Annotated in this window: 112 protein-coding genes, 1 tRNA gene, 1 rRNA gene and 1 pseudogene (1 of these 115 only partly in view); 57 read left to right on the forward strand and 58 right to left on the reverse strand. The window is 68.7% G+C overall.

Annotated features, from left to right (window positions below; genetic code table 11):
- The 11 genes from rrf to ISU10_RS12350 all read left to right on the forward strand — a co-directional run.
- Positions 1-92: ribosomal RNA gene (gene rrf / locus ISU10_RS12300) — 5S ribosomal RNA — on the forward strand; the annotation flags it as partial.
- Positions 93-293: 201 nt separating this feature from the next.
- Positions 294-671 carry a single-stranded DNA-binding protein gene (locus ISU10_RS12305; RefSeq protein ID WP_194696702.1) on the forward strand — a complete coding sequence of 126 codons (378 nt, stop codon included), beginning with the start codon at positions 294-296 and terminating at the stop codon, positions 669-671.
- A 387-nt stretch (positions 672-1,058) separates the two neighbouring features.
- Positions 1,059-2,093: an HAD-IIA family hydrolase gene (locus ISU10_RS12310; RefSeq protein ID WP_370865267.1), complete on the forward strand. Its 1,035-nt coding sequence runs from the start codon at positions 1,059-1,061 to the stop codon at positions 2,091-2,093.
- Positions 2,094-2,102: 9 nt separating this feature from the next.
- Positions 2,103-2,369 (forward strand): hypothetical protein, encoded by a 267-nt coding sequence (locus tag ISU10_RS12315; protein ID WP_194696703.1) that lies wholly within the window; start codon positions 2,103-2,105, stop codon positions 2,367-2,369.
- Positions 2,370-2,403: 34 nt separating this feature from the next.
- Entirely contained in the window at positions 2,404-3,240 is an 837-nt protein-coding gene (locus ISU10_RS12320; protein WP_370865269.1) for a TlyA family RNA methyltransferase, read from the forward strand.
- Entirely contained in the window at positions 3,237-4,187 is a 951-nt protein-coding gene (locus ISU10_RS12325; RefSeq protein ID WP_194696705.1) for an NAD kinase, read from the forward strand. The genes ISU10_RS12320 and ISU10_RS12325 overlap by 4 nt, the downstream gene beginning before the upstream one ends.
- A complete protein-coding gene (gene recN / locus ISU10_RS12330; RefSeq protein ID WP_194696706.1) occupies positions 4,180-5,922 on the forward strand; it encodes a DNA repair protein RecN in 1,743 nt (580 codons plus the stop codon). The genes ISU10_RS12325 and recN overlap by 8 nt, the downstream gene beginning before the upstream one ends.
- 68 nt (positions 5,923-5,990) lie before the next feature.
- Positions 5,991-7,181, forward strand: a complete 1,191-nt coding sequence (steA, locus tag ISU10_RS12335; RefSeq protein ID WP_194696707.1) for a putative cytokinetic ring protein SteA — start codon at positions 5,991-5,993, stop codon at positions 7,179-7,181.
- A complete protein-coding gene (locus ISU10_RS12340) occupies positions 7,178-8,047 on the forward strand; it encodes a copper transporter (protein WP_194696708.1) in 870 nt (289 codons plus the stop codon). Before steA ends, ISU10_RS12340 begins: the two co-directional genes overlap by 4 nt.
- Positions 8,048-8,058: 11 nt before the next feature.
- Complete coding sequence (gene pyrG, locus ISU10_RS12345; RefSeq protein ID WP_194696709.1) at positions 8,059-9,744, forward strand: CTP synthase; 1,686 nt, start codon at positions 8,059-8,061, stop codon at positions 9,742-9,744.
- A complete protein-coding gene (locus ISU10_RS12350) occupies positions 9,737-10,516 on the forward strand; it encodes a tetratricopeptide repeat protein (RefSeq protein WP_194696710.1) in 780 nt (259 codons plus the stop codon). Before pyrG ends, ISU10_RS12350 begins: the two co-directional genes overlap by 8 nt.
- Here the strand turns inward: ISU10_RS12350 and ISU10_RS12355 are convergent.
- Positions 10,499-11,392: a LysR family transcriptional regulator gene (locus tag ISU10_RS12355; protein ID WP_194696711.1), complete on the reverse strand. Its 894-nt coding sequence runs from the start codon at positions 11,390-11,392 to the stop codon at positions 10,499-10,501. The genes ISU10_RS12350 and ISU10_RS12355 overlap by 18 nt on opposite strands.
- A gap of 46 nt (positions 11,393-11,438) precedes the next feature.
- On the opposite strand from ISU10_RS12355, the pseudogene ISU10_RS12360 reads away from it, so the two are divergent.
- A pseudogene (locus tag ISU10_RS12360) lies at positions 11,439-12,293 on the forward strand (EamA family transporter); the annotation flags it as partial.
- 41 nt (positions 12,294-12,334) lie between these two features.
- Here ISU10_RS12360 and pepN read toward each other — a convergent pair.
- A complete protein-coding gene (pepN, locus tag ISU10_RS12365) occupies positions 12,335-14,815 on the reverse strand; it encodes an aminopeptidase N (protein WP_194696712.1) in 2,481 nt (826 codons plus the stop codon).
- A gap of 24 nt (positions 14,816-14,839) precedes the next feature.
- Here pepN and ISU10_RS12370 point away from each other — a divergent pair, with 24 nt between their 5' ends.
- Entirely contained in the window at positions 14,840-15,433 is a 594-nt protein-coding gene (locus ISU10_RS12370; protein ID WP_194696713.1) for an NUDIX domain-containing protein, read from the forward strand.
- An 8-nt stretch (positions 15,434-15,441) separates the two neighbouring features.
- A complete protein-coding gene (locus tag ISU10_RS12375) occupies positions 15,442-16,551 on the forward strand; it encodes a dipeptidase (RefSeq protein ID WP_370865272.1) in 1,110 nt (369 codons plus the stop codon).
- Here the strand turns inward: ISU10_RS12375 and ISU10_RS12380 are convergent.
- From ISU10_RS12380 to ISU10_RS12405, 6 genes are read right to left on the reverse strand one after another with little or no spacing between them, the layout of a single operon-like run.
- A complete protein-coding gene (locus ISU10_RS12380; RefSeq protein WP_194696715.1) occupies positions 16,548-17,453 on the reverse strand; it encodes a CU044_5270 family protein in 906 nt (301 codons plus the stop codon). The two genes, ISU10_RS12375 and ISU10_RS12380, sit on opposite strands and share 4 nt — an antisense overlap.
- Positions 17,441-18,049 carry an RNA polymerase sigma factor gene (locus ISU10_RS12385; RefSeq protein ID WP_194696716.1) on the reverse strand — a complete coding sequence of 203 codons (609 nt, stop codon included), beginning with the start codon at positions 18,047-18,049 and terminating at the stop codon, positions 17,441-17,443. Before ISU10_RS12385 ends, ISU10_RS12380 begins: the two co-directional genes overlap by 13 nt.
- Before the next feature lie 55 nt (positions 18,050-18,104).
- Positions 18,105-19,157 carry a sulfate/molybdate ABC transporter ATP-binding protein gene (locus ISU10_RS12390; RefSeq protein WP_194696717.1) on the reverse strand — a complete coding sequence of 351 codons (1,053 nt, stop codon included), beginning with the start codon at positions 19,155-19,157 and terminating at the stop codon, positions 18,105-18,107.
- The gene (locus ISU10_RS12395) at positions 19,154-19,942 is read right to left on the reverse strand and encodes an ABC transporter permease (RefSeq protein ID WP_194696718.1); all 789 of its coding nucleotides are present in this window, start codon (positions 19,940-19,942) and stop codon (positions 19,154-19,156) included. Before ISU10_RS12395 ends, ISU10_RS12390 begins: the two co-directional genes overlap by 4 nt.
- A 39-nt stretch (positions 19,943-19,981) precedes the next feature.
- On the reverse strand, positions 19,982-20,791 hold the full coding sequence (gene modA, locus ISU10_RS12400; RefSeq protein WP_194696719.1) for a molybdate ABC transporter substrate-binding protein: 810 nt from the start codon (positions 20,789-20,791) through the stop codon (positions 19,982-19,984).
- 47 nt (positions 20,792-20,838) lie between these two features.
- Entirely contained in the window at positions 20,839-21,219 is a 381-nt protein-coding gene (locus ISU10_RS12405; RefSeq protein WP_194696720.1) for a TOBE domain-containing protein, read from the reverse strand.
- A gap of 101 nt (positions 21,220-21,320) precedes the next feature.
- Here ISU10_RS12405 and ald point away from each other — a divergent pair, with 101 nt between their 5' ends.
- From ald to ISU10_RS12505, 20 genes are all read left to right on the forward strand, one after another.
- Positions 21,321-22,445, forward strand: a complete 1,125-nt coding sequence (ald, locus tag ISU10_RS12410) for an alanine dehydrogenase (protein WP_194696721.1) — start codon at positions 21,321-21,323, stop codon at positions 22,443-22,445.
- Positions 22,446-22,460: 15 nt separating this feature from the next.
- Positions 22,461-23,381, forward strand: coding sequence for a site-specific tyrosine recombinase XerD (xerD, locus tag ISU10_RS12415; protein ID WP_194696722.1), 921 nt, complete (start codon positions 22,461-22,463; stop codon positions 23,379-23,381).
- Between the two features lie 50 nt (positions 23,382-23,431).
- Positions 23,432-26,047: a DEAD/DEAH box helicase gene (locus tag ISU10_RS12420; RefSeq protein ID WP_194696723.1), complete on the forward strand. Its 2,616-nt coding sequence runs from the start codon at positions 23,432-23,434 to the stop codon at positions 26,045-26,047.
- Between the two features lie 126 nt (positions 26,048-26,173).
- Complete coding sequence (locus tag ISU10_RS12425; protein WP_194696724.1) at positions 26,174-27,604, forward strand: uracil-xanthine permease family protein; 1,431 nt, start codon at positions 26,174-26,176, stop codon at positions 27,602-27,604.
- Between the two features lie 261 nt (positions 27,605-27,865).
- The gene (locus ISU10_RS12430; protein WP_194696725.1) at positions 27,866-31,534 is read left to right on the forward strand and encodes an ATP-binding protein; all 3,669 of its coding nucleotides are present in this window, start codon (positions 27,866-27,868) and stop codon (positions 31,532-31,534) included.
- Positions 31,531-31,965, forward strand: coding sequence for a roadblock/LC7 domain-containing protein (locus tag ISU10_RS12435; RefSeq protein ID WP_194696726.1), 435 nt, complete (start codon positions 31,531-31,533; stop codon positions 31,963-31,965). Before ISU10_RS12430 ends, ISU10_RS12435 begins: the two co-directional genes overlap by 4 nt.
- Before the next feature lie 13 nt (positions 31,966-31,978).
- On the forward strand, positions 31,979-32,365 hold the full coding sequence (locus tag ISU10_RS12440) for a DUF742 domain-containing protein (protein ID WP_194696727.1): 387 nt from the start codon (positions 31,979-31,981) through the stop codon (positions 32,363-32,365).
- Positions 32,346-32,942: a GTP-binding protein gene (locus ISU10_RS12445; protein ID WP_194696728.1), complete on the forward strand. Its 597-nt coding sequence runs from the start codon at positions 32,346-32,348 to the stop codon at positions 32,940-32,942. The genes ISU10_RS12440 and ISU10_RS12445 overlap by 20 nt, the downstream gene beginning before the upstream one ends.
- Positions 32,943-33,532: 590 nt before the next feature.
- Positions 33,533-34,420 carry a ParA family protein gene (locus tag ISU10_RS12450; protein ID WP_370865303.1) on the forward strand — a complete coding sequence of 296 codons (888 nt, stop codon included), beginning with the start codon at positions 33,533-33,535 and terminating at the stop codon, positions 34,418-34,420.
- Positions 34,393-34,788, forward strand: a complete 396-nt coding sequence (locus tag ISU10_RS12455) for a hypothetical protein (RefSeq protein WP_194696729.1) — start codon at positions 34,393-34,395, stop codon at positions 34,786-34,788. The genes ISU10_RS12450 and ISU10_RS12455 overlap by 28 nt, the downstream gene beginning before the upstream one ends.
- A gap of 7 nt (positions 34,789-34,795) precedes the next feature.
- Entirely contained in the window at positions 34,796-35,731 is a 936-nt protein-coding gene (locus ISU10_RS12460; RefSeq protein ID WP_194696730.1) for a segregation and condensation protein A, read from the forward strand.
- Positions 35,724-36,326: an SMC-Scp complex subunit ScpB gene (gene scpB / locus ISU10_RS12465; RefSeq protein WP_194696731.1), complete on the forward strand. Its 603-nt coding sequence runs from the start codon at positions 35,724-35,726 to the stop codon at positions 36,324-36,326. The genes ISU10_RS12460 and scpB overlap by 8 nt, the downstream gene beginning before the upstream one ends.
- 18 nt (positions 36,327-36,344) lie before the next feature.
- Positions 36,345-37,100, forward strand: a complete 756-nt coding sequence (locus ISU10_RS12470) for a pseudouridine synthase (protein WP_194696732.1) — start codon at positions 36,345-36,347, stop codon at positions 37,098-37,100.
- Positions 37,101-37,313: 213 nt separating this feature from the next.
- The gene (locus tag ISU10_RS12475; RefSeq protein ID WP_194696733.1) at positions 37,314-39,011 is read left to right on the forward strand and encodes an elongation factor G; all 1,698 of its coding nucleotides are present in this window, start codon (positions 37,314-37,316) and stop codon (positions 39,009-39,011) included.
- A 63-nt stretch (positions 39,012-39,074) separates the two neighbouring features.
- Entirely contained in the window at positions 39,075-39,485 is a 411-nt protein-coding gene (gene aroH, locus ISU10_RS12480) for a chorismate mutase (protein WP_194696734.1), read from the forward strand.
- A complete protein-coding gene (locus ISU10_RS12485) occupies positions 39,478-40,560 on the forward strand; it encodes a prephenate dehydrogenase (RefSeq protein ID WP_194696735.1) in 1,083 nt (360 codons plus the stop codon). The genes aroH and ISU10_RS12485 overlap by 8 nt, the downstream gene beginning before the upstream one ends.
- An 11-nt stretch (positions 40,561-40,571) precedes the next feature.
- Positions 40,572-41,267, forward strand: coding sequence for a (d)CMP kinase (cmk, locus tag ISU10_RS12490; RefSeq protein ID WP_370865278.1), 696 nt, complete (start codon positions 40,572-40,574; stop codon positions 41,265-41,267).
- Entirely contained in the window at positions 41,264-41,836 is a 573-nt protein-coding gene (locus ISU10_RS12495) for a lysophospholipid acyltransferase family protein (RefSeq protein ID WP_194696737.1), read from the forward strand. Before cmk ends, ISU10_RS12495 begins: the two co-directional genes overlap by 4 nt.
- Entirely contained in the window at positions 41,833-43,170 is a 1,338-nt protein-coding gene (der, locus tag ISU10_RS12500; RefSeq protein WP_194696738.1) for a ribosome biogenesis GTPase Der, read from the forward strand. Before ISU10_RS12495 ends, der begins: the two co-directional genes overlap by 4 nt.
- Before the next feature lie 9 nt (positions 43,171-43,179).
- Positions 43,180-44,163: a hypothetical protein gene (locus tag ISU10_RS12505; protein WP_194696739.1), complete on the forward strand. Its 984-nt coding sequence runs from the start codon at positions 43,180-43,182 to the stop codon at positions 44,161-44,163.
- Positions 44,164-44,366: 203 nt separating this feature from the next.
- On the opposite strand, the gene ISU10_RS12510 is transcribed toward ISU10_RS12505, so the two are convergent.
- Positions 44,367-46,088 (reverse strand): DEAD/DEAH box helicase, encoded by a 1,722-nt coding sequence (locus ISU10_RS12510; RefSeq protein ID WP_194696740.1) that lies wholly within the window; start codon positions 46,086-46,088, stop codon positions 44,367-44,369.
- Between the two features lie 124 nt (positions 46,089-46,212).
- On the opposite strand from ISU10_RS12510, the gene ISU10_RS12515 reads away from it, so the two are divergent.
- A tRNA-Pro gene (locus tag ISU10_RS12515) sits at positions 46,213-46,289 on the forward strand.
- Between the two features lie 101 nt (positions 46,290-46,390).
- On the opposite strand, the gene ISU10_RS12520 is transcribed toward ISU10_RS12515, so the two are convergent.
- Positions 46,391-47,572 carry a tyrosine-type recombinase/integrase gene (locus ISU10_RS12520; protein WP_228500683.1) on the reverse strand — a complete coding sequence of 394 codons (1,182 nt, stop codon included), beginning with the start codon at positions 47,570-47,572 and terminating at the stop codon, positions 46,391-46,393.
- A gap of 4 nt (positions 47,573-47,576) precedes the next feature.
- Positions 47,577-47,795: a helix-turn-helix transcriptional regulator gene (locus tag ISU10_RS12525; protein ID WP_182538036.1), complete on the reverse strand. Its 219-nt coding sequence runs from the start codon at positions 47,793-47,795 to the stop codon at positions 47,577-47,579.
- Positions 47,796-48,246: 451 nt separating this feature from the next.
- On the opposite strand from ISU10_RS12525, the gene ISU10_RS12530 reads away from it, so the two are divergent.
- Positions 48,247-48,477 (forward strand): helix-turn-helix domain-containing protein, encoded by a 231-nt coding sequence (locus ISU10_RS12530; RefSeq protein WP_194696741.1) that lies wholly within the window; start codon positions 48,247-48,249, stop codon positions 48,475-48,477.
- Positions 48,478-48,483: 6 nt separating this feature from the next.
- Positions 48,484-49,677 carry a tyrosine-type recombinase/integrase gene (locus ISU10_RS12535; protein ID WP_194696742.1) on the forward strand — a complete coding sequence of 398 codons (1,194 nt, stop codon included), beginning with the start codon at positions 48,484-48,486 and terminating at the stop codon, positions 49,675-49,677.
- 224 nt (positions 49,678-49,901) lie between these two features.
- On the opposite strand, the gene ISU10_RS12540 is transcribed toward ISU10_RS12535, so the two are convergent.
- The 7 genes from ISU10_RS12540 to ISU10_RS12565 all read right to left on the reverse strand — a co-directional run bounded on the left by ISU10_RS12540 (position 49,902) and on the right by ISU10_RS12565 (position 54,655).
- Positions 49,902-51,188 carry a hypothetical protein gene (locus ISU10_RS12540; RefSeq protein WP_194696743.1) on the reverse strand — a complete coding sequence of 429 codons (1,287 nt, stop codon included), beginning with the start codon at positions 51,186-51,188 and terminating at the stop codon, positions 49,902-49,904.
- A 23-nt stretch (positions 51,189-51,211) separates the two neighbouring features.
- Positions 51,212-51,511, reverse strand: coding sequence for a hypothetical protein (locus tag ISU10_RS12545; protein WP_194696744.1), 300 nt, complete (start codon positions 51,509-51,511; stop codon positions 51,212-51,214).
- A 116-nt stretch (positions 51,512-51,627) separates the two neighbouring features.
- Positions 51,628-52,164 carry a hypothetical protein gene (locus ISU10_RS12550; RefSeq protein WP_194696745.1) on the reverse strand — a complete coding sequence of 179 codons (537 nt, stop codon included), beginning with the start codon at positions 52,162-52,164 and terminating at the stop codon, positions 51,628-51,630.
- 12 nt (positions 52,165-52,176) lie between these two features.
- Complete coding sequence (locus ISU10_RS12555; RefSeq protein WP_194696746.1) at positions 52,177-52,590, reverse strand: single-stranded DNA-binding protein; 414 nt, start codon at positions 52,588-52,590, stop codon at positions 52,177-52,179.
- 271 nt (positions 52,591-52,861) lie between these two features.
- The gene (locus tag ISU10_RS24135; RefSeq protein WP_370865281.1) at positions 52,862-53,260 is read right to left on the reverse strand and encodes a ubiquitination-like system serine protease family protein; all 399 of its coding nucleotides are present in this window, start codon (positions 53,258-53,260) and stop codon (positions 52,862-52,864) included.
- Complete coding sequence (locus ISU10_RS12560; protein ID WP_194696747.1) at positions 53,257-54,420, reverse strand: ThiF family adenylyltransferase; 1,164 nt, start codon at positions 54,418-54,420, stop codon at positions 53,257-53,259. Before ISU10_RS12560 ends, ISU10_RS24135 begins: the two co-directional genes overlap by 4 nt.
- Complete coding sequence (locus ISU10_RS12565) at positions 54,395-54,655, reverse strand: multiubiquitin domain-containing protein (protein WP_194696748.1); 261 nt, start codon at positions 54,653-54,655, stop codon at positions 54,395-54,397. The genes ISU10_RS12560 and ISU10_RS12565 overlap by 26 nt, the downstream gene beginning before the upstream one ends.
- 151 nt (positions 54,656-54,806) lie before the next feature.
- On the opposite strand from ISU10_RS12565, the gene ISU10_RS12570 reads away from it, so the two are divergent.
- The 4 genes from ISU10_RS12570 to ISU10_RS12585 all read left to right on the forward strand — a co-directional run bounded on the left by ISU10_RS12570 (position 54,807) and on the right by ISU10_RS12585 (position 57,277).
- Positions 54,807-55,184 (forward strand): helix-turn-helix domain-containing protein, encoded by a 378-nt coding sequence (locus tag ISU10_RS12570; protein ID WP_194696749.1) that lies wholly within the window; start codon positions 54,807-54,809, stop codon positions 55,182-55,184.
- Entirely contained in the window at positions 55,181-55,759 is a 579-nt protein-coding gene (locus tag ISU10_RS12575) for an ImmA/IrrE family metallo-endopeptidase (protein ID WP_370865284.1), read from the forward strand. The genes ISU10_RS12570 and ISU10_RS12575 overlap by 4 nt, the downstream gene beginning before the upstream one ends.
- A gap of 85 nt (positions 55,760-55,844) precedes the next feature.
- Positions 55,845-56,357 carry a hypothetical protein gene (locus tag ISU10_RS12580; RefSeq protein WP_194696750.1) on the forward strand — a complete coding sequence of 171 codons (513 nt, stop codon included), beginning with the start codon at positions 55,845-55,847 and terminating at the stop codon, positions 56,355-56,357.
- Positions 56,358-56,500: 143 nt separating this feature from the next.
- Entirely contained in the window at positions 56,501-57,277 is a 777-nt protein-coding gene (locus ISU10_RS12585) for a hypothetical protein (protein ID WP_194696751.1), read from the forward strand.
- A 392-nt stretch (positions 57,278-57,669) separates the two neighbouring features.
- Here the strand turns inward: ISU10_RS12585 and ISU10_RS12590 are convergent, their stop codons facing one another.
- From ISU10_RS12590 to ISU10_RS12735, 30 genes are all read right to left on the reverse strand, one after another.
- Complete coding sequence (locus tag ISU10_RS12590; protein ID WP_194696752.1) at positions 57,670-59,388, reverse strand: type IV secretory system conjugative DNA transfer family protein; 1,719 nt, start codon at positions 59,386-59,388, stop codon at positions 57,670-57,672.
- On the reverse strand, positions 59,385-59,849 hold the full coding sequence (locus ISU10_RS12595) for a hypothetical protein (protein ID WP_194696753.1): 465 nt from the start codon (positions 59,847-59,849) through the stop codon (positions 59,385-59,387). Before ISU10_RS12595 ends, ISU10_RS12590 begins: the two co-directional genes overlap by 4 nt.
- On the reverse strand, positions 59,846-60,931 hold the full coding sequence (locus tag ISU10_RS12600) for an ArdC-like ssDNA-binding domain-containing protein (RefSeq protein WP_194696754.1): 1,086 nt from the start codon (positions 60,929-60,931) through the stop codon (positions 59,846-59,848). The genes ISU10_RS12595 and ISU10_RS12600 overlap by 4 nt, the downstream gene beginning before the upstream one ends.
- A complete protein-coding gene (locus tag ISU10_RS12605) occupies positions 60,928-62,424 on the reverse strand; it encodes a putative type IV secretion/conjugal transfer ATPase (RefSeq protein WP_194696755.1) in 1,497 nt (498 codons plus the stop codon). The genes ISU10_RS12600 and ISU10_RS12605 overlap by 4 nt, the downstream gene beginning before the upstream one ends.
- Positions 62,421-62,873, reverse strand: a complete 453-nt coding sequence (locus ISU10_RS12610; RefSeq protein WP_194696756.1) for a hypothetical protein — start codon at positions 62,871-62,873, stop codon at positions 62,421-62,423. The genes ISU10_RS12605 and ISU10_RS12610 overlap by 4 nt, the downstream gene beginning before the upstream one ends.
- Positions 62,874-63,145: 272 nt before the next feature.
- The gene (locus tag ISU10_RS12615) at positions 63,146-63,619 is read right to left on the reverse strand and encodes an SRPBCC family protein (protein WP_194696757.1); all 474 of its coding nucleotides are present in this window, start codon (positions 63,617-63,619) and stop codon (positions 63,146-63,148) included.
- Complete coding sequence (locus tag ISU10_RS12620) at positions 63,616-63,966, reverse strand: ArsR/SmtB family transcription factor (protein ID WP_194696758.1); 351 nt, start codon at positions 63,964-63,966, stop codon at positions 63,616-63,618. Before ISU10_RS12620 ends, ISU10_RS12615 begins: the two co-directional genes overlap by 4 nt.
- 116 nt (positions 63,967-64,082) lie before the next feature.
- Positions 64,083-65,534, reverse strand: coding sequence for an SCO6880 family protein (locus tag ISU10_RS12625; protein WP_194696759.1), 1,452 nt, complete (start codon positions 65,532-65,534; stop codon positions 64,083-64,085).
- A gap of 6 nt (positions 65,535-65,540) precedes the next feature.
- A complete protein-coding gene (locus ISU10_RS12630) occupies positions 65,541-66,845 on the reverse strand; it encodes a conjugal transfer protein TrbL (RefSeq protein ID WP_194696760.1) in 1,305 nt (434 codons plus the stop codon).
- A 9-nt stretch (positions 66,846-66,854) separates the two neighbouring features.
- Complete coding sequence (locus tag ISU10_RS12635) at positions 66,855-67,160, reverse strand: DUF6112 family protein (protein WP_030485688.1); 306 nt, start codon at positions 67,158-67,160, stop codon at positions 66,855-66,857.
- A 34-nt stretch (positions 67,161-67,194) separates the two neighbouring features.
- Positions 67,195-67,464, reverse strand: coding sequence for a DUF6112 family protein (locus ISU10_RS12640; RefSeq protein ID WP_370865287.1), 270 nt, complete (start codon positions 67,462-67,464; stop codon positions 67,195-67,197).
- A 106-nt stretch (positions 67,465-67,570) separates the two neighbouring features.
- Complete coding sequence (locus ISU10_RS12645; protein WP_194696762.1) at positions 67,571-68,224, reverse strand: hypothetical protein; 654 nt, start codon at positions 68,222-68,224, stop codon at positions 67,571-67,573.
- A gap of 97 nt (positions 68,225-68,321) precedes the next feature.
- Positions 68,322-69,440, reverse strand: a complete 1,119-nt coding sequence (locus ISU10_RS12650; RefSeq protein ID WP_194696763.1) for a C40 family peptidase — start codon at positions 69,438-69,440, stop codon at positions 68,322-68,324.
- A 7-nt stretch (positions 69,441-69,447) separates the two neighbouring features.
- Entirely contained in the window at positions 69,448-70,113 is a 666-nt protein-coding gene (locus tag ISU10_RS12655; RefSeq protein ID WP_194696764.1) for a hypothetical protein, read from the reverse strand.
- A 46-nt stretch (positions 70,114-70,159) separates the two neighbouring features.
- A complete protein-coding gene (locus tag ISU10_RS12660; protein WP_194696765.1) occupies positions 70,160-71,137 on the reverse strand; it encodes a ParB N-terminal domain-containing protein in 978 nt (325 codons plus the stop codon).
- Positions 71,130-71,939 (reverse strand): serine/arginine repetitive matrix protein 2, encoded by an 810-nt coding sequence (locus ISU10_RS12665; protein WP_194696766.1) that lies wholly within the window; start codon positions 71,937-71,939, stop codon positions 71,130-71,132. Before ISU10_RS12665 ends, ISU10_RS12660 begins: the two co-directional genes overlap by 8 nt.
- 346 nt (positions 71,940-72,285) lie before the next feature.
- The gene (locus ISU10_RS12670; RefSeq protein WP_194696767.1) at positions 72,286-73,194 is read right to left on the reverse strand and encodes a bifunctional DNA primase/polymerase; all 909 of its coding nucleotides are present in this window, start codon (positions 73,192-73,194) and stop codon (positions 72,286-72,288) included.
- Positions 73,195-73,392: 198 nt separating this feature from the next.
- Positions 73,393-73,611 carry a hypothetical protein gene (locus ISU10_RS12675; RefSeq protein WP_194696768.1) on the reverse strand — a complete coding sequence of 73 codons (219 nt, stop codon included), beginning with the start codon at positions 73,609-73,611 and terminating at the stop codon, positions 73,393-73,395.
- 201 nt (positions 73,612-73,812) lie between these two features.
- On the reverse strand, positions 73,813-76,839 hold the full coding sequence (locus tag ISU10_RS12680) for a LysM peptidoglycan-binding domain-containing protein (RefSeq protein ID WP_194696769.1): 3,027 nt from the start codon (positions 76,837-76,839) through the stop codon (positions 73,813-73,815).
- Positions 76,836-77,258, reverse strand: a complete 423-nt coding sequence (locus ISU10_RS12685; protein ID WP_194696770.1) for a TadE/TadG family type IV pilus assembly protein — start codon at positions 77,256-77,258, stop codon at positions 76,836-76,838. Before ISU10_RS12685 ends, ISU10_RS12680 begins: the two co-directional genes overlap by 4 nt.
- Positions 77,255-77,677 carry a TadE/TadG family type IV pilus assembly protein gene (locus ISU10_RS12690; RefSeq protein ID WP_194696771.1) on the reverse strand — a complete coding sequence of 141 codons (423 nt, stop codon included), beginning with the start codon at positions 77,675-77,677 and terminating at the stop codon, positions 77,255-77,257. The genes ISU10_RS12685 and ISU10_RS12690 overlap by 4 nt, the downstream gene beginning before the upstream one ends.
- Entirely contained in the window at positions 77,674-78,108 is a 435-nt protein-coding gene (locus ISU10_RS12695) for a TadE family protein (RefSeq protein ID WP_194696772.1), read from the reverse strand. Before ISU10_RS12695 ends, ISU10_RS12690 begins: the two co-directional genes overlap by 4 nt.
- Positions 78,077-78,271 carry a hypothetical protein gene (locus ISU10_RS12700; RefSeq protein ID WP_194696773.1) on the reverse strand — a complete coding sequence of 65 codons (195 nt, stop codon included), beginning with the start codon at positions 78,269-78,271 and terminating at the stop codon, positions 78,077-78,079. The genes ISU10_RS12695 and ISU10_RS12700 overlap by 32 nt, the downstream gene beginning before the upstream one ends.
- A 31-nt stretch (positions 78,272-78,302) precedes the next feature.
- A complete protein-coding gene (locus ISU10_RS12705) occupies positions 78,303-79,178 on the reverse strand; it encodes a type II secretion system F family protein (RefSeq protein WP_370865289.1) in 876 nt (291 codons plus the stop codon).
- 23 nt (positions 79,179-79,201) lie between these two features.
- A complete protein-coding gene (locus ISU10_RS12710) occupies positions 79,202-80,062 on the reverse strand; it encodes a type II secretion system F family protein (RefSeq protein ID WP_194696775.1) in 861 nt (286 codons plus the stop codon).
- Entirely contained in the window at positions 80,059-81,531 is a 1,473-nt protein-coding gene (locus tag ISU10_RS12715; RefSeq protein WP_194696776.1) for a TadA family conjugal transfer-associated ATPase, read from the reverse strand. The genes ISU10_RS12710 and ISU10_RS12715 overlap by 4 nt, the downstream gene beginning before the upstream one ends.
- Positions 81,528-82,250, reverse strand: coding sequence for a CpaE/TadZ family protein (locus ISU10_RS24355; protein WP_503128330.1), 723 nt, complete (start codon positions 82,248-82,250; stop codon positions 81,528-81,530). Before ISU10_RS24355 ends, ISU10_RS12715 begins: the two co-directional genes overlap by 4 nt.
- A gap of 41 nt (positions 82,251-82,291) precedes the next feature.
- On the reverse strand, positions 82,292-82,969 hold the full coding sequence (locus ISU10_RS12725; RefSeq protein WP_370865292.1) for an SAF domain-containing protein: 678 nt from the start codon (positions 82,967-82,969) through the stop codon (positions 82,292-82,294).
- Positions 82,970-82,994: 25 nt separating this feature from the next.
- Complete coding sequence (locus tag ISU10_RS12730) at positions 82,995-83,954, reverse strand: hypothetical protein (RefSeq protein ID WP_194696778.1); 960 nt, start codon at positions 83,952-83,954, stop codon at positions 82,995-82,997.
- The gene (locus tag ISU10_RS12735; RefSeq protein WP_194696779.1) at positions 83,939-84,559 is read right to left on the reverse strand and encodes a hypothetical protein; all 621 of its coding nucleotides are present in this window, start codon (positions 84,557-84,559) and stop codon (positions 83,939-83,941) included. Before ISU10_RS12735 ends, ISU10_RS12730 begins: the two co-directional genes overlap by 16 nt.
- Before the next feature lie 399 nt (positions 84,560-84,958).
- On the opposite strand from ISU10_RS12735, the gene mobF reads away from it, so the two are divergent.
- The 3 genes from mobF to ISU10_RS12750 all read left to right on the forward strand — a co-directional run bounded on the left by mobF (position 84,959) and on the right by ISU10_RS12750 (position 93,451).
- The gene (gene mobF, locus ISU10_RS12740) at positions 84,959-88,465 is read left to right on the forward strand and encodes a MobF family relaxase (protein WP_194696780.1); all 3,507 of its coding nucleotides are present in this window, start codon (positions 84,959-84,961) and stop codon (positions 88,463-88,465) included.
- 717 nt (positions 88,466-89,182) lie between these two features.
- Positions 89,183-91,123, forward strand: coding sequence for a site-specific DNA-methyltransferase (locus ISU10_RS12745; protein ID WP_194696781.1), 1,941 nt, complete (start codon positions 89,183-89,185; stop codon positions 91,121-91,123).
- A 3-nt stretch (positions 91,124-91,126) separates the two neighbouring features.
- Positions 91,127-93,451 carry a DEAD/DEAH box helicase gene (locus tag ISU10_RS12750; protein WP_194696782.1) on the forward strand — a complete coding sequence of 775 codons (2,325 nt, stop codon included), beginning with the start codon at positions 91,127-91,129 and terminating at the stop codon, positions 93,449-93,451.
- A 31-nt stretch (positions 93,452-93,482) separates the two neighbouring features.
- On the opposite strand, the gene ISU10_RS12755 is transcribed toward ISU10_RS12750, so the two are convergent.
- Positions 93,483-93,992: a hypothetical protein gene (locus ISU10_RS12755; RefSeq protein WP_194696783.1), complete on the reverse strand. Its 510-nt coding sequence runs from the start codon at positions 93,990-93,992 to the stop codon at positions 93,483-93,485.
- A 928-nt stretch (positions 93,993-94,920) separates the two neighbouring features.
- On the opposite strand from ISU10_RS12755, the gene ISU10_RS12760 reads away from it, so the two are divergent.
- From ISU10_RS12760 to ISU10_RS12780, 5 genes are all read left to right on the forward strand, one after another.
- On the forward strand, positions 94,921-96,618 hold the full coding sequence (locus ISU10_RS12760; RefSeq protein ID WP_370865294.1) for a LuxR C-terminal-related transcriptional regulator: 1,698 nt from the start codon (positions 94,921-94,923) through the stop codon (positions 96,616-96,618).
- A 111-nt stretch (positions 96,619-96,729) separates the two neighbouring features.
- Positions 96,730-97,143: an ester cyclase gene (locus tag ISU10_RS12765; RefSeq protein ID WP_194696785.1), complete on the forward strand. Its 414-nt coding sequence runs from the start codon at positions 96,730-96,732 to the stop codon at positions 97,141-97,143.
- A 14-nt stretch (positions 97,144-97,157) separates the two neighbouring features.
- Positions 97,158-97,433, forward strand: coding sequence for a hypothetical protein (locus tag ISU10_RS12770; protein WP_194696786.1), 276 nt, complete (start codon positions 97,158-97,160; stop codon positions 97,431-97,433).
- 112 nt (positions 97,434-97,545) lie between these two features.
- Positions 97,546-97,920: a cupin domain-containing protein gene (locus ISU10_RS12775; protein ID WP_194696787.1), complete on the forward strand. Its 375-nt coding sequence runs from the start codon at positions 97,546-97,548 to the stop codon at positions 97,918-97,920.
- Positions 97,921-98,308: 388 nt separating this feature from the next.
- Positions 98,309-100,471, forward strand: coding sequence for a molybdopterin-containing oxidoreductase family protein (locus ISU10_RS12780; protein ID WP_194696788.1), 2,163 nt, complete (start codon positions 98,309-98,311; stop codon positions 100,469-100,471).
- A 120-nt stretch (positions 100,472-100,591) separates the two neighbouring features.
- Here ISU10_RS12780 and ISU10_RS12785 read toward each other — a convergent pair whose 3' ends face one another.
- Together ISU10_RS12785 and ISU10_RS12790 are read right to left on the reverse strand one after the other, a co-directional pair.
- Complete coding sequence (locus ISU10_RS12785) at positions 100,592-102,124, reverse strand: HD domain-containing phosphohydrolase (protein WP_194696789.1); 1,533 nt, start codon at positions 102,122-102,124, stop codon at positions 100,592-100,594.
- A 65-nt stretch (positions 102,125-102,189) separates the two neighbouring features.
- Complete coding sequence (locus ISU10_RS12790) at positions 102,190-102,606, reverse strand: ester cyclase (RefSeq protein WP_194696790.1); 417 nt, start codon at positions 102,604-102,606, stop codon at positions 102,190-102,192.
- A gap of 178 nt (positions 102,607-102,784) precedes the next feature.
- On the opposite strand from ISU10_RS12790, the gene ISU10_RS12795 reads away from it, so the two are divergent.
- Genes ISU10_RS12795 through ISU10_RS12805 form a run of 3 tightly spaced genes read left to right on the forward strand, consistent with a single transcriptional unit; the run spans position 102,785 to position 103,993 of the window.
- Positions 102,785-103,198, forward strand: a complete 414-nt coding sequence (locus ISU10_RS12795) for an SRPBCC family protein (protein WP_194696791.1) — start codon at positions 102,785-102,787, stop codon at positions 103,196-103,198.
- Complete coding sequence (locus tag ISU10_RS12800; RefSeq protein ID WP_194696792.1) at positions 103,195-103,563, forward strand: ArsR/SmtB family transcription factor; 369 nt, start codon at positions 103,195-103,197, stop codon at positions 103,561-103,563. Before ISU10_RS12795 ends, ISU10_RS12800 begins: the two co-directional genes overlap by 4 nt.
- Complete coding sequence (locus ISU10_RS12805) at positions 103,553-103,993, forward strand: SRPBCC family protein (protein ID WP_194696793.1); 441 nt, start codon at positions 103,553-103,555, stop codon at positions 103,991-103,993. The genes ISU10_RS12800 and ISU10_RS12805 overlap by 11 nt, the downstream gene beginning before the upstream one ends.
- Positions 103,994-104,276: 283 nt before the next feature.
- On the opposite strand, the gene ISU10_RS12810 is transcribed toward ISU10_RS12805, so the two are convergent.
- A complete protein-coding gene (locus ISU10_RS12810; protein WP_194696794.1) occupies positions 104,277-104,723 on the reverse strand; it encodes an SRPBCC family protein in 447 nt (148 codons plus the stop codon).
- Positions 104,720-105,121, reverse strand: a complete 402-nt coding sequence (locus tag ISU10_RS12815) for an ArsR/SmtB family transcription factor (RefSeq protein WP_370865296.1) — start codon at positions 105,119-105,121, stop codon at positions 104,720-104,722. The genes ISU10_RS12810 and ISU10_RS12815 overlap by 4 nt, the downstream gene beginning before the upstream one ends.
- Before the next feature lie 20 nt (positions 105,122-105,141).
- Between ISU10_RS12815 and ISU10_RS12820 the strand changes: the two genes are divergently transcribed.
- Genes ISU10_RS12820 through ISU10_RS12830 form a run of 3 tightly spaced genes read left to right on the forward strand, consistent with a single transcriptional unit; the run spans position 105,142 to position 106,219 of the window.
- Complete coding sequence (locus ISU10_RS12820) at positions 105,142-105,567, forward strand: hypothetical protein (RefSeq protein WP_194696796.1); 426 nt, start codon at positions 105,142-105,144, stop codon at positions 105,565-105,567.
- A 25-nt stretch (positions 105,568-105,592) separates the two neighbouring features.
- Complete coding sequence (locus tag ISU10_RS12825; RefSeq protein WP_194696797.1) at positions 105,593-106,045, forward strand: SRPBCC family protein; 453 nt, start codon at positions 105,593-105,595, stop codon at positions 106,043-106,045.
- 39 nt (positions 106,046-106,084) lie between these two features.
- The gene (locus ISU10_RS12830; protein WP_194696798.1) at positions 106,085-106,219 is read left to right on the forward strand and encodes a YciI family protein; all 135 of its coding nucleotides are present in this window, start codon (positions 106,085-106,087) and stop codon (positions 106,217-106,219) included.
- Positions 106,220-106,269: 50 nt separating this feature from the next.
- Here ISU10_RS12830 and ISU10_RS12835 read toward each other — a convergent pair whose 3' ends face one another.
- From ISU10_RS12835 to ISU10_RS12845, 3 genes are read right to left on the reverse strand one after another with little or no spacing between them, the layout of a single operon-like run.
- The gene (locus tag ISU10_RS12835) at positions 106,270-106,650 is read right to left on the reverse strand and encodes a hypothetical protein (RefSeq protein ID WP_194696799.1); all 381 of its coding nucleotides are present in this window, start codon (positions 106,648-106,650) and stop codon (positions 106,270-106,272) included.
- Positions 106,650-107,039, reverse strand: coding sequence for a VOC family protein (locus tag ISU10_RS12840; protein ID WP_194696800.1), 390 nt, complete (start codon positions 107,037-107,039; stop codon positions 106,650-106,652). The genes ISU10_RS12835 and ISU10_RS12840 overlap by 1 nt, the downstream gene beginning before the upstream one ends.
- Positions 107,040-107,063: 24 nt before the next feature.
- On the reverse strand, positions 107,064-107,852 hold the full coding sequence (locus tag ISU10_RS12845; RefSeq protein WP_194696801.1) for a helix-turn-helix transcriptional regulator: 789 nt from the start codon (positions 107,850-107,852) through the stop codon (positions 107,064-107,066).
- Between the two features lie 122 nt (positions 107,853-107,974).
- Between ISU10_RS12845 and ISU10_RS12850 the strand changes: the two genes are divergently transcribed.
- Together ISU10_RS12850 and ISU10_RS12855 are read left to right on the forward strand one after the other, a co-directional pair.
- Positions 107,975-108,361: a YciI family protein gene (locus ISU10_RS12850; protein WP_194696802.1), complete on the forward strand. Its 387-nt coding sequence runs from the start codon at positions 107,975-107,977 to the stop codon at positions 108,359-108,361.
- Between the two features lie 11 nt (positions 108,362-108,372).
- The gene (locus tag ISU10_RS12855) at positions 108,373-109,602 is read left to right on the forward strand and encodes an RNA polymerase sigma factor (protein WP_194696803.1); all 1,230 of its coding nucleotides are present in this window, start codon (positions 108,373-108,375) and stop codon (positions 109,600-109,602) included.
- Between the two features lie 7 nt (positions 109,603-109,609).
- On the opposite strand, the gene ISU10_RS12860 is transcribed toward ISU10_RS12855, so the two are convergent.
- Both ISU10_RS12860 and ISU10_RS12865 read right to left on the reverse strand, forming a co-directional pair.
- Positions 109,610-111,262, reverse strand: coding sequence for an FAD-dependent oxidoreductase (locus ISU10_RS12860; protein WP_194696804.1), 1,653 nt, complete (start codon positions 111,260-111,262; stop codon positions 109,610-109,612).
- On the reverse strand, positions 111,259-112,929 hold the 3' portion of the coding sequence (locus tag ISU10_RS12865) for an ATP-binding protein (protein ID WP_194696805.1). It continues 351 nt past the right edge of the window; only the last 1,671 of its 2,022 coding nucleotides appear in the window; its start codon lies beyond the right edge, outside the window; it ends in the stop codon at positions 111,259-111,261. Before ISU10_RS12865 ends, ISU10_RS12860 begins: the two co-directional genes overlap by 4 nt.

Below are 112,929 nucleotides of genomic sequence, written 5' to 3' on the forward strand. Positions count from 1 at the left end.
CACCCGGACCCATCCCGAACCCGGAAGTTAAGCCTGCCAGCGCCGATGGTACTGCCCCCGAGAGGGCGTGGGAGAGTAGGACGCCGCCGAACATCCTTCCCGAAAGGGCCACCAGCAATGGTGGCCCTTTCGTGATTTCGGCCGGTTCTGGAGACCTGTTGCCTCGTGTGCCCACTCAGCGTCCACCATGAGGTTTCGCGACATGGTTGTGCACATCCTTGTTCTTCGGTTCTCGTCACGGGGTGTGCCTCGTCAGAGGCTTGACCTCGGAGGTGTTGGTGATGAAGAAGGACATGAAGTCCGAGTCAGAGTCAGTGGACGGCTCGGCACTCGCCCTCAATGTGGTCCGCATCGCGGGCAGGATCTCGGCCACTCCTGAGGAGCGGACTCTGCCCAGTGGCGACTCGGTGTGGACGTTTCGTCTTGTGGTCGCTCGCCCCGAGGGTCATGCCGGGCGGCAGCGTGTGGACACGCTGGAATGCGCCGTGTGGGGCGGTCGCGTGCGCAAGCAAGTGACCTCCTGGCAGGTCGGCGACATCGTCGAGGTGTCGGGCTCCTTGCGGCGCCGGTTCTTCGCGACAGGGACTGGGCGCGCCTCGCGCGTGGAGGTCGAGGTGGCGGCAGGCAAGATGCTCAAGCGGGCGACAGTTCGTCGGGCAGCGGACCGATGAGCGCACCGATGAGCGCACCGGGGTTCGGCTTCGGCTGGAAGGACGTCGCCTTCTCGGGCAGCAGGCGTCCGGATCGTGGCGAGGATGTCGTCGTGGAGCACCTCGACAGCTGCTCGGTCGTCGGGCAGGTCCATCGAGACGGCGGCAGTTGCGCATCCCGGCATCCCCAGCTCGACAGTGTGGAGCTGTCTGTCAGGCCGCCACCGCGCCGAGACGGTCGGCGACATCGCGATAGTCTCGCGCGAAGCCGGGCAGTGGCCGGATCGCCGATCCGGCCGGGGGTGAGTCTCTATCCCCTGAACGGCTGCAGCCTCAGCGGGCGGCTCACCGACGGTGGACCGACCACGAGGCTCGAGTCCATCGGAGCATCGTAGGGGGAGCGCACTCGTGGCCGACGGGAGCCGACTGGGGGCCTCGCCACAGCCACTGGTCGCTGTCTACGACCTGGCCATGCTCGACCTCGACGGCGTCGTCTACATCGGGGGGCAGGCCGTTCCAGGTGCTGCCGCATGGCTGGCCAAGTCTCGGGCGGCCGGCCAGCGCTTGGCCTTCGTCACCAACAACGCCTCCAGGCCCCCCGGCAAGATCGCGGAACACCTGCGTGAGCTCGGCGTCGAGGCGGCCGCTGAGGACGTGATCACCTCTGCCCAGGCGGCGGCGCGAGTGCTGCGCGGCCGATACCACGAGGGCGCCGCCGTGGCCCTGCTCGGTGGTGCGGGGCTGGATGAGGCCTTGCGAGCAGAGGGCCTGGTGCCCGTCCCCGTCTCCGAACCAGCGGTCGCCGTGGTGTCGGGCTACGGGCCGGATGTGCTGTGGCGAGACATCATGCGGGCGGCGGTGCTGATCCGTGACGGACTGCCGTGGGTGGCCAGCAACGGCGACCTGACCATTCCGACCTCCTTCGGCGCCGCACCGGGCCACGGGGTCCTGGTCGGCCTGCTGAGCGACTTCAGCGGAGTGCAGCCGGTGGTGGCGGGTAAGCCGCAGCGGCCCTTGCTCGACGAGACGATCCGTCGGATGGGCGGTCGCCGCCCGTTGATGGTCGGGGATCGCCTCGACACCGACATCGACGGAGCACTCAACTCCGGTTGCGACAGTCTGTTGGTGATGACGGGGGTGACCGACCTGGCGCAGCTGGTAGCGGTGCCCCGCGGGCACCGGCCGAGCTTCGTGGCGGCCGACCTGGGTGGTCTGTTGGAGGCACATTCAACGGTGCAGGTCAGCGCCGGCGAGATCGCCGTCGGCGGCTGGCGTGCTGCGGTGAGCTCGGGCCGCCTCGAAGTCGCCGGAGAGGGCGGCGAGGGTGACTGGTGGCGGGCCGTGGCGAGCGCTGGCTGGCTGGCACTCGACGAGTCAGGTGAGCCCCCGGACACGCGGTACCTCGAGCCGCCGCGCGCCCAGCCGCGGGGGCCCGGCCGGTAGGGTTCGGCCATGACCGAGGCGCCCGACGTGTACCCCGAGTTCCCGGCAGACGACGACCCGGGCGAGCCGATGGAGCAGGACGCCCAGGGCGTCGAGGGCCTCTCCGATCACCTGCAGTCCTCCGAGCCTGTGCGCACGGGCCACGCACGCGTGGACGCGGTTTTGGCCTCGCTCTCCGAGCTCGATGAGCGTCCGGTCGGTGAGCACGCAGCGATCTTCGAGCGAGCCCACGACGAGCTGCGCAACGCCCTGGATCCTGACCGAGAGACTGCCTGAGCCGAGCTCGACACCCAGGTCAGGAGCATCGACGGTGCCGCGCCGGCAGCGTCTCGACGCCGAGCTCGTCAGGCGCGGGTTGGCGAGGTCGCGTGACCACGCAGCGGAGCTGATCGGTGCCGGTCGGGTCAGCGTGGCCGGGGCGGTCGCGGGCAAGCCGGCGACGGCGGTGGGCACCGATGTGGCCATCGTCGTGCGGGAGGACCCCGATCGCCCCGACTACGTCTCTCGCGGGGGCCACAAGCTGGCAGGTGCGCTGGAGGCCTTCGAGCCGAAGGGTCTGGTGGTCGCCGGTCGGAGGTGTCTGGATGCAGGCGCGTCGACCGGTGGCTTCACCGACGTCTTGCTGCGCCACGGGGCCCGGGAGGTGGTGGCTGTCGACGTCGGCTACGGGCAGCTTGCCTGGCAGCTGCAAAGTGACGAGCGGGTCGTCGTGCGCGACCGCACCAACATCCGGGACCTGGACATCGACGTGGTCGGAGGTCTGGTGGACCTCGTGGTCGGTGACCTGTCGTTCATCAGCCTGCAGCTGGTGCTCGATGCATTAGTCGGGGTCACGGTCGATGACGGTGACCTGGTGGTGATGGTCAAGCCGCAGTTCGAGGTGGGCAAGGGACGGGTGGGCAAAGGTGGCGTCGTACGCGATCCCGGTCTCCGCGAGGAGGCGGTGCGTGCCGTCGCACAGGCAGCCGCCCAGCGGGGCTGGGGTGCCAGGTCCGTGACGGTCAGTCCGCTGCCGGGTCCGTCCGGAAACGTCGAGTTCTTCCTGTGGTTGCGCAAGGGCCCGAGCGCGGTGGGTGACCACGACATCCACCGGACGGTGTGGGACGCGTCGGGTCCGGGGGCAGCGGGTGAGAAGGTGGAGCCATGAGCGTGCAAGCCTCACCGGCATCCCCGCCAGTGAGACGCGTGCTGCTCCTGGCCCACACCGGCCGGGTCGAGGCGCGCGACGTGGCCAGAGCATTCGTGAAGGCTCTCGCCAGCCACGACATCCGGGTGCGAGCTCTGGCTGACGAGGCTGCCGACCTGGGTCTGGAGCCCGCCGACGTCGACATCGCCGTCGACGAGGTGTCAGCGGCGGTCGACTGCGAGCTGGCCATCGTGATCGGCGGCGACGGCACCGTCTTGCGCGCCGCGGAGATCACCCACGATCACGGCACGCCTCTGCTGGGCATCAACCTGGGGCATGTCGGGTTCCTCGCCGAGGCCGAGCCTGACGCCGTGGACGCGACCGTCGGCGCCATCGTGGACCGTCGCTACACCTCGGAGGAGCGGCTCACGGTCGACGTGGCGGTCTTTCGCGACGGTGAGCTGGTGAGCAGCACCTTCGCGCTCAACGAGGCCAGCGTCGAGAAGGCTGCGCGCCAGCGGATGCTGGAGGTGGTGGTCGAGGTCGACGGGCGACCGCTGTCTCGCTTCGGTTGCGACGGGGTCGTGTGCGCCACGCCGACGGGTTCGACGGCCTACAACTTCTCAGCGGGCGGTCCGGTGGTGTGGCCGAGCGTCGAGGCTCTGCTCATGGTCCCGATCAGCGCGCATGCGCTCTTCGCCAGGCCCTTGGTGGTGGCTCCGTCGTCCGTGCTGGCCGTTGAGGTGCTGGCTCGCACCGAGGGCGCTGGAGTGCTGTGGTGTGACGGCCGGCGGACCGTTGACCTGCCGCCCGGGGCACGCATCGAAGTACGCCGTGGGGCTCGGCCGGTGCGCTTCGTGCGGCTCCACGAAGCGCCGTTCACCGATCGTCTGGTTGCCAAGTTCGGGCTGCCCGTGCAGGGCTGGCGCGGCGCGGTCGACGTGCAGCGGAGAACACTTGATGCTTGAGGAGATCCGGATCGGCTCCCTGGGCGTGATCGAGTCCTCGACGCTCGAGCTCGGGCCTGGCCTGACCGTCATCACCGGTGAGACTGGTGCCGGCAAGACCATGCTCGTCACGGCCTTGGGCCTGTTGCTGGGCGGCCGCGCCGACACGGGCACCGTGCGCACCGGCGCGAAGACGGCCAGGGTGGAGGGGGTCGTCAGCGTCGCGACGCTGCCGACGGTGGCGGCTGCCGTCGAGGACGTTGGCGGCGCGGTCGAGGACGACCGGGTGGTGCTGGCCCGCAACGTCTCGGCCGAGGGTCGCTCGCGGGCATTCGCTGGGGGCGCATCGGTACCCGTGGCGGTGCTGGCTGAGCTGGCCGCGCCACTGGTCGCGTTGCACGGGCAGGCCGACCAGCACCGACTGCTGGCGCCCAGGACCCAGCGCGATGCCCTCGACCGCTTCGCCGGCGAGAGCGTCGCGCGACCGCTCGCGCGCTACGTCGAGCAACGTGTGCGCCTCTTGTCGGTCGAGGCCGAGCTCGCCGAGGTGTCCAGCGCTGCACGCGAACGAGCTCGCGAGGCCGACCTGCTGAGGTTCGGGCTCGACGAGATCGCCGCCGTGGAGCCGCGACCGGGCGAGGACGCCGAGCTCTCAGCGGAGGAGGCGCGGCTCGGGTTCGCCGACACGCTGCGGGCCGAGGCCGAGCGAGCGCGGGAGGCGCTCTCGAGCGAGCAGGGGGAGCCCGATGCGCTGGGCGCCAGTGCCGCCGCGCGCACGGCCTTGGAGTCCGTGCGCGAGCACGACGCGGAGGCCGGCGAGCTGGCCGATCGGCTCGCTGAGCTGACCTACCTGCTCTCCGACCTCGCGGCCGACGTCGCGTCCTACGCCTCCGGGCTCGAGACCGACCCCCAACGCCTCGCGGTGGTCTCCGAACGCCGGGCCGCCCTCACCGCCTTGACCCGCAAGTACGGCGACACGATCGACGAGGTGCTGGCCTGGGCCGAGCAGTCGGCGGTGCGCCTGAGCGACCTCGACGACACCGACGGGCGGATCGACCGGCTGCGCGAGGAGGCTGCCGCCGTTCGCATCGACCTGGCGAAGACCGCCGAGGCGCTGACGTCTGCCCGCACCAAGGCGGCCGGCAAGCTGGCCAAGCAGGTGTCCGAGGAGCTCGGGCTCCTGGCCATGCCAGATGCCCGGCTGACCATCGAGGTGCGAAGCCAGGAGGCCGAACCGCGATCGCCGGGGGCCTTGCTGGTCGGCGGTCGCTGGGTGCGGTTCGGGTCGGCAGGCGTCGACGAGGTCGAGCTCCAGCTCGCTGCCAATCCGGGAGCGCCCGCGCGGCCTCTGGCGAAGGGCGCATCAGGCGGCGAGCTGTCCCGGGTGATGCTGGCCATCGAGGTGGCACTCGCGGGCACCAGCCCCGTGCCCACGTTCGTCTTCGACGAGGTCGACGCAGGCGTCGGCGGGCGTGCCGCTGTCGAAGTGGGTCGGCGTCTGGCCGAGCTCGCCCGCACCGCTCAGGTGCTCGTCGTCACGCACCTGCCACAGGTCGCCGCCTACGCCGACCGTCATGTCGTGGTCGAGAAGTCCAGCGACGGCACGATCACCACCTCGGGACTCACGGTGCTCGACGCCGTGGCGCGTGAGCGCGAGCTGTCGCGGATGTTTGCCGGGATGGATGAGTCCGACACCGCACTGGCCCACGCACGCGAGCTGCTGGAGAGCGCAGCACCTGGTCGCGCTCTCTCCTGACCGCCTGACCGCGACTCGCCGCCCCGCTTGCCCGGTGCGGCGAGGTGTGCTTGACAGCATGGGCCGAGATGAAGACCTCCACCCGACCGTCTCGCCGCCGCCCCGCCGACGTACTTCCAGGCGTCCACGGGACCGCCCGTGTCGACCGCCGCGTCGCCTCACTGCTGCCCAGGCTCCGGCCGGGGGACATCGCCGTTCTCGACGCCCTCGACCTCGACCGGCAGACGGCCCAAGCGCTCATCGACGCCCGCGTATCCGCGGTGGTCGACGCGAGCGAGCTGATCTCCGGCCGCTACCCCAACCTGGGGCCCGACCTCCTCGCCGAAGCGGGCGTGCTGCTCGTCGACGGCATCGGAGCGGGAGGACTCGCGGCCGTCAAGGACGGCTCCCAGGTCCGTGTTCACGAGGGCCAGGTGTACGCCGGTGAACGTGCGGTGGCATCGGGTCGGCAGCTGACCCACGACGCGATCGCCACGGAGATGACCGCGGCCCGGCAGGGGATGGTCAGCCAGCTCCAGTCCTTCACGCACAACGCCAGCGAGTTCTTGCGACGCGAGCAGGACCTGCTGCTGCACGGACTCGGCCTGCCGTCGGTCAGTACGTCGATGACCGGACGCCCCGTCGTGGTCGTCAGCGACGCCCGCGTGATGGCCGCGCAACACAAGCGACTCCGACCGTTCCTACGCGAGCAGGACCCGGTCATCGTCGCGGTGGACGAGGGGGCCGACGCCCTGGTGAAGGCCGGAGTGCGGCCGCACGTCGTCATGGTCACCGCACTGGCCGAGCCCCCGAGCGCCAAGGCGCTGCGGGGGGCCCGGGATGTCGTCGTGGTGGTCGAGCCGGGTGCGGCCACCGGGGTCGTCGAGCGGCTGGAACGACTGGGCGTGCGGTGCGTGGTCTTCGAGACCACGGCGACGGCGGAGGATGCCGCCCTGCTGCTCGCCGACGCGCAGGACCCGCGAGTCATCATCACCGTCGGGGCGCGGGCCTCGCTCGAGGAGTTCCTCGACCGGGGCCGCTCGGGGCTGGCCAGCACGTACCTGACGAGGTTGAAGGTCGCGAGGATCGTCGACTCGAGCGCCGTGCCGATGCTCTATTCCGGCAAGGTGCGTCCCCGGCACCTCCTCCTCGCGCTGCTGGTGTGCCTGGCCGTGGTCGCTGCCGCCGTCGCGACGACACCTGTCGGTCAGGAGTGGGCGCAGGACGCCTGGACGTGGCTCAGCGATGCCCTGGCCGACCTGTGGAGCCAGGTCTCGTGATTCGTCGCCTGACCGTCTGGCTGGTCGTCATCGTCACCGCGCTTGCCGCCGGCATCGCCTTGGGCGGCGGGCCGCTCAGCGACATCGGCGACGCGCCCAGCCAGGCCGCAACGCCTCCCGCGAAGCACACGGACCCCCTTGCCGACGCACGCGCCGAGTTCGCCGACGCGTTCCCGGGAAGCGTCGGCACCGAGCTGTACGCCGGCCGGCTGGCCGGGCAGGCGGTGGCCGTGCTGACGCTGCCGGGCGCTGACCAGGAGCTCGTCGACCAGTTGAGCAACGAGGTCGCGGCAGCCGGGGGAGAGGTGAGCGGAGCCTACGCGCTCAAGCGCGCGCTCCTCGACGTCGGCGAGAAGACCCTGGTCGACACCCTGGGTGAGCAGATCGTCGAGCAGCTCGGCGGCGACATGGTCAGCGCCGACGCCACCACCTACGACCGGATCGGGCAGCTCATCGGCCGCGCCGTCGCGGCCAGGAGCGAGAAGTCCGCGTTGGCCGCAGGCAAGGTCGCCTCGCTGCGGGCCAGCCTCAAGGGTGCCCGGCTGCTCGGAGTCCCCGACGACGAGCCGCAGCTCGCCTCTCTCGTGCTGGTGGTGACCGGCCACGCGGTCGAGCCGCTGATCCTGCAAGGTCTGGTCTCGGGTCTCGCAGCTGCCCCGCTGGGGGTGGTGGTGGCTGGACCGACCCTGGATCCTGGCCTGGCCTCGCTTCGTGCCGAACCCCCGTCGCGACCGGTGACGACGGTCGACGGGACCGACGTACCTGCCGGCCGGGTGGCCACGACGATGGCTCTGGTGGCTGCCGTGACGGCACCCGGCGGCTCCTTCGGAGCGTCGGGCTCGGACGGTCCCGTACCCCTCGGGTAGGATGGAACTCCGTGAAGCAAGCGCCCACCAAGCACGTGTTCGTGACCGGGGGCGTCGCCTCCTCTCTCGGCAAGGGACTCACGGCCTCCTCTCTCGGGCGCCTACTCCGCTCGCGTGGTCTCCGGGTGACCATGCAGAAGCTCGACCCCTACCTCAACGTCGACCCCGGAACGATGAACCCGTTCCAGCACGGCGAGGTCTTCGTGACCAACGACGGGGCCGAGACCGACCTCGACATCGGGCACTACGAGAGGTTCCTTGACACCGACCTCAGCCAGATCGCCAACGTCACGACCGGGCAGGTCTACTCGAGCGTGATCGCCAAGGAGCGCCGCGGCGACTACCTCGGTGACACCGTGCAGGTGATTCCACACATCACCAACGAGATCAAGGACCGCATCCGGGCCATGGGCGCCCCGGACGTCGACGTGGTGATCACCGAGATCGGTGGCACGGTCGGCGACATCGAGTCGCTGCCCTTCCTCGAGGCCGCCCGCCAGGTGCGTCACGACATCGGCCGCGACAACTGCTTCTTCCTCCACGTCTCGCTGGTGCCCTACATCGGGCCGTCCGGCGAGCTGAAGACCAAGCCCACGCAGCACTCCGTCGCCGCGCTGCGCAGCATCGGCATCCAGCCCGACGCGATCGTGTGCCGCTCTGACCGCGAGATCCCCGACGTCATCAAGCGCAAGATCTCCTTGATGTGCGATGTCGACGAGGAGGCCGTGGTCACGGCCGCGGACGCGGCATCCATCTACGACATCCCCAAGGTGCTGCACCGCGAGGGCCTCGACGCCTACCTCGTGCGCCGTCTCGACCTGCCGTTCCGCGATGTCGACTGGACGACGTGGGACGACCTGCTGCGCAAGGTCCACCATCCCAAGGAGGAGGTGACCATCGCCCTGGTCGGCAAGTACATCGACCTGCACGACGCCTACCTGTCGGTCGGCGAGGCGCTGCGTGCCGGCGGCTTCGCCCACGACACCAAGGTCGACATCCGCTGGGTGCCCTCCGACGAGTGCTCCGAGCCCTCCGGTGCCCACAAGATGCTGCACGACGTCGATGGCATCTGCGTGCCGGGAGGCTTCGGCGTACGCGGCCTCGACGGCAAGATCGGCGCCCTCACCTATGCCCGCACCCAGGGGATCCCGACGTTGGGCCTGTGCCTGGGTCTGCAGTGCATGGTGATCGAGTACGCCCGCAACGAGGCTGGTCTCGAGAAGGCCGCTTCCACCGAGTTCGACCCCGACTGCCCCGAGCCGGTCATCGCGACGATGGAGGAGCAGAAGGCCTACGTCGAGGGAGCCGGTGATCTCGGCGGCACCATGCGCCTGGGTCTCTACCCGGCCGAGCTGCAGGCGGGCTCGATCGTCCGCGAGCTCTACGGCTCGGGCCGTGTCGACGAGCGGCACCGGCACCGCTACGAGGTCAACAACCACTACCGCGAGCAGCTCGAAGCCGCGGGGATCGTCTTCTCGGGGCGCAACCCCGACCTCGACCTGGTGGAGTTCGTCGAGCTGCCTCGCGACGTGCACCCGTTCTACGTCGGCACCCAGGCCCACCCCGAGCTGCGCTCGCGCCCCACGCGCCCGCACCCGCTGTTCGCCGGTCTGGTCGGTGCCGCTCTGGAGCGACAGAAGGCTGAGCGCTTCCCGATCGACGAGACCGGGCTGCGCCGCGAACCCGTCGATGACTGATCCGCGAGCCGTCGAGCAGCACGTCCTCGACACCTGGGACTTCGCCGACCCGGCGGCCACCGCAGAGCGATTCCGGGCCGAGGCCGACGAGGCGACCGATGCCGCGGTGTCGGCCGTGCTGCGCACGCAGCAGGCCAGGGCCACCGGGCTTGCGGGCGACTTCGACGCCGCGGCCCGCTTGCTCGACGAGGTCGAGTCCTCGGGGATCGACGACTCCGCCGTGCATGCACGCGCCCGGATCGCGATCGAGCGTGGTCGCGTGCTCAACTCCACGGGCCATGCTGCCGGCGCCGCGTCGTACTTCGCCGAGGCCCATCGCCTCGCGACGGAAGCCGGGACTGGAGGCCTCGCGCTGGACGCCCTCCACATGCAGGCGATCGCGGCCGGCGCCACCGACGGCCCCGCTGCCGCCCGGGTCATCGACGAGCAGGCGCTGGCCGAGATCGAGGCCTCTGACGACCCGCAGGTGCGCCGGTGGCTGGGCTCGATCCTCAACAACCTCGGCTGGGACCTCCACGACTCGGGTCGACCTGAGGAGGCGCTCGCCGTCTTCGAGCGCGCCGTCGAGGTGCGCGCGGCCGCCGATGACCACTCCGCCTGGGTGGTGGCGCGCTGGTGCGTGGGGCGCACCCTGCGCACGCTCGGCCGCTACGACGAGGCGCTGCCGCTGATGCGCGAGCTCGCAGCCGATCCGGTCGGGGCTGAGGACGAGTACGTCGCGCAGGAGATCGCCGCCAACGAGGATGCGCTGGCCTCAGGCAGCGTGTTGTAGCGCCTCGAGTACGGCGGTCAGCGACGGGGAGGCAGCCATGCTCCGCCTGAACACCGCCAGCACCTCGCGCGTCGGCTCGGGGTCGTGCACCGCGAGGGCGACCAGGTCCTCGCCCAGAGGTGGGCGACCGAGGCGAGGAACCAGGGCCAGGCCGAGGCCGGCCCGCACCAGGGCCAGGTGCGAGTCGAACTCCATCGAGGTGTGGACGACCCGCGGAAGCCGTCCCGTGCCGGCGTACATCCGGTGCAGCCATTGGCGACAGATCGTGAACTCGGGAGTGGCGACCCACTCCTCCTCGACCAGGTCGTGAGGCGTCACCCGGCACCGCCCGGCCAGCCGGTGGGTGGCCGGCATCACGACGTCCGCGACGTCTTGGGTCACGGACACGGCCTGCAGGTGCTCGGGGATGCCGATGGTGAGGTCTCCCCAGCGGTGCACGACGCTCAGGTCGGTGCGGTCGGTCGCCACCATCTCGATGGCATCCCAGGGCTCGTGCTCGGTCAGGGCCAGACTCAGGTCAGGGTGGACGGACCGAAGGTCCCGCACGGCCGGTGCGACCAGCCCCCGCACCGCGGTCGAGAAGGCAGTCAGTCGCAGCCGGCCACCCACCGTGCCTGCTCTGCTGTGGAGGCCCGCCTCGACCTCCTCGACGTCGGTGAGGAGCCGGCTGCCTGCGTCGACGAGGTGACGGCCCTGCGCGGTCAAGATGACGCCGCGGCCGACCCGTTCGAGCAGGAGCACGCCCGTCTGGCGCTCGAGTCGCTTGACCTGCTGGGAGACCGCGCTCGGGGTGAAGCCGAGCGCCTCCGCGGCGGCGACCACCGAGCCGTAGGTGGCGACAGCCCGGAGAGAGGTGAGTGCGGCGAGGTCGATCATGAAGCAACCGTACCGAGATCGATGCAGAAGTCATCGCTGGTGCTACATGGTCGCATCGACGAGCCTGGACCACGTGACCCGTCGCGACAGCCTCCTCGCCGCGTTGGTGGCGACCATCTGGGGCTTCAACTTCGTCGTCATCGGCTGGGGCATGCACGACGTACCGCCCCTGCTGTTCGCGGCGATCCGGTTCACGGTGGTCGTGTTCCCCGCTGTGCTCGTGGTCCGCAGACCCGACGCCCCGTGGCGTGTCGTGCTCGCCGTCGGTGGCTTCATGTCGCTCGGGCAGTTCGGCCTGCTCTACGTCTCGATGGCCGCGGGGATGCCGCCGGGCCTGGCGGCCCTGGTCCTGCAGGCCCAGGTGATCCTGACCGTGGTCCTCGCCGCCGGCCTGCTCCGCGAGGTGCCCACCCCGGGCCAGGTGGTGGGAGTGGCGGTCGGTGCCGCCGGACTGGCGGTGGTCGCGGTCGGGCGAGGTGGGCACGTACCGCTCGTGGCCTTGGTGCTGTGCCTGCTCGCGGCGCTGTCGTGGGCTGTCGGCAACGTCGTGGCCCGGGCCTCGGGCGTGCGTGCCGGGCTGAGCATGACCGTGTGGTCTGCCATCGTCGTGCCCGTCCCGCTGGTGGCTCTCTCCCTGCTGGTGGACGGGCCGAGCGCCGTGGGCGACGCGCTGGCCGCCTTCTCGTGGCAGGCGGCGGTGTCCACTGCCTACACGGCGGGACTCGCCTCGCTCGTGGGCTACAGCGTGTTCAACTCGCTGCTGGGCCGCAACCAGGCGTCATCCGTGGTGCCCTGGGTGCTCCTTGCACCGGTGGTGGCTATGGCTTCGGCGTGGCTGCTTCTCGACCAGCAGCCCAACCTCGCCGAGGCATCGGGCGGGCTGCTCCTGCTGGTGGGCGTGCTCGTCGCCCTGCGGCCCCCGCGCCGCAGAGACGACGACGCTCAGGCGAGCTCGCCGCGCGCCCTGAGCTCCCGCACCAGCGTGTCGACACCGCCGAGCAGGGCGGCCCTGATGGTGGGGTCGGTGCCCTCGGCGCGGGCCATGGCCAACGCCTTGTCGAGGAACTCCTGGGTGCCGACCTCGGGGAACATGCCGAGCACCAGTCCGAACACCCGCAGCATCCCGCCACCGGCCAGGGCCGGGATCTCCTCGAGGTAGCGGTCGGTGAAGGGCAACAGCACCTCGCGCTGCTCGGGTCGCCAGAAGGCGCCGATCATCTGCCCCGTCGAGGGCCCGCCGGGCACCGACCTGTCGACGTACAGAGCGTGCCAGGCCTCCTCCTTGGCCTCCGGCAGGTTTCGGGAGGCGCGCACGATGAGGGCGTTGACCTCGGCGTCGGGGTCGGGGTCGCGCTCCAGCAGGCGCTCGACGGCCTCGGCGTCGTAGCGGCCACGCGCCGCCCGGGTGGCCTCGACGCGCCACGCCAGCGCGAAGTCGTCCACCGATGCCTCGTCGAGCTGGGCGAAGTGGTCGTCGGTGACGGCATTGGCGGCCAGCGACTGCAACGCTCCGGTGCGCAGGTCGGAGTTGGCGGCCAGGAGTGCTGCTCGGTCGGCGACGCGCGTGCGGCGCTCGAGGATCTTGTCGACGGGGGAGTAGAGCCCGGCGACCAGACCGGCAAGCTTCAAGAACGGCTCCGTCACGCCGACGACGGTCTCCTCCTCGAGCACGCCGAGGATGCAGGTCAAGGTGTCCTCGGCACTGAGCTCGCCCTTGACGAGCATGTCGTAGGCGGTGGCCACGGCCAGCGCGCGCGAGAGTGGGGAGGGCAACCGGCCGGCGTGGCTGAGCACGAAGGCGAGCGAGTCGGGGTCGGGACGAGCGGCCGCAAAGGTCAGGTCGTGGTCGTTGACCAGGCGCAGGTCGCAGGCCGGCAGCTCGAGGTCGGTCAGCTCGGCTGTGGTCGTCACCGATACGTCGGCGACATGGCGAAGCGCCTGGCCGTCGACGGCGTAGCAACCGATGTCGAGGCGGTGCGGTCTGGCCGGCTCCCCGTGGGGGCCAGTGGCGCGCAGCTGCCAATGACCGGGAGCGCCCTCGAGGGTGAGCGTGTCCGTGCCAGCGCGGTCCAGCCAGTCCTTCTGCCAGCCGGTGAGGTCCTCCCCGCACGCGGCCCCGATCGCACCGGTGAGGTCCTCGAGGCGGGTGTTGCCCCACGCGTGGTCGCGGAAGTAGGCGCGCAGCCCCTCGAGGAACGCCTCGTCGCCGGCGTACGCGCTGAGCTGACGCAGCACCGCCTGCCCCTTGTTGTAGGAGATCGCGTCGAAGTTCGCCATCGCCTGCGAGACGTCGGGTACGTCGCCACGGATCGGGTGGCTGGCCGGGCCGAGGTCGACGCGGTAGCCCTCCTGCTTGTCGGCGACGAGGTAGCCGGCCCAGCTGTCGGTGTAGCTGGTCGCGCCCACCGCGGCCCACGTGGCGGCCCAGGAGGCGAAGGCCTCGTTGAGCCACAGGTCGTCCCACCACTTCATCGTCACCAGGTCGCCGAACCACATGTGCGCCATCTCGTGGAGGAGGATCAGCGCGATCCTGCGGCGTTGGTCGTAGGTCGGGGTGCCCCGCAGCAGCACGCCGTCTCCCCAGGTGACGCAGCCCCAGTTCTCCATCGCTCCGCCCAGATCGGGCACGAACACCTGGTCGTACTTCTCCTGGCCGAACGGCACCCCGAACTTCTCGCCGAACCACGCCAGCCCCTGCTGGGTCAGCTGGAACAGCTCCGGTGCGTCGCGGTCGAGCTGCGCCCTGAGCGACTGACGGCAGAAAAGCCCGAGGTCGTACCCGTCGCGCTCCGCGCGCACCTCGTAGAACGGTCCGGCGTTGACGACGGTGACGTACGTCGAGAGGCGGGGGGTGTCCTCGAAGGTCCAGAGGCGACCCCCATCGGGCAGCTCGTCGACCGAGGAGTGCCGGGAGTTGCTGAGCACGGTCCAGGTCTCGGGGGCGCTGACGGTGAAGCCGTGCACGGCCTTGAGGTCCGGCTGGTCGAAGTTGGCGAACACGCGACGAGCCATGTCGGGCTCGAAGCTGGTCCAGAGGTAGACGTTCTTGTCGCTGGGGTCGACGGTTCGCTTGATGCCGTGGGCCGTGGCGGTGTCGGTCTGGGACGAGGCCACGACGAGAACGTTGTCGGCCTGCAGGTCCGGCAGGGGCAGGCGCCCGCGCGAGGCAGTGGCGGGGTCGATGCTCACCCCGTTGAGTGTCGCGTGGCGGATCTCGCCGGTGCAGTCGACGAAGGTGTCGGCGCCAGGGTTGCGACAGCTGAAGACGACCGTGGACGTGGCCTCCAGGAGCTCGCCGTCGAGCAGTCCTCGCAGGTCCATGGCCACGTCGTAGCGGTGGACCTCCAGCAGCGATGCTCGCTCTTCGGCCTCCTCCCGCGTCAAGCTGGCCAGGTCCTCGAGGCTGCTTGCGGAGTCGCTCACGCAGGTCACGGTAGCGTCCCCGGCATGAGCGACCTGCCCCCTGACGCCTCGGGTTCGTGGCCGGTGGAGGGCACCGCGGATCTCTATCGCGGCGACTGGATCGTGGCGCTGCGCAAGGACGCGATCCGCCAGCCGGGCTCGTCCGGCGGACCCACCTTCGACCGCTGGGTCTTCGAGCATCCGGGAGCCGTCATCGTGCTGGCGGTCGACGACCAGGAGCGGGTGGCGTGCGTGCGTCAGTACCGTCACCCCGCCGGCGGTACCTACCTCGAGCTGCCGGCAGGGCTGCGCGACACCGACGGCGAGGAGCCGGTGGAGACCGCGAAGCGCGAGCTCCTGGAGGAGGCCGAGCTCGTGGCCACCGACTGGCGTCAGCTGTTCGCGTTGTGGCCCTCGGCCGGGATCACCTCGGAGCGCCACGTGTTCTTCCTGGCCCGTGGGCTCGGTGCGGGTGACCGAGGCGACTTCGAGCCGGAGCACGAGGAGGCCGCGATGCAGATGCTCTGGGTTCCCGTGGACGAGCTGGTCGAGGCGGTGCTCGACGGCCGGGTCACCGAGGAGCCGATCGCGGTAGCCGTGCTGGCCTATGACGCGTTGCGCAGACGGAACCGACTGTGAAGGCATCGGTGCCCGACCTCCTGAGGGAGCATCCGGTCGTCGATGGGCACAACGACCTGCTCTGGGCGCTGCGGCACCGGCACAACTACGACTTCGATGCGGTCGACATCGGCGAACGACAAGACGGGCTGGTCCACACCGACCTGCCGCGCCTGCGCGAGGGTGGCGTCGGGGCGCAGTTCTGGTCGGTCTACGTGCCGTCGACCATGCAGACCGATGCGGTTCGCGCGACGCTCGAACAGGTGGACGCGGCGTACCGGATGATCGAGCGGTACGCCGACCGGATGGCGTTGGCCACCACGGCCGACGGGGTCGAGGCCGTGTGGGCCTCCGGGCGGGTGGCGTCGCTGCTCGGCGCCGAGGGCGGGCACCAGATCGACGGGTCGCTCGCGGTGCTGCGGATGTACTACAGGCTCGGGGTCCGCTACCTGACCCTGACCCACAACCACAACGTGGCGTGGGCCGACTCGGCTACCGACGAGAGGGTGTTGGGCGGGCTGAGCGACGTGGGTCGCGGCGTGGTCGCGGAGATGAACCGGCTGGGCATGATGGTCGACCTGTCGCACGTCAGTGCGGACACCATGCGCGACGCCGTCGATGTCTCGGTGGCGCCGGTGATCTTCTCCCACTCCTCGGCCTTCGCCCTGACCGACCACCCGCGCAACGTTCCCGACGATGTGCTGCTGGGCATGGCGGCCCGCGGCGGGCTCTGCATGGTGTCGTTCGTGCCCAGGTTCGTCTCCCAGGCCAACCGCGACTGGGCCCTCGCGGCCGAGGACGCCGCCCGCGCCGTCGGGATCGAGCCTACGGAGCTGGCGCGGTTCGAGCCGTTCCTGGAGGACCTGGAGGCGGTCGACCCGCCGCCGGTGGCGACGCTCGCCGACGTCGTTGCCCATGTCGAGCACGTCCGCGACGTGGCCGGGGTCGATCATGTCGGCCTCGGTGGCGACTACGACGGTGTGGCCACGTTGCCCGAGGGACTCGAGGACGTCAGTCGCTACCCGAACCTGCTCGAGGCCCTGGCCGACCGGGACTGGTCGGCAGAGGATCTCAGCAAGCTGACGTGTCGCAATGCGCTCCGAGTGCTGCGCGACGTCGAGGACGCCGCGGCGCGCTAGTCGGTGTCGCCGGCGCTGTCCACGAGCCGGTGGTCGAGGATGGCCACCGCGTACCAGACGTGCCCCTGCTTCACGACGACGTCGCCGAGGTCGATGTCGGAGCCGGCCGTGCCGCGCGTGCCGAGCACGGCGTACGTCGTCGGGTCGAGCAGCAGCTCCCAGCGGTCACCCGCGCGTCCCAGGCTGGTCTGCCCGGCGTAGGTGATGGACAGGGCGGGTCGTCCCACCAGGTCGCGGGCCGGGTCCTCGTCGACGCCGACCCCCGGAATCGTGGCCAGGGCGCGGTAGAGCGAGGCCTGCGCGTCCGGCGGGATGTAGGTCTCGGCGGAGAGCGCCTCCACCACCTCGTCGAAGTCCCGGCCGGCCGCTGACTCTGCCCTGGAGGTGTAGAGCGGGTCGCTGCGCAGGTAGGCGAGAACGTCGGCGGGCCGCGCAGGCAGGTGGGCCAGGGCTTGGTACCACTCCTGGGGTGTGCCCAGAGGCCAGCTCTCGAGGTCCTGCACCAGCACGCTCCCATCGGGCATGCGGCTGCCGCTCCGCGCTCCGTCGAACCGCGACCACGACTCGCCCGGGTGCGTGCCGGGCTTGCCCGTGGCAGCGTCGAGGAGCAGGGCGCGCACGTAGATCCACTGGTTGGTGCGGGGGGTGAGGTCGGGTTGTGCCGAGACGACCGCGGCGGCTCGGCCGAGCACTGCTGCCGCGGACGGGGCGGACGGCTCCAGGACGACGGCGCCCAGTCCGCCCCCGGTGACGAGGAGGGCGGAGGCCACGGCGACCCTCATCGCGGGCCGACGTCGAGCCGTACGTCGAGCCGAGGGGCCGAGGGAACGCTCGCGCACCTCCTGTGGGACGGCAGTGGGCGCGGTGTCGCGGAACTCGCGCAGCAGGGTCAGCTCGTCCATGTCGGTACCTCTCGCAGCATCGGCTCGGTCAGGGGGTCGTGGGTCAGGGAGCGGCGGACCGCCTGTCGAGCCCGGTGGAGCCGGGACCGGACGGTCCCGACGGGGATGCCGAGAGCCTCGGCTACCTCGGCATAGGTCAGGTCGGCCCAGGCGACCAGGAGCAGCACGTGCCGATCACCGCTGGCGAGCTCGGCGAGTGCCGAGGCCAAGGCCGGGCGGGCCGACCCCGCCATCACGCGCTCCTCGACGCCCTCGGACATCCACGACCGCTCGACCGGGTCGATGCCCAGGCGCGCCACCGCACGCAGACCGCGGATCTCGGTGCGCCGGTGCTTGCCGATCAGGTTGGCAGCGATGCCGAACAGCCAGGGCCGGGCGCTGCGGCCGGGCTCGAAGCGGGCCCGCTGCCGCAGTGCGGCCGCGAAGGTCTCGGCGGTGACGTCGTCGGCGAGGTCTCGGCCGAGCCGGCGCATCACGAAGCGGTGCACGTCGCCGGCGTACCTGTCCCAGATCAGGCCGAAGCACTCGGGCTCGCGGACCGACCTCGCGATGACGTCCGCATCACTGCCCGCGTGGGCGCTCTCGTCGTGGCTCACAACCTGTTCTTACCCGCAGCGGCGTTCTGGGTTCGCCAAGCGCGCACGCGCAGGCTCAGATCCCGTAGACCGACACCTCTGTGGCCTTCACGCTGAAGGTGACCGCGCTGCCCTGCACCAGCTCCAGGTCGGCCGCCGCCTGCACCGTCACGTCGGCGACCAGGTCGCCCGCGTGCACCCGGACCAGGTCGCCGCGAGGCTCGACCTCCGAGACGACGACGAGGAAGGTGTTGCGGGGGCTGCCGCGGACCTTCTCGCGGTAGACCGCGACGGCCTGGGGCCGGAACGCGGCGATCACCGCGTCGCCGATCGAGGGCGCCTCGCCCTCGATGAGTCCGTGCACGACCAGCTGCTCGGCCTCCACCGCGTCGTCGCGCCAGGTGCCCCGCACCAGGTTGAGCCCGGCCAGCCGGGCCCCGAAGGCACTGCGAGGGCGAGACAGCACGTCCTTGCTGACGCCCTCCTCGACGACCCGGCCCGCCTCCAGCACGACCACGCGGTCGGCGAGCAGCAGGGCATCGAGCGGGTCGTGGGTCACGATGACCGCCGTGCGATCGGCCAGCACCCGCCTGAGCACCTGTCTCAGGGAGGGCTGGACGGTGACGTCGAGGGCGGCCATCGGCTCGTCGAGCAGCAGCACCCGCGGGTCCGCCGCGAGCGCACGGGCGACCGCGACCCGCTGTGCCTGCCCACCGGACAGCTCTCCGGGACGCCGTCGGCCCAGCTCGCCGACCCCGACCGCCTCGAGCCAGCCCTGCGCCTCGGCCCTCGCCGTACGCCGGTGCGTACCGCGGCTGCGCGGACCGAAGGCGACGTTCTCCAGGGCGTCGAGGTGGGGGAAGAGCAGCGCATCCTGTCCGAGCAGAGCAGTACGTCGGGCATGGGGCGCCACCATCCGTCCGGAGCTGCCGGGGCCGATGTCGGTGAGCACCTCCCCGTCGATCGACACCCGGCCCGTGTCGGGACGGACCAGGCCGGCCAGGACGCCGAGCACCGTGGACTTGCCGGACCCGTTGGGGCCCAACAGGGCCACGGTCTCGCCGGCAGCGACCCTGAGTGCTGCGCCGACATCGCGCTCGGCTGTGAAGAACTCGACCTCGACGCTCACACTGCCCCTCGCCCCTGTCGTGCGAAACCGATGACCAGCACGGCGAAGACGAGCAGCACCAGTGCGAGTGCGACGGCTGCATCCGGGTCGGTCTCGCGCTGCAGGTAGATCTCCAGGGGCAACGTGCGGGTGCGACCCTGCAGGCTGCCCGCGAAGGTGATGGTGGCCCCGAACTCGCCCAGCGCCCGCGCGAACGCCAAGACCGCGCCAGAGACCAGCCCGGGCAGCACCAGTGGCAAGGTGATCCGCCGGAACACCGTCGTCGGGGAGGCCCCGAGCGAGGCTGCCGCGACCTCGTAGCGGTCGCCGGCGGTCCGCAAGGAGCCTTCGAGGCTGACCACGAGGAACGGCAGCGCCACGAACGTCTGCGCCATCACGACCGCGATGGTCGAGAAGGCGATCTGGATGCCCATGGCGTCGAGCGACTGACCCAGCAGGCCGCGGCGCCCGAACGTGTAGAGCAGGGCGAGGCCACCCACCACCGGTGGCAGCACCAGGGGCAGCAGCACCAGCGACCGGAGCACGCCGAGGTAGCGGAAGTCCCAGCGTGCGAGCACCATCGCCATCGGAACGCCGAGCACGATGCAGGCCGCGGTGCTGGCCAGTGAGGTACGCAGGCTGAGCCAGAACGCCGCTCGTGAGTCCTCGGAGGTGACCAGGTCGAGGAAGCTGGGCCAGTCGACCTTGGCCACCACGGCCACGAGCGGCAGCAGGACGAACGCCGCACCCACGAGAGCCGGGAGGTAGACCCACCGGGGCAGGTCGACCGGGCGCTGCTGCTTCACTCGGCTCTACCTATCACTGGACCTGCCTCCGGAGCCCGCTCATCCGGCCGGCGCGAAGCCGGCATCGGCCAGGATCTGCTGACCCTCGGCGCTCATCACGAGGTCGACGAAGGCCTGGGCCAGGCCGGAGCTGTCGGAGCTGTCGGGGCTGTCCCGGTCGCTCGCGTCCTTCAGGGCCGCGATGGGGTAGGTGTTGACGGCCTCGGCCGACTCGGCGAACGCGATGCCCTCGACGTCATCCCCCGCGGCGATGACGTCGGTGACGTAGACCAACCCCGCGTCGGCCTCGCCCGAGGTGACCTTGGCGAGGACGTCGGTGACCGACTGCTCCTCGCTGACAGGCGCGATGTCGACCCCGGTGGCCTCCTCGACCTTCACCGCCGCCGCCCCGCACGGGACCTCGGGTGCGCAGACCACCACGTTGAGGCCCGCCTTGGCGAGGTCGGCGAACGACCTCACAGCGCCCGGGTTCCCCGGCGGCACCGCGATCTCGAGCGTGTTCGTCGCGAAGTACTGCGGATCAGCGGCCTGGAGGTCCTCGCCGGTCAGCTTGTCCATGTTGGCGGTGTCGGCCGAGGCGAACACGTCGGCCGGGGCGCCTTCCTGGATCTGGGAGACCAGGTCGGAGGAACCGCCGAAGCTGAACTCGACCGTCACGCCGTCGTGCTGCTTCTCGAACTCGGCCCCGATGGCCTCGAAGGTCTGGGTCAGCGACGCGGCGGCGTACACGGTCAGCGTGGTGCCCTCGTCGCCCGACGCCCCGCTGCCGTCGTCACCGCCACAACCGGCAGTCAGGCAGACGCTCAGCACTGCAGTGGCCAGGAGGGCCCGCCGAGGACGCGACGACATGCTGCGTATCGAACCACATCGCCTAGGCAATACCTAGGCAGCGCTCGTCAGTCGGAGACCTCGACGATCACGTTGGTCGACTTGATGACGGCCGTCGCGGGCTTGCCGACCTCCAGCCCGAGCTCGTCGGCGGCCTCGCGACTCATCAGCGAGACCACCCTGAACTCCCCGCACACCATCTCGACCTGGGCCATGACCCGGTCCCGGGTGATCCCGACCACGATGCCGTGGAACCTGTTGCGAGCACTCGAGGTCCGCTCGGGTCCGCTGGCCGACGCCGTGAGAGCGGCCAGCTTGTCGGCGCGCAGGACGCGCTGGCCGCCGCGGCGCTCGAACTCGACGGTGCCGCTGGCCTCCCAGCGACGCAGGGTGTCGACGCTGACGCCCACTGCCTGGGCGACCTCGCCGATCCGAAGGTAGTCGGCCACCCGCCGATCCTAGGCCCTCGCTACAGTCGTCCCGGCCGGACAGAGAGTGCGGCCGCCCAGCGCCTCGACCGCGGCTGCGGGCCTTGACGAGGAGTCGATACATGAAGGTCGGAGTCCCGAAGGAAGTCAAGAACCACGAGTACCGGGTGGCCATCACGCCGATCGGCGTGCACGAGCTGGTCAGCCACGGGCACGACGTGTACATCCAGCAGGGTGCGGGGGTCGGGTCCTCCATCAGCGACGACGAGTACGTCGGCGCTGGCGCCACGATCGTGTCGACGGCCGAACAGGCCTGGGGCACCGACGGCGGCATCGACATGGTGTTGAAGGTCAAGGAGCCGGTCGCGGAGGAGTACGACCGGATGCGCGAGGGTCTGACGCTGTTCACCTACCTGCATCTGGCCGCCGACAAGCCGCTGACCGAGGAGCTGATCAACCGCAAGGTCACCGGCATCGCCTATGAGACGGTGCAGCTGCCCTCGGGTGGGCTGCCGCTGCTGTACCCGATGTCGGAGGTCGCGGGCTGCCTGGCACCTCAGGTCGGCGCCTACTCGCTGATGAAGGCCCAAGGTGGCCGCGGTGTGCTGATGGGTGGGGTCGGCGGTGTGGCCAACGCCAAGGTCGTCATCATCGGCGCCGGCGTCTCCGGGCAGAACGCCGCGAACATCGCGCTGGGCATGGGCGCCGATGTGACGCTGCTCGACACCGACCTCGACAAGCTGCGGATGTCGTTTTGGCGCTACAACAACCGGGTGCACGGCCTGGCCTCCTCCCGGCTGACGCTCGAGCAGCAGGTCCTGGAGGCCGACATGGTGATCGGCGCGGTGCTGATCCCGGGTGCGGCCGCGCCGAAGCTGGTCTCCAACGAGCTGGTCTCGCGGATGAAGCCGGGCTCGGTGCTGGTCGACATCGCCGTGGACCAGGGTGGCTGCTTCGAGGACACCCACGCGACCACGCATGCGGACCCGACCTACCAGGTCCACAACTCGATCTTCTACTGCGTGGCCAACATGCCCGGCGCGGTGCCCAACACCTCGACCTACGCCCTGACCAACGCGACCATGCCCTACGCCGTCGCGCTGGCCGACAAGGGCTGGCAGCAGGCCTGCCGCGACGACCACAGCCTCGCGCTGGGTCTCAACACCCACGCCGGACAGCTCACCAACGCACCCGTCGGCGAGGCGGTCGGCATCGAGGCGGTCGACCTGGCCTCGGCGATCGGCTGAGCCAGGAGGACACGGTTGGCCGAACCCGGACTGGCGGTCCGCACCTATCTCGACCACCTGTCGGTCGAACGCGGGCTGGCGGCCAACACGCTCTCCTCCTACCGGCGCGACCTGCGCCGCTACCTGCAGCACCTCTCCGGTCGGGGCATCGAGGACCTCGACCGGGTGGACGAGGCGACGGTCACGGCGTTCCTGGTGGCGCTGCGTGAGGGCGACCAAGAGCATCCGCCGCTGAGCTCGACCTCTGCGGCGCGCACGGTGGTCGCCGTACGCGGCTTCCACAAGTTCGCGGTCAGCGACGGCCTGGCCGTCGCCGACCCAGCGGCGGGGGTGCGCCCTCCGCCACCTGCCAAGCGGCTGCCCAAGGCGCTGCCGCTCGCCGACGTGGAGGCGATCCTCGCGGCGGCCGGCGCGCCCGCGACGGCTCTGGCGATGCGCGACCGAGCCCTGCTCGAGGTGCTCTACGGCACCGGCGCGCGCATCTCCGAGGCGGTAGGGCTGGACATCGACGACCTCGACACCGTCGAGCGCACCGTGCTGCTGCGCGGCAAGGGCGGCAAGGAGCGCATCGTGCCGGTGGGCTCCTACGCCGTCGGGGCCGTCGGCGACTACCTCACCAGCTCGCGTCCCGGCCTCGTGGCCGCGGGCAAGGGCACGCCTGCGCTGTTCCTCAACGCCCGGGGCGGACGGCTGTCGCGGCAGAGTGCGTGGACGGTCCTGGTCAGGGCTGCCGAGCGGGCCGGTGTCACCACCGATGTCTCGCCCCACACGTTGCGTCACTCCTTCGCCACCCACCTGCTCGACGGCGGCGCCGACGTACGCGTCGTGCAGGAGCTGCTCGGCCACGCCTCCGTGACGACCACCCAGGTCTACACGCTGGTGACCGTGGACAACCTGCGCGAGGTCTTCGCGACCGCTCACCCCCGGGCGCGCTGACCGACTTCGGCGTACCGGCCTGCTGTTGAATAGGGCGAGTGTCCGCGCCTGTGCCTCGCCTCCAGGTGCCTGACGAGCACGATGCCGACACCCTCTACCTCACCATCGCCGAGTGGGTGGGGGAGCAGGGGCTGACGCTGTACCCCCACCAGGACGAGGCGCTGCTCGAGCTGCTCTCCGGCAACAACGTGGTGCTGGCGACGCCGACGGGCTCCGGCAAGTCGCTCGTCGCCACCGGGGCGCATCTGGCTGCTCTTGCCGAGGGGCGCGTGTCGTTCTACACCGCACCCATCAAGGCGCTGGTCAGCGAGAAGTTCTTCGCCTTGTGCGAGGTCTTCGGCGCCGACGACGTCGGCATGCTGACCGGCGACGCGAGTGTCAACGCCGACGCCCCGATCATCGCCTGCACCGCCGAGGTGCTGGCCAACATCGCTCTGCGTGAGGGCACCAGGGCAGATGTCGGCCTGGTGGTCATGGACGAGTTCCACTACTACGGCGAGCCCGACCGCGGCTGGGCCTGGCAGGTCCCGCTGCTGGAGCTGCCGCAGGCCCAGTTCCTCCTGATGTCGGCGACGCTCGGCGACATGTCGGAGATCGCGACCGACATGACCGTCCGCAACGGCCGCGAGACCGCGGTCGTCGCCGATGCCGAACGACCGGTGCCGCTCAGCTTCAGCTGGTCTCTCGAGGCCCTCGACGACACGGTCGAGGAGCTGGTGACGACAGGTCAGGCGCCGGCGTACGTCGTGCACTTCACGCAGGCGGCGGCGATCGAGCACGCGACCCGGCTGCTGGCCGCGAGGCTGCCGGCACCCGACAAGGAGGCGATCGCCGCCCAGATCGGGGCCTTCAGGTTCGGCGTCGGATTCGGCAAGACCCTGCAGAAGCTGGTGAAGGCCGGGATCGGCGTGCACCACGCGGGCATGCTGCCGAAGTACCGACGGCTGGTGGAGACGCTCGCGCAGGCGGGTCTGCTGACCGTCATCTGCGGCACCGACACCCTCGGCGTCGGCATCAACGTGCCGATCCGCACGGTGCTGTTCACCGGCCTGGCGAAGTACGACGGGAACCGGCAGCGGGTCCTCAAGACCCGCGAGTTCCTGCAGATCGCCGGGCGGGCCGGGCGCGCGGGCTTCGACACCGCGGGGTACGTCGTGGTGCAGGCACCCGAGCACGTCATCGAGAACGAGCGAGCCAAGGCGAAGTCCGAGGCCAAGAACGCCGCGCTCCGTGAGCAGCAGAAGGTCAAGCGGAAGTCCAAGCCCCAGCTGAGGAAGCCGCCCGAGGGCACCATCGTGTGGACCGAGCAGACCTTCGACAAGCTGGTCGCCGGTGAGCCCGAGCGCCTCACGTCACGGATGCGCGTCGACAACGCCATGCTCGTCAACGTCTTGTCGCGCCCGGAGGACGCCTTTCCCGTCATGCGCCGCCTGCTCATGGACAACCACGAGCCGCGCCGCCAGCAGCTGCGGCTGGCCCGCCGGGCACTGCGGTTGACCCGCTCGCTGGTGCGCTCCGGCACGGTGACCCGGCTCGACGAGGTCGACGAGCACGGACGGCGCTACGTACTGACCGTCGACCTGCCCGAGGAGTTCGCCCTCAACCAGCCGCTCGCGCACTTCGCCCTGGCCGCCTTCGACGTGCTCGACCCCGAGGTGCCGAGCTACGCCCTCGACGTGGTGAGCGTGGTGGAAGCCGTGCTGGAGGGCCCGCGCCAGGTGCTCTTCGCCCAGCAGCACGCCGCGCGTGGCGAGGCGATCGCCGAGATGAAGGCAGACGGCATCGAGTACGAGGAGCGGATGGCTCTGCTGGAGGACGTCACCTGGCCGCAGCCACTCGCCGAGCTGCTGGAGGCGACGTACGCGATGTACCGGCAGACCCATCCGTGGTTGCCAGAGGACGCGCTCGGCCCTAAATCCGTGCTCCGCGAGATGTGGGAGCAGGCGATGGGGTTCACCGACTTCGTGCGCCGCTACCAGCTGTCGCGGTCCGAGGGACTGGTGCTGCGCTACCTCAGCGACGCCTACCGCACACTGCGCCAGACCGTGCCCGACGCCCATCGCTCGCCGGAGCTGGAGGAGATCGTGGAGTGGCTGGGGGAGACCATCCGCCAGACCGACTCCTCGCTGATCGACGAGTGGGAGGCGCTCACCCATCCCGACGAGGTGCTGGGTCACCGAGACGAGCCGCCACCTCCGCCACGGCCGTTGTCGGCACAGGAGCGGGTGCTCACCGTGATGGTGCGCAACGCGATGTTCGCCAGGGTGAGTGCGTGCGCTCGCGACGACCTCGACGCCCTGCTGCGGCTCGAGCGGGCGGCCGCCGACCACGGCGACCCGCCACGTGAGGTGGTGATGACCAGGTCGCGGTGGGACGAGGCGCTCGAGGCCTACTACGCCGAGCACGACACGATCGCGACCGACGCCGACGCGCGTGGCCCGGCGTACTTCTGGCTCGGCCCGGCGGAGGAGGCAGAGCCGCCAGGGGCGGGGGAGGGCGTGGTCGCCCGCGTGCGGAAGGTACGTCAGACGCTGGCCGACCCCGCCGGTCACCGGGACTGGGTGATCGAGGCGACGGTCGACCTCGACGCCAGCGACGAGGCGGGCGAGCTGGTGCTCGCCGCGACCGCGCTCAGAAGCCTGGGCGACCCGACTGACGCCGACTGACGCGCGCACAAGTTGTGACACCGGTCACATGGGACCTTCGGCAGGTGTCGCCAGTGCTGGCAAATCTCGCCCAGCACTAGCGTCGAGCCGACTCGGGGCATCCCGCACGGTTGAGGAGGCGTTGCGATGTCGATGTTCAGCTGGAAGGTCGTGCACGGCGGGAAGACCCCGCCGCCCGGCGAGGCAGTCGCCCCCGACGAGCGGCTCTCGTGGCCACGCACCATCGGGTTCGGGGCCCAGCACGTGGTGGCGATGTTCGGAGCGACGTTCGTCTTCCCGATCATCATGGGCCTCAACGCCAACCTCGCGATCATGATGAGCGGCATCGCGACGATCTGCTTCCTGCTGATCGTCGGCGGCAAGGTGCCCAGCTACCTCGGCACCTCGGCGTCCTTCGTCGGTGGTGCGTCCGCGATCTACGCCCAAAGCGGCGGGCCCGAGGACGTGACGGGCGCGATCCTGGTCTCAGGCGTCGTGCTGGCCGCGGTCGGCCTCCTCATCCACTATCTCGGCGCCGACGTGGTCAACAAGGTGCTGCCGCCCGTCGTGACAGGTGCTGTCGTGATGCTGATCGGCTTCAACCTCGCCGGCGTGGCCACCAACATCTATCTCCCAGCGGACCGTTGGATGGGTCTGATCGTGATGACGGTCGTCATCTTGATGGCCGTCGGACTGCGCGGGTTCCTCGGACGCATCGCGATCTTCCTCGGGCTCCTCCTCGGCTACGTGCTGTCGTGGCTGGCGGACCTGGTCTTCGACGGGAACCGCGTCAGCTGGCAGGGTGTCAAGGACGCCGACTGGATCGGGTTCCCCAAGCACACGACCGAAGGGCTGGTCGGCAACCAGGGCTCGCCCGACATCAACAACCTGGCAGCGGTCGGCTGGCACCTGCCGAGCTTCTCGATCACCTTCACGCTCCTGGCGCTGCCGGCCGTCATCGCCCTCGTCGCCGAGAACATCGGTCACGTCAAGGCCGTCGGTGAGATGACCGAGCGCGACCTCGACCCGGTCATCGGCAGGGCCGTCTTCGCCGACGGTGTCGGCACGGTCATCACCAGCTCGGTCGGTGGCTCGCCGACCACGACGTACGCCGAGAACATCGGCGTGATGGCGGCGACGCGCGTCTACTCGACGGCGGCGTACTTCGTGGCCGCCATCGTCGCCATCCTGCTCGGCGTGATCCCCAAGTTCGGCGCGATCGTGAACGCGACGCCGCCGGCCGTCCTGGGCGGCATCACACTCGTGCTCTACGGGATGATCGGCCTGCTCGGCGCCAAGATCTGGAAGGAGAACGGCGTCGACTTCGCCGACCCGGTCAACCTCGTGCCCGTGGCGGCCGGCCTGATCATGGGCATCGGCCTGGGCACCAACGGGTTCTTCGCGATCACCGACGACTTCACCCTGGGCGGCATCGCCATGGGCACCCTGATCATCGTGATCGGCTACCACCTGGCCCGCTTGGTCGCGCCCGGTCGCACGGATGAGGGGGCGGTCATCGCCGTCGGTCAGACCGGCGCCCACGAGGCCGACCACGCGCCTGGACACCGCGAGAAGTAGCCCGAACGGGCCAGAGCAGACCACCCGTTGGGGTCAGTTCCGTCGAAGCGTGAACAGAGGGGTCGCTGAGTCCCTAGCGTAAAGCGCCGGGGCATACCACATGCCCCGGACCGCTACCAGCCCCCGAGCTGTCGGCGGTTGCCCGAACCTCGCGTCCAACCCCCCGGGGGCCAGATGTTCTCCAAGCGCAGCGCCGCGGCTTCAGCGAAGCCTGCCCCAATGGGTTCCCCGAAGAAGGGTGCCCCGAAGAAGGGTGCCCCCATGGGCATCCAGTACATGGGCACAACGGCGACCACGTCGACCACCAAGCCGAGCCGGGCCGAGAAGCGTGCCGCCAAGGCTGCTGCGAAGGCCGCCGAGAAGGCCGCCTCGCAGGTCAACGGCAAGGTCGGCAAGGCCGACCGCCTGGCCGCCGCCCGCGCCGCGGCCGCGGCCAAGACCGAGAAGATGTCGGTCAAGCGCTTCGGCTCCAAGAAGGACGACAAGTCCAACGAGCGCGGCTGGGACAAGCCGGTCTACGCCCCTGGCCAAGAGCCGTCGAAGTGGAACGTCTCGGAGTGGTCGCTGCGCCGCAAGGTCGCACTCGTGCTGGCCCTGCCGGTCATCGTGGCTGCCGCCTTCGGTGGTCTGCGTATCAACACCGAGCGCCAGCTGGCCGCCAACTACGCCGCCAGCGCCTCGCAGGTCACCGTGCTCGGCCCCGCGGTCGACTACCTCGCCGCAGCCGAGCGAGCAGCCGCCATCGCTCGGGTGGTCGGCATCAACGACCCCAAGCTCGAGGACGCCAAGCGCGCCGTGGTCGAGGCCGGCACCAAGCTGGTCGAGGCCCGAGACCGCGCCGACCTCACCCCGGCCCAGCTGCGTCAGGTCAACGACGTCATCTCGCTGAGCGAGCAGCTGCGAAGCGGCATGGCCTACGTCAGCATCACCTCGATGGTCTCGCAGGTGCGCCAGCTCGAGCGAGGCATCACCCAGACCATCTCCACCATCCTCGACGAGCAGACGCGGCAGGAGCCGTCGCTGCTGATCCTGGCCCAGGCCCTCGACGGCCGGCTCTCGCTGTCCTTGCAGGAGATCCAGGTCGGCAACGGCAAGTCCGACGCCAGCCCGGTCGAGCTCTACCGCGAGTTCGGTGTCGAGCTGGCCTCGATCGACCGGCTCGCCATCGCGCTCGGACAGACCGACGCCCGCGTGCTCGAGATCCGGCAGGCCAACGCCCAGCGGATCGCCAACGCCCAGCAGATCGTCAAGGACGGCAAGGGGACCCTCAAGGTCACCGAGGCGAGCTACGACTCCTACGACGTGCTCATCGACGACCTGCTCACCGACGTCGACAACAGCCTGGCCGCATCGGCGCGCAACGCCAAGGTGCTCACCTGGGTCGACTCGCTCATCATCGGCCTGGCCCTGCTGGCCGCGATCATCTTGGCCCTGATGGTCTCGCGCCTGATCCTGAACCCGATCCGCCGCGTGCGTTCGGGCGCCCTCGAGGTTGCGCACGAGAGGTTGCCCGAGGCCGTCGCCCGGATCCGTGCGGGCGAGGACCCGGGTGAGATCGTCCCGATCGCCGTCTCGACCCACGAGGAGACCGGCCAGCTGGCCAGGGCGGTCGACGACCTGCACCGGCAGGCGGTCAAGCTGGCCTCGAACGAGGCCGGACTGCGTGCCCAGGTCGGTGACATGTTCGTCACCCTCTCCCGCCGCAACACCTCCCTGATCAACCAGCAGCTCAGCCTCATCGAGACGCTGGAGAGCGACGAGGAGGACCCGAACCGCCTGGAGAGCCTGTTCCGGCTCGACCACCTGGCCTCGCGGATGCGCCGCAACGCCGAGAGCCTGGTCATCTTGTCCGGTGCGCCGACCCGCGCGACCGAGCAGGACGACCTGTCGCTGACCGACGTACTGCAGGCCGCGATCGCCGGTGTGCAGGACTACAAGCGGGTCCAGCTCGACGCCGCGCCCGCCCAGCGGGTCAGTGGCGAGGCTGCCCCCGACGTGGTGCACCTGCTGGCCGAGCTGGTCGACAACGCGCTGTCCTACTCCCCGCCGAGCTCTCGGGTCCTGGTGACGTCCTCGTTCACCCGAGGCGGCGTGGTCGTTCAGGTGACCGACGCCGGGCTCGGCATCGCCGAGGACGCCCTCAGCGAGCTCAACGAGAAGCTGCGCGCCGGTGGCGAGGTCAACGCCGACACCGCCCGCCGCATGGGCCTGTTCGTGGTCAGCCGGCTCGCCCGCCGTCACGGCCTGACGGTCCAGCTGGACCACAACGACCGGATGGGCATCACTGCGACGGTCTTCTTGCCCACGAGCGTGCTGTCCGACACCGCGCGGCTCGAGGCGGGCACCGGCGGTGCACAGGTGATCGAGCTGGGCGCGCCGACGGCCGAGTCCGACACCGCCTACTCCGGGTACTCCGAAGACTCCGAGTACTCCGGGTACTCCGGGTACTCAGGGAACTCCGGGAACTCCGACGACGACGGGTACGTCGACGCCGACTCCGACCACGACACCGAGGCCGGCTCCGGGTTCGAGCAGAGCGCCGACATCGTCGCCTTCCGGCCCGAGCCGGAGCCCGAGCCGGAGGCTGAGCCTGAGCCGGAGGAGTTCGACCCCATCACCGCGGCCATCAACGCCTACGGCCTGCCGCAGCGTCGCCCCGGTGCGACGGGCGCGGGCACCCTCGGAGCGCCGGTCTCCATGGGCGGCGGGTTCTTCGACCGCGTCGAGCCCGACGAGTCCCTGCCGCAGCTGCCCGCACCGTCTCAGGCTGAGCTCGCCGCCGACCCGGTCCTGGCCGAGACCGACGACGACGACCGCGTACCGATCGCCCTCGGCCCGGTGGCCGATGAGGTCGTCGTCGAGGACGAGGTCGTCGCTGACTCCCACGAGGACGGGGCCGCCGGCGACGAGGGCCACGACGCAGAGCTGCCCCCGGTGGCCGACCTCCCCCTGCCCGGCACCGAGCCCTTCGAGCCGCCTGCGGCCGAGCACAGCAACGGCAACGGGAAGGTCAACGGGAAGGTCAACGGCAAGAACTCCAACCTGGCCGCACGCCTGCACAGCCTGGCTGCCGCTGCGCGCAACAGCAGCGAGCCCATCGTCGAGCCAGACGAGGAGCCTGTCGCAGAGCCTGTCGCAGAGCCTGTTGCAGAGGCTGTGCCCGAGCCCGCCGAGGAGCTGGCAGCCGAGGTCGCTCCCGACCGGGCCCCGGTCGCCGACGAGGAGCTCGTCGAGGAGCCCGCAGCCGAGCTCGTCGAGGAGCCCGCAGCCGAGCTCGTCGAGGAGACAGACACGGCACACGAGGCCGACGAGATGGACGTCACCGACCACGAGTCGCCCGACGAGTCGCCCGACGAGTCGCCCGACGGGTCGCCCGACGAGTCGCCCGTGGTGGACGACCTGTCCCACCTGCCTGCGGCCTGGGCGGTCACGGCGGACGACGCCGTAGCCGGCACGCCCGTCGCGGTACCTCAGGCCGAGACTCCTCAGGCCGACACCCCTCAGGCCGAGACCCCTCAGGTCGAGGCGGGTCCGCTCGACGCCCCGTTGGACCTGCCCGCGGCCTCGACGGCAGCGTCGATGGACGAGGACGAGACCCCGATCTTCCGGTCGCTGCGGTCCAACTGGCTCAGTGCCGACACCGGTGAGCGCCCCTGGGCCGACACCGAGGTGGACGCCGGTTGGGACGCCGCCCGACAGGTCGAGTCGACCCCGCCCACGCGGCGTACCGAGACCGGCCTGCCGATGCGCCGACCCGGCAACCGGCTGATCCCGGGCGGAATCTCGGCCCCGGCACCCGTCCAGACCGTGCGTGACCCGGACGCCATCCGGGCGCGGCTGGCGGCTCACGCCGCTGGCGTCTCACGCGGCCGTACTGCGGCCGTCACAAGTCAACCCAGCCCCTCCACACAGGAAGCGGACCCCGCATGACCGAGAGCCTCCGATTCGGAGCCCCTGTGCCCAACGACGCCGAGCGCGAGCTCGACTGGGTGGTCACCAAGTTCGTCGACGACGCCCCCGGCGCCGCGCACGCGGTGCTGGTCTCGGCCGACGGCCTCCTGATGGCCGCCAGCGCCCGCCTGCCCGGCGAGCGGGCCGAGCAGGTGGCGGCTGTCGCCTCCGGCCTGGCCAGCCTGGCTGTCGGTGCCGCGCGCCTGTTCGAGGGCGGCGCGGTGATGCAGACCGTCATCGAGATGGAGAAGGGCTACCTGCTGCTGATGAGCGTGGGCGACGGTTCGCACCTCGCCGTACTGACGCAGGACTCCGCCGACATCGGCCAGGTGGGCTACGAGATGGCCCTGCTGGTCGAGCGCGTCGGCCGGATGATTCAGGCCCAGGCCCGCAACCTCACAGGCGTCTGAGAGGCCGACAGCCATGTCCCTGATCGAACCGGACCCCTGGGGCCGGTACTCCGACGAGGAGCCGGCCGCTCGGATCGTCCGCCCGTACACCATCACTGCCGGGCGAACCAAGAGCACCGTCGACCTCCCCATGGAGGCGACCTTGGTGCTCGACCCCTCCGCCCTGCAGCGCGAGTGGGGGAGCGACGCCCAGGGCCGAATCGTCGAGATCTGCGACCGCAAGTCGGTCGCCGAGGTCTCGGCGGCGGTGAAGATGCCGATCGGCGTCGTCCGCGTGGTGCTCGGCGACCTCGTGGAGCAGGGATACGTGGCGGTGCAGGCCACCTTGAACGACAGCTCGTCTCGAGATGAGCGCTTGGATCTGATCGAAAGGACCCTCCGTGGACTTCGCGCGTTCTAACGCCGGCGGCCGCGCCACAGCCTCCACCAAGATCGTGGTGGCGGGTGGTTTCGGCGTCGGGAAGACGACCCTGGTGGGCTCGGTCTCCGAGATCAAGCCGCTGCGCACCGAGGCACTGGTGACCAACGAGTCGGAGGGAGTCGACGACCTCGACGCCGTCCCGACCAAGGCGACGACCACCGTCGCCATGGACTTCGGCCGCATCACGCTGGCCGAGGACCTCGTGCTCTACCTCTTCGGGACTCCCGGCCAGCGCCGGTTCTGGTTCATGTGGGACGACCTCTGCCGCGGCGCCATCGGTGCGATCGTGCTGGTCGACACCCAGCGTCTCAACGAGGCGTTCTCACCGTTGGACTACTTCGAGGCCAAGGGCATCCCGTTCATCGTGTGCGTCAACGAGTTCGAGGGCGCCCAGAAGTACGCCGTGGAGGAGATCCGCGAAGCGCTCGCCCTGCCGCACGAGGTGCCGATCATGACCATCGATGCCCGCGACCGGGACTCGGCCAAGTCGGCCCTGGTCCGGGTCACCGAGTTCGCCCTCGAGGAGCTCACCAAGACTGCCGCCGCCGTCCGGTAGAACGACCCCAAGACGGCACCACGACAAGGGTCGTGTGCCTGTCGCAGCGCTCTGGCGCCGCCTCAGGCACACGACCTTGTTGCTTGTCGGCCCTCCACACCCTCCTCCACAGGCAGGCGTGAGCCTGTGCAACTGACCGGGGCCGACTGCACAACCTCTCAACAGATTTGAACTGGTCCTGGGGGTAACCGCCAGGCGTGTTGTGACGCCACCTCCGCACACCTAGAGTCGCGCCCGTCGTACGACACATCTGCTCCGGCACAAGTCGGTGTGTCGACAAATCTCCGAGGGCACGGCGCGTCGCCGACCCTGGACGTCACGAGGAGCGCAGAGTGGGCGCAGGCGGTCCGGGGGGCTGGTTCCCCAGGTCTTCACACTCAGCTGGGGCAACGGGGAGCAGCGCACCGGAGATGCCGCCGGCAGTGCGACCCCCGACGCCCTCAGGAGGCACCGTGTCCGACCCTGTGCCGTTCCGGCTGCCCGACCCGCAGCCCATCGAGTGGCCGGTGCCCCCGGCCGAGCGCAGCGAGCTCGACCCGGCCACCGAGTCGCTGGTCGAGGAGTTCGAGCGCGCGCGCCAGGAGGCGGAGATCGACGACACGCAGCTCGAGCCCGCCGCGGTCCAGGAGATCGGCCCGACCGGCCGCCCGTTGCCGTTCTTCCCCGAGCCTGCGCCGCTGACCCAGCACGGACCTGCGCGCGTGGTCTCGATGACCAACCAGAAGGGCGGGGTCGGCAAGACCACGACCACCATCAACCTGGGCGCCGCGCTGGCCGAGTACGGCCGCAAGGTGCTGCTGGTCGACTTCGACCCGCAGGGCTCGCTCTCGGTCGGGTTGGGACTGAACCCCCACGAGATGGAGCTGACGGTCTACAACCTCCTGATGGAGCGTGACGTCCGGGTCGAGGACGTCGTCGTGCCGACCGGTGTCGCTGGCATGGACCTCCTCCCCTCCAACATCGACCTGTCGGCCGCCGAGGTGCAGCTGGTCCACGAGGTCGCGCGGGAGCAGACCCTGCAGCGGGTGCTGGCGCCGGCCATCGCGAAGTACGACGTCATCCTCATCGACTGCCAGCCCTCGCTCGGACTCCTGACCGTCAATGCGCTGACCGCCTCCGACGGAGTGCTGGTGCCGCTGGAGTGCGAGTACTTCGCGCTGCGCGGCGTCGCGCTCCTCAAGACGACGATCGACAAGGTTCGCGAGCGCCTCAACCCCAAGCTCGAGATCGACGGTGTGCTCGGCACGATGTACGACGGTCGCACGCTGCACGGCCGTGAGGTCATGGAGCGCCTGGTGCAGGCGTGGGGCGACATCGTGTTCCACACGGTGATCCGGCGCACCGTGAAGTTCTCCGACTCGACGGTTGCCGGCGAGCCCATCACGTCCTACGCCTCTGCCTCCACCGGTGCCGAGGCCTACCGCCAGCTGGCCAGGGAGGTGCTCGTTCGGTGGCCCGAACCTCGCCACGACGTGTGAGCCTGCCGGCGGCCGATGACCTGTTCCGGCCGACCGACCCGACACCCGACGAGCTGGCCGCCGAGACTCATGTGCGCGCCGTGCCGGATGCCCCTGCGCGTTCAGCGCCCCATGCCGAGACGGACGTCGCCGAGCCAGCGGGGCGCAAGCGACCCAGCGGTCGCGTCAAGCACGACGAGAAGATGACCGTCTACGTCACCGCCGACGAGCTGCTCGACCTCGAGCACGCGCGACTCGCGTTGCGTCGCGACCACGGCCTGGCCGTCGACCGGGGCCGGCTCGTACGTGAGGCGATGGCGCTCGTGCTGGCCGACCTCGACGAGCACGGCTTCGACAGCATGCTCGTGCAGCGCCTGACCGAACGGTGAGTCGCGCGTGACCGCCCTGGTCGAGCCCGTGGAGGCGGGTGCCGCCGACGCGACGACCCCCGTCTTCGAGGTCTCGCTCGACAACTTCGAGGGTCCCTTCGATCTGCTGTTGAGCCTGATCTCCAAGCACAAGCTCGACATTACCGAGGTGTCCCTGTCCACGGTCACCGACGAGTTCATCGCGCACGTGAAGGCGGGCGGCTCGCCTGAGAGTCCGGCCCAGTGGGACCTCGAGCAGACCTCGTCCTTCCTCCTGGTCGCCGCCACCCTCCTCGACCTCAAGGCCGCGCGGCTGCTGCCCAAGGGCGACGTCGAGGACGAGGAGGACCTCGCGCTCCTGGAGGCACGCGACCTCCTGTTCGCCCGCCTGCTCCAGTACCGCGCCTTCAAGCAGGTCGCCTCGGTGCTCGAGACCAGGCTGGCGGGTGAGTCGAAGCGCCATCCGCGGGCGGTCGGCCTGGAGGACAGGTTCGCCTCGTTGCTGCCCGAGGTGCTCATCGGCATCGGGCTCGACCAGTTCGCTGCCCTGGCGGCCAAGGCGCTCGAGCCCAAGGCCACGCCGGAGCTGTCGCTGCAGCACATCCACGTTGCTCGGGTCAGTGTGCGCGAGCAGGCCGTGTTGGTGGTCGACCGGCTGCGTCGCAGCGGCACGATGACCTTCCGTGCGCTGTGCGGCGACTCGCCCGACCTGATGACGACCGTGGCCAGGTTCTTGGCGCTGCTCGAGCTGTTCCGTGAAGGGGCGGTCGGCTTCGACCAGGTCACCCCGCTCGGCGAGCTGACCGTCCGCTGGACCGGTGAGGGCAGCGAGGACGCCGAGGAGTTCGAGATCGACGAGTTCGAGGGCGCTCCCGCTCCACTGCCCGAACCACTGGCTGATTCATCGGCCGATTCATCGGCCGATTCATCGGCCGCACGCGAGGAGGACGTCCCCGATGACTGACGACCAGGACCGGCTCGATGTCGCCGTCGGCGACCTCAAGCCCTCCTTGGAGGCCCTGCTGATGGTCGCCGACCAGCCGCTCGACCGGGTCACCCTGGCGAGCGCGGTCGGTCACCCGGTCTCGGCCGTTGACGACGCGCTGGCCCAGCTGGCAGGCGAGTACGACGAGCAGGGGCGTGGCTTCGAGCTGCGCAACGTGGCCGGCGGCTGGCGCTACTACACCCGCGAGGAGTTCGCGCCGGTGGTCGAGAGGTTCGTCCTGGAGGGCCAGCAGGCCCGCCTGACCCAGGCCGCGCTGGAGACGCTTGCGGTCGTCGCCTACAAGCAGCCGGTCTCGCGCGCTCGCGTCTCCGCGATCCGTGGGGTCAACGTCGACGGCGTGATGCGCACGCTGGTCTCGCGCGGTCTGGTCGAGGAAGCCGGCCAGGACACCTCGACGGGAGCGCACCTCTATCGCACGAGCGCCTACTTCCTCGAGCGGATCGGCGTCACCTCACTCGAGGAGCTCCCCGAGCTGGCTCCCTACCTGCCGGACATGGACGACCTGGTCGACGAGCTGGCCGACTCGTTGGGCCAGGCCGCCGCCACGGCATGATGCCCTGATAATGGGTCGGTGAGCGAGGCGGGGATCCAGACCGATGACGAGGGCCTGATCCGTCTCCAGAAGCTGCTCGCCCAGTCGGGGGTGGCCTCGCGCCGCAAGTGCGAGGAGCTGATGCTCGACGGACTGGTCGAGGTCGACGGCGAGGTGGTCACCCGGCTCGGCACCAAGGTCGACCCGCGGACTGCGGTGATCCGTGTCGACGGCAAGCGGCTGCCGCCCGTCTCGGCTTCTGTCTACCTCGCGCTCAACAAGCCCAGGGGCGTGGTCTCGACGATGTCGGACCCGGAGGGCCGCCGCACCCTCCAGGACCTGGTCGCCGACAGGCCGGAGCGTCTGTTCCATGTGGGCAGGCTCGACACCGACACCGACGGGCTGATCCTGCTGACCAACGACGGCGACTTCGCCCAGCGGTTGGCGCACCCGTCCTACGAGGTCGACAAGACCTACGTCGCCGAGGTCGAGGGACGCGTCTCGACCGGCACCCTGCGCACGCTTCTCGACGGTGTCACTCTCGACGACGGTCCCGTGACCGTCTCGAGCATCCGCCTGGTCCAGCAGGGCAGGGAGAAGTCGATCGTGGAGCTGGTGATCCACGAGGGTCGCAACCGCATCGTCCGACGCCTGCTCGACCACGTCGGTCACCCCGTGCGCCGCCTTACCCGCACGGCCATCGGGCCGGTCGTCCTCAAGGGCCTGCCGTCCGGTGAGTTGCGTGACCTCACACTCGCCGAGCTCGGCGAGCTGTTGGACCAGGCGCAGCTCTAGGCCGTCTGGCTGGTGGTGGCGGGGGCTCGGTGCTGGAGGTCCTTGCCCCTGCACCACGGGCGGCGGCCCCCGCTGGCCCGGTGTGAGCGATCAAATCCGCTTGCCATCAGCGTCCTGATCGCGCTGCCATGGAGTCCGAGACCCGACCGAGGAGAACGCCGATGCGAGCTGCTTTCACGTCCCCAGCCACCCCATGGACAAAGGATGTGAAGGTTGCGCACGCTCAACTTGGGGGTCCTGGCGCATGTTGACGCCGGCAAGACGACCCTGACCGAGCGCCTGCTCTACGAGGCAGGCGTGCTCGCGGAGCCCGGCAGCGTGGATGCGGGCTCCACCCACACCGACACGATGGCGCTCGAGCGACGCCGGGGCATCACGATCCGTGCGGCCGTGGTGTCTTTCGAGGTCGACGACACGATCGTCAACCTGGTTGACACTCCTGGGCACTCAGACTTCGTGGCGGAGGTGGAGCGATCCTTGTGCCTGCTCGACGGCGCTGTTCTCGTCGTGTCGGCTGTCGAGGGTGTGCAGGCCCAGACGCTGGTCCTCATGCGGGCGCTGCAACGCCTCGACATCGCGACGGTGATCTTCGTGAACAAGGTTGACCGTCGTGGGGCGGACCCGGAGTTCGTCGAGCTGGAGGTACGCGAGCGCCTCGCGGCCGACGTACCGGTCCTGTTCGGCTCCGCCCTCACCGGCGACGGCGTGCGCGACCTCCTGCACGCCGTGCCGAGGCTCCTGCCGAGCAGGGAGCCGCATGACGACGGCCCACCTGCGGGTGTGATCTTCAAGATCGACCGCGATGCAGCGGGCGGCAAGCACGTCGTCGCCCTGCTGCGGAGCGGGACGCTCCGGGTGCGCGACCGTCTCGCCCTCGGCAAGGCCGGGCCGGAGAAGGTCACCGGGCTACGCGTCTTCAGGTGCGGCGAGCTCGAGCCCGCCGACGTGGCGACGGCTGGGCAGGTCGTGGTGCTCCGTGGCCTCGACAGTGCCCGCATCGGCGACGGGTTCGGGCCGGGGGATCCAGGCATGGCCGAGCAGTTCGCCCGGCCCAGCCTGTCGGCCGTCGTCGAGCCGCTGGACGACCAGGACCGCCCCGCTCTGTTCGCCGCCCTCGAGCGGCTCGCCGAGCAGGATCCGCTGATCGGTCTTCGAGTCGACGACGAGCCCGACGGCACGAGCGAGCTGAGACTCTCCCTCTACGGCGAGGTCCAGCAGCAGGTGATCGGAGCGCTGCTCGACGAGGAGTACGGCGTGCCGGTGCGGTTCCGCGACACCGCGATGATCTGCACCGAGCGGTTGACCGGCACCGGAGCGGCGTTCGAGCTGATCGGCACCGATGCCAACCCCTACCTGGCCACTGTCGGCCTGCGCATCGAGCCGGCACCGGTCGGCAGCGGTGTCGACTTCGGCCTGGAGGTGGAGCTGGGCTCGATGCCGCCGGCCTTCTTCACGGCCGTGGAGACCACCGTCCACTCCTCGCTCCTCCACGGCAACGCCGGCTGGGAGATCCCGGACGCCCGAATCCGAATGACGCACTCGGGGTTCTGGCCGCGCCAGAGCCGCATGCACGGCACCTTCGACAAGTCGATGTCGAGCACGGCTGGCGACTTCCGGGACCTCACCCGGCTGCTGATGAGACGGATCATCGCCCAGGCGGGCACGGTGGTGTGCGACCCGGTGCACCGCTTCGAGCTCGAGGTGCCCGCTCCCAGCCTCGGTCCGGTGCTGTCGCTGCTGGCGCAAGCAGGGGGAGTGCCGCTTGCCACCGAGAGCCGTGGGGCCGCAGTGGTCGTCTCCGGACACGTGCCGGCCGGGCAGGTGCACCGGCTGACCCTGCTGATGCCCGATCTGACGCGCGGCGAGGGCGTCTTGACGTCTCGACTGGATCACTTCCGTCCCCGGCACTGACGGCGGCCGTTACCGTTCTCCTCGTCGGCCGTGCCCCCGCGGCCCGAGGAGGAAGGAAGCCACGTGGCTGTCCGAGCGGTGCGCGGCGCCACCCAGCTCGAGGCCGACGACCGTGACCACATGCTCGAGCGGGTCGCCGAGATGGTCCTGGACGTGATGGGTTCCAACGGCCTCGAGGTCGACGACTTCATCTCCGTGATCTTCACCGCGACCTCCGACCTGGTCGCGGAGTTCCCGGCGTACGCCGCCCGGCGGCTCGGCTTCGGCGAGGTGCCGCTGCTGTGTGCGCGTGAGCTGGAGATCGCCGGCTCGATGCCCCGGGTGGTCCGGATGCTCGCGCACGTCGAGACCGACCTGCCGCGCGCCGACATCACCCACGTCTACCTGCACGGCGCGGCCGCGCTGCGCAAGGACCTGACCCGGGTGCGCTCGGTGCCCGATGAGGTGCCCGATGAGGAGACCGTCGATGCCTGATCGGCCGGGCCTGCAGGGCCCCGTGCTGATCGTCGGTGCCGGCCTCCTCGGCACCTCGATCGGCCTCGCGCTGCGCCGACGCGGCATCTCGGTCTGGCTGCGCGACGTCTCGCCCGAGAACCTCCGCGCGGCCATGGGCCTGGGCGCGGGCCAACTGGTCCCCGACATCGCACCACCGCCGCAGCTGGTAGTGGTGGCCGTGCCGCCCGACGTGATCGGCGAGACGCTGCGCTGGGCACTGGGCGCGCACCGCGGCGCCGTGGTCACCGACGTCGGGAGCATCAAGACCGGCCCGCTGGAGCAGCTGCGCGCCTCCGGTCTGTCCGGGTTGTCCCGCTACGTCGGTGGACACCCGATGGCGGGCAGCGAGCGTTCGGGGCCGCTCGCGGCCAGCGCAGCCATGTTCGACGGCCGACCCTGGGCCGTGACGCCGCACCAGGACTCGGCGACCGAGGCCGTGGACGTCGTGCTCTCCCTGGTCGCGGCGGTGGGCGCACTGCCCGTGCGGATGTCCCCCGACGAGCATGATCGGGCGGTCGCCCGGACCTCGCACCTACCGCACCTGTTGGCCAGCCTGGTGGCGGGTCGGCTCGCCGAGGCCCCGCCAGGACACCTGGCCCTGTCGGGTCAGGGGGTCCGTGACGTCACCCGGGTCGCGGCCGGCGACCCGGAGCTCTGGCAGCAGATCGTGACCGGCAACGCCCCCGCCGTCGTACACCTGCTCCGCGAGGTGCGCGAGCAGCTCGACGCCCTGATCGCCGCCGTGTCCAAGAGCAACCGCGAGGAGCTGGTGCGGATCCTGTCCCGGGGTGTCGAGGGCACGCGCGCGATCCCGGGCAAGCACGGCGGTCCGGCCAGAGAGATGGCCTCGGTGTTCGTCTCGGTGCCCGACCGCGCCGGTGAGATGGGGCGGCTGTTCGCGGACGTGGCTGCCAGCGGGGTCAGCATCGAGGACATCCACATCGACCACGACCCGGGTCGTCCCACCGGCCTGTTCGAGCTCGTGGTGGCCGACGACAGCTCCGAGCACCTGCTGGCCGCTCTCGAATCTCGGGGATGGGTGACCCACCGGTAGCCTTGCCCCCTGTGAGCAAGCCCTGGGACCACTACGTCGTCGCCATCGACGGCCCCTCGGGCTCGGGCAAGTCGAGCACGTCTCGCGGGGTGGCCGTCCGCCTCGGACTGCGCTACCTCGACACCGGCGCGATGTACCGCGCGATGACCTGGTGGATGCTGCGTCACGATGTCGACGTCCACGACCCCAATGCCGTCGCTGCTCGTGTCGAGGAGCCCGAGATCCTCTCCGGCACCGACCCGCTGGGTCCGACGATCCTGGTCGACGGCATCGACGTCGGCCTGGCCATCCGCTCCGACGAGGTCAACGCCGCAGTCTCGCCGGTCGCCGCCGTACCCTCCGTACGCTCGCGTCTGCTCGAGATCCAGCGCGACGTCATCGGCGAGGGCGGGATCGTGGTCGAGGGTCGCGACATCGGCTCGGTGGTGGCCCCCGAGGCCGAGGTGAAGGTCTACCTCACCGCCGACCCGGCCGCGCGCGCCCGACGGCGAGCCCTCGAGGAGGGCGGCGCCGACGTCGAGGCCACTCGAGAGTCGTTGCTGGCCCGCGACGCGATCGACTCCGGGCGGGCCACGTCGCCGCTGGTAATGGCCGAGGGCGCGGTCCATGTCGATGGCACCGCACACACCCTCGACGAGGTCGTCGGCTTGGTCGTGCAGCTGGTCGAGGCTGCAGCGGGCCTTCGCGCCGGGGAGAGGGTGCAGTGAGCACGGCCCGCCGGCCGTCATCGTTCCAGCGCTGGTTCGGGCGGCTCGTGACCCGCCGTCGCCTCCGCGTCACCGAGCACGGCCGCGACAACGTGCCCACCGCCGGCCCTGCCGTGCTCGCCGCAGCGCACGCGGAGCCCGGTGACGGCCGGTTGCTGGAGCTGTTCGGTCCGCGCCCCGTGCACGTCATCAGCGAGCCGCAGAGCGTGCGGACCGCCCTGCAGGTCCTCGCGGCCGACCAGGCGCTCGCGATCCTCCTGGAGGGCAGCCCCGGTGTCGTGGAGCGCGACAGGTTCAACCGGCGCGCTGCCTACCTCGCCCTCGTGTCGGGCGCACCGGTCGTCCCGGTCTCGGTCCTGCGGGGACGAGCCGTCGAGGGTGGGATCGACATCGTGTACGGCGCGCCCTACCGCACGACCCGCCAGTCCTGGCCGCGCACCCCTCGGCAGGTCGACGCGACCAGTCTCGACCTCAGCGTCCACGTGCTGGTCGCGCGCGACGCCGCCCACACACTGACCGAGCGGCTGGCCCACGAGCCGGCCCAGCGGCCCGATGGAGGAACCCGATGACCGAGCTCCCGAACCTAGGTGGCGGCCCGATCCTCGCCGTCGTCGGCCGCCCCAACGTCGGCAAGTCGACGCTCGTCAACCGCATCATCGGCCGGCGTGAGGCGGTGGTCGAGGACGTGCCAGGTGTCACGCGCGACCGCATCTCCTACGACGCCGTCTGGAACGGCCGGGCTTTCACGGTCGTCGACACCGGGGGCTGGGACCCCGACGCCCGGGGGCTGGCCGAACGCATCCGCGCCCAGGCCGAGATCGCGGTCACCCTGGCCGATGCCGTGCTGTTCGTCGTGGACGCGACCATCGGCATCACCGACGCCGACGAGGCCGTGGTCCGGGTGCTCAGGCGTTCCAACAAGCCGGTCGTGCTCGCCGCCAACAAGGTCGACGACACACGCGCCGAGGCTGAGGCCTTCGGGCTGTGGAACCTCGGGCTGGGCGAGCCCCACACCGTCTCGGCGCTTCACGGTCGCGGCTCCGGCGACCTCCTCGACGCCGTGCTCGCTGCGCTGCCCGAGGCGCCCCAGGAGAGCTTCGAGCAGGAGGCCGGTCCCCGGCGGATCGCGATCGTCGGCAAGCCCAACGTCGGCAAGTCCTCGCTGCTCAACAAGCTGGCGGGGGAGGAGCGCTCCGTCGTCGACAACGTCGCGGGCACCACCGTCGACCCCGTCGACGAGCTGGTCGAGCTGGGTGGCCGCACCTGGCGCTTCATCGACACCGCCGGGATCCGCAAGCGGGTCAAGGAGGCCTCGGGCCACGAGTACTACGCCTCGTTGCGCACCTCGACCGCGATCGACCGCGCCGAGGTCGCCGTACTCGTCCTCGACGGCAGCGAGTCGATCTCCGAGCAGGACATGCGCATCATCCAGACGATCCGCGACGCCGGGCGTGCGCTGGTCATCGCGTTCAACAAGTGGGACCTGGTCGACGAGGAGCGGCGCTACTACCTCGACCGTGAGATCGAGCGCGACCTCGTGCAGGTGCAGTGGGCCCCACGCATCAACATCACCGCTCGCACCGGTTGGCACGTCGACCGTCTGGTGCCCGCGCTCGACAAGGCCATCGAGGGCTGGGAGACGCGCGTACCCACGGGAACGCTCAACGCCTTCCTGGGCCGGCTGGTCGCCGAACACCCTCACCCGGTGCGCAGCGGGAAGCAGCCCAAGATCCTCTTCGGCACCCAGCCCTCGACCTCACCGCCGACCTTCGTGCTGTTCACCAGCGGCAAGCTCGAGGCGTCCTACGAGCGCTACATCGAGCGACGCCTGCGCGAGCAGTTCGGCTTCGTCGGCACCCCGATCGTGGTCAATCAGCGCCCGCGGGAGAAGCGCAAACGCTAACGTCGTCAGATGCGCTCCCCCCGCGTTCTGCTCTTCGCACTCCTGGCCAGCATCGCCGTCATGCCGGTCGGGCTGCTCGAGACGTCGGTCGCGAGCTCGCCCCTGCCGACCGTCGAGCGAGCACCCGTCGGCGGGTGTCGGGTGCTTCCCGCCGACAACTGGTGGCACGCCGACATCAGTGCGCTGCCGGTGCACGCGCGGTCCGACCAGTGGCTGTCCCACATGGACACCGATCGCGACCTGCATCCCGACTTCGGTCCGTCGTACGGCGATGGGCCCAACTACGGCATCCCGGTGACCGTCGTGCGAGGTGACCACCCCAGGGTCTCGGTGCGCTTCGACTACGCCGCCGAGAGCGACAAGGTGCGCTACCCGTTCGGGCGCGACACCAGGATCGAGGGCGGCCGCAACTCCGGGGGAGACATGCACGCGATCGTCGTCGACAAGGCCCGCTGCAAGCTCTACGAGACCTGGAACACCCGGATCCGCAGCGGCAAGTGGCGTGCGGGCTCGGGTGCGGTCTGGTCGCTGAGGTCCAACAGGCTTCGCCCCGACCGCTGGACCTCGGCCGATGCCGCCGGTCTGGCGATCCTGCCGGGCCTGCTGCGCTGGCGCGAGGTACGCGACAACACCATCGACCACGCCATCCGCTTCACCACATCTGAGACCAGCAGCCACCACCTGTGGCCGGCCCGGCACGACGCGGGCTCGCACTCGTCGCTGGCCTACCCGCCGATGGGGGCTCGGTTCCGTCTCGACGCAGGGTTCTCCACGGCCGGCTACAGCACTCGGGCGCGCCGGGTGATCGCGGCCATGCAGACGTACGGACTGGTCCTCGCCGACAACGGCTCGGCGTGGTACTTCCAAGGAGAGCAGAACGGCAACTGGCCCTCGGGGCTCATCGAGGAGCTCAAGACCATCCCTGCCTCGGCCTTCGTCGCGGTGGACACCTCGTCGCTGATGGTCGACCAGGACTCGGGCGCCGTTGGTTGAGGAGGACTCCGTTGGTTGAGGAGGGACGAAGTCCCGTCTCGAAACCAGACTCGTTGGTTGAGGAGGGACGAACCAGACTCGAAACCAGACTCGTTGGTTGAGGAGGGACGAACCAGCTCCGTTGGTTGAGGAGGGACGAACCAGACTCGAAACCAGACTCGTTGGTTGAGGAGGGACGAAGTCCCGTCTCGAAACCAGCTCCGTCAGCGGTTCTTGTGCCGCGGCTTGCGCTGGTTGCCCGGGCGCTGACCGGGCGGACCCTCATCGAGCCGGATCTCGATCAGCTTGCCCGAGATGCGGGTGCCCGCCAGCTTCTTCAGCGTGGCCGGCGACAGGTCGGCAGGTAGCTCGACCAGCGAGAAGTCGGGCTTGATGGCGATGTGCCCGAAGTCGCGTCTCTCGAGCCCGCCCTCGTTGGCGATGGCGCCGACGATCTGGCGCGGCTCCACCTTGTGCCGCTTGCCCACAGAGATGCGGTACGTCGCCAGCGCGGCGTCGCCCTCACGGCGCGGCCGATGCTCACGAGGTGCACGATCCGCGGGGGCGCCGCGCTCCGGGCGCTCCCGGCGAGCGGGGCGCTCGGGCTCGGGTTCGAGCAGCAGAGGGGTGTTGCCCTGGAGCACGACGGCCAGCGCCGCGGCCACGTCGAGTTCGGGCACGTCGTGCTCGCGGACGTAGTGGGAGACCACGTCTCGGAAGAAGGTGATGCGGTCCGGGACCGACAGGGCCTCGCTGATCGAGTCGTCGAAGCGGGCGAGGCGGGTGAGGTTGACGTCGTCGACCGTCGGCAGCTGCATCTCGGTGAGCGACTTGCGGCTGGTCTTCTCGATGGCGCGCAGCAGATGTCGCTCGCGTGGGGTGACGAACGAGATGGCGTCGCCACTGCGTCCGGCCCGCCCGGTGCGGCCGATGCGGTGCACGTAGGACTCGGGGTCGGTCGGGATGTCGAAGTTGACGACGTGGCTGATCCGCTCGACGTCGAGACCGCGGGCTGCCACGTCGGTCGCGACCAGGATGTCGAGCTTGCCGTCGCGCAGCTCGCCGATGGTCCGCTCGCGCTGGGGTTGGGCGATGTCGCCGTTGATGGCGACCGCCGAGAAGCCGCGTGCCCGCAGCTTCTCGGCCAGCGTCTCGGTCTCGTTCTTGGTGCGGACGAAGACGATCATCCCCTCGAAGTTCTCGACCTCGAGGATGCGCGTGAGCGCGTCGACCTTCTGGGGGTAGGACACGGTGAGGTAGCGCTGGGTGATGTTGGAGGCGGTCGCGGTCTTGTTCTTGACCGTGATCTCTTCGGGGTCGCGGAGGTACTTCTTGGAGATGCGGCGGATCGAGGCCGGCATCGTGGCCGAGAACAACGCGACGTTCTTGTCCTCGGGGGTGTCGGCCAGGATCGTCTCGACGTCCTCGGCGAAGCCCATGTTGAGCATCTCGTCGGCCTCGTCGAGCACCAGGAACCGCAGCTGCGTCAGGTCGAGCGTCCCGCGGTCGAGGTGGTCCATGATCCGGCCGGGCGTGCCGACCACGACGTGCACGCCACGACGCAGCGCGCTCAGCTGAACGCCGTACCCCTGGCCGCCGTAGACGGGCAGCACGTGGACTCCGGGCAGGTGCGTGGCGTATCGCTCGAACGCCTCGCACACCTGGAGCGCCAGCTCGCGCGTCGGCGCCAGCACCAGGGCCTGCGGCGACTTCTGACGGAGATCGAGGCGCGAGAGGATCGGCAGCGCGAACGCGGCGGTCTTGCCGGTGCCGGTCTGCGCCAGTCCGACCACGTCGCGCCCGGTCAGCAGCGTCGGGATGGTAGCCGCCTGGATCGGCGAGGGCGTCTCGTAGCCGACGTCGCTGACGGCTCTCAGGACACGCTCATCGAGCCCGAGGTCGGCGAAGGTGAGGTCCGGCTGGACGACCTCGGGATCGTCGGTCATGCGACAACCGTAGGGCTTCGCGGTGGCCCGGCCCGATTCCTGGCCGGGCGGGACGGTCCGGTAGGGTTCACCCGGCTCACCAGCACCACTGGCAGCAACACGGCCAGCCTGATGGGGAGCCGTTCGGGCTGTGGCGCAGTTTGGTAGCGCACTTGACTGGGGGTCAAGGGGTCGCAGGTTCAAATCCTGTCAGCCCGACCAAAAAACCGCCTCTGAGCTGCGGAAACGCGGGTCAGGGGCGGTTCTGGTTTTGAAGTGGATCCTCAGAATGGTCGTTTACTAGTCGCAAACGATTTCGGGGCCTACGAATCCGAGCTCGCGTCGTCGCTCTCAGCGAGCCGCTCGAGGAGCTCGGAGAGGTCGGCTGAGACCGGCGGTTTGGCGATGTAGTGGTCCCGAGTGACCTGGCTCGAGGAGTGGCCGAGCTGGCGCGAGGCGAGTTCTGATGTGGCGGCCTCCGAGATCAGCGTCGCCACCGTCTTGCGAAACGTGTGGGGGGTCACCCACTCAAAGCCGGTGTCCTTGCGGATCTGCCGCCACCGCCGCTCGATGTTGACGACCTGATGCCACGTGCCGTTGCGGGTGGCAAAGACGGCGTCGTTCTCGTTGGGTGTCGCGAACTCTCGGCGCACGCGGAGCAGCTCGGCCGCGAACCGGGGCAGCACCACGGTTCGCTGGCTGGCGTCCGACTTCGGCGTGGGCTTGCGATACGTGCCCTTTCCGGTCTCGGTCTTGATCGTGCCCGACACCGTGAGGCTGGGCAGGTCCCCATCGAGGTCCAGGTCGCTCCAGCGCAGGGCAAGGACCTCGCCGATGCGGCACCCAGTGGCGAGCATCAGGTCGATGATGTCGGCCATGTCACCGGTGGCCCTGGGTCCAGGGCGGTCCGCGTTGACCCACCGACGTACAGCTGCGCGGATCGCGACCAGGTCCTCGACCCGGAGAGCTTTGGTCTCCTGCCTGGGACGGTGGACCCGGGTCGTCCCGCGGGCCGGGTTCGTCGGGATCGCGTCGTGTCGAACCGCGAGGTCGAGCATGGCCCCGAGGACGACCTTGGCCTTGCGTTGCCGGTTCACGCTCTGATCGCGCAACCGCAGCAGGAGCCGGTCCAGGCGCCCCGTGGTGGCCTCGCGGAGCTTCAGCCCGCCAATACTGGGCAGCACCAGGTTGTCCAGCACCCGGCGGTACTCGTTGATGGTGGTCTGCTCGATCCGTCCTTCGGCCTCAAGACCAGTGATCCACTGGTTGGCGAGGTCGATCAGCCGGGTCTCTGCTGTGAGGAGTTCTCCTGCTGGCGCGGTGCGCGTGCTCAGGACGTCTCGAAGCGCTCGCTCCGCAGCCGCCTTGCTCGAACCCGTCGCAGTGACACGACGAGTGTTGCCGTCGGTGTCACGAAACCGGGTCAGTGCGCGGTAGCTTCCGTCGCGGATCTTTTCGGTGGTGATGGTTCCCCAGGTGCCGAGGGGGAGTGGCGGCCTGGCCATGGCCCTACTCGCCTGCTGCGGGCTCGAGGTGCTCGACGATCCAGGCGTCGAGGTCCGCGCGGCGGTAGCGCAGGCAACCGCCCATCTTCACGGCGCGTGGTCCAAACCCGGCCCGGCGAGTCCGCCATGTGTACAGCGTCGCCTTCGGGATCGCCAGGTACGCCGCCGCCTCGTCGATGGTGAGGATCATGCTTTCGTGGCTGGTGTCGACGGTGGTGCTCATCGTGTGCTCCTTCGTGATTGCGAGGACAGGTTTGCCCTCGTAACTGAAGGTGTGCAGCCCTCACCGCGCGGCCTGTGGAGAATCGACTCCTAATCGACCCTCTGGAGCGATCGCCGGTGCCACCCGGTCCGGTGGTGTCAGTCGGGCCGACTTCAGAGACGCCGGGGGACCTTCTGCTCCTACATGCAGCCGGTTGTCGGTCTGCGCCGGCGCTTGCTGTGGTTTGCGCTCTTAGCCAGAGGTCGCAGGTTCAAATCCTGCCCCCGCTACGAATTTCAGGCTCGGAGATCGCCGATCTCCGAGCCTGAAAGCATTTGAGATTTGATCCGACAGCCAGAAACCAGCCAGAAACCCTGTCGCGAGACCCCTCCGAGCCGCATCCGCCAGCATCGGCATGGGATGTCATGGAGCCTCGCGGGGCCATCTGGGGCTCGACGCTCACCTCACGGTCATGGAGACCAACAACAGCACGCTGAGTGCCCTCGAGCCGCTGCTGAGCATCGAGGCGCTCGCCGAGTACCTCGACGTGCCGGTCACGACGATCCGCGACTGGCGCACCGACGGCAAGGGGCCGTGCGCGATCAAGGTCGGCGGTCGCGTCCGCTTCGCCACCTCCGACGTCCTGGCCTGGCTGCTCCGCCAGCGGGAGATCGAGCCGGGGCATGGGCCGAGCGGCGAGTGAACGACCGTGGCTAGGCCGCGCACGCCGATCGGCACCTTCGGCGAGATCTACTTCGAGAAGACCCACGACGGCCGAGCACGCGCGCTGACCCGATTCCGGGACTACGACGGCCAACTGCGCCGCGTCCAGGCGACAGCGGACTCCCCGAAGGCCGCCGAGCGCAAGCTCAAGGAGGTGCTCGCCGCGCGCAACGAGCAGAACGTCGGACAGGGCGAGCTCACCGCGGCCAGCTCCTTCCGACATCTCGTCGACGTGTGGCTCGCCGACCTCGACCTGGAGGATGCACTCGCGCCCAGCACCCGAGCTCTCTACGAGCGCAACATGCGTCGGCTCGTCCTACCCGCCTTCGAGCACTACGCGCTGCGCGAGATCAGCGTCCGCAAGGTCGACCAATTCATCAAGACGCTCGCCAAGACCAAGAGCTACAGCATGGCGAAGCAGGCCCGCACCGTCCTGAGCCTCGCCTTCGCGCTCGCCGTCCGCTACGACGCGATCCGGGAGAACCCCGTCCGCGACACCGCCCGTCTCCGCAAGCCGCCCGCGCAGGCGATGTCGCTCACCGTCGAGCAGGTCGAACAGATCCGTCGAGCGGTCCGCGGTTGGCGCCGCGGCCCCGGCGTGCCGGGCCCGCCACCGGACGGGCAGCTGGAGCAGATCATCGAGGTCATGCTCGGCACGTCGGCCCGGATCGGCGAGGTGCTCGCGATCCGCAAGTGCGACGTCGACGTCACCACGACCCCGGCCACGGCCCGGCTCTGCGGGACGATCGTGTCGCCGGCCGGGAAGCCGACACATCGGCAGCCCCATCCCAAGTCGATGAAGTCGACCAGGACGGTGTCGGTGCCGTCTTTCACGGCCGAGGTGCTCCGGGCGCGGCTGGTGATGATCGCGTCCGAGGAGCCGGACCATCTGATCTTCTTCACTCGCAACGGCACCCCGTTGACGACCAACAACATCCGCCGACGGCTACGCGCGGTCCTTCACGAAGCGGGCATCGAAGGCGTCACCCCGCACTCGTTCCGCCGCACGGTCGCGACCGTTCTTGATCGGGCCGGAGGAGCAGACCTGGCTGCCGAGATGCTCGGCCACACCTCCTCAAAGATCACCAAGCAGCACTACATCGAGCCGGACGAGGCGGTGGATCCGGTTACCGCCGAGATCCTCGAGGCGCTGGCCCCACGACAGGTTGGCGAGGCATGATCGTGTCGAAGTGGCTTGGAGTCGCGAATTCGGCTGCTGGTCGATGGCGCGTCGAGGGACCGCGCGGGACCGATCCCCCGAATGGGCGACCCGAGAAGGTCTCGCAACCACATGGCCCCACCCGAGCCTCAGATGCGCCGGGCATCCCGGGGCGCTTCGGCCACCTCGTGACCGAGAGCAGACGCTCCATCTTCTGCCTTGGCCGGGGAACGGACGCCTTCGCGCTAGAGACCTGGGACATCGAACTGTGCTCCCTTCTCGGGCGGACGGTGGATGAGGGCGGCATGAAGATCGACACGGCTCGCGCCCGGCGACGCCGCGGCAGGCTCTGCCCGAGGCCGCAGATGCTCACGTGCGGTTCTGATGACCTCGAGGTCGGCCGCGCGGGCGACAGGCACGAAGCGCTCGCGAACCGGGTGGACCATCCGTCCCTCGCCGCTCACCAGTCGGGGGACCCTCACGCGCTGGACGAATGCCCCGCGCTCGACTCCGGCTTCGAGGACATCGCTGATGCGTTCGTCGATGCGGCGGAAGAGTGTCTGGAAGCCACCGAGCATCCGCGGCTCGATCACGGTGGCGGACGGCAATGCCTTCATTCGGCTGACCGCGTTCGCGGCCTCTGCTGTGGCGCCGGCGCCATTGCCGAGTCTTCCCCCGACGTTGCGGAGCTCGCGCTGGATCCGCGAGTACGTCGCGGAGCGGACTCGCCACTGCTCGGCCAGCTCGGGATCGACCCGCTCTGCGTACGGAATGAGCTGCGAGGTGAGCAGACGCTGAGAGTCGACGATCAGGCGCAGGTTCATGGCACTTGGGAACGACTTCAGCCGGACCAGAAGGTTGTGCTCGGCCTGGAGCACTCCGAGGACTCCCGGCTTAGCCGGTCCACGGATCGGCTTGGTCCGCGGGCGCCAGCCGGTTTGGTCGACGCTGTAGTCGGGTTGCCCGAGGCTGACGTCGAGCGCCGTGGCGAGTGCCGCCCACCCGAGTCGATCGCAGCCAGCGAGCGACTCCCAGTCGGGTGTGTTCCGGTAGCGACGATCGAGCACGACCAGTGCTTGGCTGATCGCCGCGACGTCGCCTGCGATGGTTCGGGCCTGGGCTGCCGTGAGGTGAACGGCCAGGTCGGGCGCGGTGTCGTGCTCGGCCAGTGCCGCAGCCCGCGCCGCCAAGCGCCAGTGTTCGACGACGTCGTTCAAGTTCGGCGTCGCGATCTCCGTGCTGGACGCGGTCGGCGTCGTTGCCTGATCGCGAGCGAGTTCCAGGGCGCGGGCCAGCTCGCTCACTGCTGCGCCATGCTCGTTCGTGGCGCGGAAGGGGTCCGCCGGCTTCTGCGGGATGTTCGGGAACGTGAGCGGCTGTGCCACACGAATGGCTTGCGCGCACCAGACGACGAGCGTGCGCCTGAAGCGAAGGATCTGTTGCCCGACCTTGGCCCGCTCGGGGGACGAGTCTACGGCGAGGCGATGCATCACCCGGTGTTGGCGCAGGAGCGCAGCCAACTCCGTGCGCATCTGGGCACCGTTCTCGCCGTACATCAGCCTATGTCCAGGTCGTGCGCGTCAACGAGCAGCGCCAGGATGAGCTCGACCGACAGAGGGTCGACTCCGTAGTTCTCGAGCTGCTCCACGGCGTCGCTCGCGACGGCGAGGAGGATGTCGCGGTCGTCGGTGAGGTCCTCAGTGTCGAGTGCCGGGCAATCGTCGCCGTGGACGCCGTCGAGTTCTAGCAGCACCCGCTCGTACGCGGACGACGCATCGATGGTCAGCGCCCGGTCGGCGAGGGCGGCGACGTACGACCTGGCTTGCGCGAGCGTCTGTGCGTGGGGGAGAAGCATGTTCCCTCCTTCGGGGGTCGGGTATCGACCGTGCGCCGGTGATTGCGGCCCGGCCTGTGGCGTCGCGGATGCTGTGGACGAAAGTTCGGGCGACTCGGCCATGGCGCAGATCCGGCTCACCCAATGAGCTGCTGGTTCGCGATTGCCTCGATCCGGCGTCGGCGCATAACGTCTTCGCGGACGAAGTCGGCGAAGTCCTTGTTGCGGTCTCGGATCTCGATCTCTCCGCCAGCGTCAGCGGGGAGTTCGCCGGGCCAGGTGGTCTGCCTGGTTGGGCGGTCGCGGTCGAGCCGGGTACCGCAGATCGAGACCCAGTCCCGCAGCCGGCTTCGGGCTTCGGCGAACTCCCGCATCCAGCTGATCGGTGCAGAGGGAGAGGCGGACTCGTGGTAGCAGCTGAGCCAGTGGCAGTGCAGCGCCGAGAGTTCCCAGACGAGTTCGTCGTGGCGGTGCCAGTACGGGGGCACGATGTTTGGCGAGAGCCCGAACGTGCTCTTGAGCCACTTGACCCACAAGTCGAGGTCGTGCCACTCGATCTCGGCCTGCTCCGCGTCCAAAAGGTTCCAGTTGATTGGAACCGGCGGTCGTTCCAGGAGTTCAGTCACGCTGCGGTAGCCGTCAGGGTCGTCGGGCTCGTCCGGATACGGACTCATCGCCGCAAGCCATCAGAGGCCGACGGCGGGAGGCTGCGGGACCGCGGTCAGCGACCGCTCCGCGCCGTGCCGGCCGCGCTGGACGACGTAGTCGGTCTTGTTGACGTTGTGGCCGATCTTGCGTGCGACGAACTCTTCCTTGATGACGCTGCCCTCGCGGCCGTCCACCTCGTACTCGTGGACGTAGCCGCTGGCCACGAACGAGTCGCCCTTGCGGAAGCGGGCGTAGGTCTCGCGGGCTGTGCTCTCGAAGGCGACCATGTCGTGGAAGGTCGGGTCGAGCTTCGTGAAGCCGCCGTCGACCTCCTTGCGCCACTGCTCGATGCCGACGCGCATGCGGCAGCACTCAGCGCCTGCCTTGGTGAAGTGCAGTTCGGGTGCTGAGGCGATGAAACCGACCAGGCTCATCTGGGTTGGGATGGACATCCTTGACTCCCGATTCCGGCGGCGCCCGGTGCGCCGCGCTCAGGAGAAAGGTGCGATGGCCACGACAGCAGACTTCCGTTGCGTCCTTCACGGAGTGATGCACTCACCGCGGCAATTGCGGACTTTGCAAGGTCCAGACCTGGATGGTGCGTGCCCATACGCTCCAGCTGCTCGGCTGCCCCAACGATGTGATCAGTCGTGTTCTCGGGGCATCGTGACGAGACCGCGTACGACCCCGAAGGCGCCTGGTGTAGTGGGTCGACGGCTTCTGTCAGCCTTTCCTGCGGCGCCAGAGACGCCCCCACCAGTTGGGCCGCGCTTGCTCAGCCGGAGCGCGATGAGTTTCAACGGCACGGCGATCAGAAGCTTGTGCCCGTGCCTTCTGCGCGGGGTCGAGTTGGGCGTGCCAGTCGACCTCTCCGCGAGTGATGAAGTAATGGGAGTTGCACGGTAGACCGGTCGCGGCCACAGATGGCCTCAGCGACACTTCTCCGTCGAAAATGATCTTGTAGCGGGCTGGCGACAGCTTGGTCACAACTTCTCGACCGCAGCCGCAGGGGCAGGTGTGCCCGGAGGTCGAGTAGCTGAGGGAGACGTAGAGAACGCCCGGTTTCAATGGAGTTGGAAAAGACTCGACGCACTGCATCGTGTAGTGATCGATCCGGGTCATTCGGCGTCCCCGTTCCGCAGCTCATTGAGATACAGCTTGTAGACGGTCTGGTTCGACGCCGTGTGAGTGGCGTAGAAGCCGAGGTAGCGTTTCCATTTGATGATGGCGAGCGCGGCATTGAGAGCATTCAGTTCGGCGATCTGCACGTTGCTGCTGTAGTCGTCCTGACCTGGCGGTATGGCAGGCGCGGTCGGCAAGGCGATGTCGTCGCCGGGCATGTAGGACGTCACCTTTGCCATGCCAGTGAGGCCACCCTCGCCTTCGCGAAAGCTCATGCCCACGTCGATGAACGGCACGCCGTGGTCTCGCAGCCAGCGCATGATCTCAGGCCTGGCTTCGGCGTCAGCGGCGGCGAGAAAGACGAAGGTGGCACCTTCGAGCAGGTTCAGGTTGTCGGCGGTGAGCGAAACAGGGTGGGCGGTGAGACCCGTGTGCATCCGCGAGTACTCACGGGCGAAGTGCTCGGCCTTGTTGGGCTTCGAGCGGACAGTCTGGTCCGCTGCTGCGCCGGGCGCACGGTAGGCATTGTGAGTGTCGAAGTGATCACCGTCGATGAGGATGATGTGGTCGACCCAGGTCTTGGCGACGTGGTCGAGGATGAAGCTGCCAGTACCGCCGACACCGACTATGGCGACGGTGTGGCCCCGAAAGCGGTTGTTGAGCGTCGTCAACCCCGCTCGAGTCGTGTTCGTGTCGGGGTAGACGAGCGGCAGGTCATCGGGCACGACCTGAAAGGACCCGCCTGGGGTGTCGGTGACGGAAGGGTCGAAGTGCCGGGCAGTGCTGAGCAGGATGCGTGCGTACTGTCGGATCTTCTCGGACAAGCTGACGTAGGCGCCGCTCGGTGGCTTGAACGACAGCATGTATTCGGCCGACTCGTTGGTCCCGAATCCGTGAGCCTGGCCACCGCTCGCGAGAGTTGCTCCCTTTTCGTCGCGCGGCTCCTCGCCGGCGAACCAGATCCGATGGTCGGTTGCATCCGTGACCACGCCGCCCGTGTAGTTCACGGGGAGCACCAGTCGTCCGTCAGTTCGCAGCCCCGATGGTCCGACGTAGGGCAGCCGGCGTACGACAAGATGCCCACCTTCGAGCACCATGTCGTAGCCGTCATCAACGAGCCGGGCGATCTGCTCGTCAGGAGCGATTGGCAGGCTCGACATCGAAGACCATCCCGTCCTTCACCTGGACGTCCTTGCCGGGGCGCAGTGCGTGGTCCGGCCCGTGGCCGCGGCTGTACTCGACGAGGGTGCCCGCCGGATCGTACGGCTGGCCGGGGAAGGCGAGCTCGACGACCTGCTCGAAGCTGATCCTCTTCTCGGTCCACTCGTGCTGCTTGGTGTTGACGGTGATCGTGACGACCTTCGTGTTGGCGTGGGCTGCATCTGTTGCAGTCATGGTGCTACTCCGTCCTCCGGCAGGGCCGGCTTACTGTGTCTCGCATCTGAAACGGTGCTCTGAGTCTAAAACACTGCGCGTCGACTTACAAGCAGTGCGTCGACAGTGCAACACTGGCAGGCACCACCGACACTTCTAGTGAGAGGCCTAGATGGCCAAGACGAAGATCGACACCGCGGGGCTCTACGCCGCGCTCGATGCTGAGCGGACCGCGCGGGGATGGTCGTGGCGACAATTGGCGAAAGAGATCGGCACCAGCCCGTCGTTGCTCTCGCGTCTCGGGAACGAGCAGCGACCGGATGCTGACGGATTCGTCACCCTGGTGCGCTGGCTGAAGATGCCGGCCGAGACCTTCATGATCGACGGGGACGCCACATCGGAGAGTCAGTCCGAACCGGACTTGGTTACCCAGCTCGCTCCGCTGCTTCGTGCGCGTCAGGACCTGGACGACAAAGACGTGGCCTACCTTGAAGAGGTCATACGGGCGACCGTCAAGCACATGCATGCCACTCGGGAGGAGATGGCGTGACCGGCAAGCGCACCATCAACAAGGCCGCCTGCAAGAGGCTGGCCGGTGAGGTGCGCGCTGAACTCGGTCTCGAGCCCATGGACGCGCTCGATCCCTGGCAGCTGGCCGAGCTCTACGGCGTGCGCGTCGTGGCGCTCGGACTGCTGCCGCTGAACCACGCCATCCGCGAGCACTTCCACAACGTCCGGCCGCACGTCTTCTCCGGTGCGTTGCTACCGCACCGCACCGGCGCGGTCATCGTCGAAAATGACGCCCATCCGCTGGCCAGGCGACGTTCGACTATGGGCCACGAGATGGCCCACGTCGTCGGGGAGCACAAGTTCGGCACCAGCTTGGTGAACGAGCGCGGCTGCCGAACCGCTGACAAGGTACAGGAGGACGAGGCCGCCGAGATCTCGGGGGAGCTGCTGATCCCCTTCGAGGCTGCCAAGCGGCTCGCGCGCCAGAAGGCAACCGACGATGAGGTGGCCCTGCGCTTCGGCGTCAGCCCTGAGCTGGCCCGCTGGCGCATGAACGCCACGGGTGCGCGCATCATCGCCCAGCGGGCTGCCAACGGTCGCCGGGCGTCGGGCTGAACGCGCGCAGGTCGGCACAGCGCCGGATTGCGCCGATAGTTCCGCTTCGTAGACACCGAGTCGTTGCGGCTGGCCTACTGGCCTTGTGCCTCCCGAACTCCCTGACCCGCTGCTCCGGCTCCCAGACGAACTCATCGCGGTCCCGCCGGGCCTGAGCGGCGACCAGCTGCTGGCGGCTGTCTTCACGCAGGCCCTCGACCACGTGAACCTGCACGCCATGGCGTGGCCGGCGGCCGATCCGGGCGGTAACCTCGTGCCGCCTCCTGACGCACACGTACTGCACGAACTCGCGCACGCAAATGATCTTGCCGACGAGGAGGAGCTCCTGGTTAATCCGCGTCTCGGCACCGTTGGCGTGGTGACCGAGCTCCCCGAATGCGACTTCTGCTACCTGCCGGCCCGCTACGACGCCGTGATTACGGTGGGCGACCGACGCGGCGGTGCGAGCCTCTGCGGTGAGCATTACCGCGAGAAGGGCTCGGGCACGTTGGGTGCCAGCGGGGATGCCTACCTCATGCTCGACTCCGAGGTCTCGGACTCGGTACGAGCGACGTGCAACGAGATCCGCGCTGCTCAGGGTAGGGACCCGCTGTTCTGACGGCGCCGAGCCATCACGTGCCGCTGCTCATCCAAACCGCCGCAGCTGTCGAACGCCGCAGCTACGCTTACAGCGAGTCTCTTCTATAGAGACCTCCTGGCCGTTTGGGTGCAGGGGGAGCACCGAGCGCCGACGGGGGGCACATGGCCGACGAGGACTACTGCGAGGTCGATGCTGTCGTTCGCATCCCGAAGGGCGAGCGACTGGCAAACTCTCGAAAGACTGAGGGTTGGAGCCGTGGCTTCACGCCCAAGTCCACCGACAAGGGCCCTGGACACGTCGAGATCCGCCTGAAGGACGCGGCCGACGCGGAACTGGATCAGGAGCCGGAAGTCGTCTACGTCACCGAGTATGTGGAGTCCCCGCGACGTGAACTCACCCCATCCGAACAGGCCAGGGCTGACTTCCTGAACCGGGTCATCGAGGACCTGTATGAAGTCCTGAAGCCCGTCGTCGCCCACTGGTTCAAGACTCGTGTCGTCCCTGCGGTGAAGGCAAAGCGCGAAGAGCTCCGGCAGAAGCGCCAAGAGCGCAAGGCCACGAAGGCGCTGCCAGCCAACGCGTCCGAGTCGGGAGAGCAGGACGATGCGACCTCGCAGGAAATGGCCACCGTTCCCAGCCAGCCGACGATCAGCGTGACCAGCGAGCAGTTCCAGGAACTCTTCCAGACGTGGCTCGCACGCGAGGATGCCCAGCAGATGCTCTGGCAGGCCATCGCGAGTGCGCACATCGAGGACGGCGACGCGGCGACCCTCGCATGGCAGCAGAGCCTCGCTGAACTCTCGCCCCAGGAACGGTCCGAGCGCGTCGCCGAGATCCTCTCCAGCAACCCCGCAATCCTCCAAGGCCTGGGGCGACTTCTCGCGGCCAGTGTGCCGCTCGAGGCTGCAGAGTCGGCTCCTCAGCGCGCCGAGGGGTAGCAGGCCAACGGCAAGTCGGCTCAGCCATTCGGTGGCTTGCTGGCGAAGGCGCATCACAGGGCTGGCGAGTGCCGCCGATGGTCGCCTGCACCGGCTCGCGGTGGATTCCATACGCCTGCGCGAGCTCCCGCCGCAGCGTCCCGGCGCGGTAGGGCTCGACGAGTTCATCCTGTTCACGTGGCGACAGGCGAACCTGCTTCTGCCTGGGTTTGGCCGCCTGTCGTTCGTCGATCGCGCCCCCCTGATCTGCGGCTGGCTGACGCTCAGCCGGTTGAGAGGCGCAGGGCAGGGTTTGGCAATGTCCTGTTAGGTCCACCCGAGCGGACAACTGATCGAGAACGGGAAGTCGCGGCGCCGCGTCATAGTGGGGCCGTTGGTGCGGGGCATGTGACTCAATGCCGGCTCGTCCACCTGCGGAGTTTCGTCACGATGGGCGGGGCGCTCCGGAGCAGGATCAGGCCGGTACCGAACGGGAGCGTGCGGATGCGCTCGGGCGGCATGACCGCCGTACGTCGGCTCGACCGTTGTAGGGAGCGACTGCCGTAGTCGCTGATCGTGACGGTGTCGGACCGCTCGTCACGCTCGCCGATGAGTACGGAGAGCTCCTGGAGGTCCTTCGACGCGGTTGCGCCGCCGAGGATCACCTTCACGATCGAGGCGTCCCAGATCGTGCTGGCCGCGTGGTCACCCCACTTGCTTCGCGCCTGTGAGAGCGACTGGAGGACGGGCATCGTCGTGATGCCGGTGCCGCCGCCCTCGGCCATCAGAACCGGCAGGGAGGGGAGCGGGGCGAGGTTGCCGATCTCGTCGAGCGCCAGAAGGAGCGGGGGATCAAGCCGGGCGCCGGTGGAGCCGGCCGCGAGGTGCCGAGCGACTTCGGTGAGGTCCTCCATAAGGGCGGCTACGAGGGGCCACGAAGCGCCAGCGCCTGCGCCGGTCGCCAGCAAGTACAGCGTCCCGTTCTGCACAAGGAAGTCGCGTGGGTCCAAGGCTTCGTCCGGGTTGGGACTGACGGCATCGAGCACAGCCGGATCAGCCAGGCACGCTAGAGCTTGGCTCACCGCCATCCAGATCGAGTCTCGGGTACGCGGGTCAGCGTTGATCATCCCGTCGAGAGCATCCGCCCAACCTGGCGCAGCTTGGGGTCGGCTGGCGAGGATGCCGACCGCATCGGTCGCGGCCGACGGCGACAGCGACCATTCGAAGAGAGTGCGTGTAGGTAGTCGCTCGATAGCGGCGGCGTGGAGGAGCGACTGTAGTGCCGACCTGGCCTTGCCTTCCCAGAAGCCACCGGACTCGACGCCGCCGGCGGAGAGTCCGGTCGTCGATGCGAGCCCGGCTGCTCGGATCATCGCGGTGAGCGGCTGCTCGCAGCCGCGTATGGGGGACCAGCGGACCCCGGTCCCGTCGATGATCGGCAGTCCTGCGGTCAGGTGCTGCGGGTCGAACACCGCTACGGGTCCGCGTTCCTGCCGTGCGTTGATGGTGGCGACGATGTTGTCCGGACGGGTCGACGTCGTGACGACGGAACCGGGCGCGTCGAGGATCGCGTTGATAACGAGGTGCAAGCCCTTGCCAGATCGGGGTGGCCCGATGACCAGGATCGAGTCCTCGACCGAAGCCCAGATCTCTCGGCCGCAACTGCGCCCGAGCAGGTAGCCGACATCCTCCGGCCGCGGACGTCTGATCGACGGCCGAAGCGTCTCGCCTCGGCGTACGAGCGCCCTCTTTGACGCCACCAGGTCGACGTCGCGACGGGTGGCGACGCCCTGAATCTTGTGAGGATCGTGCCCGCTGCGGTGACGTAGTCGGGCGATGAAGGCCCAGGCGCCCCATGCAGCGCTACCGACCAGCGTGAGCATGGCTGCGACGACGAGCCAGTACGCCGAGGCCGACAGGCCGGCTGTGCCGAGCGCCGTGCCGGGGTGCCCGGGGTCACTGAGGACCCGAAGCCCGGTGGCGATACCTCCGCGGGGACGCGGCTCACCGGACAGGAGGGCGGCGACCTCTCCGGCGGCTCCGAGGGCAAGCGCTAGGCCGCAGAGTGCGATGAGACCAATCAGAGCAAGATTGACGAGTTCGTCGTCCGCGCTGCGAGCACGAGAGTTCATGCCTGCGCCTCAACTGGCGCGACCGTGAGCGAGGTCAGACCGAGGAGCACCAACCCGTGACGTGTTGCGGCCAACAGCCCCGGTGGCAGAGTGATGGCGGCATTGCCATTGGCATCGGCTTCCTGGCGTGCCACGACGTAGGCGAGAGCGACCTGTTCGCCTGGGCGGAAGCCGGCGCCGGCAAGTGCCGGTGAAGCTGTCTCCGGCACGGGCTCCGCGGCTGCGGGAACCGCGCTCTCCGCGGGAGTCTCGATGTCCGAGTACGTCGTGCCATCAGCCTCATGGACCTCGACGCGAACGGCGGTACCGAGGTTCGCAGTGACCTCGTGGACGATCGAGCGGAGGTCGTCGCGAGACAGAGTCCGATCGCCGGCATGCGGTTGGCCGTCGACGCTGACCTCGAGCTGGCCATCGGTGTCGATGTCGAAGCGGACGGTGGTGAGGACGACTGGAACCTTCATAGCCCGAGGACCGATTCATCGCGACGCGTGCCGGTGATGGCAGGAGCCACCCCAGGTCGGCGGCTGAGTGTGTCTCGATCGAGACCGGGCGGGTTGCCGTCGCCGACCTTCTGGGTGTCGAGCTTCTCGAGGACCCCGAGCGCGGTGGTCCTTACCCGCTCAGCCGTCGACTGGACGACCTCGACCGGATTCTTGCCGGGCACGCTCGCCGCCCACGTCGAGACGTAAGGCACGGTGTAGGACGAGGTGTCGAGCCCATGCGCGGCGCCGACCATTAGGGCGATCGACTCTGCTTCGACCTCCGCGATTCCGCGGTGCAGGGTTGCGTCAGCGGCGAGATCCGTGGAGGTCACGTTCTCCCGAGGAGCGTGGAGAAGGACATGTCCGAGCTCGTGGGCCAGGGTCTTCACCTGGGCGGCGTCGTCCATGTCCATGCGAATCGAGACCTCGTGGGCGAGAAGATCGGTCAGTCCATTGGCGCCACCGATCGCAGCCGCGGACGAGACCAGCCGAAGCTCGAACCCGAGCGCGGTGATCTCATCGGCGAGACCGTCCCAGAGGCCGGCGGGTGCCTGGCCGTGCAGCAGGGTCGGGCGGGGCAACTCAGGCACGGGATCGCCAGCCGTCTGCGATACGTCCCATACATGGGCGGGCTTGAGGCCGACGAGCTTTGACCTCACCGACTCCCCGGCACGTGGCTTCTCGCCGCGCGACAGGCGACGCCACGACGCCGCGTCCGACGGGCGCGCGGAGGCGAACCTGGCGGTGACCGGCGCGAGGATCCCGTAACCGTGCTGGCCCTTCACGACTTGGCGCCCGAGGGATAGCCACTGGTGGAACCCGGCGACGTACGTCGGCGTTGGTCCGGATACGCGTCCCTCATTGAACGCGGAGTAGTGCTGGGCGTAGATCAGCATCGCGTTGTTGAAGCTGCGGGAACGGAACTGCGCGGCGAAGGTGAGCGCTCGCTTCCAGTCTTCGCCAGTGACCAGCGCAGCGACTGACTCTGTCAGCTCCTGTTGCAGCGCTTCGAGCTTGGCCTCGCGGGTTGCTCGAGCCCGGCCCCGGACCTGAGTGGTCATGACGACGGCCGTCCTGTCATCCGTCCGGTCGTGTCGAAGAGATCGAGTTCGGCGGGATGCATCTGGTGCTGCACGACGAACGAGCGGTGCTTGATCCGCCACAAGCCCTGGCCGGTGCCGAGCGTGGGGATGAGGGATTGTTCGGTGCCGGTGAGCCCGAGAGCGGCGGAGGTGGCGCCGAGTTGGTCCGACTCCTGGCGGTAGACGATCCGCGTCTCGGCGTTGGCGAGCAGGGAGGAGGCGAGCGCGCGCATCGCCGACCCCTGGTCACCGACGTTGTCGAGGTCGCTGAGCTTGTGGAAGATCAGCATGTTCGCGATGCCGTAGTGGCGCGCGAGTCGCCAGTGAGCGTCCATGCGTCGGAGTAGGGCGGGGTGCGACATGAGCCGCCAAGCTTCGTCGTACACGACCCAGCGCTGGCCGCCGGCGGGGTCCAGAAGCGCTGACTCCATCCATGCCGACGCGCAGGTCATCAGGACTGAGATGAGGGTCGCGTTCTCGGTGACGCGGGAGAGGTCGAGAGAGATCATCGGCAGCGTCGGGTCGAATGCCACGGTGGACGGCCCGTCGAAAAGCCCTGCGAGGTCGCCGGCAACGAGCCGGCGCAGGGCGTGCCCGACGAGTCGGCCGTCCTCGGTGAGGCGTCCGTCCGGGTCGTCGGTGCGGTCGGGTGCAAGGAGCCTGTCGACGACCGTCGGGAGGACGGGTACGTCGGAGCTTCGGACCGTGCGGTCGATCGCGATGTCGACCGCGGTGTGTTCCAGCGGGCTGAGGCGTCGGTCGAGCACGGTCTCGGCCAGCGCGCCGACGAGGTCGCGGCGGCGAGAGGCGATCTGGCCGGCCCATTGCAGGTCGTCGAGACCGGAGGGGCGGTGGCCCTCGTCGAGCGGGTTGAGCCGGTTGGACATCCCGTGGCCGAGCGCGATGGCTCGGCCACCCACGGCCTCCGCAACCGCCGTGTGCTCGCCCTTGGGGTCACCGGGCACGTAAACCCGGCGACCGAACGGGATGGATCGCGTGTAGAGACTCTTGGCCAGGCAGGACTTGCCGGAACCGACGATGCCGGCGAGGACGAGGTTCGGTGCCGTGATGAGACCCCGGGCGTACAGGATCCAGGGGTCGTAGACGAACGAGCTGCCCGAGTACAGGTCTTGACCGACGAAGACGCCCTCACTGCCCAGACCGCCTTCGGCGAGGAACGGGTATGCGCCCGCCAGGGTCGCTGAGGTGTCCTGATGGCGTGGGACTCGGAATCGTCCGGGCGTCCGGAGGGCGGCGGGTCCCGATTCGCCGGCGAGGGGGAGTGTCACGGTCGCCCGCTTCTCATCGGAAAGCTGCTCGGCCTTGCGCTTCACCTCTGCGCGCCGGGCTTCGCGGTCAGCGGACAGGAGCTCTCGCGCGGCCGCCTCGCGGAGCTTGCGATCGTGCCGCCGTTCCCGGCCTGGCGAGACGAGGACGGCGGAATGCAGGCGACCGTCCTGCCACCCGGTCACAGCGACATCCCTGGCTGACGCGATGAGCGCTGGACCGGTGCGAATGACGGGTAGTCGTGGATGTCGTAGGCGATCGTCGCCTCGATCTCGTGCGCCCGGTCCACGCATTCGGCAACCTGATGGATCATCTCGGCGGCGCGATGAAGTTCCCAGGATTCCCGGTACGAAGCTGCACGCCCGGCGTGGGCATCGCCGTTCATCCATGCCTGCTTGCGAGTCGGCCCATCGTGGAACTGGCCGAGCTGGTGCAGAGACTGGCTCAGCGACGCGAGCGCGGAGCTGATGGACCCGAGTACGGCATAGATCGAGGTCGGATCCTCGATCGAGCGCGTCGCGTGGGCGAGGCCGCGGACTGCTTCCCGGAGTTCGTCAGCGTCGGCGACTGGGTCGTTGAAGGTCGGCATCGGTGGCTCCTCGGTCGAGGGTGTTTTCCCATCGATGAGGTACACGTGACCTCCGCCGCGTCGCCGGGTGCTGAGCCGGTGCTGTGACCTTCTGAAGCGTTCCCCGAGGGGACCCCTGGTCGTCGTGGATAGTCGGGCAATGAGGCCGGCACGAGGCTGAACCTCGTGGAACTCGAGCGCCAGCGTCCGAGCCCGCAGGACTTGATGCACCGCGCACCTGGAACCAGGTGTCGGTGAGGATCTCGGTCGCTTGCTCGGCAACGCCAGCGTGCCGCGAACCTCCGAGGACCTTCGCCGCGTCCGCCACGGCGTAGCGTCTACGCGGCTGGCACCAAGGCCGCGTAGCGCTCCAGGTAGAGCGGCCAGCCCTGCTCTTCGGCGACGCCGTCGCGCAGCGACTCCCAACCGGCGCCATGGCGGTCTAAATGGCGGTGTTCGAGCTCGACGCGGGTTCGGTCGGGGCCGTCGGGAACGAACCTGACCTCGACCTCGCTGCTGTTGTCGTTGTCCTCCTCCAATTGCCAGGTCGGGCCGATGTCCCAACTGAAGACGAGGCGGCTAGGCGGGTCGTAGGCGAGGATGCGCGCCCAAGCGCACTCGGATCCGTCCTCGCCTCGGTCGACGATGCGACCGCCGACGTGGGTCTCGAGGACGGTCTCGACGATCGGGCAGCCGAGCATGTTGTGTTCTCGGGGCTTGATGGCGTCGAACCGCCGCGTGAACACCTCGAACGCCTGCTCGGGGGTGCCGTTCACGACGATGCTGCGCTGGACTACGGCTTCCTGGGTCATCGGTCTTCCTCCTGGTCGGGGAGTTCGTTCTTGTCGTGGTTGGTGTTCTCATTCATCTGCTGCTGGAAGCCCTCCAGCGTTCTTCGCCAGAACGTGTCGAGCTGGTCACGCAATGCGGCCACACCGTGCTCGTTGAGCCGATATTTGCGTCGAGTGCCTTCGGCGCGGTCGGTCACCATGCCCACCTGCTTGAGCACCTTCAGGTGCTGGGACACCGCGGGCTGGCTTACGGGGAGCGCGTCGGCGAGCTGGCCGACGGTGCGTTCTCCTTCGGCCAGTTCCAAGACGATGGCTCGCCGGGTCCGGTCGGCTAGGACAGTCCATGCTTCATCGGCTTCATAAGTCATGACGAACAGAAGCTACGACTTATGAATGCCTTTCGTCAACGGCTCTGACGCAAGCACTGTCATCGGCTAATTCCGGAAGACGCGTCCGCCGCGCGGCAGCAATTTGGCAGATCCAGTTACAGCGGACGTGACAGCGGTAGCGCCGCGGCCGCAAACGCCTGAGCTTGCTGGCCCCAGAGCCGCCGCGTCTCGCACGACGCTTGTATGGCTGCCTGCTCGATGGCGGCGACAGCGCGCTCGAGCTCGTCGGGATCGCTCGCGCTGACCGCGACGAAGCCGGTCGCCCGCAGCACGCCGTGGCCGGCCGTCAGGTCTGCCTCCTGCTGGAGGACGTCCTGGTACTCAGCCGTCTGCTGGGCATCCTCGATCTGCCCGATCTTCTGCCGCTGGGCCGCATCCGAGATGTACTCGGTCTTCTTCTTGCGGATGTCTCGCGCGGCGCGGTCGGTGCGCATCGGTGTGTAGAGCAGCGAGAAGGTTCGCCGGATTCCGGAGGAAAGGAGGAGCGGTGCGAGGAAGCCGGGGAAGACCAGCGAGCGGGGCCATTCGCTGATCCATAGCACGCAGTGGTGCGAGGAGTCGCTGCGGAGGCTGCCCCAGGACTCAGTCACGCCGACAGGGCCGGCGGTGGCCAGGTCGCGGCCGACGGCGCCGTGGCGCTCCAACGCGCCAGCGACAGCTGGGTCGTATGCCGAGCGCAGGATCAGCGCGAGGTCGCCGGGCGTGAGCCAGTCAGAGGGGGAGAGGTCAGCGGACCGAAGGGCAGCGAGTATCGTCGCCATCTCTTGACGGAGTACGGCGGCAGCACCGCGATTCCCGCCGCCTGCGGCCCGGATAGCGCGGCCAGCGGTCTTGATGTCGAGCGAGATCGAGATGGTGCTCGCGTGCCGCTCGCCGGCGGGACCGGCGCGGTCGATTAGCTCGCCGTACGTCGTCGACGCCCACGTCTCGGTGCAGTTGCCGTGCTGATCCCACCAGTCCGCCAGGCCCTTGCCGGAGTCGGGGAGCGTGCGCTCCATGACCTGGAGTGATGCCAGACGTCCGGATCGGCAGGCAGTAGCGAGCACGCGACCCCAGCTGACCACTCGACGCTCCTGCTCGGCCGGGTCGAGGAGCACGAACGCTGGGTGGGAGACACCGATGATCGTGGTCAGGGTGGCGGCGTGTGGGTCGTGGACCATGACTGCGCCGGTCTCGGGATCGACCCACTGCCGGAGACGCGCGGCGTCTCCCGGCAGCGCGAGCGTTCCAGCCGGGCGCGGCTTGATCACCCGGCGGCGGTACAGGAGTTGACCTCCGGTGGAGCGCCAGAGCCACCGTGCGCCGACCGGCCCCCATTCGACGATCTTCCGGCCGCCGACACCGACGAACCCGAGCACAGCGAAGACGAGGATGAACGGGAACGTCATGATCACCGTGCCCAGGTAGAGCCCGAGGATCAGGCTCGCCGCGGCGAGGCTCGCCATCACGAGCTGCGAACCTGACAGTCCGAGCAGGATCCCGCGCGTCGTGAGCCGGGAGAATTTGATCGGCGTGAGCGACGGTTCGGCGTTGCTCGACGTGCTCATTGCGGATCACTTCCGTCCTGCGGGCTCGGCGAGGGTCGAGTCCACGACCGGCGGCGGAACGGTAGGCGGCTCGGCCGACTCGTGCGCCTGGGCTTGGCCGGTCGCCTGGGCGGCGACGAATCCGCCGAGACGCGGTCCTGCCGCCGCGGCTTCCTTGGCCATGACTGCGCCGGCGGCGACCGCGCCGCCTGCGGCGGCCGCGCCACCCGAGCCGCCAGCAGTCGCTGCTCCGTTGGAACCACCAGCGGCACGCCCGCCGGAGGTGACTCCGGACGGCCCGACACCCCCGGTCGAGGGTGCGACCGTAGCTGACCCGCCGGGTGTCGTACCACCGCCGCTGTCTCCGAGAATCTTGGCGGGCTCGCTGCCGGTGCGGCGTGAGAGCGGGATTGGCATCGGTCGGTTGAGCGATGCTTTGGCCTCCTGTTCGGCCGACATCGCCTGGTACATGTCGAAGTTCATGAACGCGATGGCCTTGTAGGTCAGGTATGGCGCGAAGCCGGCCATCAGCATCAGTACGACACCCGACATCGGCTGGCTGACGGACTCCAGGTCGGCGTCGATGGGCGCCGACACCTGAGCGGTCGCGAGCAGGAAGATCACCACCAGGACGACCTTCGACAGGATCATTGCGATCAGGAGGGTCGCCCAGCGGCTCACCCAGGTACGGGTGTGGTCCCAGCTGGATCCGGCGAGGGCGATCGGCGCGAACACGATCGCGATGAGCAGCAGGGCCTTGCGGATCAGCAGGCTGATCCAGACCACCATGGCCCCGACGATGGCGAGGCTCGAGAGGAAGATTGTCAGGATCGCGCCCGCGCCGGGGGCGCTGAGGTTGATCGCTCCGAGTCCGGCAGCGAGTACAGCGACCTTGTCGCCCATCTCGTTCATGTTCGTCCCTGCGGCGTTGACGATGCCGATGCAGAGCTGGTCGGTGATCTCGAGCGCCGTCCCGAGAAGCGCGAGGGCGACGAAGGATCCGAGGATCGATTTCGCGAGCCCGAGCGCGGCTCTGGACAGTGCGGCTGGCTCGCGGCGGATCATGCCGCCGATGACCTGGAGCATGAAGAAGCCGAGCATCACGAATACGCCGACTCCGAACATGATGTTGTAGACCTTCGTGTACTCACCGCTGGTCACGTCGACGAAGGTCGTGGTGTCGATGACCTTCCAGACGGACGTGAACATCCACTCGGCCGCACCGCCCATGCCCTGAGCAAGCCAGTCGAATGGCGCGGTCACGACGGCGCCGGCCGCGTCTCCGGCGGAGTTGCAGACCTCGTGGATCACCGGCACATCGCAGACACCCATGACTGGTCCTCAGACCTGCTGGCCGACGTTCCAGAAGAAGTTCACCAGTGTCACCGAAGCGCCGCAGACGATCGCGGCACCGAGGGCAACGAGGACGCCCAGCTTGCCGCGACCCGCGAGATGCGGGTTGGACGAGTTGGCCCCGAGCGCCCACACGATGGCCGAGATGATCAGCGCGAGAACGGCGAGGACGAGGCCGACGGTCATCGAGGCGCCGACGATCTTCTTGAGCTGGCCGATCCCGGGTAGGCCATTGGAGTTCGGATCGATCTCGATGTCGAGAGGGAGCAAGAGAACTGCTGTAAGAAGGTCCATCGGGATGGCTCCTGACGTCGAATGGGCTGGCGTCTTAGAGGTGTGCGCCGATGTCCAGCAGCCAGTTGGCCCAAGCCAGCGCGGCACCGGTCAGCGCGGCGCCGCCGATGGCGACGAGGCAGCCGACCTTCGCCCTCTGCGCGGTGTGCCAGCTGCCCGAGTTCGACGCGATCGCCCAGGTGGCCGCCGAGACTACGAGCATGAGAACGGCGACGATCAGGGCGTACGTCAGCAGAGCGCCGACGATGGCACGCAGATCGCCGGCGCCGCCGACAGCTCCGAAGTCCGGCCCAACCTCATTCACGACCAGGCGAAGTTCACCCATGTCCTAAGGTGCACGTGCTGCGGATGACTCTCGACTCGAGCGCGACGATGCAGCTCGGGCGGCCGCCCTGTCGGGGATGTGGTGGCTAGGACCCGGTGGCGTACGGATAGGGGTCGAATTCGTGGGGGTCGTCGCCCGGCTCACGGCCACCCAGGTTCTGCACGTACTCCCACGGGAGTTCGTGCGACAGGCCCTTGTCGCGACGCTCCTCCTGTCGGCGTTCCCAGCGCATGAGGGCGCGGTAACCCTCGAGGATGGCCACCACGTCGCAGTCAGCGATGGAGCGCCCACAGCTGCAACGCTCGCCGCTCACCTCGTGGTGCTTCATGTGGATGAGGCACATCTGGCGGAAGGCGTGGTCCCGGGAGTGATAGGCCGCGGCGGCACCCACGTGCGCGGCTCGCAGTTCGTCGCCATCGACCCACTTCTCCACCACCTGAACGGGGCGCTGGTCCAGTTCTTCCCGAAGGCTCGCGATCTCCGCGTCCTTCTCTGCCAGCAGTGAGTCCTTCTGGGCCAAGGAAGAGGCATGCCGGTCCTCGAGCGCTTCGACTCGCTCGCGCTCGTGCTCGGCGGCCATGTCCCTGTGAAGGGTCAGTGCCTTCTTCAGGTCGTGGGCATCCGATCCCTGATGGCGGGCACAGAGGTCACAGACGATGGCAGCCTGCGGCAGGTCGTTGAACGCCTTGCGCGGCGAAAAGATCGCGTTGTCGAGTCCACAGCACCGGCAGTAGCCCATGTTCAAACGGTACGCGTGACGACCGACAGTTCCTGGCGACGCAGCTGCACCACCTCGGCGCCGAAGATTCAAGGACTTGGATCCTTGTCCTTCGGCTTCAGCCCAGCCGCCGGACGGTCATGATCTCGCCGGCGAACTCGTCGATGGTCCCGTAGCGGACGACATCGCCGGTTCGAGGTGCATGCAGGATCCGGTTACCGCCCACGTAGATTGCCACGTGGTGCGGTCCGCCGGCGCCGGGGTAACTGAAGAAGATCAGGTCGCCAGGTTGCTTGTCATTCCAGGAGATGCCCTGGCCGGCGTGGATCTGGTCGCCCGAGTAGTGCGGGAGCCGGATCCGGCCCCCGGAGGCTTGGTACGCGGCGTAGAGAACAAGACCGGAGCAGTCGAATCCACCCCCGGTCGGTCCGCTGAAGTCACCGCCGCCCCAGACGTACGGCTTGCCGAGTTGCGAAGCGGCCGCCGTGATGAGAGCTCCGGGGAAGCCGGGCGGAAGGTTGGCGGGTGGGTCGCCGGCGGGTTGCGCGCACTCCAGTTCGCTGGTTAGCGATACGCCGCTAACCGCGCTGAGAACCTTCTCGGCGACCGGCTGGTTGACGGCGTACCTGTCGGGGTAGGCGGAGACCTGGACAGCTTGTGCAGCGGGGCCAGGCTCGATCGTCTGCCAGTCGTCTATGTCGAGCAGGCCGCGCGGAGAGCCGTGGTTCGGTCCGCTCGGCCCTCCGTAGAACGCGCGGGACGACCACACCGGGTCCATCAGGTTCTCGACCGTGCCCCAGCCTGCGGCGGGTCGCTGTTGGAAGAGGCCAACGGAGTCGTGGTCGCTGCCGTCGCCGTCGTTGGGGATGTCCGCGGAATGGGGGTATGCGCTCGTGTTCGACAGAACTCGCAGGGACGATTCCGTCAGAGCAGTCATGATCGCGATCAGCTGGCCCCGCGCCGGGATCCCCTCGTCGTTACCGACGGCGATGATGGTCGCGGCCCGCGTGAGCTGCCGCTTGTTGAGGGTTACGGTCTCGCCGTGCGTGTTGGTCGCGGACAGCCCCTCAGGGACGGGGCCAGCAACGCCGAGGCTTGAGGTCGCTTGGTCGTCCCACATACAGCTGCCTGATCCTGCGGCTGCCGGGCTCACGAGCGTCGCCACGCCGAGGACCGAGGCTCCAGGCGCAAGCAGGGCTGCGGCCGCGGCGCCGGCGGCGAGGACCTTCATGCCCATCGGCGGCTCACCTCAGCGGGTCGTCGACCTGGGAGAGGCGCAGGACGTGGCAGCGCTCGAAGGACGGCTGGCAGGCGACGAAGACCGTGAAGGAGACCGGATACGACGACTCGGCCACCTCGCCGTTCCAGACTCCGCTGCGCTGGCGGGTCCCTGTGATCGTCACTGCCGTGGTTCCCGGCCGCAGATGCCCGTGCGACTGATCGACCGCGGCCGCCCACGAGTCCGGCACGTAGGCGTCGCCGATGTCGATGGTCTGCACGACCTCCATAACCCCGAGGTCGAGCCACTGCTCGACCGTCGGCAGGTACGTTGCGACGTCATCGAGCAGCCCGGGGGTCTCCTCACCGGACGGGTCGGCGTCGGCCAATACGGCCGCCGTGTAATCAGTGGGCAGGAACCCGGCGCTCGTGTCCCAATCGAACAGCGAGACGGCGACCGCGCGTGCGTAGGCAACGGGATCGGTCGTGTGCGGGAGGGAGCGGTCCCGCAGGGTGACGTCAGGGTCTGCCGAATCGACGACGACCGCGACCTCCGAGGGGTTGGTGGCGGTTGAGTCGGAGTTCGTACCGCCCGGTCCTCGCACCAGGCCGTAGATGCCGACGGCGGCAGTGATGAGGGCGAGCGCGCATCCGAGGAGAAGCATGATCTGGCGGCCGGTCAGGTTGGACATCGGAACTCCGAGCGACGGGTTCAGGGACGTCCGATAGGTGCGATGCCTACGCCGATGTCTTTGCGTGACGTCTGGCGGCTACGAGCTGGTCGCGGAAGGCGATCGTGGCGGTGACCACCCGGTCGAACCGTTCCCAGTCACTGCGGTTGAGCTGAGCGGCGAGGGCGTCGACGTCGTACAGCTCGGTCCAGCCGTCCAGCTCTGTCCAGGTCAGGTTGAACGAGCGGACGCTCCGGAAGTGGCTGCTCGGTCCGTGGTTGCGCTTGAGGTTCTTGCGGCCCTTGTCTCGCACTTCGCGCTCGGCACGCTCTCGCGCTTCACGCGCCAGCCGAGCGAGATCCGTCTCTTCCTCCGGCTGCGGCTCTTGCGACTTGTCGAAGGCTTCCTTGACCTTGAGATAGAGCGGCTTCACCGGCTCTCCCTGCTCGATCTCGTGGAGAGCGTCGTTCGCCATGGCTCGGATCTCGGGAGGCGTGGCCTTTCGGGAGGCCCAGTCCATGAGCGCGCAGACCCGTTCGTGGGTGCTATAAGACGCCTTGCCGGTGATCGCCATCGCTGCCTGGCGACGAGCTCGTCCTGGCTCGCCCGGCTGTGCGCCCGACGCACAGCCGGAGTCTCCCGTGTCGGCGGACGCCCCGAACTGGGTCGCCTGCATGCGGCACTCAGCCTCCTCCGCACGCAGTGCCTTGAGCTCCCGGTAGAGCGACGCCTTCTCGAGTTCGTTCAGCGGCTTGTGGAGCTGGTTCTCGTCCTGCTGGGCAAGCAAGGCCTCGAGCTTGTCCGAGATGCCTGAGCGGACCCAGACCTTCATCGTGCGCCAGCCGAGCCGGCGAACAGCCTCCAGGCGTCGCCACCCGCACACGAGGACGCCTTCAGGAGTGATGGTGACCGGCTGGAGCAGGCCGAGCCGTTCGATCGACTCCATGAGTGGTACGAGGTCGCCGGGGTCCTTGCGGTGACGGACTCCGACACTGATCGAATCGAGCGCTCGGTCGAGTTCGATGTGGCCGCGCGCGTCAGGCATGGATCCGAGCCTTCGGTCGCGGAGCGGTCTCGCTGATCTCGAAGACCAGCAGGTCGTCGTCAAGGAGTTCGGCGACCGGGTGCCCGATAAGCAGTCGCAGAAGCACCCCGTGCCCGTCCGACGTACAGGCCTCGTCGGGGTTCGGATTGCCCAGCACGATGCGCAGCACCGTCGACCACGCTTCCTGGTCGATGTCGAGAACAGCCCGCGCCGTGTGGTCGCGCCGCAGAGCCGCGTGAGCCTTCGGGCGAGATCCGGACTCAACGAGTCGGGCCGAGATGTAGTCGAGCGTGCAGGTCGCCGTGTCCCGTGGCCACCCGAGCGCGGTGAAGAGGTCGATCGTCGCGTCGACCGCTTCGTACGCGCCGGTCGGCGGAGCCTCGTCGGGATTGAATGGCTCGACGGCGAGCGCGGGCAGGAAGTTGGGCAGGTCGGCCTCGGTGTCGCAGAACCGCCGTACATCGTGGTGTCGGGAGATCTCCGGGCGCCGGGCCTGGTCGACGGAGCACAGGAGCCCGTCGGCGCGCTCCTCGGCGATGAGCGTGACCTTGACCGCGATGGTGACGACGGCCCACGGGTCATCGGCCGTGCGTACGGCGTAGGTCCGCATGGCCTCGAAGGCTGCCGCGGCTCCGGCGGTCGGGTCGCAGCGGTGCTTGACCGCCAGCGCCTCGTACTTCTGCGCGGCATAGAGCATCAGCGCGCGGGCCTCGGGATCCTGCTCCCAGGCGTGCGGTCCGGACACCCGGAGGCGCACGAGGAGTCGGCGCAGCCCGTTCGCGGTTTCGAATGAAGTGTTCACAGCGAGAGTCCCTCCGTGCGGTTCGCCGACGACCTCGGGGACGGCGAGTTGGGGATGCTTCGGTGGAGGGCGCGCGTCGTCGTCGCCGGAGTACGGCGGGCGCGCCTGACCAGTTCGGCCTGGAGGTCGACGCCGCGCCCAACCATCGGCGCAACGTACGTCGCGAGCTCGGTCGGCCGGACCCATGCGATGCCCTTCGCTGCCTTCGCTGGCGCCTGCCCTCCCGCCGCGGATAGAGACGGATCGCGATGGCGAGCGAGCTCGCTGACCGCTGCGTCGGGACTCGGCACGGGCAGCGAAGGCTCGGTCGACCGGTAGCTGTGTCGGCGGTACTCGGCGTGGCTGTTCACAGCTGGATCGCCTTACTCCTCTGGGTAGGGCCCAGGCGGCTCCCGGGGCCCAGCCGGGACGCGATCCGGAAGGCGGAGTCGATGGTCGAGTCGATCTCCCGATCGGGGAGGCCGGCGTACTGTGCGGCGGGCATCAGGTACGTGACTGCGTTCGCACGGCTCTGGCCGTCCTCGGCCAAGCGGCACGACGCCCAGAAGAGGGCTCGGTTGCGACCGCCTTCGGGAGTCAGCGCGACCACTCTGGCCAGAGCCTCGGGTCGGCATCCCTTCGGAGGAAGCCCCTGGGGTGGAGCTACCGGTCGCGGCCGGGGCGGCTCGAGGAACTGGCGCAGTTGGATCGCGTCGAGCGGCTTCGCCGGCTGGGTCGTGACCGCGATGACGTCGTACGTCTTGAGCACGCCGCCGACCTCGATGCGCGACGGAGGGGCGATGACGTAGCCGCCGTCGCCCCGGAAGTCGATGTGCGCGGACGGCACTTGCCAGGAGCGCTGCTCGCGGTCAGTCCCGGCGGGGTAGTAGGCGTGGATCCCGCCCGAGGGCGTGCGGACCATCCAGGCCCAGTTGTCGGCGAGACCCTCGGAGCGCGCATGCTCGAAGGCAGCGAATCCACTGCCCCCAGGGTGGACGTCGATGTCGACGACGAGGATGCCGGTTTTGGCGCCTGTGGGCAGGCCGATGTTCGCGTCAGGTGTGCGCTGCCACCAGGCATGGACCGTACGAGCCGACGATGTGGCGTCGTGGAAGCCGTTCGACGTGAGCGGCTGCTTGCCTCCGGGAACGCAGGGGAAGACAGGGATCCCGAGGTTGGCGAAGCGGATCGCGGCGCCGGCCAGGGTGGGCTCGGTGGCGACACGTTGCATCGTCGAGACGGTCCAGTCGGGGATTCGGTTTGTCGGGTCGAACATGCCCCCGAGACTGGCCCGCCGGCGTTACCGCTTTCCGGTAACAACCAGGGGGAGCGGAAAGGGGAACGTTGCGTTTGCGCAGGTCAGCGGCGTTCCCTAAGAAGTCAGCGCCAATTGTTGGCTGCGTCCATTAGGGGCGCCGGGATTCGTGCCTGGGCGGGTGGTCAGCGCGCGCGGCGGCCGACACCGCTTGGTCTGTCAGCCAGCGGCATGCCGTGGACGTGACTCATGCGCGAGCCCGTTGGCGTCCTCGTAGTCCCAGAGTGCCCACTCGTAGCCGGCGGTGAAGGCGCTGTCAGCGTCGCGGTGCTCGGCGAGCCAGCGGCGGCCGGACGCCGCGGAACCGGTCTGTAGCGCGACGGCCCGTCCGGCGTTGTAGCCAGCCATGTACTGCTGCTCCCCTTGCGTCATCCCCACTGGGCGAGTCGAACATATGTTCTATCCTCGGTCAAGATGGGATCGTGCGCGCGACCCCCGCCTAAGAAAGTCGCCTGGACACAACAGCGGCACTGGCGGCACTGCCGGCTGGGGTTCGGCAGTGACCGACGAGGTCGACACACAACCGTGGACTTGCTGATCCACTCACGGCTGTACGGAGCAGACGATCAGATCGCGTGCTCAACCAGTCCGTCGCGGGCGCGGCCCGTGCGCTCCCCAGTTCTTGTCGTGGGCGACCTGAGCGGTGCGATCGGGAAGATCGATCGGCGGCAGTTCGTCGTCGCGCCGATTGAAGACCCTGTCGGTGAGGTCTTGGTCAGCCTGCTCGCTGTCACCGGTGGCCTTCTCCGCCTGGATCATGTCGAGCTGGGCGACCTCGTCGTACGGCGAAGCGGTGTAGGCGACCTGGGCTGCCCACAGAGCGAGGTCGCGGTCGCCAGTGGCGAGCGCGTGGGTCGTGACGATGTGCCCGACATCGACGACGGCGCTGGTCATGATGTGGTCCCAGCGGTCACCCTCCAGGAGCCAGTTCCAGTGATCCTTGCGGAGGTCGGAGAACGGCTCACCGCTGACCAGTCGCAGTGCCGCGATCAGGTCGTCGATGCCGTCGGCGCCGCGGCTCTGCCCTCGAGCCCGGAGACGACGGAACAGGTCCACGTCGCACTGGACGCGCTCGAGCTTGTAGAGGGCGGGCGAGCCTGGGTCGCGGCCAGGCTCCGCCTTGGGCAGGTAGGGCTCACCGGTGCCGGGATCGGTGCCGAGCCACCGACGCAGTTGGCTCATGTCGACCCGGACACGCTCCGGGCGAATCGCGAACGCAACGGCAACGTCCGCTCCGGAAACTCCGTTGGGATGGAGCGCGAGGTAAGCCAACAGCTCGACATAGAACGGACGCCGATGTGCCGTCGCCTTCGTATCGCCGGTGGTCCGGGCGCTGACTGGCCCGAGGAGGGTCACCTTGGCAGACGACAGGGTCGGCGACTCCCAGCGCGCGAGGTCCTCGTCCAACCCCGGGTCCACGGCCTCGACGGCTGCGCGGGCCTCCGGCGCAGCCCGAGGCGCTAGCACCTCGACGTCCTCCACGGTCGTCGCCGCAGCGTCGGTGTAGACCACTGCATCTAGTGGCAGCAGAGACTCGGCTCCGGCTGGACCCTCGGGACGTGGTCGGGTCAGCCGCTCAACCAGCGCACCGCCGAGGTCAGAGACGGCCGTTCCCTGGTCCTGTTGCGGCACGGGAACGACGGTCTCGTCGAGTGTGAGGTCAAGAAGCAGCGCGCATGCCCTTGCCTCCTCGCCGCTCAGCCCTGCCGCCGCCACGTCGACTCCGAGGCTTGGTGCCTGGAGACGACCGTCAGTGGTCAGCTGCAGGTCGGTGCTGGAGGATCGAGGCTCGCCCGCGAGGTCGACCAGCGCCGCCGACGAACGACCGGGGATCCCTGCGATCACCTCTGCGAGTTGGTCGAGGTCGGCGGTCGGACGGTTCGCAGTCGCGATGATCACGGCGTGGAAGTCGTCGGGGTCAGACGGCTTGGTGATGGAGGCCAGGTTGCGCGCGAGTTCTGCGATGAAGTCTGTGTCCCCTGCGGGGTGGGTGCGGACGCGGCCAAGGTTGAACGATGCCAGGTCGGAGCCAAGGCCCAAGAGATCGACCGTCGCGACGATCGACCACGGGTTGACGGCCAGCTCGGCGGCGAGGTGGCGTGCGAAGGCAGCCTTCCGGTCAGCGTTGCCCGTGACCGTGACGGTGCGGAGTTCTTCGAGGTTGAGGAACAGGAACGACCCGTCGGCGGCCTGGCCGACGCTCACGAGAAGCGGGAACGGCGGGAACGAGTCCTCCGGGCGATCGGGAACGTCGGCCACAGCGATCCGCCATTCGGAATCGGATCCTCTCCACGGCGCCGGCAGGTCGGCGGCTTCCCGGAGGGTCAGGAAGATCTCGTCCTCCCCAAGCGCGACCTTGGCGAGTGGGAGCACTGGCGGGAGCGCGCGCAGCGCGGCGTCGAGGGCGTCGATCCTGGGCGCCGTCACGGATGCCGTGGCACGGGCCGTCTTCTCAGCGGAAATGAGTTCGGCCGGCGGCGGAGGGATGACCGTGCCGGGACGTCGATGGCGCAGTTGGGTCCGTCGCTGCGCGCGCAGTGCGATCCAGAGCGCGCCACCGAGTATCGATCCCGCCCCGGCCAGGCCGGGGACGAGCCACGACGGGATCACGCGGTCGTCGGCACTCCGACCCGCCTCGTCGGGCTCCGCGTTCGGCTCGTTGGCGGGCTCGGAGGGAGCCGTCTCCGTCGGAGGCGACGTAGAGTCGGGGACCTCCTCCTGCGGCTTCTCGTGCTTGGGTCCCCGTGCCTCCGCGGGTGGCTCCTGCCCGGGGATGGTCAGCTTCCAGCCGGGGAGGATCAGGGCAGGATCGGTGAGGCGAGCGCCGTCGGCTTGGAGGGTGCCGCGAGATGCGTCGAAGATCGAGGGATACTCCTCCGCGTCGCCAAGCTCGTCCTCTGCGATCTCGGACAGCGTGTCGCCGGGCTGAACGACGTAAGTCCCCGCCGGTGCGGTCTCCGCAACGGGCACTCTCAGGACAGTGCCCGGTAGGAGGAAGTCGGGCCGACCGTCGAGGACGGCCTTGTTGAGCTCGACGAGTTCGACGTACCGAGCCCCGTCTCCGAGGCGGTCCTCGGCGATTCTCCAGAGGCTGTCGCCACGCTTGACGGTGTAGCGCTCAACCTTCGGCTCCTTTTGCTGCGCGACCGTCGGCGCCGGAGTGGGGGCAGCGGCGGGTTCGACGGTGACTCGAGGGTCGGCGGGCAGGGGAGTCGCCATCAAGGCGGCCTGGGCCTTCGGCTGGGGGAGGAACGCAGTCGCCGACGGCACCGCGACGAACAGCAGGGCAGCTGCGGCGATGAGGCGATCAGCCGCGACCTGGGGCATGGACAGGCCAGGCAGTCGCGGTGTGCGGATGCCACTGGCCCGCGACAGCATCGATGCGACGAGCTGGCAGGTGAACACGGCCCAAGCGATCCAGCAGACCGCACCGAGGACCTCGACCACGAGCGTGCCGTCGTCCGGGGCAGTGAGCTGCGACCACGAAAACGCAGTCAGATCCGGGACCGCGTCGATCGCGAGCAGGACAGCTGGCACGCCGACCACGAAGGCGACCAGGGCGAGCGTGGCCGCCAGGCCTCGCAGTCGGGAGTTGATGGTGCTCATCGCTCGCTACCTCCGAGGGTGCGGATCAGACGAGCCGTCGCGGTGCCCGACACGTCAAGATGTTGGATGCCGATCAAGCCCAGGAACTGTGGGTCGTACGAGTCGTGGACGGTGACCGTGATGGTGTCGCCGTTGCTGATCTCGACCGTCCCGCTGACGCCGGCGGCGTCGAGGTACTGCTCGGCGGCGGCTCTGGCCGCAGCGGGGCTGATGGTCAGCTCGCGTCCCTGGATGGCCACACCGCCCTCGACCTCTTCGCCGCCGGCACGAGCCGCTTGGGCAGCGAGGTCGTGCGCTCGTTCGTGAGCGTGCACCTGGCCGCCAAGGTCTACGGCCAGACCGACGAGGAACACCATCACGAAGCTCGACAGGGCCAGCCAGACCGTGATCGAGCCGCGCTCGTCGTCCTGGCGTCTCATTGTTCCCGCCAGGTGTCGATCGGGCTGGACATGGTGGCGCGCATGACGCGCGAGCCGGGGACGCCAGGGACTGCGAGGTCGGAGAGGTCCAGGCGGCACGCGACGGTCACGTTGACCGTGCCGGGCACGCCTGGTTGCTTGTTGAAGTCATTGGTGTCGACGGTCACCTCGACGTCCGAGCAGCCGATCTTCTGGTTGGCGATGCTCGCTTCGGCGGCCTCGCGAGCGTCGTTGCGTGCGGTCTCCGCGTCACGCGCGATCGAGGCGGACCGGGCGCCGTCGGCGGCAGCGGACTGGAGGGCCTCGTGGGTGCTCGCCGTACGCCCGCCGAAGATGATAAGGCCGACGAACAGCGCGAAAGCCGGTACGCCGATCGCCGCCTCGATCGCAGCCGAGCCACACTCGTCTCGTCCCGTCATGGTGTTCCCGCTGCGCTGGGAGCTGTGAGTCGCTCGATGGGGACGGTCGCACTCTGCGAGATCCGCACCTTCCACCCGGGGATCACGCTGAGGCTGAAGCCAGTTACCGTCACTGTGGCCGTCGTCGCCGTGCGTTTGGCGGTCGTCGAAGTCCCGGTGAGTACATCGTCGCCCCCGGCTTCGGCGAGGAAGTCGTTGGCCGCACCGACGCCATCTGCCTCGTGGCCCTGCTCGGTCCCGGCCGCTCGGGCCCCCTCCTGCGCGGCAGCGATCGCGACCGTCCGGGCGTGATAGAAGAGCGCGGCCTGCATTCCCAGGAACATGACTGCGAACAGTGCGGGCAGGAGGATCACGAGCTCGATCGATACCGAGCCCCGGTCGTCGCGCCGCCGACGGCGGCTACTTGATGTTGCCGGCCTGACTTTTGACATAGGTCGTCACGGCCGCGACCACGATCCCGACGATGGCGATGACGGCAACTGCCCAGAGCACGTGCTCCGTGGTCACCGAGCCACGCTCGCTTCGGCGGGCCGTTCGCAGGCCGTCGTATGTGGTCAGCACCGCCACTTGAAGCAGGATCAGGACTTTCAACATGGGAGTTCCTCCTTGGGTGTTTCCTTCCGATTCACGAGGCCGTGAACATGCGAAGCAATGAAGGGGCCACGAGCAGGGCCATGAAGATGACGCCGAGCAGGGAGCCGGGGATCGTCATTCGTTCGCCGACGGCGTTCGCCTGGGCGATCTCGTCGTTGAGCATCGCCGTGCGCATGGCGGCGGATCGGGCGCGCAGGGTGGCGTACACGCTTGCTCCCTCCTCGCCGGAAAGGCGCATGATGTCGGCGAAGTCGTCGAGCTCGGGGAGTCCGAGCTCCTCGGCCAAGGTGTGCAGCGCGTCCCAAGGCGGCAGACCGGACCAGCGTGATCGGGTCAGCTCCTCCGAGAGCCGGGTGAAGACCCAGGAGTCGCCGATCTCCGCCGCCGCTTCCATCGCCTGTCGGACGCCGATGCCGTTGTGGCGTTCGAGGGCGACCAGGTCGATGTATGCGCCGAGGGCCCGGGCGAACTCGACGCGGGCCTTCCGGGCTTCGTCGAGCGCGTTGTAGTTCGGGATGAAGAACATGACTGCCGCGAGCCCGATAGAGGCCAGGGCCGGGATCTGGAGAGGGAGGCCAAGGCCGAGGGAGTTGAACAAGAGGGTGAGCCCGGGCGGTATGAGGAGACCGAGTCCGGCGAAGGTGAGCTTCTCGCCGTAGAACTGCGCGACGGAGATCCGGAGCAGGGCGAGCTCGCGCGTCGGCGTCCGGATCCAGACGCCGGGTGGGAGCACACGCATTCCCCAAAGCCCCAGGCGTTCCTTACCCGTCCGTGCGGCAGCGGCATTGGCAGTCGTGCGGCTAGGCGTGGAGGAGACACGCTCCAAGGCGTCGGCCAGGTCCGGCTCGGCGGGCAGAAGTCGCGCGACGACCAGGGTGAGGCCGAGTCCGACGAGACCGCCGGACACGATTGCCAACTGCAGACCGGTGATCATGGCGTAGCCGCCGCGTCGGGGCGGGTTTCGAGGAAGCGCGGAAGCGGCTTGCCGGTCGCCATGCGCCGCATCCAGATCAGGGTCCCGACGTACGCCGACAGAAGCAGGACGAGGATCACCTGGCCGATAGCGGTCGCGTACGGCTCGACGTACTTGCCTGACAAGGCGAGGACAACCAGGACGCTGGCGCTGATGAGGGTCACCCATCGAGCGGTCGCACGCGGCTTGGCTCGATCCGCCTCGACCTGCCGACGGGCCCGTACGTCGCCGGCGACCGACTCGGCGAGGCCTTCGAGAACACTCGCAAGCCCGGCGCCGCGGCGGCGTGCTCCGAGGATGAGGTTCGCGGCGATCAGGTCGCCGGTGGCGTCGTCGAGTTCGTCGGCGAAGACTCTGAGTGCCGTCTCTGTATCCCATCGGGCACGAAGGCGAGCCACGAGCCGACTGACCTCCGCGTTGATCGACGCGGGCGTGGAGCGCAGCGTCGCGACGAGCGCCTGCTCGAGGCCGATCCCGACGGTCAGGACGCCGGCGAGCGAGCGCGTCCATTCCTCCATCGCTTCGAGCCGGTTGATCTGAGTGGCAGCCGGCGGAGCGGACAGCAGAGCCGGTAGTCCGATGACCGCGACCGGTGCGATGACCAGCGCGAGTACCCACCCGGTGATCGCCCATCCGAGGAGGCCAAGGCCGACGCCGAGCAGAAGCAGCATCCGGGTGCGCGAGGTCAGGGCGACGCGGCCGCCTCGGGACGTGCGCTTCTCGCGAGGTGGTGCGGCTGTCGGTCGTAGGCCGACGACGATGCCGAGGATGCCGATGGCGATCAGTCCGCCTGCGAGGGCGGGAAGCAAGGGAGTCACGGCTGCACTCCGTACGCCTGGGTCGAGAGGTATGCCGCGAGGTCGAAGCCGTAGTGGGCCAGCGCCCGATACTCGTCGGGAAGCACGTCCGGTACGGCGACCCCTGACGCATCGGCGCGGAAGACGTGCGTGGTCGCGTATCCGACCTCCCTCTCGCCAGGGGCGAGGGCGATGATCTCGGCGACCCTTCTCGTCCGCTGCGCGCCGCCGGGAACCGCCCTGGTCTCCATGCTCAGCTGGACGATCAGGTCCACCGTGGCCGCGAGCTTGCTTGTCGCGAGCCCCTGGGTGACGTGAGGACCGGCCTCCATCGCGCACGTGACGAGCTTGCGGACGGCCGCCACGGCGTCAGCCGCGTGGGTCGTCGAGATGGAGCCCGTCCCGGACTCCATCGCCTTGATCATTGCCCAGATTTCCTTGCCTCGTACCTCGCCGACGATCTGGCGGGAGAGGTTGAACCGGAAGGAGTCGACGAGCGCCTCGTCGAGAGTGAACTCGCCAGCCTGCCGACCATCAGGCCCACGCTCTCCGGATCCCGGGCGTGCCTCCCAGGCGTGGACGACCTTGTGGCGGCCGAGTTCGTGGAGGTGCAGCTCGTACTCGGTCTCGAAAGTGCCGATCGCCTCCATGGCGTCGATCTCGGCACAGAGCGCGCGGACCAGGGTTGTCTTGCCCGCTCCCTGGGCGCCTGCGACGACGATCGAGCGTCGTGCCCGGACTGCGGCGCGCAGGAACGATGCCGCAGTCGGCGTCATCATCTCTCTAGCGACGAGGTCGTCGAGGGTGACCTGCATCAGTCGGTGTCGTCGGATGACTACTGAAGGACGGGGCGTGACCCATGCTGCGGCGGCCAGGCGGGAGCCGCCGTCCAAACGCAGGTGGAGCCGCGGCTGGGCCTCGGAGAAGGAGCGAGCGTTGACCTCGCTGCGCGAAGCAAGGAAGACCAGGAAGTCGATGAGTTCCGGGTCGGAATCAGCGACCGGTGGGCCATCGATCAGGGTGCCGTCGACCAGTTCGAGAAGGACATTGTCGTGGCCGACGATGACGATGTTCTCGATGTCGTCGTTGTCGACCAGCGGCTGCAGACGACCCAAGCGGAAGAGCGAGTCGAAGACAGCCTGCGCCGTTGCTTGCTGGCGCCCCGGGCTCCAGGCCCCGCGGCCGGCGTCAACGTCGTCGGCCATCGCGGACTCGATGAGGTCCAGCACGATCGAGCGGCCGAGCTCCTGCTGCGCTGCCTTGTCGAGTCGGTTCCGGTCTGAGGCGACGGCTTGGCTCAATTGCTCGGACGCCCGAGCGCGCAGGTCCGCGACGATCGACCAGTCGACGTCAGGGCCGGTTGTAGGGGGGACTGTTACGGGAGCGCCGAGCTTGGGCACTGCAGGCGTCGAGCCGTTCGTATGCTGGCTGAACAGCGGCAAGCGCGAGAGGTCGCCGTACTCACTCAGGTAGCGGGAGGCCTCAGTCATCGCCTGGCCTCCTCGACGAGGGCGAACCGACCCCGCGAGACATGCGCCTGGACCGACTGAGCTGCTGCCTGAAGACCCCGGACGTAGGGACCTGTCTCGAAGTGACGGGGCGGGTTAGCGCCGCGGTGGTAGACAGCTCCGGCCGCCGGATCGTCGGGGAGGTCGGCGACCACGGGCATCCCGAGCACTTTGGAGACCTCGGTGTCGCGGTATGGCTGACCTTCGCCGATCAGGAGCAGGCCCGGGTGTCTCCATCCGCTCCCGGGCTGGCGAACGGTCTCGGCCCACGAGCGTGCGGCGGAGATCGAGGGCAGGTCGGCGCGAGTGACCAGCAGGGTTGCGTCAGCCGAGTCCAGGAGTTGCTGCGGCGATCCCGTCAGTCCGAGCCTGCCCGCATCGACGATGACGTCCTGCCCGCTCGCTTCCAGTTCGCGCAAGGCCGAGCCGAGGGGTTCCCACATGTCGCGGAGTGCAGCTGCCTGGGCGTGCGTCCGCGTTCCCACGACGATGGAGACGTTCGGGCTCAGGGGCATGACGACGTCCCGTAGCGCATCCGCCGTGCTAAGCGGCGAGAGCGCCAGCTCGACCAGCCCGGCGTCGTACGGCGTCGTGCCCTTCATGAATCCGGCGAGAACCCCCGAGCCGCCGGTCGGGTCGGCCTCGACGAGAAGCACAGGGCGCGGCCAGCAGAACGCGAGGCCCACGGACGTCGTCGTCACACCGGGCGATCCGGACGCGGAAGTCAGGCAGATGACAGCCATCACTCGGCTCCCGAGTCCAGCACCAACGCGACGTTCCCGGTGGCGGCTCGTGCGGCGAGGACGCCCGCGTCGGGATAAGGCACCAGGACGTTGACGACCGTGTTGCCTGTTGTCTCGTCCACGTACGTGCCGACGACCTCGGCGACGGTGAAGGGCGGGGCGTTGGCCGGCGCCTCGCCGTTGTCGCCTGGCGTGACGATGATGCGGACCTTGTCGCCGCCGTACAGCGGCATTCCGGGGACCTGCGCGGGTGTCAGAGAGATCCCGACGATCGACTGGCCTTGCGGAGGTAGCGGCTCGTCCGCCGTCGACTCGTTCGTGAGCAGGCCGCCAGCCGAGATGTCGAGTGCTGCCCGCTGACCGATGATGTCTTCGTACGCCGACGCGGGCAGCGGCGACAGCGCTGGGTCGCCGCTGATCCGGATCCGCTGGATGTCCTCGGCCTCGATAACCTCGCCGCGGTGGATCGTGTCTCGCGCCGCGAGCACCTCCTGGGTGTTCGTCGTCGCGCTCCAGGCCCACGCGCCGAGCAGGCAGCCGAGCGCAGTCACGATGACCGCGGCGACGACGAGCGCGGGGCGTCTCCGGAGTTTGGGCGGAGGAGTGATGCTGGTGGCGGTGTCCGGCGCGGTGGGGCGCGGGCCGGTCCTCCGGTCCTCTCGGGCAGTTGTGGACACTTCGTCGTACCTCCCGCGCAGCTCGTCAGTTCACGAGCACCTGCGCCTCGCCGATCCGGATCTGTGTTGAGCGGTTGAGGCCGTCGAGCCGGATCGTCCCCGTCTGGCCGGCGCCCGACCAGGTGATGACCCAGCTCGACGTGGCGGTGACGGTGTACGCGTCATCGGTCTCGTGCGCGCTCGACTTCGTGTAGGTGTGGCCGCAGTCGGGTGAGTCCTCCCGCCCGTACGACGGCTTGTACGGCGTGCCGGCCGTTTCGCAGACAACTTCGGTGCCGTCGCCCATGTCCCAGGTGATGTGGAGGACCTTCGCGGTGGCCGTGATCGTGATGCCGCCGGCAGAGGCGCTCTCAGTAATGGGGCCGACGGTGTGGGCGTTCGGGTCCTTGGCCCACATCCAGACCGGCATGCCGACCAGGCCGATGCTGTCCGGACCCGGCTCGGGCGCGATGCCAATGTTGATGGCAGATAGATGCATCTGCTCGATCGCGATCTGTGCCACTTCACGCGGTGTTGGTCCCGTGCCGGAGTTCGGTGGCGGGTCCTGCGACCAGATGGTGATGAGCAGACCTGTCTGCGGCTGGTAGCAGTTGTAGACCGCCCCGTCGCCGGGCTCGTGACCCTGCCAGCTCGGGTCGCCCGCTGGCGGCTGGGGCTCGACCGGACTGATGTAGCAGTTGTAGCTGTTCGACCAGTAGCCCGCGGGCGATGAGCAGGGCACAGGCCCGGGTGGAGGCTTCGTGATGCCTTGGCTGGTGCCATCCCAGTAGCAGGCCGCTCCGCTTCCGGTGTCCTGGGGCCCGTCGTCGCCTGGCTCACCTGGCGTACCGGGGGTGCCCGGCACCTCGATCCAGATGAGGCACTCGCCCGTCGCCGGGTCGGTCTGCGAGCACACGGTGTCCGCGTATGACGGGGCGTGGACGAGGACGGAGAAGCCGGCGGCAGACACCGCAGTCAGGAGGAGGCGAGTCAGGATGCCGTGCATGGCGTCTGCTTGAGGTCCTGGCCCGTCGCCACGCGCCAGCCGCCGCTCGGATCGGCGGCGTAGTCGTAGTTCGCGACGGAGTAGCGGGTCCACCCGGTGTCCGGGCGGTTGGGGGAGACGATCGACTTGCCGCTCTTGTCGATCACGTCGACCTTGCTCACGTCCCAGCAGACGTCGATGACGACCGTCGGCACCTTGCCAGCCTTCGGGTCGGAGTTGTCGAGATTGACCGACTGCACCTGCAGTTCGTTGATCATTGTGGTGCCGGTCTGACGCTGGCCCTCGTCGCGCTGCCGGCCGATGAGGGTCTCCACGGCGTTCAGCTGCGCGCTCGTCGCGACGGACTTCAGTTTCTTGAGGTCGGCCGCAGGATCGCTACGGAGCTGGTCGACCACCGTGAAGTAACTCCGTACCGACTCGGTGGCATCGGCGCTCGCTGCATCGGACGGGGAGCTCGGCGAGGCGCTCGTGGTCGGTGAGCTTGGCGACGTCGGCGACGGCTCGGCGGTCGCCGGGGGATCGGTGTCGCTGCCGCCACATGCGGAGACCGCGACCAACATCAGTGTGCCGGTCGCCCAAAAGATCAGCCCGAGTCGAATCTTCATGGGTGTGTGTCCTGCTCCTCTCGCCGTTCGGCGTGAGGCGCAAACGACGCCGCGTGGCGGTGCGGGCATCGTCTGGGCCTCATCGTAAAGGCCGTTTGTCGGTTTCGCACCCGGCTGTTCTATGCCTTCCGGGCCCGCTGCTCAGGTGCTCTCTGACTTCCAACTCTCCGGGCCTACCCTTCTCCCCTTTTCTCGCCCCTCGTCCTTCCTCTACATCCTCCCTGCCACGCCCTCCATCTCTCGCCGCTTCGCTCGTCCCGCACTCCGCCCCCTTTGCCCCTCTCGTGCACCCAGTCCCTCTTTGCCTCCACACGGATTGCAGATCGAGGGGTCTGTGGATGGAGAAGCGCACCTGAGGGCTGTGGAACGGAAACGGCGGTGACTGTCTCGCTGCGGCGAATGTCCGCGGGCAGCGGCTACCAGTACCTGCTGCGCAGCGTCGCCGCGGGCGACGGCAGCAGAGCCCTGTCGACGCCACTCACCCGGTACTACTCCGAGATCGGTACGCCGCCCGGCCGCTGGCTTGGCTCTGGAGTCCGGGCCTTGGGGAGCGGTCAGCTGGCCGCGGGAATGCAGGTGACCGAGGAGCAGCTCGCGCTGCTGATCGGCATGGGGCGAGACCCGATCACTGGGGAGCAGCTCGGACGTGCGTATCCGACGTACAAGCGCCTGGCGGACCGCATCAACGAGCGAGTGGCGGCTCTCGATCCGGAGATGACCCAGGATGACTGCGCCGCCGAGACGAGCAGGATCGAAGCCGAGGAGACCGCCGCAGGCGTGCGCCGCGCAGTGGCGGGCTTCGATCTCACCTTCAGCGTCCCCAAGTCAGTGTCGGTGCTGTGGGGAGTCGCCGACGCGGCGACCCAGGAGCGGATCGCGGACGCCCATCATGCGGCTGTCGCCGACGTCATCGCCTTCTTCGAGCGGGAAGTGGCCGCGACCAGGTCGGGCATCTCCGATACCGACGGCGCCGTGGCCCAGGTCAGCGTCACCGGGGTCGCCGCCGTCGCCTACGACCACTACGACTCCCGGGCCGGGGACCCACAACTCCACACCCACGTCGTGGTGTCCAACAAGGTTCTGACCGTGATGGACGGTCGGTGGCGCAGCCTCGATGGCCGCCCGGTGTTCTCCTCCGTCACGGGGCTGTCAGCGCACTACAACGCACTGTTGGCTGACAGACTCAGCCGCGACATCGGGATCGAGTGGGAGCTCCGCGATCGCGGCGCAGACCACAATCCGCAGTGGGAGATCGTCGGCCTCAGCGATGAGGTCATCGCTGAGTTCTCGAGCCGTACCCGCGAGATCGAATACAAGAAGGACGAACTCATCGAGGAGTACGTCGCGAGGCACGGTCGGATGCCGTCGCCCAAGATCATCGTCGAGCTCCGTGCCCAGGCGACGCTGGCCACGAGGCCACCCAAGGAGCTGCGGTCGCTCGTCGACCTCACCGCTGAGTGGCGGCGCCGGGCATCCAAGCAACTGGGGGCCGACGCGACAGCATGGGCCGCCTCGCTCTGTGGCGCGGCTGGCGCCCCGCTCACCGCCGATGACGTTCCCCTGACAGGGATCGAGGCCATCGGAACTGACGTCGTGGCCGCGGTCGAGGTGAACAGGGCAGTGTGGAACCACTGGAACCTCATGGCCGAAGCGTCGAAGCAGACGATGGACCTCCGGTTCGCAACCACCTCGGACCGCGAGGCGGTCGTGTCCATGGTGGTCGACGCAGCTCAGCGTCAGTCGGTGTCGCTGACTCCGCCCGAATTGGCGATCAGCCCGGTTCGCTTCCAGCGCGAAGACGGCACGAGCCTCTTCCGACCGCGGCACTCGGCCAAGTACTCATCGACCGCGATCATCGAGGCAGAAGCACGACTCCTGAACCGATCGGAAGGCACTACCGCACCGACCGTGCGTCCCAGCGCGCTGGCACGGGTGGTGACGCACTCGAAGGCTCGACTGAGCGCGCAGCAGCAGACCGCCCTCGAGAGCATCACCGCGTCTGGTCGGCACTTGGACCTGCTGGTTGGACCCGCGGGTGCTGGCAAGACGACAACCATGCGTGCGCTTCGCGCCGCGTGGTTGGTCGAGCATGGACAGAAGAGTGTCATTGGGCTGGCGCCATCGGCGACAGCTGCCCAGGCACTGGCCGACGACCTGGGGATCGCCTGTGACAACACGGCGAAGTGGCTGCATGAGTACGACCGGGGACGCACGGATCTGCGCGCAGGGCAACTGGTGATCATCGATGAGGCCACGCTGGCGGGAACGACCACCCTCGACCGGATCAGTGACATCGCAGGAGCCGCCAGAGCCAAGGTCCTGCTCGTCGGTGACCCGTATCAGCTTCAGTCCGTCGAAGCCGGGGGCGCCTTCGCGCTCCTCGTCGACCGCCGTACCGACGCCCCTGAACTGACCGACATTCATCGCTTCCTCAACGAGTGGGAGAGGCACGCCTCCCTCGCCCTTCGCCGCGGTGAGGTCGAGGTCATCTCGACGTACATCCGCCAGAAGCGAGTCCGCGAAGGACAGACCGACGAGATGCTCGACCGGGCCTACGAGGCGTGGCGCGCGGACTGCAGGGCCGGCAAGGCAAGCATCCTCGTGACCGAGTCATCCCACGCCGTGCGGACTCTGAACGAGCGGGCCCGCGCCGAACGGCTGCTGCTCGACGGCGCCGTCGATGGTCGTGAGATCCCGCTGGCCGCCGGCAACAGCGCCTCGGTCGGGGATGTGGTCATCACCCGGCGCAACGAGCGCACTGTTCGCACCTCCGGCGGCGGCTGGGTCAAGAACGGCGACCGCTGGCGGGTGGTCGACATCCGCCGCGACGGCTCGATGCTGGTCGACCGGCTCGATCCACGACGTCGAGGCAAGACGGCGCTGCCAGCTGAGTACGTCACTGAGTACGTCGACCTCGGCTACGCCGTTACCGCACACCGGGCTCAGGGCATCACCGTCGACACCTCCCACGTCGTTGTCACACCCTCGACGACCAGGGAGAACCTCTACGTGTCCATGAGCCGCGGCCGGGAGTCGAACATCGCCTACGTGGCTCTCGACCAGCCTGACGACAGCCACTCGACTCCCGAGCCCGGTGACGTCACTGCTCGCACCGTGCTCTTCGGGGTGCTACAACACAGCGGCGCGACCTTGTCCGCGCACCAGACGATGGAGGCCGAGTACGCGATCCATGGCGGCATCGATCGCCTTGCCGCCGAACTCGAGACCCTTGCGGCAGACGCCCAACGCGACCGTTTCGTGGAGATCCTACGGCGGTCCGGTCTCACGCCTGAACAGCACAAGGCGGTCGTCCAGTCGAGCGCCTTCGGGCCGCTCACAGCGTCCCTCCGCCGGGCTGAGGCCTACCACCACGACCTCAATAAGCTGGTCCCGCGCGTCGTCGGGCAGCACGGACTCGAAGATGCCGACGACATCGCCGCGGTGCTTCGGTTCCGGGTCGACCAGTCAGCGGCGTCCTCGCCGCGCGGCTGTCGACTGCGCCCGCGCCTGATCGCCGGTCTCATCCCAGAGCCGTTGGGCGAGATGTCCGCCGAGGACCGGCGGTCGATCGACGAGCGGGCGCAGCTCATCGAGACACGGGCCTATGCGCTGGCTGCAGCAGCTGTCGACGCCGGTGCGCCTTGGGCGCGCCGATTGGGGAAAGCGCCGGCCGATCCGATGGCCAACGAATCCTGGCTACGCGCGGCAGCGATAGTTGCCGCGTACCGCGACCGCTACAAGTCTGAGTCCGATCTGCCCACCGGGCGAGGAAGCTCGAGCGAGGCGCAGCGGGTCGATCAGCGACGGGCGCAGCGGGCCGCCCGGGAGGCACTTCGTCTGGCAGCCGGGGCCGGTACCGAGCGTCGAGTCGTCGCGACACCCGCGCACGTCATCTCGCTCCCATAGGTCTGTTCAGGGACCCGGTTTCCACAGCCGGAGGTGGCGAACGGCCAGCTCGCCGGCGCCCGGCCGTATTTACCGATGTAGTCCACCACTCCACGGGAGGTCCCGATGCTCATCGTGCTTGCGATACCGGTCATCGTGGCGGTCGCCTCCGTGCACCGAATGATTCAGGCCGTCGCGCCGAGCAACCTGCTTGTCAGGATGGTGCGCTCAGCGCACCCGCGGTGGCGCCTGGCGGCTGCCCTCCTCGGGCTAGCAGCGGTCCTGCTCATGGCCATGCACGTCGTTGCCAACGCAGTCTCGGCCGGCGCGCCCGGGTGGCTCAACTTGGTCGTACTCGTCCTCGCTTGGGACGCGATCAAGGTCGGCTTCCTTGGGGTAAGTGTCGTGCTGCGGGCCGTTGGCCCTCGACGACGGATGGAAGTGAGCAGCTCTGTTCCACCTCCGATCTGGCAGGCGTAGGAGGCAGTGTCGGCCGCCAACGCGCGTCAGAACAGGGTTGCGCGTGGCACCTTCATGACAGTCTCCATCGCGCACTGGTGACGCGCTTCGGCGTCGCTGGCCGGTATGGTGATTCCCGACACGCTCGGCTCGTGATGGTCGGTTCCTGGGTCGCTCGACGACGTCGGGAATCGAAATGTCGGTCCTCAATGATCGACTGTGCTCGAGGCTTCGGCAGGTAGCGTCTGGAGCGCAGGTTGAGATCAGGAAGAGGCGACGTTGGACGAACTGGATGACCTTGAGCTGCTGAGCAAGGACGAACTGATCGACCTGCTCAGGGAGCGGGCCGAGGTAGGTGTCAAGCTCACCTTTCCGGGCAAGGCAATGTCCCGTCGCATCACACGGCGAGTACGCCCCCGTGTGCAGCGCACCATCGCGAAGTACGGCGCCGGGTCGGGCGAGGAACGCTCAAAGAACCTCCTCATCGAGGGAGACAACCTCCAGGCGCTGGCCACCCTGTACCGCGAGCGCGGTCACGTGGACCTGATTTTGACCGATCCTCCCTACAACACGGGCGGAGATTGGCGCTACAACGACAAGTGGGACGAGGACCCCAACGACCCGGGCATCGGCGACCTCGTGAACGCCGACGACACGGCGCGCCACACAAAGTGGATGAAGTTCATGTACCCGCGTCTGCTCCTGATGAAGCAGATGCTCAAGCCCGGTGGCGTGCTGGCGATCTGCATTGACCACAGGGAGTTGTTCCACCTCGGACAGATGCTCGATGAGTTGTTCGACGACCGGAACCGCTTGGCGATCATCAACTGGGAACGCTCCTCGACCAAGCGGAACGACAAGGGCGGAGTTTCCACGTCGACGGAGTTCATTCTCGTGTACGCCAAGGACAAAGAGCGGGCAAGGACCGGTCGTGTGGACCGGACCGAGATTCAGGATGCCGGATACAAGAACCCGGACAACGACCCGAACGGACGGTGGTACGGCGCCGCCGCAGATGCACCCGGACGAGCTGACCACGCGGGCATGTACTACGGGATCCAGAGTCCCTTCACGGGTCAGTTGTATTACCCGACCGGATCTAAGCACTGGTCGAACGAGAAGCGCGTCCTCCGGAAGATGCTAGAGGGCTGGGGCACTCAGTACGCCGAGGTCGATATCCACGACGGGAATCCCAAGGCGCTGCTCCTAAATGGTGCTCAGAACCCACTGGTGTCGGATCCGGCGAAGGACCCCGTGGTCGTCGCTGCCCGGGAGGCAGCGCAAGAGAGGCGTAAGGCGGACAACTGGCCGCAGATCGTGTTCACACGCGGCGGAGACGGCAAGCCGCGAAAGAAGGTCTACCTCGAGCAGCTCAAGAAGGGCGTCGTCCCGTCCACTTACTGGGCCGATGACGACTACGACGAGCCGGTCGACATCGGTTGTACATCGTGGGATTCAGAGGAGTCTGGGACCTCCGAGGCGGGGGCTCGAGAGTTGAATGCGATTGTCGGCAGCGGTCACGGATTCGAGACAGTCAAGCCCATCAAGCTGTTCCAGAAAGTAATCCAACTGTGGTGTCCCTTGGACGGTACTGTTGCGGACCCGTTCGCCGGCTCCGGCACTACCGGACATGCAGTGCTGGCGCTTAATGCGGCGATGGGGGCGGACCGGCGCTTTATCCTTATCGAGCAGGGCCGCCCAGAGAAGGGTGACTCCTACGCCAGAACGCTAACCGCGGATCGGCTCCAGCGGGTCGTGGCCGGGAACTGGGCCAACGGCAAGGGTTCATCCCTGGGAGAGGGCTACGAGTTCCGGACCCTCACCAAACAGGTCGATGCGACTGCCCTGCTCGCGATGGAACGCGAGGAGATGGTGGATACCGTCATCGCTTCCTACTTCGACTCGTCCCGGCGTCGCGGCGCAAGCCTGATCCGATTCGCGGAGCACGACTACGCGTACCTCGTGGCCAAGAACGCCGACGATGAGGGCTTTTACCTCGTCTGGGGCGGCGTCGGTGAGAACACCGACCTCACTGAGGAGGTTTACGAGGCGTGCGTCGAAGAGGGAGAGAAGGAAGGGCTAAAGCCCGTCTATCACATCTACTCACGCTTTAACCTATTCACGACTCCAGGAGTGCACTGGTACCAGATTCCTGATCGCATCCTTGCCGACTTCGGCCTGGACGTTAGAACAGAGTCGTATACCGACGGGGAAGACTGACGGATGCTGTCGCTGTTCCAGTTCCAGGAAGAGGCGGCCGCGACCGTCTCCTCGCATGTCTCCGACTACCTCGACGCCCCGGCGATTACGACGGTCAGCAAGAAGCGCCACGTCGCACCGTTCTTCCAAGCGCTTTCGGCACTCACCGGCGCTGGCAAGACGGTGATCCTCGCGGAAGCTGTCTCACAAATCGCCGACACGATGCCGGTGAAACCGGTGATTATGTGGCTGTCTCGTGGCAAAGTCGTGGTTCGCCAAACGTTCGTCAACCTCTCGCCGGGTGGCAAGTACCACCACCTCCTCGATGGGATGGCGGTTGATGCTCTGGCGAACTACAAGCCTGAGGTCGTGGCCGAGTCTGACGAGCCACTGGTCTACTTCGCGACAGTCGGCACCTTCAACCAGAAGGACAAGGACAGCGGCACGCTCCTGATCCACAAGAGTGACGTGGACAACATGGAGGCATCGATTTGGGATGCGATCCGCCAGCGCACCGATGCCGATGGCAACCGTCGACCGCTGATTGTGGTGTACGACGAAGCGCAGAATCTGAGTAACCAGCAGACTGAACTGCTTCTGGAACTGGAACCAGACGGCTTTCTGCTTGCATCGGCCACGATGCGTCTTCCGGCGCGGATCGGCGCCGAGGTCCAACACATCAAAACGGCTGGATATGAGGATGCCGATCTCATTACCAAGGTCAAGACCAGGGACGTCGTCTCCGAAGGTCTGGTGAAGGACACCGTTCTCCTCGAGGGTTACAACACTCCCATGGAGGAGGCTGTGTCTCAGCTCCTCTTGGATTGGAAAGACGCCACCGGCGAGGCCGAATCGCTCGGGCTCGACTTCAAGCCGAAGGCGATCTACGTCTCCAACACCAATGTCGTCGCGGACACACCCAACCTGTCTGACGACCCGAAGCAGCCGTTCAACCATCGGCAGGCTCCGCCAATCCTGATCTGGAAGTACTTGGTCGAGCAGATGGGCATCGACCCCTCCACGGTGGCGGTGTACGCGGACCTGAAGACCGACAAGGACTTCCCGCTACCGGACGAGTTCATCCTGTTCAAGGGTGCGGACAAGGACTACGACGACTTCACGGCTGGCGACTACCAGCACGTCATCTTCAACCTGACATTGCAGGAGGGATGGGATGACCCGTCGGTGTACTTCGCGTACATCGACAAGAGCATGGAGTCGAAAGTCCAGATCACCCAGGTGATCGGTCGTGTCCTCCGCCAGCCGGGGACCACGCACTACCCGGCGGAGAGGCTCAACTCCGCGCATTTCTACATCCGTGTCGACAAGAACGGCGTGTTCGACGACGTCATCGAAGACGTCAAGAAGGAACTCGGCGAGGAGGCTGGCGGTGTCAAGATCGTTGTTTCCGCACCGGGCAAGCCGAAGCCTCAGGACTACCACCCCAGGGCTGACTTCTTCGTGCCCGAAACGGGTCTGGACCCGAGTGCCGCCCGCGCCAAGATCGAGGCACTTCTGAATGACTTCGCTGATTACCGCGACGGTGGGGTCAACACGAAGGGCACCGGCAGTCGTCGGATCCTGAAGCAGAAGGTCGGCCAGGACGGGTCTCAGACTGGATGGGAGGAGTACGAGCACTCTAGCGAGGCCTCGGCACGGTGGATTTTCCACCGCGAGGTCCAGCGCCAGTACAAGTGGGCGCTCGGCGTGGTCAATCTCGCCGACTCCAAGCTTGACGCGCGGGTCGGGATCGGCAGCCCCGCGCACAAGCAAGTTCGATACCTCGCCGACGAGGTGGTCAACGCCTACATCAAGGGCGTTCGCTTGGTTCAGCGGCGCTTGAACCCCTTTAAGGTGGGGACCGTTCTGGCGCGCCCCGACGACGTGGTGCCGTTTATCAACGCTGTGCACGAGGGGTACGCCGGTCTGAACACCCTCGAACGTCCGTTCGCCGATGCCATCGACCAGACCGGGCTCACCTGGGCGCGGAACCCTCCTCGCAGTGGGTACGGCATCCCCCTCATCAGCGTGGGCCCCACTGCCAACTTCTACCCCGACTTCCTCGTGTGGACGACGGAGCGCGTGATCTGCGTCGACACCAAGGGGCCTCACCTCGTTCACGAGACGGCTCGGAGGAAGCTGCTGCGCATCAGGCCGGCGACGGACGGTCCGCGATTGGATGTGCAGTTCGTGTCCAAGGGCAAGTACGACGACAACCTGCAGCAGAAGCACACTGGCGGATACACGAGCTGGGGGATGGGGGACGACGGCACGATCCAGGCCGTCACCTTCGAGGACATGGAGGCCGTCGTGAAGTACCTCGTCGACGATCCCCTGCACCCGGCCTGAGCGGATCGTCGCGTCTCCTATCTCTAACTGCCTAACGCTCTACAAGGCTGTCTTTGCCGATGTCCAGGTAGCCCTGCAAGGCCATGCTCGGTTCGACAGCGACCTCTAGCAACAGTGGCCGCAGTAGATCGGCGTCCGCATGGGTCAGCCGGAGCAGTGGGCGACGGAGCCAGATAGACCACGCCTGCTTATTCGGGAACGCTTCAAGGCTGGGCACAAGTGGCGCCAGCTCGATCCCGGTGAGAACCGGCGCGAGTGCGGTGATCTGCAGAGATCCGGTCCGGTTGAACGTGCGCCCAATCAGCTCTATGGGATCGGGGGCCAACGCCACCGGCGTGCTGAGCACCGCCCTGCCGATGACCCGGGTGCGGTCGCGAGTCGGGTTCCGGAAGCACCCCCGAGTGCTCAGAAGGAACATCTCGTCGCCGGTCTCCAACATGTCCACCTCAGAGCGGCGAGTGGAGGGAAAGGCCATCATGCTGCTTCTCAGAACCCAAGCGAGTGCCACTCGGTCGCCAATGACGGTGAGATAGCTGGCCACTTCCGCAGCGTAGTCGACCGGTTCCTTGGCATGGGCGAGCAAGGAGTCGTCCACACGAAGACAAGTCGCTTGTGCCCAGCCACCGCTCCGCGCGGGACCGGGCACCTCACCGGGGCCTCCGCCGGGGATATCGTCCCTCCTGGGCTGACCCGGCACGGCGGCGCCAGTCCGCGCCCGTGGCGCAGGCGTGGCCCGGGCCACTTCCGTGAGGCGGATTCGTCTCGTGGGCCGCACTGGGGCCGCAGACGAATGGAAAACGACCCCTGACGCTGGAAGACATTGGAAGGTGTCTTCGCAGGTCAGAGGCCGTTTTCAGGCACTCAGCCGGTGGGCATCGCCCACCCGTGACTAAATGTCGTAGTAGAGCTCGAACCCGGTGCTGCCGAGGAGCCCTGCCGACGGTCAAGGTGTAGCCGTCAGAGCGGCGCGACGCGAGAGCGAAAGCATCTCTCTGCCTTCCGCTGCGGACTGCTTGCGGCGCACCGCGCGACCTCGACGTAACCCTTCCGAGGCCGCCCGCCTATCGCGCCGCAGGTCGCCACGGCGCTTCCCGCGTGCACGGAATCGCGTGGGCACAGGTTCAAATTCCCTCACGTGTTCTCGGACAACCGTCGGTCACACCGCCGAGGGTGACCCTCGCGCGTACGTCCTCGCCGAGCACCGGTGACGGCTGGTTAGCAATGGGCACGACCCATCCGACAGAAATGTCCGCCCGCCATGCCACCGTGCGACGCGCTGGCGATTTCGACCAGCCGCGGCCTCAGACTATGACGCGTGTGTCGCCGGTCCCGCGCGTTCGAATCGCATGACGCCGCGGTGTCGATGGTTGCGTGACTCGACGAGCACAACGCAGTCGTCGCGATGGCTCGGGGCTGGGGCCTTGAAGCAGCGGCTCCGCGTTACGCAGATTGGTGCGATCATCGAAGACGTGGACGCCCACGAGCAGTTCGTGGCCGGCTCGTCCGCCTTGGCCGCGGGGGAGTGGGGCGCGGCCCGCGACTGCTTCGAGTCGGCCTTGTCGGTCGAGGAGTCGGCGGACGCGTTGGACGGGCTGGCGCTGGCGGTGTGGTGGCTCAACGATCCGGGTACCGCTCTGGAGCTGCGGGCCCGCGTCTTCGCGCGGCTGCGTCACGACGGCCGCGACACCGAAGCGACAGCTGTCGCGATCTGGCTGGCACGCCAATATTGGGGCCTTTATCGGCGTGGGGAGATGGCCAACGGGTGGCTGTCTCGGGCGCGGTCGCTGTTGGAGACCCTGCCCGAGGATGGCAGCCTGCGGGGGTGGCTGGTCCTGGCGGAGTCGGAGATGGGACGCCCGCATCCACGCGCCGCCAACGCCGCCGACCGGGCGCTGAGGATCGCGCGCGAGCACGGTGATCGGGACCTGGAGATCGTGGCGCTGACCCGTCGGGGCGCCTGCACCGTCAGTGCTGGCGGCATTGCCGAGGGGCTTTCGGACCTGCACGAGGCGATGACCGCCGCGACCTCAGGCGAGGGCCATGACGTGCAGTACGTCGGCGAGGCGCTATGCACGCTGATGGAGGTCGCCGGGCTCATCGGTGACCCGGGCATGGTCGAGCCCTGGGCGAAGTTCCTGGTCAGCTTCCGGTCGTCGTACGCGTTCGGGCCGCTGCTGCCCTTCGAGACCCAGTCGGCGACCGATCTCATCTCCGCGTTCTGCACCGGATGCTGCGGAGGGGTGTATCTGGTGACGGGAAGGCTCGACGCGGCCGAGGAGCAGCTCGTTCGCGCGGTCTCCCAGATGTCCAAGACGGGCCTGCGACCGCGCTGCCTGCACCCAGTGGCCGACCTGGTTGCCCTGCGCGTCCTCCAGGGCCGCCTGGAGGAGGCCGAGACGCTGATCACCGGCTTCGAGGGCGACTCCGACTGCGCGCCATCCGCCGCTGCCGTCGACCTGGCCCTCGGCCGACCGGCCCGCGCCGTGGACCGTCTCGTGGCCGCACTCGACGCCCTGGCGGAAACCCCGGTACTGACACTTCCGGCGCGGTCGCAACTGGTCGACGCTGCCCTGGCCGCCGGCGACGCCGGGCTCGCACAGGACGCCGCACAGCGCATCGCAGACCTCGCCGCCGCGACAGACACGCCGCTCCACCGCGCGCACCGCGACCACGCCGCCGGCAAGGTCGCGCTCGCCCGAGCAGACGGCGAGGCCGCCGGGCTGCTCCGCTCGGCGGCGCTGGGCTTCGCCCAGTCCGGTGCGCCCCTGGCGGCGTGCCGGGCCCGGATGGACCTCGCCCGGTCGCTGGTCGGAAAGGACCGCGGCCTGGCCATCACCGAGGCGCGCAGTGCGCTCCAGTCCCTCGACCGGATGGGCGCCACCGCCGAGGCCGACCGAGCCGCCGCGTTCCTGCGCGGACTCGGCGTCAAGGGCCGCACCGGCCCACGTGACGGCAGCCTGCTCAGCCGCCGCGAGCAGGAGGTACTCGGCCTGGTGTGCGAAGGCCTCTCCAACACCGAGATCGCCGAACGGCTGTTCATCAGCACCCGGACCGCGGGCCACCACGTGAGCAACATCCTGACCAAGCTCGGCGTACGCAGCCGCACCGAGGCAGCCGCCTACGCGCTGCTCAACCTACCCACCGCCCAGGCCCTGGCCCACAAATGAGGGCGCGGGCCGCACGGGGACCGGAGCTCAAATAGGCAACATGGCCCATGCTGACCCACCACTCGGGAGGGCACCCTCGACTCACCAACCGGAAGTCCCGAGGAGGAACTCATGGAAACCACCGAGAAGTCCGTCGTCCGACGCTTCTACGACATCGTCGGCAGCGGCCGCCCGGAGGACCTCGACGAGATCTGCTCACCCGGGCTCGTCGGCCACGCCGGCGCCGGGTCCAACCTCGCCGAGCTCAAGGCCTCCATCGGCAGCTTCCTGGAGCCGTTCCCCGACCTGACCGCCGACGTCCGATACCTGGTGCAGGAGGACGACCTGATCAGCTCCTGGGTCAGCTTCACGGCCACCCACGAAGCCGACTTCGCAGGTGTCCCAGCCAGCGGCCGGCGCGTGAAGTTCGCCGAGTGGGACCTGTTCCGGATCCGTGACGGCAAGATCGTCGAGATCACCCAGTACTGCGACCTCTTCACGATCATGTCCCAGATCGGCGCGCTGCCCACCGCAGCGCCCGCGTGACGGGCAGGTGCGTGATGAGCCTTTCCACACGTCGCCTCACCCTGGCTGCCAGCGCTGCCCTGGTCGTCACCATGCTCTCCGGGGCCTCTCCCGCGGCCGCGACGAGTAGCTGCGTCGCGCAGTCGACACTCGCCGAGCACCAGGTCTACGGGGCGGCCTGGGGCCACGAGCTCCCCGGCTACCTCGCCAGCCATCGAGACGTGCTCCTGCAGTTCGGGTTCTCGTCATTCGGCGCGCTCGCCTCGTACGCCGCCATCCAGGACCCCAACAACTGCCCGCCAGAACTCTAGACACCCACCACGCGGGCGCCCTCGCACCACATGTGCTGTTGCGAGGCAACCTGTCGGAAGTGAATGTCCCGACAACGTGCAATCTCATATCCCGCTGAAAGGAAGAGGAACCATGCCCAAGGCATCGAAGACAAGCGCTACCGAAACCGTTGAGGTAGAGGGCTATGAAGGTCACCTGGAGAACTTCGAAGGGGGCTACACGGTCGCCTTCGAGAAGTACACCGCCGACGCCGACCTCTCCCAGTTCTTCAAGGGCCTACCGGACGACCAGTGCCAGGCACCCCACTGGGGCTACGTTCTCGCCGGCAAGGTGACCTTCAAGACCTCCTCCGGTGAGGAGACATTCGAGACCGGCGACGCCTACTACGTCCCCCCAGGGCACACCCCGACGCTCTACGCCGGCACCGAGGTCGTCGAGTTCAGCCCGACCGAGCAGCTGCAGCAGACCCTCGCCGTAGTCACGAAGAACATGGAAGCCACCGGCTGAGGCTTACTTGCAGCCGACAGCGTCGACGGCCACCTCCTGCGCCGGTTCGCCCGCAGGCGAATGCCTGAGGCGTGACCAGCGGCAGCCCGGTACAGCCGGGGTCGTTCATTCCCCTCTCGGGCGGCTGACTTGGCGGCCGATCGTCGGGCGGTCGCCACGTGCTCGTCTCGAGATCGAAGACCGGGGGCACAACTCAAGCGCCTCAGGAGTATCGAGGTCGACCGATGTGCTGTCGTGGAACGCCGGCTCGTCGGTGACGAGAGCTGACATCGCTCTCCACCAGGCTTCTGCTCGGTCGGCTGCTGTTCTACTCAGCCGCTTCCGCTGACTTGAACAGCACCGCGACGAGGTCGTTGCCGGGACGTGGGCTGCGCGCGACAATCGGGTGATGGGCGGGGACACGGTCCCGACATTCTGTCCACTTTGCGTGTCGCGCTGTGGGGCGCGCGCCGAGGTCGAGGACGGGACGTTTGTGGCGCTGCACCCAGACCCGTCGCACCCGACCGGCAAGGCTATCTGCGTGAAGGGTAAGGCTGCCCCGGAAATCCTCTACCACCCCTCGCGGCTCCGCCACCCGCTGCGGCGCACTCACCCCAGGGACTTCGCGGATCCGGGGTGGGAGCAGATCAGCTGGGAGGAAGCGCTGGACACGGTTGGCGAACGGCTGATGAGTCTCGCGGCCTCGTACGGGCCCGAGTCGGTCGGCTTCAGCTCGAGCTCGCCGTCCACCTCTGCGATCAGTGACGCCGTCGACTGGGTGCAGCGGCTGATCCGTGCCTTCGGCAGCCCGAACTACTGCAACTACATGGAGCTGTGCGGGTGGGGCCGCTACCTCGCCCCGCTCTACACGTTCGGCGCCTGCGTGCCCGGTGAGTATCTGCCGGATCTGGAGAACGCCGGCTGCATCCTGTTCTGGGGGTACAACCCGTCGGTCGCCCGCCTCGCGCACGCGACGAGCACCGTCGCCGCTGTCGCGCGCGGGGCGAAGCTGATCGTCGTCGACCCGCGCAAGGCCGGCCTTGCCGCCAAGGCCGACCATTGGCTGCGGGTCCGGCCAGGTACCGACGCGGCACTGGCTCTGTCCCTCACGCACGTGATGATCGAGAACGGGTGGTACGACGTCGACTTCGTCCGTGACTGGACCAACGCGGCTGATGTGGTCGGCGGCCGGACCGTCTGGGATCTGCTTGCGTCGCGCTGTGCCGAGTTCCCACCGGACGTGGCCCAGGGAATCACCGGAGTGCCGGCGGCAGACATCGTCGCCGCGGCGCGGACGATCTGGGAGGCCCGGCCGGTCGCGTTCTACACCTGGAGTGGGCTCGAGCAGCACAGCGGCACGACCCAGACCATGCGCGCGATCAACGTCCTCTACGCCCTGACGGGCAGCCTGGACGTCCCGGGCGGGAACGTGCTGTTCGAGGAGGTGCCATCGAACCCGATCGACGGGATGGAGTTCCTGTCAGACACACGCCCGCCCGCGGTTGGGGTTGAGGAGCGGCCGCTCGGGCCGGCCCGGTTCGAGTTCGTCACCGGTGAAGACTTCTACACCGCGGCCCTCGACCGACGGATCAAGGCGCTGGTGAGCTTCGGCGGCAACATGGTGATGGCCCACGGGGACAGCGCGCGCGGCCGCGCTGCGCTTCAAACCTTGGACTTCTTCGTTCAGGCCGACCTGTTCATGACCCCGACCGCTGAGCTCGCCGACATCGTGCTGCCCGTGACGACACCGTTCGAGTCGGAGGCTCTGAAGATCGGCTTCGAGTACAGCCAGGAGGCGCAGTCGCTCGTCCAGCTGCGACAGCCGCTCGTCCCGCCCCGCGGGGAGGCACGCTCGGACCTGCAGATCGTGTTCGACCTCGCGACGCGGCTGGGCCTGGGCGGGCACTTCTGGGACGGCGACATCGAGGCGGCGTTCCGCCATCAGCTGGCGCCGAGCGGGATCACCCTGGAGGAGCTGCGGGGCAACCCGGAGGGTGTCCGGGTGCCGTTGACCACGCGGTACCGCAAGTACGCCGACACCGGGTTCAACACCCCCTCACGCAAGGTGGAGCTGTACTCGGCCACCCTGGCCGCCCATGGCTACTCACCGCTGCCCACCTTCGAGGAACCACTGACGAGCCCTCGCTCCCGGCCGGACCTCGCCGACCGGTACCCGCTGGTGCTCAGCTGCGCGAAGTCCCTGTTCTTCTGCGAGACCCAGCACCGCCAGGTCGCTGCCCTGCGCAAGAGCGCGCCTGAACCGCAGCTCGAGATCCACCCGTCCACGGCCGCGTCCCGGGGGATCACCGCGGGGGACTGGGTTTCGCTGATCACCCCGTACGGCAACGTGCGGGCGCGGGCGAAGTTCAACGCCAGCCTCGACCCAGGGGTGGTGTTCGGCCAGCACGGCTGGTGGGAGGCCTGCGACGAGCTCGGGCTGCCCGGCTACCCGCCGTACGGACCGAAAAGCGCCAACCTCAACCTTGTGCTGAGCCAGACACCGAGCGACCCGATCAGCGGCAGCTCGCCCCTGCGAGCCTCGATCTGCGACGTCGCCCTGCTCGAGGTCTGAGCGCCGCCGACTCCACTGGCGCTGATCGGTTGCTGCAGCCGCCCGTCGTAGTTGCCGCCACAAGGCGGCTCACGCGCCGTTCTAGTCCCCGTCGGAGGCGCGTCCGGACGCTTCGCGCGATCACATGAGGCCGCTTTCCAGCGCGTGGATGGCGGCCCCGGCCCGGGACGAGACACCGATCTTCTGGTAGATGTGCGTGACGTGTCGCTCGACCGTCTTGGGGGAGATCCCGAGCGCCTCAGCGATCGAGGGGTTGGTGTGCTCGCGGGCCACCAGGCGGAGCACGTCGATCTCGCGCTCGGTCAACGTGATGGCGGCCGCGCGACGCGTCCATGTCCCACGTTGCCCGACGGAGGTGGTCACCGCGTCCGCGGCGTTGCGGTCCAGCAGCCCCTCCCGTACCTGCGCCCCGAGCGCGTTGCAGGCTTCGGACTCGGTCATCGCCTGACGGTGGGGACGTGTCTCGGTCAGCGAGCACCACGTGTTCGCGGCCGCCAGGAGCCGTGCGGCCGCCGACAGGCCGGACGACTGGAGCCCGCGGTGGTACCCCGACCCGTCGAGCCGCTCGTGGTGGGCGGCGCCGAGCGCACCGACCGGGGCTAGGACGGGGCTCGCCGCGAAGATGCGTTCAGTGAAGTAGCTGTGCAACCTGATCCGCTCGTGCTCAGCCCGCGACAGGGGGCCCGGCTTCGCGAGCAGGCTTGATTGCACCCCCACACGTCCGACGTCATGGACCAGCGCAGCACGGCACACGAGGTCGACGTCGGCCGGCGACATGCTCGCGGCTCGAGCCGCCCTCTGAGCCACATCGGCAACGCGACGAGAGTGGCCGATCATGTGCGGGGACTTGAGGTCACCGAAGTCGGCGATACAGGTCAGCGCGCGGTCGACCTCGCCCCCGGACAGCAGGATGGGATCGCCCGGCTCGGCATCCAGCAGCTGCTGACCGAGATCCCCCTCGTCCAGGCCCGCAAGGAAGTGGCCGATGTCGTCGGCGACGAGTCTGGCCAGCGTGGGGTCGAGCGACCTGCCCGCCCGGAGCCGGAGTCGTTGCGCGATCTCGGCCGGGCCGCGGGTGATGCTCTCCTGACCGACCTGCCAAGCGACGTGCACGACCCGCATCGGCAGGCTGATCCCCTCGCCCGCCGCGAGCTGCTGGGTGCTCATGCCGTCCCAGCGCTCGTAGGCATGGGTCAGACCGCCGACGACGCGTGGCCCGAGCTCGAGACGCTTGGCCATCAGCTCCGCCGCCTCGCAATGGTTGCGGTGGTGCTGTCCCATCTCTGGCCTGGAGAACCACGCGGCCATCGTCCGAGCCGCAGCCCCAGCATCGGCTGGCGGCATGGTCGCGGCAAGCATCCGCTCCATCTCGGGCAGGAACTCATCGTCGGTGACGACCAGAAGGTCCCCCAGCCCCAGCTCGTCCACCGCCTGTGAGACGTCATGCGAGGTCGTGGTGCAGCCCACGTAACACAAGATCGCGGTGTAGAAGGCCGCGACAACGTCCTCGTCGTCGTGACCTGCCGCGCGTGCGAGACGCGCCGCGATCACGGCCGTTCTCTGGACCGTCTGGGCGGGCACGCCCAGACCGAGCTCGATGGCCAGGGCCAGCGAGTCCAGCACATGCGCCAGGCGCACCGGCGAAGCGTCCATCGCGCATCCGTTCGGGTCGGGACGGTCAGTCCACACACCCCGCTGACCAGCCGTCAAGGGCCCGGTCAGCCGGGTACCGGGACCGCACCGATCTGCACCATCATGCCCATGGCGTCGAACTGCGCGTGGTGTTCCATGACCTTGCCGTTCTCGATCCGGTCGAACGAGTCACCGCAGACCCGGACCGGGCGGTTGCTGGCAGGGACGCCGTTGAACTCACCGGTGTGCAGCGCGGTCCAGGTCAGGCGGGTCGCGACGCGATCGCCCTCGGCCACCTGGCTCTCGATGATGTGCCGGCCGTTGGAGAAGGCGCCCGTGATCCCCCGCACCATGCCTTCGAACTCCTCACGGTTCATGACCTCTCCGCCGTTCGCGCTCGCGACGAGGTCGGGCGCGGCGGTCGCGCGCCAGGCCTCGAAGTCGAGATCGTCGACACTCTGCAGGAAGGACCGGGCGATCTGCTTGTTGGTCTCGGTGCTCATCTCGGGTCTCCATTCGTGGATCGTCGGTGAAGGAACGTCCGCAGCCTGCCGCTGACTCAGATGCACCACATCCGGCAAACCCCCCACGGAGCAACGGAGCGGAAGTGTTGATAATATGACGAATTCCGCTATATTGCGTGGACAGTCATATTCACCCCACTGTCCAACGGGAGTTCCCATGCACACCACGTTCGACTACACGCTGATCACCCCGACCTCACCCGATCGGGCCTGGGCGGTGGTCGGTGACCCGGCCGGCATCGCGAGCTGGGTGCCAGGAGTCGAGGGCGTCGATGTCGACGGCTTTACTCGGATCTGCCGATTCGCCGGCGGCCGGGTGCAGCGCGAGGACTTCTCGATCGCGGCCGACACCGCCCGCGAGTTCGCCTACTCGGTCGATGTGGCCGGGAGCCCGATGGCGACCAACGGCGGGTCGATGACGGTGGCGGAGCGGCCTGAGGGTGGCAGCACGGTGCGCTGGTCGGCCGAGATCGAGTTCGTCGACGACCAGGCTGCCGCGATGATGGTGCCGATGCTGCGCGACGGATTCGGTGCCGCCTTCGAGAATCTCGCGCGGACGATCGACCGATGACGAGCGCAGCCCAAGGCATCGCCGACGAACCAGACGATGGCCTCGACGATGTCTTCAACGTGCTGGCACAACCGGTCAGGCGACGGATCCTTCGAGCGGTCAGCACCACGGAGCGGTCGGTAACCGACCTGCACGAACTCGTCGGGCTGCCGCAGCCGGTGGTGTCCAGACACCTCGCACAGATGCGAGCGGCCGGCCTCGTCGACGTCCGCCCCGTTGGGACCCGCCGTCTTTACAGCGTGCGCACCGAGGGCCTCCAGCCGGTCGAGGACTTCCTGCGGGTCCTGTGGCCGACGCGCCTGGAGGCTCTCCGCGATCTCGTGATCGCCGATCTGGACCAGCAAGGATCGGCCGATGCCGACTGAACTCCGGCACGTGGTCAGCATCCCGGCGCCGCCGGCCGCGGTGTTCCCCTATCTGGTCGAGCCGTCCCAGCTCGTCAGATGGATGGGAGATCGGGCGCGGGTGGAGGCCGTCGACGGTGGCGCCTACGAGCTCGACATCAACGGAGTGCTCGTGCGCGGCCACATCATCGAGTGCCGTCCGCCCAAACGGCTCGTGATCGCCTGGGGGCACCGCGACTCCGTCGAGTTGCCCCCGGGCTCGAGCACCGTTGAGATCCGGCTGCGTGAGAGCGACGACGGTGGAACCCTGCTCGAGGTCGTCCACTCCGGGCTGCCGACAACCCAACTCGACCAGCACGGCACCGGGTGGGAACACTTCCTGGCGCGCCTCGCGCTCGCTGCCGCAGGCGACGACCCGGGCCCCGACCCCTTCGCCCCCACGGCCGGCTGATGACCGCCGAACTGCCCGACGACCACGGTGCAGGCACTCGACAGGCGGGTCCGGTGAACCGACCGCATGGTCGCCTCAGACCGGTACCAGGTGTGCGGCCGAGGACAATCGCGATGGTCGTGAGTGCAAATCGTCATCAAACTGCCGGCTACTCGCGTCGACGAGCTTTCCGCCTCACGTCGACCTCACGGTCATCACGTGCGACCCGGACGCCGTCGAGCAAGGGGAAGCGGACCGTCGGGCCCTTTCATCGCCGACGCCTGGGTGCCACTCGCGATCGCGACTAGAGAGTCATGTTGGCGTTCGGGTCGGGGCCGGGGTCGCCTCCTGTCGCAACGATCGCGAGCCGATGAAGGTAGCTCTCCCAGCCCTCGCGGTGGTGGGCCACGGACTCGGGGTCGGGGAGCCCGCGGTGGGTGAGCCGCACGAGGGTGCCATCCTCGGTGGCCTCGAGGGTGACCTCGACGATGGTCGAGCCCGGCGGGACGACCGGGTGGTCCTGCCATCCCCAGGTGAAGACCAGGCGCCGGGGCGGGTCGAGTTCGACGAACTCGCCGTGTGCCTCGATGCCCTCGCGCATGTGCACCCTGTAGACGCCGCCCGCAGCGGGGGAGAGGGTGACCTCGGTGCCCATCCACAGCGCGTACCGGGCCGGGTCGGTGAAGTATGGCCACACCTTCTCTGGTGGCGCGGCGATGTGCGTGGTGACCTCGAGCGGGGCTGTGTTCACTGATCCTCCTGGTTGCGCGGATCTGCCTCGACGACGGCTTTCAGGTCGTCGAGCCGGCTCTGCCACGTGGCTTCGATGACGGCACGCAGGTGGCCCATCGCCTCGGGGTTGGCACGGTACAGACGCGATCGTCCCTCGCGGCGTTCGGTCACGAACCCGGCCGCCTTGAGTACACCCAGGTGCTGAGAGATCGCCGGCCAGGACACCTCGAAGCGGGCCGCGATGTCACCTGCGGAGAGCTCGTCGCGCCAGACCAGTTCGAGGATCTGGCGGCGCCGTTCCACGGCGATCACCTTGAGCGGGTCCATTGCTGCCTTGTCGGTGGGTTGCGTCGTCGTCGTCCCCCAGTTTATATTTAAGTCACTACTTAAACAACGACCTGCGACAGCGGGTCGCATAAGAGAAAGAAGAGACACCCATGGACACCACGATCCTGGCGCTGGACATCGACGCTGAGGCTGACAAGCTCGTCGAGATCCTGAGCACGACCGAGGGCATGCGCTCGGTCTGGACGTCGAACTGCGACGTCGCCGACGGCAAGGCGCGGTTCGGGTTCGCCATGGCCCCGGTTGACCTGGACTGCACCGTGGAGGTCGTCGACGGCAAGAGCGTCCGCTACACCGTCGAGTCCGGCTTCCCGTTCTGGAACGGCTCGGTCTTCGAGTGGGAGCTCGGTCCCGCGCTCCGCGCCGAGAGCGGCACCAACCTGCTCTTCCGCCACCGCGACTTCGAGGACGGCTACCCCGAGACCGACCTGGCCTTCACCAGCCAGACCTGGGCGCTGATCCAGCAGACCATCAAGTCCCACGCCGAGGGCGGAACCCCGGGCCCGGCCCTCGGCTGACGGTCACCGAGGAAGGAGCAGCATCGTGAAGGTCGACGTGACCACCGAGATCGTCATCGACCGGCCCGTCAGCGAGGTGTCGGCCTACGCGGCCGACCCCGACAACGCGCCCAGGTGGTACGCCAACATCAGGTCGGTCGAGTGGAAGACCTCGCCGCCGGTCCAGCAGGGGAGCCTGGTCGCGTTCGTCGCCCAGTTCCTCGGCAGGCGGCTCGCGTATACCTACGAGATCGTCGAGTTCAATCCCGCCAAGCGGCTGGTGATGCGCACCCAGGAAGGGCCCTTCCCGATGGAGACCACGTACACCTGGGCCGCCCAGTCGCCGACCGCGACCCGGATGACGCTGCGCAACGCCGGCGAACCCGCCGGGTTCTCCACTGTTGCCGCGCCAATCATGTCGGCGGCGATGCGGCGTGCGAACCGCAAGGACCTGGCAAACCTCAAGGCAATCCTCGAGCTGGATCAGCCCTCTACCTGACATCAGCCGGCGGCTGTTCGCCCTCGTGTCGCCGGTGTCGTGGACGGGACGGAGACCGGCACGGCCGGGGGCTACTCGATCCTCCAGGCCGACGACCTCGGGGCCGCAGCCGAGCTCGTGCGTAACCACCCCTTCGTGGGACGCGGTGGATCACTGCAGGTGAGCGAGGCCTGACGCCAGAGTGACCCGGGGGGTCGGGGGAGGTGGCTGAAAGCGACCCGGCGCTACCTGGGCAGCGCCTGCCGTGCGAAGTCGACGGCCTCGGCGAGCAGGGTCTGCCACAGAGCTCGGTCGGTGGTGGGGATAGACACCCACTCGCGGAAGGTCCTGCCGGCGGGGGCGAACGGGTCGCCGTGACCGTCCTCGATGAGCTCGGTGACCCGCTCGCGGGGCAACTTCACGACCAGGCGGCCGACCTTGTCGTCGTAGGAGGCCAGGAATTTCCCGGCCAGCCGCACGCAGGGGTAGCCCATCATCGTGGCCCGGCCGATGGCCGGGTCGTAGAGCAGGTCCTCGGTGAGCTCGTCGTAGAGGCCGCGGGCCCCGTCGGAGCGGTCCCCGTCGGACGGCTCCGACGAGGACGAGCCCTTCGCGTCAGGCGCCATCAGGCCGCCGGCGGGGTGAAGACGCCGAACTGGTTGCCCGACGGGTCGCGCAGGTAGGCGAAGGTCGGGGCGCCCGGGCCGGGGTCGAGGTGCTTGCTGACCACCGAGCCGCCGAGCTGCTCGGCGTCGGCGCAGGTCGCCTCCACGTCGGCGACGAGGATGTAGAACACGGCGTGGTCGGGCACCTGCCCGCCGGTGCCGAAGATGCCGCCCATCGGTTGGTCGGCGCCGGAGGACTTGATGTTGCGGTAGTCCATGCCGCCGGAGGCGGCTGGGCCGTCGGCGTCGAAGGTCCAGTCGAAGAGGCTGCCGTAGAACTTCTCGGCACCGTCGGGATCGCTGGTAGCGACCTCGAACCAGGCCAGGGTGCCGGGAGCGGGGTTGGTCATCGGTGTCTCCTTTCTGCTGGTCGATCACCCGCCGGGGCGGCGGGACGCACCAACCGTCTCGGGGTCTCGCGACAGCCCTATGTCGGAGTTCGTCGGGAGATTTTCGGCGCGCAGCGCCGACTCCGGCAGCTTCGTCTGGTGGCCGTCGACGATCGGCTCCGGGGCGACGCGATGGGGGCGCGGCAGCGACGGCGTCCGCTCGGCTCGGGTGATGCGATCCAGGCGGAACACTCGGTCGTCTTCTCTTAGGTGGCACCAGGCGGTGAGGTAGGAGCCGTTGGGTCCGACCACGACGTGCTGCGGCTCGACCTCGCGCTCGGTCTCGAGGCCGCCGACGTCGATGTAGCTGATCCGCAGCACCTGGTTGTCGCGCACGGCTCGCCAGATTGTCTCGGCGATCTCGGCATCGGGGTCGGGCGTGGGTTGGACGAGAAGCCTGACCTTCTCGGCCGTCGCGCGCGCCTCCTCGAGGGCTCGTTCGGGCATCGCGGCCACGATCTTCTGCAGGGCGCTGCGGGCGTCCCGCGTGAACAGCACGTGCTCGCTGCGGCTCAGCGCCACGGCGACGGCCGCCGCCTCGCGCGGCGTGAAGTTGAGCGGCGGCAGGCTCATCGAGCGGTCGAGCGTGTAGCCCCCGGTGCGCCCCTGTTTCGTCGCGAAGGGTACGCCGGCCTGCCCCAATGCGCTCAGGTCGCGCTCGATGGTCCTGACGCTCAGCTCGAAGTGCTCGGCCAGCTGGCGCGCCGTCCGGCCCCTGGGTCCTGCCGCCCGGAGCTCCTCGACCAGGGCGTAGAGGCGGTCGATGCGGTTCATGCTCGGAGCGTAGACGCGGGCGGGGACAATACTGAGGCCCCTTCCCAGACTGTCCTGATCAGCCCAGTGGCGTTCGTCAATAGGTAAGGAGCGGGATGGCCCCGCGTAAACGAGGAGTCCGGATGAATCAGTACCTGCTGTCGGTCTACGACGTCGAGGGTGACGGGGCCGGGGCGCCGGCCACCCCCGAGGAGATGCAAGCCTTCATGGGCCGGGTGATCGCCCTGGAGGAGGAGATGGACCGCGCCGGGGCGTTCGAGTTCGGGGGCGCGCTGCACGGTCCGGACGCGGCCACCGTGGTCCGAGGTGGAACCGGCCTCGACAAGGTGACCACCGACGGGCCCTTCGTGGAGGCCAAGGAGCACATCGGCGGTTTCTACATCATCAACGCCGACAACCTCGACGAGGCGCTGGCGTGGGCGGGGAAGGTCGTCGAGGCGATCAACCACGACATCGAGGTGCGGCCCTTCCGCGCCACCGGGCGCCTCCAGGATGCGCCCGGCCGCTGAGGCAGTGGTCGATGGACGACGTCGAGCGTGCGTTCCGCGAGGCGCACGGCCCCGCTGTGGCGACGCTGATCCGGCTGTTCGGTGACATCACGCTCGCCGAGGACGCCGTTCAGGACGCCTTCACTGCCGCCGTACATCGGTGGCCCCAGGACGGCGTCCCGGACAACCCAGTCGGCTGGATCGTCACCACCGCACGGAACCGGGCAATCGACGCCGTCCGGCGCAGCCGGCGAGGACGCGAGCTGACCGAGCAGATCGCCGCCGATCGGCTACGCGCCGAGACCAGCGCCGGCCCGGAGGATCCAGAGCCCATGCACGACGACCAGCTGCGACTCATCTTCACCTGTTGCCACCCCGCCATCCGCGTCGAACACCAAGTGGCGCTCACGTTGCGCCTGATCGGGGGACTCACCCCTGCCGAGGTGGCCTCAGCGTTCCTGGTCAGCGAGGACACCATGGCCAAGCGCCTGGTACGCGCCAAGTACAAGATCAAGGCGGCCCACATCCCCTACCAAGTGCCCGACCAATCCGAGCTGCCGGATCGGCTCCGTGCGGTGCTCTCGGTGCTGTACCTGATCTACAACGCCGGCGCCGACGACGTCGGGCGCGGCCACCTCAGAGCCGAGGCAGTCAGGCTGACCCGGGTGCTCGTGTCGCTCATGCCCGACGAGCCCGAATCGTTGGGCCTCCTGGCCCTCTTCATCCTCAGCGACGCACGGATGCCGGCCCGCGGCGACGGAGCCCACGTCGTGCTTCTGAAAGACCAGGACCGGTCGCTCTGGGATTCCGCCCTGATCTCCGAGGGACAGGCGCTCGTGCTCGCCTGCATGCGACGACAGCGGCTCGGGCCGTTCCAGCTGCAGGCGGCGATCCAGGCGCTCCACTGCGCCGCTCTCCGGTACGAGGACACGGACTGGACCGCGATCGTTCGGTTCTACGACCGGCTGATCGCAGTCATGCCGACACCGGTCGTGGCGCTGAACAGGGCAGTCGCTGTCGCCGAGACCCAAGGGCCGGAGACCGGCCTAGCGCTTCTCGAAGGTGTCGCCGAGGAGCTGGACGGGTTCCACCTGCTCCATGCCGCGCGTGGATCACTCCTCGAAAGGCTTGGCCGGCCGCGCGAGGCAGCCGATGCCTACCACCGCGCAGCCGCTCTGGCACGCACCGACACTGACATCTCCTTCCTCAAGCGCCGTTGCGCCGAGCTCACCGGCGATGTTCCGGCAGGGCCGCCCTGCTAGGGGCCTCTCAGACCGTCGCGAGGTAGCGGTGGATCACGCCGACGCAGCCCGAGCCCTCGCCGACGGCCGCCGCGACACGTTTGCCCGAGCCTGCCCGGACGTCGCCGACGGCGAAGATGCCCGGCACATTTGTCTCGAACGGGAACGGGTCACGGTCCAGTGGCCAGGACCGGGGCCGCCCATGAGAGCCGCTCGGCAGGTCCGCCCCGGTGAGGATGTAGCCCTTCTCGTCGAGCTCGACGAGGTCGGAGACGGCATCGGTGTGGGGCGCGCTGCCGACGAAGATGAAGACGGCTGAGGTGTCGAGCCGGCGGGTCGCCTGGGTGGCTAGGTCTCGCACGAGGAGCTCCTCAAGGTGCGTCTCCCCGCTCACGGCCGCGATCTCGGCGCCGGTGACCACCTCGATATTGGGAGCCGCCTCGATCCGGTCCACGAGGTAGCGCGACATCCCCTTGGCGAGGGAGTCGGCCCTGAGCAAGATCGTGACGGAGCTGGCGTAGCGGGAGAAGAATAGGGCCCCCTGCCCGGCGGAGTTGGCACCGCCGACGACCACGACCGATCGGTCGCGGTAGGTCGCCGCCTCCGTCATGGCCGCTCCGTAGAACACGCCCCGGCCGCTCAGCTCCTCCAGGCCCGGCGCCTCGAGCCTGCGCACCGCAACACCCTGAGCCAGGACGACCGCATGGCTCGATACCTCGGAACCGTCGGACAAGCAGACCACGCGGAAGGGATCCTCGCGGCGCATTCCGATGGCGGTCTGCGCGGTCAATAGCTCGGCACCGAAGCGGCGCGCCTGAGTGGTCGCCCGGCGGGCCAGGTCGCCGCCGGAGACCCCCGCGGGAAAGCCGAGGTAGTTCTCGATCCGTGAGCTGGTGCCGGCCTGGCCTCCCGGGGCGTCCTGCTCGACGATGAGGGTGCTCAGGCCCTCGGAGGCGCCGTACACGGCTGCGGCCAGGCCGGCCGGCCCGCCGCCGATGATGACCACGTCGTAGAAGGGTCTGGTGGCCCGGGTGCTGAGGCCGATGCGCTCGGCCAGCTCGGCGGTCGTCGGCGCGGACAGCGACGTGCCGTCCGGGAGCAGCACGACGGGCAGTGCGGGGTCGTCACCGACCAGTTCGCGCATGGAGCTGTCGGCGTCGATGTCCACCCATTGGTAGGGCACGCCGTTGCGGGCCAGCCACTGCTTGGTGGCATAGCTCTGGGGCGACCAGGTCGCGCCCACGACGCGGATCCCGTCGTACGGCAGACGCACCGTCGCGCTCCAGTCGGAGAGCAGGTCGTCGAGCACGGGCCAGAGGCGCAGTTCGGGCGGGTCCCAGGGCTTGAGCAGGTAATGATCCAGGCCGACGTCGTTGATGCCGCGGATCGCAGCTTCCGTGTCGGCGTACGCCGTGAGCAGCACTTTGCGGGAGTCGGGGTGCAGCGGCCCGACCTCGGCGAGCAGCTCGGTCCCACTCATCTGGGGCATCCGCTCGTCGACGAGGAACAGCGCCACCGGAGTGCCGCGTTGCTTGAGCTCGCGTGCGGCCTCGAGTCCCTGGGCACCGGATGCCGCGGTGAGGATGCGGTACTCACCGCGGTAGTGGTCGCGCAGGTCGCGCTCGACGGCGGCGAGCACTTCGGGGTCGTCGTCGACGCTGAGGATCACCGGCTTCTTCATGCGTCTGTCACCTCCTGGCTTGGTGCGTCGATCGGGAGCCGGACCGAGAAGGTGGTGAACCCTGGCCGCGAGTTCAGGGTCATCGAACCGTGGTGCTTCTCCGTGACGATCGAGTACGACGTCGACAGCCCCAGGCCGGTGCCCTTGCCGGGCTCCTTCGTGGTGAAGAACGGGTCGAACACCTGGTGCTGGATCTCCTCGGGCACGCCCGGGCCGTCGTCCTCGATCTCCACGACGACGTGGTCGCCGTCGCCGCGCGTCCGGATGACGATCGTGCCGTGGCCACCCATCGCGTCGGCCGCGTTGTCGAGCAGGTTGGTCCAGACCTGGTTGAGCTCCGAGCCGTACGCCGCGATGGCCGGCAGGTTCGGCTCGTACTCCCGGCGGACGTCGACCCCCGTCTTGAGCTTGTTGCGCAGGATGACCAGGGTGCTGTCGAGTGCTTCGTGCACGTCGACAGCCTGCACGGGCGCCTGCCCGAGGTAGGAGTAGCTCTTCATCGCCTGGACGATCTCGGAGATGCGTCCCGATCCCTGGCCGATCTCGTTCGCCAGGGTGTGCACCCGGTGCGCGGCCGTCGACCAGGTCAGGGCCGCGGCGAGATGACCCGGTCCGAGCGTCTTCTCCAAGGTGTCGAGGTCCGCCACGGTCAGGTCCTGGGCGACCAGTCCGGGGGCCAGCGACCAGGCGTCCGCCACGTCGTGGTCATCGAGCCAGTCCTCGAAGTCCGCCTCTCGGTCCGACCTCTCCATGGTGGACAGCTCGGACGGGCGACCGGCCTGGTCCTGGGCGCGCTGTTGCAGGTCGTGCAGGAGGGCCCTGGCGTCGGGGGAGAGACCGGCCTGGTCGAGGAGCAGGTGGGCCTCCTCGAGCGTGGCGAACGCCGTGGCGAGCTGATCGGCGGCTCGCCCGGTGGCGGCGGCCGGGTTGTTGAGCTCGTGGGCGATACCGGCGGCGAGCGTGCCGAGCGTGGCCATGCGCTCGCTCTGGCGCAGGGCCCGCTCGGCCACCTTCTGGGCCGTCACGTCCGCGCCGAACACGAACATCAGCTGAGTGCGGGGGTCCCACCGGTGGGCCAACACGAACGACCGCTCTCCGATGCGCGCCTCGTGGAACCGGACGTCCTCGGCCGCCTCCACCTCCTGCCACAGGGCCGTATCCGCGCCCGGGCACAGGTCGAGCCAGCTCTTTCCGATCAGGTGCTCGCCGAAGACCCTGCGGGCCGCGGCGTTGGCCATCAATACCCGGGCATCCGGTCCCATCCGCAGCACAGGTCCGGGGTTCATCTCTGGGAAACGGGCCACCTCCGCGAGCTGGGCGGCCTGCTGGGCGAGCAGCCGCTCGTCCTCACGGCGAGCCGTGACGTCGGCGCCGTACACGAAGACCAGGTCACCGGCGTCGGCCACGACGTGGCTGAACAGGATGCACACGCCGCCCCGGTCGGCCTCGTGGGTGATCCGCTCTCCACTGTCGAGGATGCGCTCCCACAGGTCCCAGGTCATACCCGGGCAGAGGTCGACCCACGACCGGCCGCGGATCTCCTGCTCGCCCAGGAACGTGCGCGCCGCTGCGTTGGCCATCACCACGGTGCCGTCGCGGCTCACGCGTCCCACCGGGCCCGGGTTCTTCTCCGGGAACTCCGCCAGCAGCCGAAGCGCCTGGGTCTG

The sequence above is a fragment of the Nocardioides agariphilus genome, from assembly GCF_015352445.1.
Lineage (GTDB): Bacteria > Actinomycetota > Actinomycetes > Propionibacteriales > Nocardioidaceae > Nocardioides > Nocardioides agariphilus.

What these genes read in the sequence shown, in the direction of transcription:
- ISU10_RS12305 (WP_194696702.1), top strand. Translation starts at nt 294, where the DNA reads ATGAAGTCCGAGTCAGAGTCAGTGGACGGCTCGGCACTCGCCCTCAAT.
- ISU10_RS12315 (WP_194696703.1), top strand. Translation starts at nt 2,103, where the DNA reads ATGACCGAGGCGCCCGACGTGTACCCCGAGTTCCCGGCAGACGACGAC.
- ISU10_RS12325 (WP_194696705.1), top strand. Translation starts at nt 3,237, where the DNA reads ATGAGCGTGCAAGCCTCACCGGCATCCCCGCCAGTGAGACGCGTGCTG.
- recN (WP_194696706.1), top strand. Translation starts at nt 4,180, where the DNA reads ATGCTTGAGGAGATCCGGATCGGCTCCCTGGGCGTGATCGAGTCCTCG.
- steA (WP_194696707.1), top strand. Translation starts at nt 5,991, where the DNA reads ATGAAGACCTCCACCCGACCGTCTCGCCGCCGCCCCGCCGACGTACTT.
- ISU10_RS12350 (WP_194696710.1), top strand. Translation starts at nt 9,737, where the DNA reads ATGACTGATCCGCGAGCCGTCGAGCAGCACGTCCTCGACACCTGGGAC.
- ISU10_RS12355 (WP_194696711.1), bottom strand. Translation starts at nt 11,392, where the DNA reads ATGATCGACCTCGCCGCACTCACCTCTCTCCGGGCTGTCGCCACCTAC.
- ISU10_RS12370 (WP_194696713.1), top strand. Translation starts at nt 14,840, where the DNA reads ATGAGCGACCTGCCCCCTGACGCCTCGGGTTCGTGGCCGGTGGAGGGC.
- ISU10_RS12380 (WP_194696715.1), bottom strand. Translation starts at nt 17,453, where the DNA reads ATGGACGAGCTGACCCTGCTGCGCGAGTTCCGCGACACCGCGCCCACT.
- modA (WP_194696719.1), bottom strand. Translation starts at nt 20,791, where the DNA reads ATGTCGTCGCGTCCTCGGCGGGCCCTCCTGGCCACTGCAGTGCTGAGC.
- ald (WP_194696721.1), top strand. Translation starts at nt 21,321, where the DNA reads ATGAAGGTCGGAGTCCCGAAGGAAGTCAAGAACCACGAGTACCGGGTG.
- ISU10_RS12425 (WP_194696724.1), top strand. Translation starts at nt 26,174, where the DNA reads ATGTCGATGTTCAGCTGGAAGGTCGTGCACGGCGGGAAGACCCCGCCG.
- ISU10_RS12430 (WP_194696725.1), top strand. Translation starts at nt 27,866, where the DNA reads ATGGGCATCCAGTACATGGGCACAACGGCGACCACGTCGACCACCAAG.
- ISU10_RS12435 (WP_194696726.1), top strand. Translation starts at nt 31,531, where the DNA reads ATGACCGAGAGCCTCCGATTCGGAGCCCCTGTGCCCAACGACGCCGAG.
- ISU10_RS12440 (WP_194696727.1), top strand. Translation starts at nt 31,979, where the DNA reads ATGTCCCTGATCGAACCGGACCCCTGGGGCCGGTACTCCGACGAGGAG.
- scpB (WP_194696731.1), top strand. Translation starts at nt 35,724, where the DNA reads ATGACTGACGACCAGGACCGGCTCGATGTCGCCGTCGGCGACCTCAAG.
- ISU10_RS12485 (WP_194696735.1), top strand. Translation starts at nt 39,478, where the DNA reads ATGCCTGATCGGCCGGGCCTGCAGGGCCCCGTGCTGATCGTCGGTGCC.
- der (WP_194696738.1), top strand. Translation starts at nt 41,833, where the DNA reads ATGACCGAGCTCCCGAACCTAGGTGGCGGCCCGATCCTCGCCGTCGTC.
- ISU10_RS12505 (WP_194696739.1), top strand. Translation starts at nt 43,180, where the DNA reads ATGCGCTCCCCCCGCGTTCTGCTCTTCGCACTCCTGGCCAGCATCGCC.
- ISU10_RS12510 (WP_194696740.1), bottom strand. Translation starts at nt 46,088, where the DNA reads ATGACCGACGATCCCGAGGTCGTCCAGCCGGACCTCACCTTCGCCGAC.
- ISU10_RS12520 (WP_228500683.1), bottom strand. Translation starts at nt 47,572, where the DNA reads ATGGCCAGGCCGCCACTCCCCCTCGGCACCTGGGGAACCATCACCACC.
- ISU10_RS12525 (WP_182538036.1), bottom strand. Translation starts at nt 47,795, where the DNA reads ATGAGCACCACCGTCGACACCAGCCACGAAAGCATGATCCTCACCATC.
- ISU10_RS12530 (WP_194696741.1), top strand. Translation starts at nt 48,247, where the DNA reads ATGGAGACCAACAACAGCACGCTGAGTGCCCTCGAGCCGCTGCTGAGC.
- ISU10_RS12540 (WP_194696743.1), bottom strand. Translation starts at nt 51,188, where the DNA reads ATGCGCACGGAGTTGGCTGCGCTCCTGCGCCAACACCGGGTGATGCAT.
- ISU10_RS12545 (WP_194696744.1), bottom strand. Translation starts at nt 51,511, where the DNA reads ATGCTTCTCCCCCACGCACAGACGCTCGCGCAAGCCAGGTCGTACGTC.
- ISU10_RS12550 (WP_194696745.1), bottom strand. Translation starts at nt 52,164, where the DNA reads ATGAGTCCGTATCCGGACGAGCCCGACGACCCTGACGGCTACCGCAGC.
- ISU10_RS12555 (WP_194696746.1), bottom strand. Translation starts at nt 52,590, where the DNA reads ATGTCCATCCCAACCCAGATGAGCCTGGTCGGTTTCATCGCCTCAGCA.
- ISU10_RS24135 (WP_370865281.1), bottom strand. Translation starts at nt 53,260, where the DNA reads ATGACCCGGATCGATCACTACACGATGCAGTGCGTCGAGTCTTTTCCA.
- ISU10_RS12560 (WP_194696747.1), bottom strand. Translation starts at nt 54,420, where the DNA reads ATGTCGAGCCTGCCAATCGCTCCTGACGAGCAGATCGCCCGGCTCGTT.
- ISU10_RS12565 (WP_194696748.1), bottom strand. Translation starts at nt 54,655, where the DNA reads ATGACTGCAACAGATGCAGCCCACGCCAACACGAAGGTCGTCACGATC.
- ISU10_RS12570 (WP_194696749.1), top strand. Translation starts at nt 54,807, where the DNA reads ATGGCCAAGACGAAGATCGACACCGCGGGGCTCTACGCCGCGCTCGAT.
- ISU10_RS12585 (WP_194696751.1), top strand. Translation starts at nt 56,501, where the DNA reads ATGGCCGACGAGGACTACTGCGAGGTCGATGCTGTCGTTCGCATCCCG.
- ISU10_RS12590 (WP_194696752.1), bottom strand. Translation starts at nt 59,388, where the DNA reads ATGAACTCTCGTGCTCGCAGCGCGGACGACGAACTCGTCAATCTTGCT.
- ISU10_RS12595 (WP_194696753.1), bottom strand. Translation starts at nt 59,849, where the DNA reads ATGAAGGTTCCAGTCGTCCTCACCACCGTCCGCTTCGACATCGACACC.
- ISU10_RS12600 (WP_194696754.1), bottom strand. Translation starts at nt 60,931, where the DNA reads ATGACCACTCAGGTCCGGGGCCGGGCTCGAGCAACCCGCGAGGCCAAG.
- ISU10_RS12615 (WP_194696757.1), bottom strand. Translation starts at nt 63,619, where the DNA reads ATGACCCAGGAAGCCGTAGTCCAGCGCAGCATCGTCGTGAACGGCACC.
- ISU10_RS12620 (WP_194696758.1), bottom strand. Translation starts at nt 63,966, where the DNA reads ATGACTTATGAAGCCGATGAAGCATGGACTGTCCTAGCCGACCGGACC.
- ISU10_RS12625 (WP_194696759.1), bottom strand. Translation starts at nt 65,534, where the DNA reads ATGAGCACGTCGAGCAACGCCGAACCGTCGCTCACGCCGATCAAATTC.
- ISU10_RS12630 (WP_194696760.1), bottom strand. Translation starts at nt 66,845, where the DNA reads ATGGGTGTCTGCGATGTGCCGGTGATCCACGAGGTCTGCAACTCCGCC.
- ISU10_RS12635 (WP_030485688.1), bottom strand. Translation starts at nt 67,160, where the DNA reads ATGGACCTTCTTACAGCAGTTCTCTTGCTCCCTCTCGACATCGAGATC.
- ISU10_RS12645 (WP_194696762.1), bottom strand. Translation starts at nt 68,224, where the DNA reads ATGGGCTACTGCCGGTGCTGTGGACTCGACAACGCGATCTTTTCGCCG.
- ISU10_RS12650 (WP_194696763.1), bottom strand. Translation starts at nt 69,440, where the DNA reads ATGGGCATGAAGGTCCTCGCCGCCGGCGCCGCGGCCGCAGCCCTGCTT.
- ISU10_RS12655 (WP_194696764.1), bottom strand. Translation starts at nt 70,113, where the DNA reads ATGTCCAACCTGACCGGCCGCCAGATCATGCTTCTCCTCGGATGCGCG.
- ISU10_RS12660 (WP_194696765.1), bottom strand. Translation starts at nt 71,137, where the DNA reads ATGCCTGACGCGCGCGGCCACATCGAACTCGACCGAGCGCTCGATTCG.
- ISU10_RS12670 (WP_194696767.1), bottom strand. Translation starts at nt 73,194, where the DNA reads ATGTTCGACCCGACAAACCGAATCCCCGACTGGACCGTCTCGACGATG.
- ISU10_RS12680 (WP_194696769.1), bottom strand. Translation starts at nt 76,839, where the DNA reads ATGAGCACCATCAACTCCCGACTGCGAGGCCTGGCGGCCACGCTCGCC.
- ISU10_RS12685 (WP_194696770.1), bottom strand. Translation starts at nt 77,258, where the DNA reads ATGAGACGCCAGGACGACGAGCGCGGCTCGATCACGGTCTGGCTGGCC.
- ISU10_RS12690 (WP_194696771.1), bottom strand. Translation starts at nt 77,677, where the DNA reads ATGACGGGACGAGACGAGTGTGGCTCGGCTGCGATCGAGGCGGCGATC.
- ISU10_RS12695 (WP_194696772.1), bottom strand. Translation starts at nt 78,108, where the DNA reads ATGTCAAAAGTCAGGCCGGCAACATCAAGTAGCCGCCGTCGGCGGCGC.
- ISU10_RS12700 (WP_194696773.1), bottom strand. Translation starts at nt 78,271, where the DNA reads ATGTTGAAAGTCCTGATCCTGCTTCAAGTGGCGGTGCTGACCACATAC.
- ISU10_RS12715 (WP_194696776.1), bottom strand. Translation starts at nt 81,531, where the DNA reads ATGACTGAGGCCTCCCGCTACCTGAGTGAGTACGGCGACCTCTCGCGC.
- ISU10_RS12730 (WP_194696778.1), bottom strand. Translation starts at nt 83,954, where the DNA reads ATGCACGGCATCCTGACTCGCCTCCTCCTGACTGCGGTGTCTGCCGCC.
- ISU10_RS12735 (WP_194696779.1), bottom strand. Translation starts at nt 84,559, where the DNA reads ATGAAGATTCGACTCGGGCTGATCTTTTGGGCGACCGGCACACTGATG.
- mobF (WP_194696780.1), top strand. Translation starts at nt 84,959, where the DNA reads ATGTCCGCGGGCAGCGGCTACCAGTACCTGCTGCGCAGCGTCGCCGCG.
- ISU10_RS12750 (WP_194696782.1), top strand. Translation starts at nt 91,127, where the DNA reads ATGCTGTCGCTGTTCCAGTTCCAGGAAGAGGCGGCCGCGACCGTCTCC.
- ISU10_RS12765 (WP_194696785.1), top strand. Translation starts at nt 96,730, where the DNA reads ATGGAAACCACCGAGAAGTCCGTCGTCCGACGCTTCTACGACATCGTC.
- ISU10_RS12770 (WP_194696786.1), top strand. Translation starts at nt 97,158, where the DNA reads ATGAGCCTTTCCACACGTCGCCTCACCCTGGCTGCCAGCGCTGCCCTG.
- ISU10_RS12775 (WP_194696787.1), top strand. Translation starts at nt 97,546, where the DNA reads ATGCCCAAGGCATCGAAGACAAGCGCTACCGAAACCGTTGAGGTAGAG.
- ISU10_RS12780 (WP_194696788.1), top strand. Translation starts at nt 98,309, where the DNA reads ATGGGCGGGGACACGGTCCCGACATTCTGTCCACTTTGCGTGTCGCGC.
- ISU10_RS12785 (WP_194696789.1), bottom strand. Translation starts at nt 102,124, where the DNA reads ATGGACGCTTCGCCGGTGCGCCTGGCGCATGTGCTGGACTCGCTGGCC.
- ISU10_RS12790 (WP_194696790.1), bottom strand. Translation starts at nt 102,606, where the DNA reads ATGAGCACCGAGACCAACAAGCAGATCGCCCGGTCCTTCCTGCAGAGT.
- ISU10_RS12795 (WP_194696791.1), top strand. Translation starts at nt 102,785, where the DNA reads ATGCACACCACGTTCGACTACACGCTGATCACCCCGACCTCACCCGAT.
- ISU10_RS12800 (WP_194696792.1), top strand. Translation starts at nt 103,195, where the DNA reads ATGACGAGCGCAGCCCAAGGCATCGCCGACGAACCAGACGATGGCCTC.
- ISU10_RS12805 (WP_194696793.1), top strand. Translation starts at nt 103,553, where the DNA reads ATGCCGACTGAACTCCGGCACGTGGTCAGCATCCCGGCGCCGCCGGCC.
- ISU10_RS12815 (WP_370865296.1), bottom strand. Translation starts at nt 105,121, where the DNA reads ATGCGACCCGCTGTCGCAGGTCGTTGTTTAAGTAGTGACTTAAATATA.
- ISU10_RS12820 (WP_194696796.1), top strand. Translation starts at nt 105,142, where the DNA reads ATGGACACCACGATCCTGGCGCTGGACATCGACGCTGAGGCTGACAAG.
- ISU10_RS12835 (WP_194696799.1), bottom strand. Translation starts at nt 106,650, where the DNA reads ATGGCGCCTGACGCGAAGGGCTCGTCCTCGTCGGAGCCGTCCGACGGG.
- ISU10_RS12840 (WP_194696800.1), bottom strand. Translation starts at nt 107,039, where the DNA reads ATGACCAACCCCGCTCCCGGCACCCTGGCCTGGTTCGAGGTCGCTACC.
- ISU10_RS12845 (WP_194696801.1), bottom strand. Translation starts at nt 107,852, where the DNA reads ATGAACCGCATCGACCGCCTCTACGCCCTGGTCGAGGAGCTCCGGGCG.
- ISU10_RS12850 (WP_194696802.1), top strand. Translation starts at nt 107,975, where the DNA reads ATGAATCAGTACCTGCTGTCGGTCTACGACGTCGAGGGTGACGGGGCC.
- ISU10_RS12855 (WP_194696803.1), top strand. Translation starts at nt 108,373, where the DNA reads ATGGACGACGTCGAGCGTGCGTTCCGCGAGGCGCACGGCCCCGCTGTG.
- ISU10_RS12860 (WP_194696804.1), bottom strand. Translation starts at nt 111,262, where the DNA reads ATGAAGAAGCCGGTGATCCTCAGCGTCGACGACGACCCCGAAGTGCTC.